This window comes from Alphaproteobacteria bacterium PA2, assembly GCA_002256425.1.
Lineage (GTDB): Bacteria > Pseudomonadota > Alphaproteobacteria > Caulobacterales > Caulobacteraceae > Phenylobacterium.
On the sequence record NKIZ01000001.1, the window covers coordinates 1,409,607 to 1,522,208 of the forward strand.

The window sequence follows — 112,602 nt, forward strand, 5'->3', positions numbered from 1 at the left end:
TTCACACCGGCCCGGGCGGAAGCCACAGCGGCGGATGCTGGAGCCGTTGGCCTGGAGGAGGTGATCGTCACCGCCCAGAAGCGGTCCGAGAACCTTCAGAAGACGCCAGCATCGGTTTCCGTTGTCAGCGCCCAGGCGATGGAAGACCGCCACATCTACTCACTGACCGACTTGAATGACGGTGCGGCCCCAGGGCTGACGGTGACGCCATTCGCAAGCCGCCCGTTCAGCATCATCCTCAACATTCGCGGCGTCGGCATCATGGCCGATACAAACCAGCCGTCCGGCGAGTCTGGGATCGGGGTCTATCTTGACGGGGTCTATCTTGGCCGCCCGCAAGGCCTCGATGCCGGCCTTTATGATCTCCAGGCCATCGAAGTCCTGAAGGGGCCACAAGGCACCCTGTTTGGACGCAATACCCTGGGCGGGGCCTTGAATATCACGACCAAGAAGCCTTCCGGCAAGTACGGCATGGAAGTGGTGGGCGGTGTCGGGAACTTCGGCAGCTATGAAAGCCAGTTCCATCTGAACCTTCCTGAATTCCATGATGTCTCGGTCAAGCTCGACGCCATGATCCAGGCCCATGACGGGTGGGTCAAAAATCCCATGCAGGATCAGCACGACTGGAGCGAGGTCGCACGTCGCGGTTTCCGCGCCCAGGTTCGCTGGACACCGACGTCCAAGTTCACCGCAGACTATGCCTTTGACACCAGCCACACCGAAGACACCACGATCTTCGGCTACATCGTCAAGCCTGCCAATAATGTGACGATTTCGCCGCTTTCGCTGATCCCGAAGGGCCGTATCAAAGTCGCGCCGATCGGCGCGATCCTGCAGCCCAGCCTCGGCGACCAATGGGGCCACTCCCTGACCCTGAACTGGGATGTCGCGCCCTGGGTGACCTTGAAGTCCATCTCCTCTTACCGGGATCTCTATCAGGACCAGTATTCCCAGCCGGGCACCACGGGTGTGGCGATCACAAACAGTCTTGGCGCCGGCCAGAATTTCCAGCGCCTGTCTGTCGCGAAATTCGAACAGAGCCAGTACAGCGAGGAAATTCAGGCGATCGGAAAAATTGATCGCCTCAACTTTATCCTCGGCACCACCTATTTTCATGAGAGCACGACCGATCAGGCCCAGGCTTTCAACACCTTGCACTGGGACACCAGCGGCATAGCGTCGACGATCTCGCCGATCGTCTACACGCCATTCGGGAATTCCGTGCTTGGCCCGAACGCCTGCATCACAACACCAGCGAGCTGCAATTCAAACTACAACAACTTCTATGGACAGCCAGGGCAGACGACGCTGGTGCAAGGCCTCTATCCCAATATCGGCGTAGATCGCGCCAGCCGGGCGACAACGGATAGCTTCAGTCTCTACGGCCAGGCGACCTGGACGCCGCCCATCCTTGATGAACGGCTTCGTCTGACAGCCGGGGTGAGCTGGAACGAGGACCGCAAGGAAGGCGTTCTGCTGGTCGTCAACAACGCCTTGCCGTTCCTGCCTGACGCCAACGGGCAGCTGACTAAGGTCCAGGGCGTTGTCCCGCGCAGCCAGACATGGCGGCGGGTCAACCCGATGGTCAATCTGGCTTACGATGTCTCTGAAACCGTCTCGGTCTACGGAAAGTGGAGTACCGGCTACAGAGCCGGCGGCTTCAATTCCCGCTCGATCGTCTTTTCCTCATACGATCCCGAAGAAATCTCCATGGTCGAAGTTGGCCTGAAGAGCGAGTTCTTCGACAGACGTATGCGCTTCAATGTCGCTGCATATGCAGGTGACTACAAGAACGTCTATTATAACATCACGGCAAACTACAACACATTCGCCTCGGATCCGAAGACTGGTCAATTGATTGTCGTCAGCGGATCTACACGAACTATTGAAGACACCTATAACATGAAGGGCGTTGGAAAGGTTTCCGGGGTCGAGGTGGAAGTCAATTTGGCGCCGATGGAAGGGCTGACGATCTCTTCCAGTTACACCTACGCCAAGGAAGACATGCCGCTGTTTACAGATCCTGTGGCGCGCCCCCAAATCAACAGCGCCGGCGTAGTGACTGGATACGCGCAGAATACGCCGACCACCTACCACCAACTTTATACACCTGAAAACAGGGTGACCGGATCTATCGACTATCGCCGGGAAGTACTGGATGGTGCGACGCTCAGACTGCACCTCGACGGAAACTGGAATGACGGCCAGTACAGTTCCCCAGGCGACGTCAGCACCGGCACGAAGGACGCCAGTGGCGCCACCATCTATCTTCCGCAGCTGAAGACCCAGATCGGCGCAATCTTCAATGCCCGGATTTCAGTGGGAGATATCGAGGTCGGGGACTCAGGCGCAAGGCTCACCATGGCAATCTGGGCCCGCAACCTGTTTGACAACACGCTGATGATCGGCCGCAGCGGCAGTTATGTTCAGCCTTCCAGCAATGTTTCGGGCAGCTTCAACGACCCGCGGACCTATGGGGCGACAGTTTCCGTGAAGTTCTAGGGCCCGCGAGGCGCCCGGACTTACCGGACAAGTTCAGGATGGGTTCGGCCAGGCGGGCTTCCTCCGTCATCCGCACGACATGACTCTGGTTCAAAGGACGGGGAGGCCAAAGGTCGCTCCCGTCATCGGACACCGCGAACGGATTAATGAATGCGAAGGCTGATCGTACTGCTTTTCGCCGGAAGCTTCCTGGCAGGTCTGAGCGCATGTGGCGCCAAGCCGGAGACGGATCACCTGAAGGGTGAGCTGCGGATGTCCATGCAGGGCTCCAATGACGACCCGGCCATCGTCAAGCGCCGTGAGGCTTACAGAAAGTATCTCGGGGAAGTGACGGGGCGGCCAGTGAAGCTCTACGAGGCCTCGGACTATAACGGGGTCATTCAGGCCCTTGCGTCGGGACAGGTGGATGTCGCTACCCTCGCAGGCGGCGGCTATGCAAACGTCGATGCGCAAGTGGGTGGCAAGGTTACGCCTATCCTTACAACCCGCAGGTCGGATGGCGGTACGGGCTATTATTCCGCCCTCATCGTTAAGGCTGACAGTCCCTTCAGATCCATCGCAGACCTGAAGGGGCATAGCCTTGGCTATGTCGATTTCAATTCGACCTCTGGCTATCTCTATCCCCGGGCGAAAATGCGCGCCACTGGGATCGATCCCGACACCTATTTCGCCAAGGAGGCGTTCGCCGGCGGCCATACCCAGGCGGTCATGGCTCTCGCGAATGGTCAGTTCGACGCGACCTTCGTACAGGTATCAGGTGGGGATCCGGCGCATGGGTTCACCACGGGCGCTGTCTACACCATGGCGCGGCGCGGCCTGGTAGACATCAAGGACTTTCGAACAATCTGGGTGGTGGGTCCGGTTCCCGATACCGCCATCGTCGTGCGGACGGATCGACCTCAATCGCAGATCGACATCATAAGGGGCGCCATGGCCGCCCTGGCCTACGACCAGCCAGACCTGTGGACTGACATCGGTCAGCCGGCAGGATCTGAATACACAGCGATCGGGCGTCAGCACTACGCCGAGGTCATCGCCCTCCGAAATGAGGACATTGCGCAGCGCCGGACTGGCTCGAAGGACGTTGGGGTCCCGAAATGAAAGCGTTGCTTGCCCTGGTCAGCCTGTTGGCATTGGCGCCTGAGCTGGTCTTGGCGGCGCCATTCCGGTTAGCAACCAACGCGGCGACAAGCGCTCCCTGTGGTCCGCTTGGCTCAGACGCCAATGCGAGCAAACGCGCCCTGTTCAAATTACTTGCTCAAAGGCTTGACGCCGAAGTTCTGGATTGCCCGGTGGCCGGATTTCGTGGTGCGGCCGAAGCACTTGCGGCAGGGCAGGTCGACATGGGGACGCTTGATCCGGAGTCGTATGCACCCGTGGCCGCCAAGGTCCGGGCCATTCTGACCTTGCGGCCAAAGGATGGATTGATCCGAACCCAGGTCGTCACCGCTGTTCGGGGCGGTTCTTCCTTCAAGTCTCTGGGTGATCTCCGTGGTCAGCGCCTCGTATTCATTGGCGTCGCCCCATATGACCGTGATCTGCCAAGAAAGGCCCTTGCAGACCAGGGTGCCGGATCATCGTATTTTTCAAAAGAGGTCGTCGCCGCGTCTGCTGAAGAGGCTCTCTCGCAGCTACGCAAGCAGGATGCCGATGTCGTTGTGATGAACGCCGACGCTTGGCAGCGGAGTTGCCGCGGCGCCAAGCCACAGGATCAGCCGTGCGGCGATCTTCGTATAGTCTGGAAGGGCCGACCCCGCGCGGCGAACGCGGTCGTGGTGCACCTGGACATGCCACCGCGCCTGCGCTTTCAGCTCATGGGAATTTACGTCGCCATGCACCTGGAGGCGCCTGACGCCTTCATCGCGGCTTCCGCCTTTGCACCCGGCAATGAGAATTTTGACGGGGCTGAAGCTGCCGCGCTTTCACCGTCACACGTGATCAAATAGGCATGTCGACAGGATCTGAAGCCGTCGTCGAAAACTTCGAGACGCGCCGTCGTCGGGCCCTGCGTCGCCACTGGTTGCAATCGGGCGTGGGGCTGCTGATCTTCAGTATGGTCCTCGCCGCATCATTCCAGGAAAGCCAGTTTTTCAGTTCAGATATTGGCGGGGATCCCCTGGGCCGGATCGGCGAATTCCTGGTGCGCATGACCCCAAGCCTGCAAGGGCCGGTCTTGTTCGAAGGGCGTTCAACTCCAGGGTCGCTGGCGTCCTGGTTCTATGATCTGCCGGGGTGGCTCGCGGCCATCTGGCAGACCATTGAAATGGCCATTGTCGCCACGGTCTTTGGATCTTTGGGGGCTGTGGGCGCCTCGCTCCTCTGTGCATCCAACCTCATGCCCTGGCGCCCGGTGAGGTTCCTAGTGCGCCGCAGCCTTGAGGTGACCAGGACCATCCCGGATCTGGTCCTCGCCCTCATTCTTGTCGCCGCGTTCGGCGTAGGACCCTTGCCCGGCGTTATTACGCTCTCGATCTCGACCATGGGGGGGCTTGGCAAGCTGTTTGCAGAAATCAATGAAGAGGTCGATCCACGGCAGCTCGAGGCCCTGGATGCCGCCGGAGCGGGGCTGCTGAACAAGATCCGCTTTGGGGTCTTTCCCCAGGTGTTCCCGGCCTATGCCTCCTACGGACTTCTGCGGCTGGAAGGAAACCTGGCCGGAGCGGCCGCCCTGGGAATCGTCGGGGCCGGCGGGATCGGGCTCGAACTACAGCGCGCCATCACCTACACCGAATACAATACCTATCTGGCGATCCTGATCCTCATGGTCGCGATGATCTTCCTGATCGACCTGATGTCAGAGGCCATTCGCCACCGCCTGATCCGACTGGATGAGGGCGGGCAATGACCACCGGAATACCGACGGCTCTACCCGCCGTGCATTCGCCATGGCCTGGACTCATCCGGGGGGCGGCTGCGTCGGCAGTCTGCCTCATAGCCCTGCTCGCGATGATGGCTGACCTCAACCTGTCGCCGGACGCGCTTGCCAGCGGATCCTCCAAGCTCGGGCGGTTTATGGCCTCAATGGTCCCGCCCAGCGACGGTGGCGATAGCATCAGGATCCTGAAATCACTTGCCGAGACCTTCGCCATGGCTGTTGCGGGAACCGCACTGGCGGTCCTGGCGGCCGTGCCCTTGGGTTTGGTTGGCGCAAAGACAGTGGTCAGCAATGGCCTGCTTCATTTCCTTTTCCGCCGATGCCTCGACATTTTCCGTGGCGTTCCGGCGCTTGTCTGGGCGCTGATCTTCATTTCCGCCTTTGGCCTAGGGCCCTTCGCCGGCGTCGTCGCCCTGGCATTTGCCGACATTCCCAATCTGGCGAAACTCTTCGCTGAGACCCTGGAGAATTGCGACCGGGGTCCGGTCGAGGGCGCGCGCGCCTCCGGCGTTTCCAAGATCCTTGAAATCCGGTTTGGTCTCGCGCCACAGGTCGCGCCGGTGATGGCCAGCCAGTGTCTCTACTATCTCGAGAGCAATTTTCGGCACGCCGCTGTTCTTGGCATTGTCGGCGCAGGGGGCATTGGCTTCGAACTGGATGAACGGATCAGGATCTTCGCCTTCGATCAGGTCGCCTATATCGTCCTGCTCTACATGGTCTGCGTCGCTGCGCTCGACTTTGTTTCGCGACAGCTCCGGGCACGACTGGCCTGAGCCTGCCACAAATTCCGTAATTGTCCCTGAGCTCCTGCCTCGTCCGTCACGACGGGGTCACAGCGGTGTCCTAGTTTCCAGGTCCGGTCGGACGTCGCCCTGGGGAGTCCCCATGCTTGAACTGAATGAGCTGTCAAAGCGCTTCGGAGACACCCTGGCTGTGGACCGTGTCTCCCTGTCCATTGGGCGCGGAGAACTGGTCGGCATCATCGGTCGGTCCGGATCGGGAAAATCGACATTACTGCGCCTCATCAACAGGCTTGCGACGCCGACTGACGGGTCTGTCGCCTGGGATGGCTCACCGATTAATGGCCTGCGGGGCACGGAGTTGAGGCGCTGGCGACACAGCTGCGCCATGATTTTCCAGCAGTTCAACCTCTCACCCCGACTGGACGTGATCACCAATGTGCTGATTGGCGTTGCAGCGAAGCGTCCGCTCTGGACCTCCATGATCAAGTTCTTTCCGGCGGCGGATCGAGCCCGGGCAGTTCTTGAACTCGACGCTCTGGATATGGCCGCCGCCGCACTTCAAAGAGCCGGCACCCTGTCGGGAGGCCAGCAACAGCGGGTGGCGATCGCCCGTGCGCTGATGCAGGACCCGAACATCATCCTTGCCGATGAACCCGTGGCGTCCCTTGATCCCGTAAATGCAGAAGTCGTGATGTGCGCCCTGCAGAGGGCCTGTGCTGAGCGTGACATCCCGGTGCTGGTAAGCCTTCACAGTCTTGATATCGCCAGGCGCTACTGCACGCGGATTGTCGCCATGGCGAAGGGGCGCATTGTGTTCGATGGGCCGCCTGCGGCCTTGTCCCAGTCGATTGTCGATCAGATCTATGCCGGCCGGAATAATCGGCCGTCGCCCGCCCTGGTCGAGCCTGAGGTGGCGGCGGCATGAGCGGACCCAAGCTAGCTGACCGCCCTCTGGGTGCTGGAGAGGTCTATATCGGTCGGTTTCTTGGCCTCACCGATCCCTTGTCAACGAGCGCCGGGCCACAGCCCTACATCGATGCTCAGGCCAGTGTTAACGACAGCATACTGGGCCCCTGGACAAGGGTAGGCGGCCGAACCAGCCTCTCCGAGGTGACTATGGGCGCCTACAGTTACATCGTCACAGACTCCAGCGCTGCCTATTCGGATATCGGGAAATTCTGCTCCATAGCTCGGGACGTCCGCATCAACCCGGGCAACCATCCCACCTGGCGCGCGGCTCAACACCATTTCAGCTATCGGGCGGTGTCCTACAATCTTGGCGAAGCCGACGACGATGCCTTCTTCGACTGGCGCAGATCCCATGATGTGAAGATCGGCCACGATGTCTGGATCGGCCATGGTGCAACCCTATTGGCGGGGGTCTCGGTGGGGACCGGCGCCGTGGTTGGCGCGGGCGCCGTGGTGTCCAAGGATGTCGCGCCTTTCACCATTGTCGGGGGCGTGCCGTCACATCCGATCCGTGAGCGGTTTCCGAAGGCCGTCCAGGGTGGTCTATTGTCCCTCGAATGGTGGCATTGGGAGCATGACCGCTTGGCTGGAGCCCTGGAAGATTTCCGAGAGCTGGACGCCGACGCGTTCCTCGAGAAGCATGCCTGAAGGCGGTCGGCTGGTCCTGGTGGTGGGTCCTTCAGGGGTGGGCAAGGACACCCTGATCGAGGCCGCGAAGAACCTCCGCCTCAGCGGCGTGCGGATTGTGAAGCGTGACATTACGCGTTCTGCCGAACTGGGCGGCGAAGACTATGCGTCCATCAGCGAAGCTGATTTTGCCCGGCGGGAATCCGCCGGCCGATACGCACTTAGCTGGCGAGCGCACGGTCTCAGCTATGGCATCCCTGGGGACATCCTTGAGGATCTGGCTGCAGGCCAAACCGTGGTCGCCAACGTGTCGAGAACAGTGCTCATGGAAGCTCGGCAAAGGTACAGAAATCTCGTGGTTGTCTCGGTAACCGCAAGTCCTGAAACCATCCGGGCGCGGCTTACGGCGCGTGGCCGCGAGACGGACGCCGAGATCGAAGGGCGCATATCCCGGGCTGCAGTGTTCGTTGTCGACGGCGAAGACGTGATTGAACTTTGCAATGATGGCTCCCGGGCGGAAGCCGTGGCCGCGTTCGTCGCGCTTCTGTAGTCGGCGGCTCTAAGCCGCTTCGAAGGCCAGACGAGCGATGATGTCGAAGGGGCTTTCACGATCCGGCTGTCGGAAGATCGCGAGGGCGTCAAACAGGTGTGCGCCGGCGTCTTCGCCAAACTGATCCATCAGAACCGCGCCGACCCGCGCGGAGACCGCATCATCGCGAATGGTGCCCGTCAGGGTCATGTGGAACCTGAACTCATCAAAGATGTAGGGATAGCCCCAGGCTACGAGCTTACTGTCCTGATCTTCCGTGAGTTTGGCCCGTCGGCGTCGGGCCAGATCTTGATCGGATAGAGGGGCCCTGAACCTGTCAAAGGCTTTGACGCACGCTTCATGGAGGGCCGACATGCCTGGCGAGATTTCGGCCAGGCGCAGGGCGTGGAACAGTCCGATGCGACCCGGCTCAATAGCGGCGGTGAAACTGGCTTGAGTTCTCACGAAGTCTGCAGCAAATGCCAGTAGTTCACCTTCGGATACCTCCGCTGCAAGTTCGAAGGGCGCCTTGAGTGTGGCGTGAAACCCGTAACCCCTCGGGTCAGATGTCAGGGCGTCTACGTCGAGACCTTCCAGGGCAGGAATGTCAGGTCGATTGACAACCGCCCCGGTATAGGCGTCACGGCCAAGCCACGCGGATGCTTTTTCCCAGAGACGGCTTCCCTGATCGGGCGCGTAATAAACGGCGTAGCGGGCCGTCATGCCACCCGCATCCCGGCGCGCCAGACTTCCTTCGGCGTTGGCCATCCCTGGGCGCCGCGGGACACCCGGACAAAATCCGCCAATTGGCCCGCTGCAATTTCCCCCCGGTCTGTGAGGCCGACGCTTCGTGCCGGGTTTACGGTCACGGTCGCCAGGGCCTTTTCCGGCGCCCAACCCAGCAATTCTATCAGCATGAAGGCGGAACGCAGCATGGAGAGGGGTACGTAATCGGACGCGATGATGTCGAGAATATCTGCCTCAGCGCAGGCGCGGGCGCTGAGATTTCCGGAATGGCTTCCCCCGCGCACAAAGTTCGGGCCGCCCATGGCATTCATCATTCCGAGTTCCCGCGCGCGTTTCGCCGCTTCCAGGGTAACCGGAAACTCCGAAATCGTGCAGCCGTCGCGGTGCGCCTCTTCAACATGATCGAGGGTCGCGTCGTCGTGGGCGGCCAGCGGCACCCCGGTCTCCCGAGCTAGAGCCACCACCCTTGATCGGTTCTGGACGGAAACGGACGGATCTCGTCCTTCGAAACGGAAGGACAGGATCCTGGAAATCTCATCCGGCCCATGGCCGGCCTCGACCAGCTGCCGCTCCATACGTCCCACGTCGGAGACCTGTCGCTGGCCAGGCGTGTGGTCCATGACAGACAGGAGTCGAAGCTTCGAATGATTGCTGAATGGCGCAACGAGATCCATCAGCTCCGGATTGGTGATTTCGCACCGCAGGTGCAGAAGGTGATCAGCGCGCAGGGCGCCGTCCGCCGCAGCGGAATCCATGGCTTCAATCATAGGCGCTAGGGCTGTCTTGCGATCCAGCCCATCCTTGGAGCCGTGCAGGGCAAGGCTGTCGAGGACTGTCGTGATGCCTGCCGACGCGCACTGCCCATCCTGGGCGAGGGCTGCGCCATATGCGTCCCAAAGGGCGCCTGGTCGCGGCTGATAGTGCTTTTCGAAATTGTCGGTGTGGATGTCGACGAGGCCGGCGATCAAGGAGTCGCCGCTCCAGTCGATGGCCTTGGTTCGTGCGGAAGAGCAGGGTTCCACAGCAACAATACGACCATCACGGACGATGATTTCGCCGCTGACTTGGCCTTCCGGGGTGATTACCGCCTTGGAGAAGATACGTATCTCATCCTGCACCATGGTCAGGCCGCCGCCTTGAATTCAGCGACCGGGAACAGGCGCGTGGCCACCGCGTCACGGACGTCGTGATCGTGGAAGATGCCGATCATGGCTGCGCCGCCATCCAGGGCTTCCCGGATCAGTTCAACTACGATCGCCCTGTTTTCGGCGTCCAGCGACGCTGTCGGCTCATCGAGCAGGAGCACTGGATACTGGCGAATGAAGCTACGCGCGATGTTCACCCTTTGCTGTTCGCCGCCCGAGAAGGTGGCTGGCGGCAAACGCCAATGGGCTTCCGGCAGGCGCAGGGCCGACAGCATCCTGGTGGCGCGGGCCTCGGCTTCCGCAGGATCAACGCCATTTTCGAGGAGGGGCTCCATCACCAGGCGCAGGGTGGAGATCCGCGGAATGACCCTCAGGAACTGGCTGACATAGCCAAGGGTCCGCCGGCGGATATCAAGGATGGTGTGCGGGCTGGACTGCGTGATGTCGACATATTCGCCATCATGGAGAACCCTGACCGACCCTGTGGTCGGGCAATAATTTCCATAGATCGACCGCATGAGGGTCGACTTCCCGACACCGGAATTGCCGGAGAGTACGAGGCACTCTCCTGCGCCGACCTCCATGCGAAGCTGGCGGAAGACGGGAATGACGGCTGAGTCAGCATTGTGCAGGACGAAGGTCTTGCTCAGGTCTTCGACGATGATGAGCGGCTGGCTGGGCGATGACATGGTGGCCTAGATCTGCAGAACGGAGGAGACGAGGAGCTGGGTGTAGGCGTGTTGCGGGTCGTCCAGGACCTGATCGGTCAGGCCGGTTTCAACCACCTGGCCGCGGCGCATCACCAGGAGCCGGTCGGCCATGAGCCGGGCGACCGCCATGTCATGGGTGACGATGATGACGGCCAGATCCAGATCGCGCACAAGTTCACGCAGCAGGTCGAGAAGGCGCGCTTGAACCGAAACATCAAGACCTCCGGTGGGCTCGTCCATGAAGACCAGCTTGGGGCCATGGATGAGGTTGCGGGCGACCTGGATCCGCTGCTGCATGCCGCCGGAAAAATTGCGGGGCTTGTCGTCGATACGTGTGGTGTCGAGTTCCACCCGCGAAAGCCAGTCCAGGGTCGCCTGGCGCATGGCTCCATAGTGGCGCTGGCCCATATTCATGAGGGGCTCGGCGACATTGGCACCGCCGGACACGCGCATGCGAAGGCCGTCCCGGGGGTTCTGGTGAACAAAGCCCCAGTCCTCCCGCTGCATCCGCCGGCGGTCAGGTTCGGACAGGGTGTAGATGTCCCGAAGTCCGAAGCGCCGCGTGTCGAATTCGATCCGACCTGCCGAAGGTGGCAGACGTCCGGAGAGGCAGTTCAGCAGGGTCGTCTTACCCGACCCGCTCTCACCAACGATGCCGACCACCTCGCCTGGGCGCATCTCGAAGCTCACATCCATGCAGCCAGGGATGTGGCCGTACCATTTTGACAGGCCCTCGACCTTCAGAAGAGGGGCCGCCTCAACCTTGGACATCGCATTCATTGAGCAGCCTCCGCTTCGCCTTGCGCCAGCTGGTGGCCAGCCATGGGGCCAACATGGCCAGCGTCTCGCCTTTGGCCGCAGTGGTGACTGTCAGAACAGACAAACATCTTGGCGCCCGCATCATCGAGGACAACCTCGTCGAGATAGGCGTCGTCCGCCCCGCACAGGGCGCAGTTTTCTTCCCAGGTCTGGACTTCGAAGGGATAGTCCTCGAAATCCAGGCTGCGCACCTGGGTATGTGGCGGGACCGCATAGATCCGCTTTTCCCGACCGGCGCCGAACAGGAGGATGGCCTCGTTGTCATCCATTTTCGGGTTGTCGAACTTGGGAATTGGCGAAGGCGACATCAGATATCGCTCCCCAACCATCACGGGATAGCCGGCCGTCGCCGCGATCCGACCGTAGGCCGAGACGTTTTCGTAAAGCGAGACGTACTGGAGGCCGTATTCCTCATAGGCGTGCATGGCTCGGGTTTCGGTCTCACGCGCCTCAAGTCCCCGAAGGGGTTCGGGCTGCGGAACCTGGAAGACCAGGACCTGTCCGGCCTTCAGCGTCTGCTCGGGAATGCGGTGACGGCTCTGGATGATGGTGGCTTCGGCGGTATCTTCCGTCGTTGCGACGTCGGCAACCTTTGCGAAGAAGCGCCGGATCGATACCGCGTTGGTCGTGTCATCGGCGCCCTGGTCAATGCACTTGTAGACATCGTCAGGGCCGATGATCGCAGCGGTCAGCTGGATGCCGCCTGTGCCCCAGCCGTAAGGCACAGGCATTTCCCGGGAGCCGAAGGGAACCTGATATCCCGGGATTGCCAGAGCCTTGAGAATGGCCCGGCGGATCATCCTCTTGGTCTGCTCATCCAGATAGGCGTAGTTGTAATAGCGCTCGGCCTCATTGGACCGGGGCGTGGAGGTCGCAATCATTCTGCGGCTACCTTCATGGGGTTATTTCGTTCGAAGTGCTCGCGACGGAGCCGGCGGATCAGCTGAAGATCGGCCTGGAAGTCGACATAGTGGGGCAATTTCAGGTGCTGGACGAAGCCGGAGGCTTCGACATTGTCGGAGTGGTAGAGGACGAACTCCTCGTCCTGCACCGGGGCGTCGGCCTGTTCACCAACTTCACGGTGACGAAGGGCGCGATCGACAATCGCCATGCTCATGGCCTTGCGTTCACAATGCCCGAAGGTCAGGCCATATCCCCGGGTGTATTGTGGCGCCCGCTCGGCAGAACCGGCAAAACCGGAAAGCATCTGGCATTCCGTGACACTCAGCTCGCCTATCTCGATGGCGAAGCCCAGTTCTTCCGGTACGAATTCGACGGCGACATCGCCAAACCTGATTTCGCCGCAGAGCGGGTGGGTGCTGCCCCAGCCCCGCTGCGATGAATAGGCGAGGCTTAGCAGGAAGCCTTCATCGCCCCGGGCAAGGGCCTGGAGCCGCTGGTCCCGCCCTGCAGGGAAAGCCATGGGCTCCCGCGTCAGGTCGAAGGGCGCCTCTGCGTCTTCGGGCCTTTCATCGCGTTCAAGGAGATCTTCGTGGGCGAAGACCGACCCGATGGTTGGCATGGGGTAGGGCTGCGGCGTTTCCGCCAAAGCCGCGGCTTCAGGCAGCGAAGAGCCCTCGGCGGCAAGAGCGAAGTCGAGCAGGCGATGGGTGTAGTCGAAGGTCGGGCCGAGGATCTGCCCGCCGGGAATGTCCTTGAAGGCCGCAGAGATACGGCGAAGAACCGACATGTCTTCGGTTTCCACCGCTTCCGAGGCGCCGAAGCGGGGCAGGGTGGTCCGAAAGGCGCGGACAAGGAAGATGGCTTCCGGAAGGTCGCCGCGCGCCTGCTTGATGGCCAAGGCCGCCAGATCCGGATCATAGCACGACCCTTCGGCCATCACCCTGTCGACCGCGAGCGTCATCTGTTCGCGGATCTGGGCGACGTCGAGCTCAGGGACTGCGGCGTCTCCGCGCCGCGCTTCCGCCAGCCAGGCGTGGGCGTTGGTGATCGCCTTCTCGCCACCCTTTACGGATACATAGGCCATGTTCAGACTCCTTCCGTCTGGATGCGTGTTGAGCGGGGCAGGGCCATCAGCTGATCGCCTGCCACCAGGAGGACATCGACGCCGAACTGGAACTGGGCGCCGTTCTCTGAAAGCTGTCCCCAGAAGTCCTTTGGCAGTCCCGTGGGAGACACCACGGTCTGGCCCTTGATCCCGGGGCCCCGGAGGGCGACTGAGGGTCCACCTGTCAGGGCAGCGACCTCGATAAGCACGGTCGTGGACCTGTCAGGGTATTTTGCATCTCCGATGTTGAAGACGCCCAGGGCAGGCGCGCTTTCCGGATTGCAGACAATGGCGAACGCCGCCTGGAGGGGATCGGCTGTCAATGGACACCCGCAATGGAAGCGCAGCCACGCCTGGGCCCCCTGCTGATCAATGGATGGGTCCAGCCAGACCGGGGTCTCGAAATCAAAAAGCGTCAGCGCCACAGCGCCGGCGGCCCGACCGAGCCCCATCGGGGGCTCAGGTGCAAAGGATAGGTCTGCGATTGAGCCGGGACGGGCGACAGCGTCCATCACGGCCCTGAATACGGATTGGGATCCGAAAACCGGGTCAGGAAAGCCGGGTTCGATCTGCGTAAGGTCAATTCCCGTAGTCATCATGCTGGTCCCCGATCACGCACCATGGTGAAGAAGTCGACGCGGGTGGCTGCGGCCTTGCGTGCGGCCAGCTGGCGCCGCGTTTCGTGAGCCTTTTTCAGAAGATCGACGATGTCGGCCTGCACCAGCGGCCGGAGCGCAGCAGATTGCATCATCGCGTCGACGGCAGCCGCGATCTCGGCATGCTCGCGACTGCGCCCGGCGACATAGCTGACGCCGGTCTCTCCGGTTTCCAGCCGGACAGCAGCCCGCGTCACGGTCATTTCCCCGACATTGAATGGCGCGCCGGCGCCACCCATCCGGCCGCGGACCAGCACAAGTCCGTGTTCGGGAGCTCGGAGGGCTGAGAACCGCGGGCGCTCCGGCAGGCTGTTCCAGGCGGCGATCAGGTCCTGTGATTTCGCCTTCGCCAGGGTCGACATCCAATCGCGGCGAGCGTCCTGCGCCGGGGGGGAGGTTGTATGGTCGGGCAAGATGCCAACTCCGACAATTGAGCAAGTTGTTGCGTTGTTATGTGTATAGACTTAGTGTAGTCACCAATTAGCGGCAATAAATGAAGTATGAAGCTTATTTGACAGTAGTAAAACTTGTCTACATCGCCCGAATACAATTGAAATGAGTCAGGCAAATGATGATGACGCAGACGCTGTGGCGGAAGATTTCGCAGAATATCGAACGTCAGATCGAGGAGAAGGAGCTCAGTCCCGGGGATAAACTGCCGACGGAATACGAGCTTTCGCGCCAGTTCATGGTCAACCGCCATACGGTTCGACGCGCTTTGTCCTACTTGCAGGACAAGGGATTCATTGAATCCACCCAGGGCCGCGGAACTTTTGTTCGTCGGCCGACGCGCCCGGTGACCCTCAACCGTCGCCCCCGCTTCGCCGAGGCGGTCATACTCCAGGGGCGCAGCCCGAGCGTGAAGGTTCTGCGCCTGGATATCCGGTCATCCGAGCCCCATGTCGCAGCTGAACTGGGACTTGCGGCGGGAGCGCCCATCGTATTCCTGGAGCGACTACGTCTCGTGGACGATGAGCCGACCGGGCTCAGCCTGCATCACTTCAGCGCCGAGCGGTTTCCGACCTTCCCCGAAATGTACCGGGCGCGCGGAACAATTACCCAGACCCTCATCGACAGTGGCGTGCCTGACTATACCCGCCGTCGCACCTCCATCTCGTCGCGCCTCTCCATGCCCATGGAGGCCGAGCTGCTGCATGTCCCGCGACACATTCCGCTTCTGATCCAGCGCTATCTCAATGTGGATGGCTTGGGTCGCCCCCTCGAATACGGCGAATCCCGCGGCACGGGCGAGGTCACGGTCGAGTTTCCCCCACCCCCTACAGATTGATCAGTTGGAGAGTTCCTTGGAGTACGCGCTTAAAAATGCCCGCGTCGTGACGCGAGACGAAGACTTCATCGGATCAGTCCTGGTCCGCGATGGGTGCATTGCCTCTGTCGATCGGGGAGTCAGTCAGACGGGTGAGGATCTGTCGGGGGATGTCCTGATGCCCGGCATCATCGACATCCACACGGACAATCTGGAAAAACACTTCTACCCGCGCCCGAATATCGACTGGGATCCGGTATCGGCCGCTGTCGTCCACGATGGAGGATGTCTGTCCGTCGGTGTCACGACCGTGTTCGATTCCCTGAGCCTTGGCGCCTACAATGGCTCTGCCGCACGGGGAAAGGCGAACCTGCACCGTCTGACAGAAGGCCTCGCCGCCGCGGAACGGGCAGATATGCTCAAGGCCGAGCACCGCATTCACTGGCGATGTGAGACGACGTCTGATGTCATGCACGACTGGCTGCTCGAGCTTTCCGAGCACCCCATGACTTCGATGTTTTCCCTGATGGATCACACTCCGGGCCAGCGACAGTACCGGAACATCGAAAATCACCTCAAGAACTGGCGTGATAACGGCATGAACCAAGAGGCGATCGACCTTAGGCTGGCAGACTGTCGCGAACGACAGGTGCGAAATGCAGACATAAACGCTGCCTTGGTGGCCAAAGTCGCCAAGGCGAGAAACGCCACCCTGATCAGTCACGACGATGAGACCCCCGAACACGTTGACCGGGCGGCTGACTTCGGCGCCACGGTCGCTGAGTTTCCGGTCACGCTCGAGGCCGCCGCCCGGGCCCAAGCCCGGGGAATGACGATTGTCATGGGCGGTCCGAACCTGATGCGTGGTGGTTCCTATTCGGGAAATGTGCCGGCCGCTGAGTTGGCCAAGAAGAACCTGCTGGAGGCCTTCGCCTCCGATTACGTGCCGCGCAGCCTGATCGAATGTGCTTTCCGCCTCACAGCCCCAGGGTTTGACTGGCCCCTCGCCAAAGGGGTGGCAACCGTAACTGCAACAGTTGCCGAGGCCGCCGATCTCGGTGACCGGGGCGTTATAGAACCTGGAAAGCGGGCTGACCTGCTGAGGGTCAGGGTTGTCGGCGACCTGCCGATCCTGCGAGGGGTTTGGGTTCAGGGGCTTAGGGTGGCCTGAGCCTGAATGGGGCCCTCTCGGCGCTCGCGGTCCCGACCTGTTAAGGGCCTTGCCATTGCGCCTTTTGGGGCGTGTCAAAGCCTTTAACCAAGCTTTCGATCGTAGTGCCACCAGAGTAGCGCCCGGGCCCAAGCGTCTCCTTACGCCAGAAGGTCTCACTGGTATGGCGGTGTGTCCGTTGCGCAATGGCCCGCCAGGGCCCTGATGGAAGCTTCACCAAAGAACACCGATTTCGTGTTCTCTTTGTGCGCACTGGGTGGGAGAAACATAGCGAATAGTCGCGTTCGTTCCCACTCCCTCTCTGGCGAAGACATCGCCTCCGCCGGTGGTCCTTTCGGCTAGGTCATCGCCGGGCTTGATGGCGCTGCGCGTTCAGCGGAGTGTAAGGCCCATGTCACCGCCTGGCGCCAGCTCAGTTTGTTCTGAACTGGCGCTTTGAAGCGAGGCGGATATGTCCGTTCGGAACGGACATATCCGCTTATTGCCAAAGTGTTTGCTGGTCAGATCAGAGAGCGTCCCACGCCGTTTCGAGCTGTCGCAGACGGCCCGTCATCGCATTGACGACCGAGGTGTGGATGTCGGCATGGAAATCCTGAGGCATCAGGCTAAGGGCCCTTTCCGTCGCAGGCAGTGCGTCTTGGAAGACCTCATCCAGAACCTGTTTGATAATCGTTGAGCCCAAGCCTGCTTCCTTCGCCGTCTCGACAAAGTGCCGGCCGTGCACATCCTGGATTTCGTAGTGTCGGCTCGTGCCGACTGACATCGCCAGCTTGTACTTGTTGTGTGGAATGCGCTTGGCATCAAAGGCCGGTTGCGCGCTCAGGACGTCATAGAATGGCGTCAGTTCGAAGCGCCCTCCGGGCCGCAGGAAGACGCTGAAATTCTTACCGTGGCCGTCGGTCGCGCCGATGAGCCAGAAGATGATCTGACTTTTGAAGAAGGCCGCTTGGTCCGTGATCGGGTTATCGCTTTCCTTGAGTAGCGTCATGATGTCGACGGCGCTCGGCCCTTGCTGGTTTTGATATTTGCGGCTCGACGGGATCGAGAGCGCTTGGCAGCAATCTTCTTGTGGAAGACGCAGGATCTGGTCGTTGCTCCGCCAGCGACGATCGAAACGCTCGACGACAAGGACGCGGCGCGCTCCGAACCTTGCGATCTCGGTCTTCGCGATTGGCAACCGAAACCCTTCGAGAAGTTTCAGGCAATAGTGCTCGTTCTCGACGCTGTTCGAGAGATCGATCATGCCCCAGGGCGTCGGGATTTCTCCCAACTGCGGCTTAAGGATGTGCGTTGTCGGTGTGGCGCCGATGGGGCGTTTCCAGCGTCCGTCATGGAAGAGGAGCGCCGTCTTTTCCTGGGCGCCGGCGACTGAAATCCGGAACTCCTGTTCGGTGTCGATACCGAGCGGCGCGCTGGCGAGGTTGGCGAGGATCGCCTCGATCTCCTCGTCGCTGACAGGCTCGCCTGCAATCGGCTGGAGGGTGTTGACCGCCATACCGTCGGGCAGAAACTGCATCGCCCCAGCGCAGTCACGGCCGATCTGCTCCAGCAGGCTGTAGGAGTCTGTCCCCAGCGCGCCCGTTTTCTCCGCTACGAGGCGGCGGACCATCGGATTATCGGGCAGGAGGTTGTCGAAGACTGCGACCACCGGCTCGCCCCGGAAGGTGGCCTTCCGTGGTGGCAGAGATAGCGAAATCGGGAAATGGGGTGGCCAATCCAGCCAGCTCTGATCGTACTGAAACTCGATCGCCCCACCGGGTTCTTTCTCCAACCGTCCCACAAGACGATTGTTGATCAGGACCTTGAGCGGGGCATGGGTCTTGCGGCGGCCCATCAGAATATGTCCTCGATATCAGCCGAAGAGCTTTTCGTTCGGGGACCGATCGTCATCTCCAGATCGAGCGCGGCAAGGAGATCGCTGATCGACGAGATTTTTGCGCCGTTGTGACCGCTTTCGATTTTTGAGATGAGTTCCTGGCGCATGCCAGACCGCTCAGCCAGTTCAGTCTGACTCATTCCCTTCAGTTTCCTGAATTTTTGGATGAGGTTGCCGACCTGGCTCGGGGAGCGCGCAATCTGGGTCATGAGAATCTCCTTCTCACAATTATGCCCTAAATCGCATAAAATATCAATATGCGATTTAGGGCATAATAAGATGATATCCGATAAAGAGCATAAAGTCGGATTATGCGGTTTTTCGCATTAGCGGCTCGGTGTTGATTTTCACTGAGAACTGACCCGCCTGTGATGGTGGATTAGCTTGTTTTGATGGTCCAGATCGGCCGAAGAGGCCCTGAAATGACTGAAATTCAGCCCTCTGCGGACATCGTACAATTGGCCAGGAAATCGCAGAATTGGCGGGATCGGGGCCTAGAAAATTTCGATGGCAGGATAAAAGCCGCGAGGTGCGTCGGGGTGTTTGGGGCGAAAAGTTCAGTAAAATCAGCTGCCTAGAGTGAGGTATAGCAAGTGCTTTTGATGTGCGGTTTTCGGTAAGGGGTTGAATAGAAAGAAGGTTTTACACCTCGTGCCCTTTTAGAGAGAGCCTTAAACGCATGGTGGAACGAGGGCCGGGCTAGGGTCGGACCGTCAAGGGTGCGCGCCCTTGGCGCGCATCGCGGAGCGACGGCCAGGCCGCCCTTGACAGCCCGTCCCGACCCCGGCGGAGGCTGGCCATGCGCTTAAGGCTGACAGTGGCTTGGCCTATGATAGAGCCGATTTTCTGCCGGCCTCATTTGAGAGGAGTAGCCGCCTTTAGTGGGCGCTAGGCGATGGGGTTTGGCATCGCCTCAAGTCCTGGATAGCTAGTTTCTCAGAGGCCTTCCGGATGGGCCATGGACGCGGCATCGTCCTTACGCAAACCTCAAGCGTATCCGCCCTCGGCCAGGTGATCGACATAGTCGCGAACGGCGGCGGCGTTGCCTGACTTAACGAGCGCTTCAGCTGTACGACCGCCAAAGGCCGGAATGGGTTCCGCGCGATACCAGGCCATGGCTTGCGCAGCGCTCCCCGCCCAGCTTTCCACGAGGTAGATGATCTCCAGCATTTCCCGAATTCGGGTCTGCGCTTTGGGACCATTGCGGCGGCGAGTCTTCTGGAAGACTTCACGAGCGAGGCCGGCGGTGTCCGCCAATTGAGCTCTGGACATGGCGAAGGCTTCGGCCAGGTCATCAACCTTCATAGCGCCGGGTTCTTCCAGCAGGCTGATGATTGATATGCGGCGCGAGGGCAGGGCCTTTCTAGCCTCAGGACCACTGGCGGCTTGTGCTGACACATGGTCACGCAATTGCCTGCAGTCCTTTAGACTTCACCAGGCTCAGCAGTTTCAGCGATGGGCCGTCAGGTCGTTTTTCGCCGCGCTCCCATTTGCTGACTGCATCCTTGCGAACGTTCAGATAGCTGGCGAAGACGGGCTGGGAGACCTGCTCGCGTTCCCGTAGCGCCTTGATTTCCTCGGGCGCCATGGGCGTCACCGGCGTCAGGCACAGGGTGTCGAACTCGCGCATGGTCGCCTTGTCGATGACGCCGGCGCGATGCAGGCCGGCAGCGGTCTTGTGAACCGTCCCGAGTATGCCGCCTTCAGTCTTGCCCGCCGTCTTCGCCATCGATCCTAACCTCTTCAATCTCACCGGCGGCTTTCGCCGTCTCCAGGGCGCTCGGGTCGAGGGCCAGGAAGGTGGCCGCCAACACCTTCAGCGCCTTTAGTTCCCTGGGTGTGATGTTCGCCTTCTCGTTCTTGGCAAAGCCATGGACGAAGAAACTATGTCCACCGACTTTGAACAGGATGATCGTCCGAAAGCCGCCGGACTTGCCGCCACCATCCCGGGCGATCCTCTGCTTGAAAACGCCACCGCCGAGGTCGGCGTCCCATTGACCGGACGCCACAGCCTTGGCGACATCAAGCAGATCTGCACTTTTCAAATCCGCCTTGCGTGCGAACCTCGAAAACTCCTTGGTCTTGTAGACGCTCATCGCCTAATGAACCTCAAAGAGTGTAGCTCCAAGAGCTATGATTTTCAAGGTCGAGATCATGCCGCCCTCGACGCCGCGATGGCGTGCAGTGACTCTGGCTTCAGGTGCGTATAGCGCCGCAGCATCTTCCAGTCCTTGTGACCAGTCACGAGAGCTACTTGCTCAATCGCGAACCCCGCCTCGAACAGGCGGCTTGTGCCTTCGTGGCGTAGGTCGTGGAAGTGGAGATCCTTGATGGCCAGGTCCTTACAGGCTCGGGTGAAGGCCGTTCCCGCTGACTTGTGGTGATAGGGGAAGATCCGGTCATCCTCATTGGCCCGGATGGTGCGCTGTTCCTCGATCAGGGCCAGGGCGTCAAAGCCGGAGACGCTGAGCAGGGGGATGCGCTGATCATTGCCTCGCTTCTCGCGCGGGTCCTTACGGTCGCGGATGGTCAGCATCTTGGTGCGCTCATTCAGGTCGCTCCAGGTCACCCGGCAGATTTCTTCCTGACGCATGGCGGTGGCGACGGCGAACTGGATGATCCGACCCATGGGGATGATCTGACGGTCATTTCCCTCGAAGTGTGCGATAAGCTTGGCCAGCTCTTCGTCGGTCGGGCGCCGGTCACGCTCATTGCCCTTGCCCACAAGGCCAAGGCGCTTGAGGGCGATACGCGCCAGATCGATCGGCTCAACAGGTACCGAGACGCCGTGCACTGCCGCCGCGTGGGACAGGATGAGCTTGATCATCCCGATATCAATGCTGAGGGTCACCGGCCCAGCGCCCTGTTCGGCCCTGGCGCGGCCAAAGCGGATGATCCGCTCGCGGTCCAGCTCGATCATGTTCAGGCCGCCCAGCTGACGCTTGAGCATGGCCAGGGTTGCGTCCTTGGACCGACCCGGCGCGCGACCGACTTCCTTCATGTCTTCGATGTGCAGGTCGATCAGATCGCCAAAAGTTGTCAGCCTTGCCGCCCGCGCCCCCTTGGGCGCCTCGCCGCGATCAATTTGTCGCTCGGCGTTGAGCGCCCAGGACCGGGCGTCGTCCTTGCGCCGGAAGGTCTCACTGATATAGCGGCTCTTGCGTCGCACTATGGCTCGCCAGGACCCGGATGGAAGCTTCACGAAGGAGGCCAATTTTGTGTCCTCTATGTGTACAGTGAGACGGAGAAACGTAGCGAAAAGTAGCGTATTGGGTCGTAAAATCGGCGGCGAGGCGGCCGATCCAACGAATTGAAGTTAAATAAAAAATGCAGCAATTTCAAGTGCATAGATTGTCTATTGCACCCATGATGGACTGGACCGACCGGCATTGCCGGGCTTTTCACCGTGTCCTGAGCACGCGCACCCACCTTTATACCGAGATGGTCACCACAGGCGCCGTGCTGCATGGGGACCGGGAAAGGCTGCTGGGCTTTGATCCTTCAGAGCATACGGTGGCCCTGCAACTGGGTGGGTCCGATCCCGTGGACCTGGCCGCCGCCGCCCGGATCGGCGCGGACTATGGCTATGACGAAATCAATCTCAATGTCGGTTGTCCGTCAGACCGGGTGCAATCGGGGCGGTTCGGCGCCTGCCTGATGCGGGAGCCTCAGCTGGTGGCCGAATGCATGTCCGCCATGGGCGCCGCAGTCGATATTCCGGTGACCGTGAAGTGCCGGATCGGGGTGGATGACCAGGATCCGGAAGAGAGCCTTTTCACCCTGGTCGAGCACTGCGCAAGGGCTGGCGTGACGACCTTCATCGTCCACGCCCGCAAGGCCCTGCTCAAGGGGCTGTCTCCCAAGGAAAACCGGGACGTGCCGCCCCTGAACTATCCCCTGGTCTATCGGCTGAAGGCCGGGCGCCCGGACCTGACCATCGCCATCAACGGCGGCGTCGGGACGCTGGAAGACGCGGTCAGCCATCTGGACCATGTGGACGGCGTGATGATCGGTCGGGCGGCCTACCACACGCCAGGCATTCTGGGTGAAGCCGATCGGGTGATCTTCGGCGAGGGCGAAGCCTGTGACCCTTTCGAGGCGGTCGAGGCCTACAAGCCCTATCTCTCCAGGCAGTTGTCACAGGGCGTGCACCTTGCCCACATGACCCGTCACATGCTGGGGCTTTTCCATGGTCGACCGGGGGCCCGGACCTGGCGTCGCATTCTGACGGTGGAGAGCATAAGGCCCGGCGCCGGCCTGGAGGTCGTCGACCAGGCCCTTGCGGCGGTGCGTAGACCTGCCCTGACCGAAGCCCTGGCCTAGGGCCGCAGGATCAGCGAGGTCTTGGTGGCTTCGAACCGGGACAGGCGTCCCAGATAGGTCATGCCCAGCAGGGACGTATCCAGACCCTTGTCCAGCACCAGGGCGTCCACATCCGCCACATGGGCGCCCGCGACCGAGACACTGGCCAGCTTCACGGCGGCAGCGTGGGCCTCGCCATTGGCGGTCATGACCTTGTAGTTATAGTTCAGGTGGCCGGGGTCGAAGCCCAGACGCTGGGCGTCGGTGGTGGTGAGGGCGACCGTGCTGGCGCCGGTGTCCACCAGGAATTTCACGGCCGTGCCATTGACGCTGGCTTGGGCCCAGTAGTGCCCGTCAGCGGCCTTGGCGATGGAAGCGGCGCTGCCTTCGGACTCGGCGACCACCGGTTGAGGCTGAATGAGGGTCAGGGTTTCGGCATGGTTGGAGGGCGCAAAGGCCGCAACAGCCTGCGCCGCGCCGACCGCAGAGACGGCGCCCACCAATGACAGAACCGCAAGTCGCAACATGATCAAAACCCCGCCTTCCGGCGATTGACGGCCATTCTCGGCCCGATATCGCGATCAGACTAGGACAACGAGGTTTTCAAGGGATGAACGGCGAAACGTCCGCCGTCAGAACATGGCCAGTTTTTCCGGCCTTATCAGAGCCCGGCGCGATGGCAGTTCGAGCAGGATTTCATCCCTTTGCTCCGGCGAGAGTTTCGACCAGCCCGCCACTTCATTGAGCCGCCGGTAGCAGCCCATGCAGAGGCCGCTTTCCCCATCGACCACGCAGACCTTGATGCAGGGAGTCTTGATGGGGGCGGGTGGTCTGTCGGGGATCTGTGTCATCGTGGTCTCACGCACTCGGGATGGCGTAGGTGACGGTGGCCTGGGCGGCCGGGCGATCCGGGCTTTCGGTCCATATCCGAACATCGCACACGGCGATGCGGCGGCCCAGACGCAACATTTCAGCGCGCGCATGAATGTCACCGGGTTTGGCGCCGCGCAGGAAATTCATGGTCAGGGAACTGGTGACCGCCATCAGCTGTTCGCCGATGTGGGCGAGCACGAGGGTGTAAGCCGCCAGATCTGCAATCTCCATGAGATTGGGGCCGGAGATCACGCCGCCGGGGCGCAGGGTCCGGTCGCCCCCATAGGGGCGCACCACAAGCACCCACCCCGGGCCAACTTCCCGGGCCAGGGCCAGGCTCCTGGGGTCCGCCAGGGGGAAGGCCTTCATGAGCAGGTTGTTGACGCCGTCCCGGTCGAGTTGCGGGGGAGGGCCGGTCCTGGTTCCCATTGGCGATCACCCTGTTGCGAAGTCCATGTTTGGCCCCCATTGTAGGGTCGCCTGACGGGCTTGAATATCCCGACCGACGACGGGGCACGCGTCAGGCTTTGGGGCTGGTAATAGTGAGCGAAGACAAGTCAGAGCTCTTGAGGTCGTTGAGCATTGATCGCTCGCGTTCAGACGAGGATGAAGGCGGCGCAAAGTTCGGTCCGGTGGTGCTGGGCGCCCTGGCGGCCGGAAGCCTGCTGATCGGCGGCGCTGCGGGCTGGATCCTGAAGCCGACGCCCAAGGCCAAACCCGTCATTGTGGAGGCCGCGCAGAGCGGACCTGCGAGGGCGGTTGCGCCTGCCGGAGGCCTGACGGCTTCGGGTTATGTGGTGGCCCGCACCCGTGCGACCGTGGCGGCGGAAGTCACCGGCCGGGTCATTGAAGTGCGGGTCGAGGAGGGGCAGTCGGTTCAGGCTGGCCAGGTCCTGGCTGTGCTGGATGGCTCATTGGCCCGCGTCGATGCAGCGTCGACCCAGGCAAGGGCCGTTTCTGCCCAGGCCGCGCTCAATTCAGCCCAGGTCCAGTACGTTCAGGCCCAGAGGGATCTGGCCCGATACCAGACACTGGCCAAGACCGGCTATATCAGCGAGGCCAACCTTCAGGCCGCCATGCTGAAGGCCAAGGTGGCGGCGGCCCAGGAAGACCTTGCCCGTGCCCAGCTGGCGGCGGCCATTTCCGATTCGAACCGCACCCAGGTCCAGCTGAGCAGATATGAAATCCGGGCGCCCTTCACCGGCATGGTCATCGACAAGGCCGCCCAGCCCGGGGAAATCATTTCGCCCCTGTCTGCGGGGGGCGGGTTCACCCGGACCGGCATCTGCACCATTGTCGACATGGACAGCCTCGAAATCGAGGTCGACGTGAATGAGGCCTACATCGGTCGGGTTTCGCCTGGTCAGAAGGTCGAGGCCATTCTGGACGCCTATCCGGACTCGGTGCTTCCGGCCCACGTCATCGCCACCATTCCCACCGCCAGCCGCGACAAGGCGACAGTGCGGGTCCGGATCGCCTTTGAATCCAGGGATGTCCGCATCCTCCCGGAGATGGGCGTGAAGGTGACCTTCCTCGACAAGAAATCTTGAATCGGCCCTGCAGGATCCCCCGATGAGCGCCCTTATCCAACTGAACAACGTCGTAAAGAACTACAGGCGGGGCAAGGAAGGCATAGCCATCTTTGACGGCCTGACCATGGGAATCGAAGAGGGCGATTTCGTCGCCATCATGGGCCCGTCCGGCTCGGGCAAGACGACCCTTCTGAACCTCCTGGGCGGGACGGATCGTTGCGACGGCGGCGAGATCTGGTTCGATGGCGAGCGGATCGATGGCTATTCCGAAGGCCAGCTGGCGGCTTGGCGGGCGCGCAGCGTCGGCTTCATCTTCCAGTTCTACAATCTGATGCCTGTGCTCACCGCCGCCCAGAATGTTGAACTGCCCCTGATGCTCACCAAGCTGTCGCCCAAGAAGCGGCGGGACAATGTCGAGACGGCGCTGAAGATTGTCGAGCTGTCGGACCGCGCCAGGCACAAGCCCAAGGAACTGTCCGGCGGTCAGCAGCAGCGGGTGGCTATCGCCCGGGCCATTGTCTCCGACCCCAAGCTGATCCTGGCGGACGAACCGACCGGCGACCTCGATCGCGCCACGGCCAATGACATCCTGCGGACCCTGCAGCTGCTGAACAAGGAACTGGGCAAGACCATCGTCATGGTCACCCACGACCCCGAAGCTGCCCGTTTCGCCACCCGCACCCTGCATCTCGACAAGGGCCGCTTTGTCGAGGCGACGGCATGAACGACTTCGACCTCGTCCGGAAAAACCTGTTTCGCAAGCCGCTCAGGACCATCCTCCTGACGGTGTCGATCTTCATGGCCTTCCTGATCTTCGGCATGCTGACCAGCCTGAATGTGGCGCTTAATGCGGCGTCGGAGACCGGAACGTCTGGCAACCGGCTGATCGTGTCCAACAAGATCAACTTCACCCAGCCCCTGCCGATTTCCTATGTAAACCGGGTCGCCACCATCACCGGCGTCACCGGCGTCACCCACCAGAGCTGGTTCGGCGCCTATTTCCAGGACCAGAGGAAGAGCCGGTTTGTCGGTTTCTATGTGGACCCTGAGACCTATCTCGACCTCTACGGCAATGAAGTGAAACTGACCGAGGCCGAGAAGAAGGCCTTCCTGTCGGAGAGAACCGGCGTCCTGGTCGGGAAGTCTGTGGCTGAACAGTACGGCTGGAAGCTGGGCCAGACGGTTCCCATCAGCTCGAACATCTATGTAAAGCCGGATGGCAGCCGCACCTGGGACATGAAGATCACCGGGATATTCACGGGCGCCAAGCCGACGGATTCCACGTCGGCCATCTATTTCCATTATGACTATGTCAATGAAACCCGGACCTTCGGGCGCGACACCATCGGCAATATCTCGATCCGCACAGCCTCGCCGGACCTCAATGACGCCATAGCCAAGGCTGTGGACGCCATGTTCGCCAATTCATCGGCGGAGACGTCAACGGTGGACGAAAAGACCTTCGCGCGGGCCTTCCTCAAACAGGCCGGCGACCTGAACTTCATAGTCACCATGGTGGTGGCCGCCGCCTTCACCGCAATCCTGATGATTGTCAGCACGACCCTGGTCTCGGCCATGCGCGAGCGGACCAAGGAGATTGGCGTCATGAAGACCCTGGGCTTTTCCAGCCCGCGGGTCCTTCGGATGGTGCTGGGCGAGGCCCTGTTGCTGTCGACCATGGGCGCTGTCCTTGGGCTGGCGGTTTCCGCCTTCATCCTCAAGGGGCTGGCCAAGTCGCCTGTGGGAGACCAGTTGGGGGAACTGTCCATGTCGCCAATCGTGGCCGTTTCCGGCCTGTTGCTGGCCATTACGCTTGGTCTGGTGACCGGCGCCATCCCGGCGGTTTCGGCCCTGCGGATGAGCATTATCGACGCCCTGAACCGGCGCTAGGGAGACCAGAGATGAGCCTGCTTCGCCAGACCGGTTCCGTGATCGCCTTGAATGTGCGCTCCATTCCCCAGCGCCTGTGGATGTCCCTGGCGACTGTGGTGTCCGTCGCCCTGGTGGTGGCGGTTCTGCTGGGCTTCCTGTCCCTCGCTAACGGGTTCAACCAGACCTTGAAGGGGTCCGGCGCGCCAGATGTCGCCATTGTCCTGCGGGACGGGGCCGAGGCCGAGCTGAACAGCTCCATGTCCCGGGAACAGGCCGACCTTCTGGGGCAGGGGCCAGGCGTCAAGGCAGGACCTGACGGCAGTCCCCTTGTGTCTTCCGAGCTCATGCTGGTGGTGGATGGCATCAAGAAATCTTCGGGAACGAAGGCCAACATGCCCATGCGTGGCATTGGCCCTGACGGCCTGCTGGTCCGCAAACAGGCCAGGATCAAGGAGGGCCGGATGTTTACCCCCGGCTCCAATGAAATCGTCGTAGGGGCAGGACTGCTGCGGGAATTCGCGGGCTTCGAGATGGGCAAGTCCATCCGTTTCGGCACCCAGAACTGGAAGGTGGTCGGCGTCTTCGAGGCTCCGGGCACCGTCTTTGAATCCGAACTCTGGGCTGATGCACCGGTGGTGCAGAGCCTGTTCAACCGCGGCACATCCTTCCAGACAGCCCGGGTGGTCCTGACCAGTCCAGCTGCCATGCCGGCCTTTGTGAAGTATGTGAAGGACGAGCCGCGACTGCAGCTCAAGGCGCAGAGCGAACTCGATTTCTATGCCGCCCAGGCGGAGCGGTCGGGCCTGCTGATCAAGTATTTTGGCTGGCCCCTGGGTATCATCATGGCCATCGGCGCCCTGGCCGGCGCGCTGAACACCATGTACGCCTCGGTCTCCAGTCGCGCCGCCGAGATCGCCACCCTGCGGGTCATCGGCTTTTCCGGTTTTTCCGCCTTCATGGGCACCATGGTTGAAGCCCTGGTCCTTTCAGCTCTTGGCGCGCTGCTGGGCGTCGCGATCTGCGCGATCGGCTTCAACAACCTGTCGGCCTCCACCTTGGGCGCCGGCTTTACCCAGGTCGCCTTCCGTCTGCAGATCGGGCCCGACATCATCGGTCAGGCCGTAACCCTGGCCCTGGTGATCGGTCTGATCGGCGGCATCTTCCCGGGTTGGCGCGCTGCCCGGCAGAAGCCCCTGTTGGCCCTGGCCGCCTGATGGATCACCCGCCACCGCCTCAGCAGGGCAAGGCGGTGGTGGCCTGCAAGGTTCTGCCGTCGAACCGGCTGCGCAATTGTCGTGTGGTTTCAGAGACGCCCATGCACGCCAATGTCGGCAGCTTCGCCCTGCAACTTGTCAGGAATTTCCACGTCGAACCGGGAGATCCCCGGGTCAAGGACGGCAGGATCACCATTCGCCTCCAGTTCAAAATGCCCGAGCCTGGTGAAAAATCCTGAAATCCTTCCGTTGACGTAAACGTCATCTTCCCAAATCGAAGACGTTTCGCTATGGATGCGCCGCTTAATTTTACGCTGCAGGCGTACGCGTCAGGGAGCCCCGACATGAACCTCGACTTTTCTGCGGAAGATAATGCGTTCCGGCTCGAAGCCCGGACCTTCATTGCCGAAAACTATCCCAAGGCCCTGCGGGAGAAACAGGACCGCGGCGAAACCCTGAGCAAGGAGGACTATCTCTCCTGGCATCGCATCCTGGCCAAAAAGGGTTGGTCGACGCCGTCCTGGCCCAAGGAACTGGGTGGAACAGACTGGACCCCGACCCAGAAGTACATCTGGTCCGAGGAACAGGCCCTGGCCGACACCATCGGCATCCTGCCCTTCGGCGTCGCCATGCTGGCGCCGGTGCTCTACACCTTCGGCACGCCCGAGCAGAAGGCCAAGTTCCTGCCCGACATCCGGGACGGCAAGATCTGGTGGTGTCAGGGCTATTCCGAGCCGGGCGCCGGTTCCGACCTGGCCAGCCTGAAGACCAAGGCCGAGCGCTTCACTGCCGACGACGGCAAGGAATACTATCTGGTCAATGGCCAGAAGACCTGGACCACCCTTGGCCAGCACGCTGACTGGGGCTTCTTCCTGGTCCGCACCGATCCGGACTCCAAGCCGCAGTCGGGCATCAGCTTCCTGCTCATCGACATGAAGTCGCCGGGCATCGAGGTCCGCCGGATCACGACCCTGGAAGGCGGTCATGAGGTCAATGACGTCTTTCTGGACAATGTGAAGGTCCCGGTCGAGAACCGCATCTTCCACGAAAACCAGGGCTGGACCTGCGCCAAGGCCCTGCTGGCCCACGAGCGCTCCGGCATTGCCGGCGTGGCCCGTTCCAAGCGTGGCCTGGAACGCATCCGGGAAATGGCCTCCACGGAAATGTCCGATCTGGGCGGCGCCCTGCTGATGGATCCCTTCTTCCGTCGCAAGGTTGCTGAACTGGAGATCGACCTGACCGCGCTGGAATTCACCGAACTGCGCACCCTGGCCGGCGAAAGCAGCGGCAAGGGTCCGGGGACGGAAAGCTCGATCCTCAAGATCAAGGGCACCGAGATCCAGCAGCGTCTGACCGAACTGGCCCTGGAGGCTGCGGGCCATTACGGCGCGCCCTTCCTGGGTGAGACCGGCCACAATTCCGGGGTCGGTCCTCTGCACGCCCTGGATACGGCGGGCGACTATTTCAACACCCGCAAGACGTCGATCTATGGCGGGTCCAACGAGATCCAGCGCAACATCATCGCCAAGATGGTTCTGGGCCTCTAATACCAAGCCTAACGCCGAAACATCCCACGAAATGCCGCTCCGTCACTGACGGGGCGGCGCACGACCCGAGGAACCCATGGATTTCAGCTTCACCGACGAACAGTCCATGCTGCGCGATACGGTCGCCAGCTATCTGGCCGACAATTACAGCTTTGATCAGCGCCGCGCGGCCCTGAAAGCCGAACCGGGCTGGCGTCCGGACGTCTGGAAGGCCTTTGCAGACGAGCTGGGCATTCTGGGCGCTGCCTTCTCCGAAGAGCAGGGCGGCCTGGGCGGCGGCTACACCGAAAACATGGTGGTCATGGAAGAGCTGGGTAAGTCCCTGGTGGTCGAGCCCTACCTGCAGACCGTGGTCATCGGCGGCGGCTTCCTAAAGCACGGCAAGCCGGCGGGCGCCGATGAGCTGATCGGCAAGGTCATCGCCGGCGAGGCGATCATTTCCTTCGCCCACGCCGAACCCCAGGGCCGCTATAACTGGTCGGACCTGAAGACCACCGCCAAGAAGGACGGCTCTGGCTATGTCCTCAACGGCCACAAGGCCGTGGTCATCGGCGGCCCCTACGCCACCCACTTCATCGTCACCGCCCGCACCGGCGGCGGCCAGCGGGACGCCCAGGGCGTTTCGGTCTTCATCGTCGAGAAGTCGGCCAAGGGCGTGACCACCCGCGACTATCCCACGGTTGATGGTTTCCGCGCCGCGGAAGTCTATCTCGAGAACGTGTCCGTCGGCGGCGAAGCCCTGGTGGGTCCGGAAGGTCAGTCCCTGCCCCTGGTGGAACAGGTGATCGACGAAGCCGTCGCCGCCACCTGCGCCGAAGCCTGCGGCGTCCTGCGTCGCCTGCACGAGGGTACGCTGGAATACACCAAGCAGCGCAAGCAGTTCGGCCAGCCGATCTCGTCCTTCCAGGTCCTGCAGCACCGGATGGTCGACATGTTCATCCAGCTGGAGCAGTCGGTTTCCATGACCTACATGGCGACCATCAAGCTGACCGACCCCGCCGAAGATCGCGCCAAGGCCGTCGCGGCGGCGAAGGTGCAGATCGGCAAGGCCTGCAAGTTTGTCGGCCAGAACGCCATCCAGCTGCATGGCGGCATGGGCATGACCGACGAAATGGCCATCGGCCACTATTTCAAGCGCGCCACCATGATCGAAGGCGCCTTCGGCTCCACCGACCATCACCTGGCCCGTTACGAAGCCCTGTCCCTGGGCAAGGTCGCATAAGGGGAATGGGCAAGGAGGCCGAGGTTCCAGCTGTCTTTCCGGACGGCGAAGACCTTGGCCGCCTCCAGCTTGAGGGTGCGCGTCTCATCTTCCGAGGCGCTGCCCGTAGGGTCTACGACGGCGAAGCCCTGCTCGGCGTCTCGGCTATGGGCGGTGACCTTATCCTCCCGGACGGCGCCCGCTTTCGCCTGGGCGAAAAGCAGGCCTCCGCCTGGGCTGACGCCATCCTCAATCCAAAGACCAGACTGGACAAGCTGGGCGTAAAGCCGGGCATGGCGGTGGCCATCCGGAATGTGGATGATGACGCTCTGGTCGACGAACTCACCGCCCGGGGTGTGACACTTGTCGACACCCGTTTCGACATCCTCTTCTACGGCGCCGACACCGTGGCCGAGGTGCAGGGCCTGGCAGGCCTGATGGAGGTCATGGCCCCCAAGGCTGCGGTCTGGATTGTTTCGCGCAAGGGCAAGGCCGCCACCATCAAGGATGTGGAGGTCATGACCGCCGCCAAGGCCCTGGGGCTTGTGGACAGCAGGGTGGTGGGCTTCTCACCCACCCTGACCGCCCTGAGGTTTACGAAGCGCCGGCCATGAGCCGGGCCCGCTCGGCCGCCATTTCCGTCCGGAACTCCACCTTGGACCAGACCCGGTAGTCGCCGACGGCGTAACCCTGTGCGTTCTTCAGATAGAGGAAGGCGTTCAGCCGGTTGGCGATCGTGTTGTCCCGGGTCTTGGTCACAGCACCGGGCGCACCCATGACGATGGAATGGGGCGGAATGATCGTACCTTCCTTCAGAAAGGCGCCGCCGGCGACAATGCTGCCTTCGCCGATCTGGCAGCCATCCATGATGGTGGCGCCGATGCCGATGAGGCAGGCGTCGCCGATGGTGCAGCCGTGCAGGGTGACGTGGTGGGTGATGGAGCAGTCAGCCCCGACAAAGGTTCCTGTGCCCGAGCCTACGTGGATCATGACAAAATCCTGGATGTTGGCCCGGGGGCCAATCACCACCCGGTCGCTTTCCGCCCGGACCACCACATTGCACCAGACCGAGGCGTCGGCGGCGATCTCCACATCGCCGAAGATCCGGGCTGAGGGGTCGATATAGGCTGCGCCGAGATTGCGGACATCGGGGCCAAGAAAGGGCGTCATGGGTTTTCCTAACGGGGGTCGATGGGCGTTGTGACAGGTTGGTGGGCCTCGATGATCTCACCGGCGGCAAGACAGAGGTCCTCCCGGTATCGTGCGGAGATGATCTGGACGCCGAGGGGCTGACCTTCATGCTCGCCAAGGGGAACTGACAGGCCGGGCAGCCCAAGGACAGGGCACATGAACTGAAGCCTGATCCCTTCCAGGGTTCGCAGGACACCCTCGCGACCTTCCGTGTCCAGTTCAGCAGGCAGGCTGGGCTCGGGGCAGTTCGGCGCAATAATGACGGGATAGGTCTCGAAGAACTGGTTCCAGGCCGTGAGCAGCTGGTCGCGTCGTGCAAAGGCGCTGAGGAAGGTCGGCATGTCGGCCAGGCCTTTTTCAGCGATCCAGTGGGTGAAGAAACCGGTCAGGGCAGGATCACCGACCTGCTCGAGAATGGGGACCAGACTGATGCCGAAGTGGGGCAGGCCCATGGGCTCCCACAGGTCGGCGACCTCGCGGAGGTTTGGCGGTTCGACCTCGACGATCTCATAGCCTGCGGCTGCAAGACGACGCCCCGCCTCCCGCACGGCGTCAGCAACAGCGGGGTGAACCGAAAATCCCGCAGGAGACGCAACCAGTGCGGCGCGACGCGGCGCAGGCGGTCCGACCAGGGGCGCAGGGGTCCAGACCTGATCCCTGGGATCGCCAGGCGACATGGCCGCCAGGGCGAGGCGCGCGTCACGGACGCTTCGCGACAGCGGCCCCGCCACAGCCATCATCTGGCTGGCGAGATTTCGGCCATTGCGGGCCGTCGGGTTGAAGGACGGAATGCGGCCCGGGGAGGTCCGCAGACCCACCACCCCGTTGCAGTAGGCCGGCCAGCGGATGGATCCGCCAATGTCAGAGCCGTGGGCGATGGCGCCAATTCCAGCCGCAAGGGAGGCGGCCGCGCCACCGCTGGACCCGCCGCAGGTCACATCACGGTTCCATGGATTAAAGGTCTGGCCATGCAGGGTGCTGCTGGTCATGGCCCGCATGGAAAAGGCCGGCGCTGCGGTGCGTCCGACAAGGATCGCCCCGGCGCGGCGCAGATTGGCGACCACTGGCGCATCCTCCCGGGCGACCAGGTTCCTGAACATGACGACGCCATTGTCGGTGGCGCACCCCTTCTGGTCAGCGACAATCTTGATGGTTGCGGGAACCCCGTGCAGGGGCCCCAGGACCTCGCCACGGGCCTGGGCTTCATCCGCCGCCGCCGCCATGCTCAGGGCTTCATCCGCCAGGACGTGAACCACGGCGTTGAGGCGGGGATTCACCGCATCCAGCCGGGCAAGGCAGGACTGGACCGCTTCACGTGCCGAAACACGACCGGCGCGGATCAGCGCCGCAAGGTCCGTCGCATCAAGTCGCCAGAGTTCCATGTCCGCTCCGTTTTTGACTTTAGGGGGGAAGAATGCCGCCTCCGGCCTTGCAGCGGCAAGGCTTGAAGCGCGCCTCCAGAATGAAAGTGGCGATTTGAGTTGCTCCCCCGGGGCGAACGGGGCTTAAGCCACCCCATGTCCGTTCGCGACTTCCTGCTGCTGGCCTTTGTCTGCCTTGCCTGGGCGGCCAACAATGTCGTGTCGAAGTATGTGGTCACCCATCTGGGTGCACCGCCCATGTTCTATGCGGCCATGCGGTTCGCCGTGGTCTCGATCGCGGTCTTTCCCTGGCTGCGGAACATGCCGCGCCCGCGATGGAAAATGGTCATGGTCGGCCTGATGATGGGCGGCGGAACCTTTTCCCTGGTCTTCATCGCCCTGAAAACCTCCAGTCCTTCTGCTGTCGCCATTGTCAGTCAGATGGGCGTGCCCCTGACGACGGTCCTGTCCTATTTCATGCTGGGCGAGCGCCTGACCCGGAGGCGGATAGTTGGCGTCGCCCTGACCCTGGCGGGCGTCCTTCTGGTCATGTGGGATCCGGGCGGGTTCAGGCTTTCTCCCGGGCTCATGCTGGTCGTCGCCGCATCGGTCCTTGGATCGCTGGGGGCTGTCATGATGAAGCAGATGGAAGGGGTCAAACCCCTCCAGTTCCAGGCCTGGGTGGGGGTGTCGTCCCTGGCCCCGACCCTGGCCTTTTCCCTGCTGTTCGAGCCGAACCAGGTGCAATTGGCCGTGGAGGCCGGCTGGCAGTTCTGGGCCGCCGCCCTCTTCTCAGGGCTGTTCGTCTCGGTTGTGGCTCATACCCTCTATTACGGCCTGATCCAGAGGTACGAGGCGACGCTGATTTCGCCCCTGACCCTGATGACGCCCCTGGCGACCATTGCCCTGGGCGTGGTGTTCACCCACGACGCCTTCGGGTTCCGGATGGCCCTCGGCACAGCCCTGGCCCTGGCCGGCGTGCTGGTCATCGCCCTGCGCTGGAACCAGGTCATGGCTGTACTGTCGAGAAGCCGCGCCGCCTAGCCCTTGGCGGGAACACGCTCTAGGCTCGCGAGTCATGGATTTCATCGACGCCCCATCGCCGAATTTCGACGTGCGCAAGACGCCGCCGGACATGATCGTGCTCCACTATACCGGCATGAAGACGGGAGAGGGGGCCCTGGACCGCCTGCGGGACGCCCAGTCCAAGGTCAGTTCCCATTATCTGGTGGAGGAAGACGGACGGGTCTTCCGTCTTGTGGCCGAGGAACGCCGCGCCTGGCACGCCGGGGTCTCGTTCTGGAAGGGTGAGACCGACGTCAACAGCCGGTCCATCGGCATCGAGATCGTCAATCCCGGCCATGAATGGGGCTATCGCGCTTTTCCCGAGGCGCAGATCGCGGCGGTGATCGGCCTGCTTGCCGATATCCGAACCCGCTGGATAATCGAGGATGGCCGGATTGTCGGTCACTCCGACGTGGCGCCCGACCGCAAGGATGATCCGGGCGAACTCTTCCCCTGGAAGACCCTGGCCGAGGCCGGGCATGGATTGTGGGTCGAGCCGCCGGCGGCGCCAGGCGCACCTCTGGGCGAAGGGGCTGAAGGGGCAGGGGTCTTCGCCCTGCAGGCCGGTTTCACCCGGCTGGGTTATGACTGCGCGCCCTCAGGGACCTTTGATGCTCATACGACCTCGGTGGTCCGGGCCTTCCAGCGCCACTGGCGTCAGGAGAAATTCGACGGCGTGGCCGATGGCGAGACGCGGGCAAGGCTGATTGCACTGTTGCGGGCGGCGGGCTGATGCACCCGGCGCCGATCTTTGCGGTCGAGGCGATCGGGCCGATTCTCGAGCACCTGAAACGTCATCCCCTTGCCGCGATTTCCGCAGCGCCCGAGGGGCGAATACGGGTCGCTCATGCGCCTGTCCTGGCGCGGGAACTCGAGGGCGGAACGGTCCTGGACTTTCACCTTTCCCGCAACAACGCCCTGGCGGGGCATATCGAAGCCGGCTTTGAAGCGGTCGCTGTCAGCATGGGCCCCGAGGCCTATGTCAGCCCGGACTGGTATGCTTCAGACGATCAGGTGCCGACCTGGAATTACATGTCTGTGGAGCTGGAAGGTGTCGTCGCCCCGCTGGATGAGGCCGGCCTCGTCGCCCTGCTGGACGACCTTTCCGCCCAGGAGGAGGCGCGGCTGGCGCCCAAGCCGGCCTGGACCCGGAACAAGATGTCTGTCGGCAGGTTCGACGCCATGCTCCGGGGCATTGTCGGGGCCCGGCTGGCCATCACCCGCCTTGAGGCCACCTTCAAGCTCAGCCAGAACAAGTCCGCCGATGACCGACAGGGTGTCATAGCCGCCCTCGGGGCCCATCCGTTGGCCCGGGCCATGCAGGCGCTCAAGTGATCCCGCCCCTGGCTCGCCAGATCCTGACGGCGGGCCCCTACCGGTTGACGCCTCTGGCCGACGGCGACGCCCGCGATCTGCTGACCTTGTTTGGCGATCCGGCAGTGGCCGAATTCATGGATATCGACCCCCTCGTCAATTTCGCCGAGGCCAAAGACATTGTCGCCTGGGCCCGCGAAATGGCGGCGGGCAATCGCGGCCTGCGCTGGGCGATCCGGCGGGAAGGGGTGTCGCGCCTGATCGGGACGGTAGGCTTCAATACCCTTGAACTGGATCGCGGCCGCCGGGGCGAGATCGCCTATGACCTTGCTCAGGATCAGTGGGGGCAGGGGGTGATGAGCGAGATCCTGCCCTACGTCATGGCCTTCGGCTATGGAACCCTGGGGCTGCACCGGCTGGAGGCCATGGTGACGGTCGGCAATATCCGGTCCTGCAAACTGCTTGAGCGGCATGGGTTTGTCCTCGAGGGCAAGCTGCGGGATCACGCCTTCTGGAAGGGGCGGTTCTGGGACCAGCTCATCTATGGACGCCTCGCCGATTGACCCGCGGGACCATAGCGGCCATTGCTGATGCGGAACCAGACGGCCGGGCGATCGCGGTCCTCTCACGAGGGTCGAGGAAAGTCCGGGCTCCACTTCGACATGGCGGTGGGTAACGCCCACCGGGGGTGACCCCAGGGATAGCGCCACAGAGAGCAGACCGCCTGAACTCCGGTTCAGGTAAGGGTGAAAGGGTGCGGTAAGAGCGCACCGCGGACCCGGCGACGGGGACGGCATGGCAAGCCCCGCCAGGAGCAAGACCGAATAGGGATGTCGCGCCCTCGCAAGAGGGTAGGACCGTCGAAGGTCCGAGATGTCCGGGTAGGTCGCGAGAACCGTCCAGCAATGGCCGGTCCAGAGGAATGATCGTCGCGTCGACTTCGGTTGGCGGCACAGAACCCGGCTTACAGGCCGTCTGGTTTCCTCACTTTCCACAGAAACTCGAAAACACGGCGTTATGCTTAACGTGTTCAGTGTATGTTCTGTGAATTGTTTACGTATGTTAACTATAGATGCCCTGAACACCTTTGTTTTTGCCCGAATTCACCCCTGGGAGTCATTGTATCCCAATTGATCCCATGTTAACCCAATCACGTTCGATTATGGATGTTGGAGGTCTGCGCAGAGTGCTGCGGCCGGGTCTCCAGGGGTGAATTTCACATTGGCCATTGCGGCCACGATTTGGGGCGCGGCGGGATGTTCGTCTCGACGTTTGAAAAGCAGCTGGACGCCAAGCGGCGCATTGTGGTGCCACAGGAGTTCCGCGCCCTGATGTCTGGCCCCTTTGATGGCGTGGTCTGTTTTCCCTCCATCGAAGCTGATTGCATTGAAGGTGGCGGCCAGGCCCTGTTCGATCGCTATGTGGGCGTAATCGAGGAACTGGATTTCGGTGACCCGATCCGCAGCGCCCTTGAAACCTCGATCTATGGCGGTCTGGCCCGCATGGCGTTTGACACCGCCGGGCGCATCACCCTGCCTGAGCATCTCTGCGACATGTTCGGTCTCGATGACTGGGTTGTGGTTGTTGGCCTTGGCGACCGGTTCCAGATCTGGGGTCGGGAGGCGTTTCAGGCCCATCGCTCGGCTCAGAGAGAGCTGGCGCGGGATGGCCTTGCCCAGCTGCGATCTGCACAGCGCGCCGCGCGCCTGGGAGGCGGCGCTTGAGCGCCCCCCATGTTCCCGTCCTTCTTGAGCCGGTCCTTGCGGCCATGTCCCTGAAGCCTGGGCAGAAGATCGTCGATGGCACCTTCGGGGCGGGGGGCTACAGCCGCGCCTTCCTGGCTGCCGGCGTCGAGGTCGTTGCCTTTGATCGCGATCCTACCGCTGCACGCTTCGCAGACGGGCTCGGTGACAGGTTCAGGCTTATCGAGGCGCGTTTCTCCGACATGTCGGTGGAATTGGGCGCCGACTCCGTCGATGGCGTAGCCCTGGATCTCGGGGTTTCGTCCATGCAGCTGGATGAGGCGGATCGAGGCTTTTCCTTCATGCGGGATGGCCCTCTCGACATGCGCATGAGCGACACAGGCCAGACGGCGGCAGACATTGTGAACACCGCCGACCTAAAGGACCTTGCCCGCATGCTCTGGGTCTATGGCGAAGAGCGCCAGTCCCGCCGCATCGCCGCCGCCATCGGACGGCGTCGGGTCGAAGAGCCCTTCACCCGCACCCTTGATTTCGCTGAATTTGTCGAGCGGGTCCTCGGCGGACGGCGCGGCGCCAAGGTTCATCCGGCCACCCGGACCTTTCAGGGTCTTCGGATCGCTGTGAATGAAGAGTTGTCGGAACTGGAGGCGGGTCTGCTGGCTGCCGAGGAAGTCCTGAGAGCGGGGGGCTGTCTGGCTGTCGTGACCTTCCATTCCCTGGAAGATCGCATCGTGAAGGCCTTCTTCACCGAGCGGGCTGGTCGAACACCCGGCGGATCGCGCCATGCGCCGCCGGTCCAGGTCGGTGCTCCACCCAGTTTCCAGCTTGTTTTCAATGGCGCTCAGGGGCCCAGCGACGCGGAAGTCGCGGCCAATCCCCGCGCCCGTTCAGCCAAGCTTCGCGCGGCGATCCGGACGTCCGCGCCAGTCTGGAAGGAGGCGGCATGATCCTCTTTACCCGTCGTATCTGGGGCTTTCGCCTGATTGATGTCATGGCCTTCGGCCTGCTGATCGCCCTGATCCTCTCGGTTTACCTCGCCAAGACCATTGCCGGCAGTGAGCGCGGCGAAATCGCCCGGGTCGAGGACGAGATCGTCGTCGAACATGAACGCATCCGCCTTCTGCAGGCCGAGGTTTCCCATCTGGAGCGGCCTGACCGGATCGGCAGGCTCTCGGGCGCCTATCTTGGTCTGGCGCCGGTAAGGGCGACCCGGGAAGTTTCCCCCGAAGCTCTGTCCTCCGCCATGGCCGTTTCTCAGCCCGCACCCCTGGGAGGCAAGCTTTGAGCCTGGTCCTCAATGGCATTCCCGCCCCGAACTGGCGTTGGATCCGGGATCTTGTCTGGAAGCTCGAGCATTCGTTCGAGCGGGCCCGGGCGGCAGGCCGGGCGGAAGACGATACGCGCATCCGCATCCTGGTGGTTCTGGCGGCATTCTCGGTCGGGTTTGTTGTCCTGGCGGCAGGCGCTACGAAGATGGCCATGTATCCCGGGGTCAGCCGTGTCAGCGGCGGCGGGCTCGAGGGCGGCATGGCGCGTGCGGATCTCGTAGACCGCAATGGTTCCATGCTGGCCATCGATCTTGCGCACTACGGTCTCTATCTCGAGCCCAGGGAGATCTGGGACACCAATGAGACCCGACGCGCACTTCTGGCTGTGCTGCCCGACCTGCCCCAGGCCCGGATTGATCGGGCCCTGAAGTCAAAACACCGCGGCTTCCTGGTGGGTGGTCTCACACCGACGGTCAAGGCGCAGATCCATGACCTCGGCCTGCCAGGGATCAGCTTCGAGCCGGAGCAGAAGCGCATCTATCCCCTTGGATCGACCGCAGCTCACATGATCGGCTTCGCCGACACAGGCGGTCGCGGTCTCGGCGGTGCGGAAGCCGCCTTCAATGACGACATCCGCAAGATGGCCGGCGACAAGGTTCCGTTCGCCCTCTCTGTTGATCTTCGGATCCAGGCGGCCCTTGAGGATGAGCTGACCAAGGCTGCGAGGGAGTTCAATCCACACGGCGCTGTAGGCATCGTCACCAACGTCAGGACGGGCGAAATCCTGGGTATGGCCAGCTGGCCGACCTTTGACCCCAATCATCCGGGTCAGGCCACCGATGAGCAGAAACTCAATCGCGCGGCATCGGCGGTTTACGAGATGGGCTCGACCTTCAAGGCCTTTACCGTCGCCATTGGCCTGGACACCGGCGAGGCCACCCCCAACTCGACCTTTGACGCCCGGGCGCCGTTCCGGATGGGCTATCGCACCATCCACGACTATCACGCCACCGGTAAGATCCTGAGCCTGGTGGAGGTCTTCCAGCACTCCTCCAACATCGGCACCGCGCGGCTGGCCGAGCGCATCGGCCCGACCCGCCTCAGCCATTATTTCGACGCCCTCGGCCTGACGCGTCCCGCCAAGGTCGAGCTGCGGGAGTCAGCCATGCCCCTGGTGCCCCGGAAGTGGGACGAGGACGCTGTCGCCTCGACCTCGTTTGGACATGGCATTGACGTCAGCCCCCTCGCGCTCAGCCGCGCCATGGGCGCCCTGCTGAATGGCGGCTCCCTCGTCCCCCTGACAATCCGCAAGGTTCCCGATGGCGCAAAGGTTGGCGGGCCGCGGGTCGTGTCTGAAAAGACTTCGCTCGAAATGCTGCAGATCATGCGGGCCAATGTCACAGGCGGATCCGGCGGCAAGGCCGATGTTCCCGGTCTCACTGTCGGCGGCAAGACCGGAACCGGCGAGAAGTACGATCCGGCCATACGGGGCTACAGCCCGACCAAGCAGGTGTCGTCCTTTGCGGCGGTCTTTCCGACCGACGGGGATGTAAAGACCGATCGTTACTTCGTCCTGATCCTCATGGATGAGCCTCACGGCAACGCCGCAACTTCCGGATTCTCCACCGGGGGATGGGTGGCCGCCCCGGCGGCGGGCCGGGTCATAGATCGCATCGCGCCCTTCCTGCATGTCCGCCGTCAGGCCGACATAGCCAGCCTTTCCCGGGCAAGGGCGCCTGCAAATCCCGGGGACGAGCAGTGAGCCGCAAGCTTTCAGACCTTGTCCACCTGGACCTTGGCCAGGATCCGGACATAACCGGCGTCACCGCAGACAGCCGCAGGGTGAAGCCCGGATTCCTGTTCGCCGCCCTGCCGGGCGTAAGCGTTGACGGTGGAAAGTTTGCTGCAGGCGCTGTGGCCTCTGGCGCGGTCGCTGTCATCGCCCGGGAAGACATGCCCGAACTGGGCGTGCCGGTGATTGTCACCCCTGATCCCAGACGCGCCTACGCCCTGGCGGCGGCCCACTTCTGGGCAAGGCAGCCCCAGACCGTCGTTGCGGTCACGGGAACCAATGGCAAGACCTCTGTCGCCGCCTTCTGTCGCCAGATTTTCAATGCCGCAGGGCATCGCGCCGCCAGCATGGGAACCCTCGGCGTCCGAGCCACAGGTCCCAACGGGTTCGACGTCCAGTTGACACCGCCGGGCCTGACGACGCCGGATGCTGCCGATGTCGCCGAACTGATGGCCGGGCTGGTGGATCAGCAGGTGACCCATCTGGCCCTCGAGGCCTCCTCGCACGGCGTGGACCAGAGGCGGCTGGACGGGGTTCAACTCAAGGCCGCCGGCTTCCTGAACCTCACCCAGGATCACCTCGACTACCACGGCACGATGGAGACCTATCGCGCCGCCAAGCTGCGGCTGTTCGAGACCTTGCTGCCCCGGGGCGGGACGGCGGTTCTGAACGCGGACTCCGACAGTTTCAGCGCATTTGCGGCCGCTGCGACGGTGTCGGGGCAGAGCCTGATCACGGTCGGCGAGGCGGGTCAGACCCTTCGCATGACGGCGCGGGTCATGACCCCTTCCGGCCAGAGGCTTTCGCTGGAAGCGGGCGGCAGGACATTTGACGTGAATCTGCCTCTGGCAGGGGGCTTTCAGGCCTCCAACGCCTTGGTCGCCGCAGGCCTTTGTCTTGCTGCAGGCGTGCCGCTGGACACGGTTCTGGGTGCGCTCGAGCACCTTGAGGGCGCACCGGGCAGGCTGCAGCGGGTCGGCGCCAGGACTGGCGGCGGCGAGGCCTATGTCGACTATGCCCATACGCCTGACGGGCTTGAGACCGTCCTCAAGGCCCTTCGCCCGCACGCCTCGAGAAAGCTCATCGTCGTCTTCGGCGCCGGGGGAGATCGGGACCGGACCAAGCGACCCCTGATGGGTGCGATTGCGGCGCAGTTTGCCGACGTCGCCATTGTCACCGACGACAATCCCCGCAGCGAGGTCCCGGCCGCGATCCGCGCCGACATCATGGCGGGAAATCCAGGCCTCAAGGAAGTTGGCGATCGCAGGGAGGCCATCCGGGCCGGCGTGGCCGAACTTGGTTCCGGGGATGTGCTCATCGTCGCTGGCAAGGGGCACGAACAGGGCATGACCATCGCCGGGGTTGTTCACCCCTTCGACGATGTGGCTGAAACTGCCCTGGCCCTGGAGGGTGCAGATGTCTGACGCCCTCTGGACCGCCCATGACATCGCCACGGCGACCGATGGTCAGGTGATGACCGATTTTGCGGTCAATGGCGTCTCCATCGACACCCGGACCGTTGAACCTGGCGACCTGTTTGTCGCCCTGGCCGGCGTGCGGGACGGTCACGACTTTGTGGCCCAGGCCCTTGAAAAGGGCGCGGCCGGAGCCCTGGCCTCAAAGCCGGTTGGCGGGCCTTCCGTTCAGGTCGCCGACACATTCGCCGCCCTTGAAGCCCTCGGCGTCGCGGCGCGGGTTCGCGCGCCCCAGACCTTGCGTGGCGCGGTGACCGGCTCGGTGGGCAAGACCAGCGTGACCCAGGCCATCCGCGCAGGCCTTGCGCTGGCCGGCAGGGCCCACAGCTCGATCAAGAGCTACAACAATCATATCGGCGTGCCCCTGACCCTGGCGCGCATGCCCCGGGATACAGAGCGGGCCATCTTCGAGATCGGCATGAACCATGCCGATGAGATTACGCCCCTCTCAAGAATGGTGGCGCCCCACGCTGTGGCCATCACAACCGTCGGGCCCGTCCATGTGGAAAATTTCCCGGAAGGGGAGCGGGGCGTAGCCAGGGCCAAGGCCGAGATCTTTCATGGCATGTCGCCGGGCGGCGTCGCGGTTCTGAACGCCGACAACGCCTGGTTTGAATACCTCAGTTCCGAAGCCCGCAAGGCAGGATTGAAGGTCCATGCCTTTGGTGTCGACAGCACCTGCGCGGCGCAGTTGGTGAGCTTTGAGCCTCAGCCGGGCTATGCGCAGATCAAGGCCCGGTTGCATGGCAGGGCCCTGGACTTTCCGATACGCCAGACCGGGTTCCACTGGGGCCCCAACAGCATGGCCGTCCTGCTGATGCTTGAGGCTTTGAATGTGTCCCTTGAGCACAGCCTGCAGGCCCTGGCCGAGTTCCAGCCTCTTGAGGGCCGCGGCGCCGAGCGACAGGTAAGGCTTCCTGGCGGCTCCTTCACCCTGGTGGACGAAAGCTACAACGCCAACCCAATCTCGATGGCCGCAGCCTTCGCCAGCCTCGGCGTACGCAAGCCGATGGGGCGACGTATCGTCGCGCTGACCGACATGCTCGAACTGGGTGACGAGGCGCCAAACTACCACGCGGCGCTGGCCGAACCCCTGGAGAAGGCCGGGATTGATCTGGTCTTCTGCGCCGGCCCCCTCATGAAATCCCTCTGGGACGCCCTTCCGTCGACTCGGCGCGGCGGCTACGCCCTCAACGCGGCCGATCTTGCGCCGCAAATCGCACAGGCCGCAGAGCCAGGCGATCTTGTGATGGTGAAGGGCTCCAACGGCTCCAGGGCCGGCGTCATTGCGACGGCGCTCGGCAAGCTGGACCTCGGGGCGGAGGGAACGCGGTAATGCTCTATTGGCTCTACGAGCAGGCCGCTGCAGGCGGGCACATCCCGATCCTCAACCTGATGAAATACCTGACCTTCCGGACGGGTATGGCGCTGTTCACCGCCCAACTGGTTGTCGTGGCCATGGGGTCACGCTTCATCCGCTGGATGCAGACCAAGCAGGGCAAGGGGCAGCCAATCCGCAAGGAAGGCATTGAGCGCCACGTGATCGAGAAGGCCGGCACCCCCACCATGGGCGGCGTGATGATCCTGGCGGGTCTTCTGGTCGGCACCCTGCTGTGGGCCGACCTCAGCAATGTCTATGTCTGGGCTGTCGTGATGGTCACGGCGGGCTATGGCCTGCTCGGCTTCTCCGACGACTACGCCAAGGTCACCAAGCAGACCACGGCCGGCGTGTCGGGCCGGCTTCGGCTGATCCTGGAGGTGGCCATCGCCCTGGCCGCCGTCATGCTCATCGTCGTTTACGGAAAATCCCCGCCGGACGCTCCGCAGTTGGGAACCTCTGTCGCCTTCCCGATATTCAAGGCGGCCCTGCTGAACCTGGGCTGGTTCTATCTGGCCTTCGGGGCCTTCATCATTGTCGGCGGCGCCAACGCCGTGAACTTCACGGACGGTCTGGATGGGCTGGCGACGGTTCCGGTGATGATCGCCGCGGCGGCCTTTGGTCTGATCGCCTATCTGGTCGGCAACTTCGTCTTTGCCCGATACCTGCAACTTCACTTTGTCCCGGGGGTAGGGGAGGTCGCGGTCTTCTGCGGCGCCATGATCGGGGCCGGCCTCGGCTTCCTCTGGTACAATGCACCGCCCGCCAAGATCTTCATGGGTGACACCGGCGCCCTGGCCCTTGGAGGCGCCCTGGGCGCTGTGGCGGTCGCCACCAAGCACGAGATCGTCCTGGGTATCATCGGCGGCCTGTTCGTCGCCGAAACCCTGTCGGTCATCATCCAGGTCGCCTACTTCAGAATGACCGGCAAGCGCATTTTCCTGATGGCGCCGATCCACCACCACTTCGAGAAACTTGGCTGGTCAGAGTCCACCGTCGTCATCCGCTTCTGGATCGTCGCCGTCATGCTGGCCATTCTGGGCCTCGCCACACTGAAGCTGCGGTAGGGGGTCGGAACGCGCTCATGATCCCGGTTCGCGGCTTTGAGGGAAAACGCGTCGCCGTCTTCGGTCTGGCCCGTACGGGTCTGACGGCGGCGCACGCCCTTCTGGCTGGAGGGGCTGAGGTCGCCCTGTGGGACGAACGTCCGGCCGGGCGCGAAGCCGCGATCGCGGAGGGCCTGCCTCTGGTCGATCTCAGCACGGCGGATTGGTCCCAATTCGCCGCCCTGATGCTGTCGCCCGGCGTGCCCCTGACCCATCCCGAACCGCACTGGACCGTCGAAAAGGCCCGGGCCGCAGGCGTGGAGATTCTGGGCGATGTTGAGCTCTTCGCCCGTACCGTGAATGCAGCGCCCGAGGGCAAGCGCCCCAAGGTGATCGCCATCACAGGCACCAACGGCAAGTCGACCACAACGGCCCTGATCGGCCATATCTGCGCCGAGGCAGGCCGTGACACCCGGGTTGGCGGCAATATCGGCTTTGGCGTCCTTGGACTGCCGGACATGCATGGCGGGGCGGTCTATGTCCTGGAATTGTCCTCCTACCAGCTTGATCTGACCTCAAGTCTCAAGCCTGACGTTTCGGTCCTGCTCAATGTATCGCCCGATCACCTGGACCGGCATGGCGGCATGGAAGGCTATGTGGCCGCCAAGCGCCGCATCCTGCTGAACCAGGGCAAGGGCGACACGGCCGTCATCGGGGTTGATGATCCCTGGGGCCAGAGGATCTGCACAGAGATCACCGCCGCAAATCGCAGGACCATCGTGCCCATCTCGGCTTCCAAGGCCATGGGGCGCGGCGTCTATGCCCTTCAAGGGGTTCTCTATGATGCAACAGGCGAACGGGCGGCCGAGGTCGCCGACATTCTCGAGGCCAGGTCCCTGCCGGGTCGACATAACTGGCAGAATGCAGCCGCTGCTTATGCGGCCTGTCGTGGTCTGGGCATCCTCACAGAGGAAGTGGCCGCAGGGTTGATGTCCTTCCCGGGGCTGGCTCACCGGATGGAGACGGTCGCTCATCTGGGCGATATCCGCTTCGTCAATGACAGCAAGGCGACCAATACCGACGCCGCGCGGCAGGCCATGTCCAGCTATCCGAAATTCTACTGGATCGCAGGCGGCCAGCCCAAGACCGGTGGCATAGACGCGCTGGCGGACCTGTTCCCCAGGATCGAGGCTGCCTACCTCATCGGAGAGGCAAGCGAAGCCTTCGCCCACACCCTTCAGGGCAAGGCCCGGAGCGTTGAATGCGGAACCCTGGAAAACGCCGTCTCGGCCGCCTATGCCGACGCCCGGGCCTCCGGCGCTCCGGCGGTCGTGCTTTTGTCTCCAGCCTGCGCATCCTTCGATCAGTTCGCTGACTTTGAAGCCCGGGGGGAGGCCTTCCGGGCCGCTGTCCTGGCGCTGGGCGAGACTTCCGAGGCCGCGCCGCACAGACGGGCTTTCCAATGACCGACAGTGTTCTCGATCACGATCCCGAGCCTCCCGGTGAGGTCAAGAGCGAGAACAGGGCCTTTGCGCGGTCTGACCGAACCCGACTTGGCGTCTGGTGGTGGACCATGGACCGCTGGCTGCTGGGCGCTGTCGTTCTGCTGGTGGTTCTCGGCGTTCTCATGTCGTTTGCCTCGAGCCCTGCCGCAGCAGCCCGGATGCATGTGGATGATCCCTTCCACTTCGCGATCCGCCAATGCGTTTTCGCAGCTGCGGGCCTGATCATTCTGCTTTCTACGACCGTGCTGGATGTTCGCGGCGTGCGGCGGGCCGCATTCTTCATCTGGCTGGTAGCGATCTGCATCATGATCGCCCTGCCTTTCATCGGTCACAACGCCAAGGGCGCCACCCGCTGGCTGGAGTTTGCCGGTTTCACGCTTCAGCCATCCGAGTTCATGAAACCGGCCCTGATCGTTCTGGTCGCCTGGATGTTTTCCGAGGGTCAGAAGGGGCAGGGTGTTCCCGGGGTCAGCATCGCCTTCTGCCTGTATCTGGTGTCCATCATCCTACTGCTGATCCAGCCTGATGTGGGTCAGACCGTCTTGCTGACCGTGGCCTTTGGCGCCGCCTTCTGGATGGCCGGCGTGCCGCTCAGCTGGATCATGTTCCTGGGGGGCGTCGCTCTGGCTGGATTGAGCTCGACCTACTTCCTCATGCCCCACGTGGCCAGCCGGGTGGACAAGTTCCTCAGTCACGGTGATGCGGACTCAAGGCTCGATAACCATCAGGTTGACCGCGCTGCCGAAGCCATTGCAGCCGGCGGCCTGTTTGGTCGGGGTCCTGGGGAGGGTGTCATGAAGCGTCATGTTCCCGACCTGCACACCGACTTCATCTATTCCGTCGCAGCAGAAGAGTACGGCCTGGTCTTCTCCCTCTTCCTGATTTCCCTCTACGCCTTTGTGGTGATCCGGGGACTGTCAAAGGCCATGAAGCTGTCGGACACCTTCCAGCAGGTGGCTGCAGCCGGGCTGTTTGTCCTGGTAGGCGAACAGGTCTTCATCAATGTGGCGGTCAATCTGAACCTGATCCCCACCAAGGGCATGACCCTGCCCCTGATCTCCTATGGCGGCTCGTCCATGCTGGCCATATGCCTGACACTCGGCCTCGCCCTGGCCCTGACCCGCCGCCGTCCCGGTGTCTACATGCCGGGTTAGGCTACACAATCGCCTCGCCTTCACTTAAAGCCTGTTCATGCGCAAGATCGCCGTCGTCGCCGCTGGAGGCACTGGGGGACACCTGTTCCCCGCCCAGGCTCTTTCTGAAGCCCTGATCGCCCGCGGCTGGCGCATTGTGCTGGCCAGCGACGAGCGGGTCGCCGCCATGTCTGAAAACTTCCCGGCGGAGGAGCGGATCGGCCTTTCGGCGCGGACCTTCAAGTCCGGAGACCCGGTGGGCATGGCGCTGGCGGGCATTGCGATCTTCAAGGGCATATTGCAGGCCCGCGCAGCCTTCGCCCGCCTGGATCCCGCCGTCGTTGTGGGGTTCGGAGGCTACCCGTCCGTTCCCGGCCTGCTGGCCGGCATTTCCCAGAACCGCCCGACAGTCCTTCATGAACAGAACGCCGTCATGGGCCGCGCCAATCGCCGGCTGGCCTCCCATGTCCGTGCGGTCGCCTGCGCCTTTCCCGTCCTTCAGAAGGCTCCGGCGAAAATCCAGGACAAGGTGGTGGTGGTTGGAAATCCTGTCCGCCCTGAAATCCGCGAGCTTGCAGACAAGCCCTACCTGCCGCCTGAGCCGGGCGGCACATTGCGTCTGCTGATCACCGGCGGCAGCCAGGGCGCCCGCCTGTTGTCCGAACTCATGCCGGCGGCCATCGCCCAACTGCCAGAGGACCTGCGCAATCGCCTCCGGGTCCAGCAGCAGACCCGGGTAGAGAGCATGGACAATGCCCGGCGGATCTATGCCGACGCCAATGTCCAGGCCGAGATCGCCCCCTTCTTCCGCGACATGGCGACCCGTCTGCGTCAGGCCCATCTGGTGGTCGGACGTTCGGGCGCAGGATCGGTCTGCGAATTCGCCATAGCCGGCAAGCCCGCCATTCTGGTGCCCCTGGCCATCGCCCTTGATGACGATCAGGGTCAGAACGCCAAGGTCATGGCCGACGCAGGCGGCGCCCAGGTCGCCCGGGAAGACCAACTCACTGTCGACACCATGGCCGGCGCCCTGACCAAGCTGCTGTCCCACCCCGACCGTCTGGTCCGCATGGCGGCCGGCGCCCGGTCCATAGCCAAGCCGGACGCTGCAGAACGTCTGGCTGATCTGGTGGAAGTCACCGCCGCCCAGGGACGAATTGCATGAACCGCCGTCGTCCTGTGCCCTTCGAACTGGGTCCCGTGCACTTTGTCGGCATTGGCGGCATAGGCATGAGCGGCATTGCCGAGATCATGCTGCGCATCGGCTATACGGTGCAGGGCTCCGACGCCAAGGCCAGCGCCAATACCGAACGCCTTGAAAAGCTGGGCGCCCGCATCTTCATCGGCCAGGACGCGGGCAACGTCGATGGCGCTTCCGCCGTGGTCTATTCCACCGCCATCAAGGCCGACAATCCTGAGCTGGCGGCAGCCCGAGCGCGGCGCCTGCCCCTGGTCCGGCGGGCTGAAATGCTGGCGGAACTCATGCGCCTGCAGTTCTCCGTGGCGGTCGGCGGCACCCACGGCAAGACCACCACAACCTCCATGGTCGCGGCCCTGCTGGATGCCGGCGGCCTGGACCCCACCGTGGTCAATGGCGGCATCATCAACGCCTATGGCACCAACGCCAAGGTAGGCGAGGGCGACTGGATCGTCGTCGAGGCTGATGAGAGCGACGGCACCTTCCTGCGCCTGAAATCGACCTGCGCCATCGTCACCAATATCGACCCCGAGCACCTGGATCACTACGGCGACTTTGACGCGGTCCGGAAGGCCTTCCGGGACTTTGTCGAGAACATCCCCTTCTATGGCTTTGCGGCGGTCTGTACGGACCATCCCGAGGTCCAGGCCATGGCCGCCAAGGTCGAGAACCGGCGTCTGGTGCCCTACGGGGTCAATCCCCAGGCCGAGGTGCGGGCGCTCAACATCACCATGGGCCCTGATGGCAGCCGCTTTGACGTGGTCATCGCGCCCCTGGGCGGCGATGTCATGACCTGGCGGGACATGCACCTGCCCATGGCCGGACACCACAATGTCATGAACGCCCTGGCGGCCATCGCCGTGGCGCGGGAGCTCGGCGTCAGCGAAGCTGACATCCGCAAGGGCCTCACCGGGTTTGGCGGGGTCAAGCGCCGGTTCACCACCACCGGAGTCGCCAATGGTGTCCGGGTCATTGATGACTATGGCCATCACCCTGTAGAGATTTCCTCGGTCCTGAAGGCCGCCCGGGCGGTTACGGAAGGCCGGGTCATCGCCGTCGTCCAGCCGCACCGCTATTCCCGACTGAAAGACCTGTTCTCCGAGTTCTGCGGCTGCTTCAACGACGCCGACACGGTCATCGTCGCTGACGTTTATTCAGCTGGCGAGGCGCCCCTGCCGGGCGCCAGCCGCGATGACCTGGTGGAGGGGCTCCGTCGGTTCGGACATCGCCGCGCCCTGCCGCTGGGCGGCCCGGCTGAACTTGCAGACCTGGTGTCAAAAGAAGCCCGATCCGGCGATCTGGTGGTCCTGCTGGGCGCCGGGGACATCACCACCTGGGCCTATGCCCTGCCAGGTCAGCTGGAAGGCCTCACGAAATGACCTGGCGAGACAGTCTTCCGGAAGTTCGCGGCAAGCTGCTGCGCAATGAGAACCTGGGTCCCTTCACCTGGTTCCGGGTCGGCGGACCTGCTGACGTCCTATACCTGCCGGCCGATCCGGACGACCTCTCGGATTTCCTCAGCCAGCTGCCGGCCGAGGTTCCAGTCCACGTGCTGGGGGTCGGGTCCAATGTCATCGTCCGCGATGGCGGCGTTGAAGGCGTCGTCATCCGACTGGCCGGCAAGGCCTTCGCTGAAATCGTCGTGGATGAGGATCAGATCGTCGCTGACGCTGGCGCCCTGGATTCCGCGGTCGCCAAGGCTGCCGCCAAGGCCGGTCTCGCCGGTCTTGAGTTCTATGCGGGCATTCCCGGAACCATAGGCGGCGCCCTGACCATGAACGCCGGCTGCTATGGCCGGGAGACCAAGGACGTCCTTTCCAGCGCCTGGGGCTTTGACCGGTCCGGGGAGGTGGTGGCCTATACCCTCGAGGACTTCGGCTACACCTACCGGCACAGTCAGGCGCCGGCCGATATCATCTGGATGCAGGCGGTGTTTCATGGCCAGGCCGATGATCCCGCCGCCATCACGGCGCGCATGGACGAAATCACCGCCAGGCGGGAAGCCAGCCAGCCAATCCGTGAAAAGACCGGAGGCTCCACCTTCAAGAACCCGGAGGGGCATTCATCGTGGAAGCTGGTGGATGAAGCAGGCTGGCGCGGCAAGCTGCATGGCGGCGCCATGTTCTCACCCCAGCATTCCAACTTCATGATCAATACCGGCCAGGCCACCGCCGCAGACATTGAAGGCCTGGGCGAGACCGTGCGCGCCGATGTCCTGGCCAGGACCGGTGTGCAGTTGGAGTGGGAAATCAAGCGCCTGGGCCGTCCCTGACGCGCTCTGGAGCGGCGAGCGCGACTTGACAGGCGACCCCGGCTAAGCGACGGGCGAGTTATGAAAAAGCTCCTGACTGCGTCCTGCTTCGCCGCCCTGTTTTTCGCCAGCTCGGCTACGGCCGCTGACCTTGCCCAGGAAGCCCAGGCCCTGAGGGCCAAGGCCCTGGCAGACCCTACCGCCTGGGAGGTTCTGGAGTCCCTGACCACGGAGGTGGGCGCCCGCTCGGTGGGAACGCCAGCCATTGTCAGGGCCAAGGACTGGGGTCTCGCAAAACTCACCGCCCTGGGCTTTGAGAACGTCCATGCAGAACCCTTTACCTCCAGGGCCTGGGTGCGTGGCGCCGAGTCAGCTGAGGTGGTTTCACCCTTCCCGCAGAAGCTTTCCATTCTGGGCCTCGGCTGGTCGTCGTCGACGCCCCCGGGCGGCCTTGAGGCGGAAGTTGTCCTCTTCAAATCCCTGCAGGAGTTGCAGGCCCAACCCGTTGGCGCCCTGAAAGGCAAGATCGCTGTCATCAGCCAGGCCATGCGGCGCACACAGGGTCCCGATGGCTATGGATCCGGGGTTGCGCCCCGGTCGATCGGCGCGGCTGAGGCGGCCAAGCGGGGGGCTGTTGGCTTTCTTGTCCGGTCGATTTCAACCGACGACACCCGTCTGCCGCATACAGGTTCCATGCGTGGCGAGCCCGGCATTCCCGCAGCGGCCCTTTCGGTTCCTGACGCAGAGCTTCTCGAACACATGATGGCGCGGGGCAAACCGGTGAAGGTTCGTCTCAACCTGTCGTCCACGGTCATTCCCCAGGCGCAGTCCTGGAATGTGGTCGGGGAACTGAAGGGCGCGGTCCGACCAGAGGAGGTCATCGTCGTCGGCGGGCATCTGGATTCCTGGGATCCCGGCACAGGCGCCATTGATGACGCCTCGGGCATAGCTATCGCGACCTCGGCGGCGCGGCTGGCGGGAACCGAGGGCGGACGTCCGGCGCGGACCCTCCGGGTCGTCATGTGGGGGTCAGAAGAGCAGGGCGGGTCAGGCGCCGCCTATGCCCTGGCCCACAAGGACGAGGCCGCAAAAATCGTCCTCGCAGGGGAAAGCGATCTGGGCGGCGATGAGATCTGGCGGGCGCGGCTGCCCAAAGGGTCTCTTGCCCAGCCGGCCATGAAGGCCTTCGCCACCGTCCTTCCGGACCTGAAGGTCATTCTGTCGCGGGAACCCGCCGATGAAGGTGGAGCAGATGTTGAAGGCCTGAAGGAGGCCGGCGTGCCGGTGGTCGATTTCGATCAGGACGCCAGCCGCTATTTCGACCTGCACCATTCAGCCGATGACACCCTCGACAAGGTGGATCCGAAGAAGCTGGCGCAGAATGTCGCTGTCTGGGCGGCCTTCCTGCGGGTGACCGCCAACAGCGACATCGACTTCCGCAAGTCGGCGGTGGCGCCGTGAGCGGACCCCTGGCCGGAAAGCATGTCGCCGTTCTTCTGGGAGGCCTGTCCTCAGAGCGGGAGGTCAGCCTGGTCTCCGGTCGGGAATGCGCCGACGCCCTGGAGCGTCTGGGCGCGCGGGTATCGCGGGTGGACGCCGGTCGGGATCTGGCCCAGGTTCTGACCCGTCTGCAGCCTGATGTCTGCTTCAACGCCCTGCATGGCGAATGGGGTGAGGATGGCTGTGTGCAGGGCGTCCTTGAGACCCTTGGCTTGACCTATACCCACTCTGGCGTGCTGCCCTCGGCCCTGGCCATGGACAAGGCCAAGTCCAAGGCGGTCCTGGCTGCAGCCGGGGTGGTGGTGCCGGGGGGCGGACTGTTCAACCGTATGGAGGTTGCCGCCGACCACGTCATGGCCCCGCCCTATGTGGTGAAGCCCAATGCGGAAGGCTCTTCAGTCGGGGTGTTCATCATTCCGGAGGGCGCGAACCGTCCGCCGCAGGAGCTGGCCTCGCCATCCTGGACCTTCGGCGAACAGGTCATGGTTGAACCCTTCATCCGCGGACTCGAACTGGCTGTGGGCGTTATGGACGGCAAGGCCATGACGGTTACCGAAATCGTACCGGTTTCGGGATTTTATGACTATGAGGCCAAGTATTCTGACGGGGGTTCAAAGCATGTTGTGCCGGCCCAGATCCCGCCTCATGCCTTTGAAAAAGCTATGCGTTTATCCGAGCAGGCCCATCAGGCCCTGGGCTGTAGCGGGGTCAGTCGGTCGGACCTTCGTTATGACGACGTTAACGACATTCTGGTCCTTCTGGAGGTGAACACTCAACCCGGCATGACGCCGACTTCGCTCGTCCCCGAGCAAGCCGCGTCGCAGGGCGTGAGTTTCGATCAACTGGTGCTTTGGATAACGGAGGATGCTTATGCCCGCGGTGATGCGGGGGGGATCGCGCGCTCAGCCGAAACCCCGGGCCAAATCGCCCCCTAGCACCAAGAAAGCTCCCGCGCCCCGCGCGCGGGCGGCGAACGCCTACGCGCCCGCCAAGCTTCGCGCCGCTGAAGGCGTCGGCCTTTCCGCCCACCATGCCCTGTTCGCCGCCTGTGGCGTCCTTGTTCTGGCCCTGGGTGTCACCCTTGCGACCGGGGACCGGGCGGAAAGACTGGGCGCCGCGACCAATGCTGCGGTGGGAACACGCTTCGCCTCTCTGGGCTTCAAGCTGAGGGCCGTGCGGGTTCAGGGCGCCTCGAAACTGGCGACTGCCGATATTCTGAAAACCGCCAATGTCTATAGGGACATGCCCCTGCTGGGCATGGACCTTGGCAAGCTGCAGACCGACATTCAGTCCGTGGGCTGGGTGAAGTCTGTGCGGGTGGTGAGACTGCTTCCTGACACCCTTGTCCTGCAGATTGTCGAGCGTCCCCAGGTGGCCATCTGGCAGGACGGCGGCTTCACCCGGGTCATCGATGACAAGGGCCAGGTTATCCCCGAGGCCGACGCCCGGGCATTTGCGAAACTGCCGCTGGTGGTGGGCGAAGGCGCCAATGATCATGCCGCGCAGATCCTCAACGCCGTGTCCCAGCGGCCCGGTCTGATGTCGCGGGTCGAGGCCATGGTTCGGGTTGATAACCGGCGGTGGGACCTGCGCCTGAAGGATGGCAGCCTGATCCAGCTGCCAAGCGGCGGGGTAGACGCTGCCCTGATCGCCCTTGAGCAACTGGAAGTGAAGTCACGCATTCTCGAACTGGGATTTGAGCGCATCGACCTGCGCGACCCTGAAACGGTTTCCGTGCGCCCCCGGGTCGCCCCGGCGGCTGGTCCCCTGGTTGCGGACGGCGCGTAATGTTGAAGGGGGGGATGGGCTTGGGCAGCCGCAGTGAAACAAGATCAGACAGCCGGGATGGCCTGAAGGCCGCCCTGGGCCGGCAACCTGTTGTGGCGGCTGTTGATCTGGGTGCTTCGAAAGTCGCCTGTTTCATCATGAAGCCTGACGGCATCCGTCGTGGGGATCGCACCCTGACCACCGCCGGTGTCGGCTATGTTCAATCCCGCGGGATCAAGGGCGGCGCCATCGTCAATCTCGATGAAGCCTCCGACGCCATCGCCCAGGCCGTTGAGCGGGCAGAGAATGTCGCCGGCGTTCAGGTGCAGGGCGTCACCGTCGCCACTGCAGGCGGTCAGCTGACCAGCCATCGGGTCACGGGCCGGGTCTCGTTGGGCGCTCGCCCCATCACGGACGCTGATCTGGTCCGCGCCATTCAGGCCGCCCTTGGTCAGATCAAGCTGCCCGGACGCCGCGCCGCCCACATCCTCCCCGTCGGCTGGGCCGTGGACGGCCAGCACGGCATCCGCGATCCGCGCTCCATGTTCGGCCGGGCCCTGACTGTCGAGCTGCTTGTCGTCTCGGTGGCCGAAGCGGTCTTCCAGACCCTGGGGGCCTGTGTCGAGCGGGCCCACCTGCAGTTTGAAGGCGTGGTTGCTGCGCCCTTCGTTTCCGCCCTGGCGGCTCTTGAAGAAGACGAAATGGACCTGGGCGCGGTCTGCATCGACATGGGCGGCGGCTCCACCTCCGCGGCCGTGTTCTCCAATGGCAGCCTTGTGCACGTCGAGACCCTGGCGGTCGGCGGACAGCATGTGACGGCTGACATCGCCCGGGGTCTGTCGACCTCGGTCGCCGGAGCTGAGCGGATCAAGACCCTGCACGGCTCCGCCATTGCCTCGGCCAATGAAGACCGCGAAATGATTGAAGCGCCGCCCCGGGGCGACGATCCGGGCGCTGGCCCTGTCATTGCGCCACGCTCGCTTCTCAAGGGCATCATTGCGCCGCGGGTCGAAGAAACCCTGGAACTCCTCCGTGATCGCCTGAGGGCCTCGGGGGCAGGGGTTGAGCCAGGCGCAGGCCTGGTGCTCACCGGCGGCGCCAGCCAGCTGTCAGGCATTCGCGAGGTCGCGGTACGCGTGTTTGACCGGCCGGTGCGGTTGGGCCGTCCTCGCCGGGTGCCCCACCTGGCTGACGCAGCCTCCGGTCCGGCTTTCTGCGCTGCCGCAGGGGTCCTGCATCGCTCGGCCTTCGGCCCGCGGGAAGCCGTGTCGGCCAAGGCGCTGGCCTCTGCAAAGCTGCGTCGTGAGCCCCTCGATCCTGGCGCAAATCCGGTTGCCAAGGCAGCGGCCTGGTTGATCGACAACCTCTAGGCCTCTGTCGATTGCAACGGGTGCGGATTATCCCCAGTTGCTCGTCCTTTGTGCACAGTCGGCGCGACTCGTTCCGATCTGGTATTCAGATAGTGGTTGACGCTGGCGGCTCGATTCGTCGCCCAGGACGGGGTGAATCCGGCTGAGTCAACATGCCGCGGGGGACTTTGCAGGGCACAGATACCCCTTATTTGGCAACAAAAAGCGCAAGTTGCAGGTCGACGGAATCCCGACTCGCCTTATGCAGTTAACCTCCAATTAACGATGGTGGGCGCTTCCTTAAGCCGTCCGTCGCAGACGCCTAGCGGGCGGGTCGCTGGGGGTCTTTGGAAGTAAGACGGAGCACGCGAGAGGTCCTATGGCTATTGCACTTTCTGCACCGCGAGCCACCGAGTTGAAGCCACGCATTGTTGTGTTCGGCATCGGCGGAGCGGGCGGCAACGCGGTCAACAACATGATCGAAGCCGGGTTGGAGGGCGTCGAGTTCGTCGTCGCCAATACCGACGCTCAGCAACTCTCCTTCTCCAAGACCGACCGGCGCATCCAGCTCGGCGTTCAGGTGACCCAGGGCCTCGGGGCCGGGGCTCATCCTGAAGTCGGCATGAGCGCTGCCGAGGAATCCATTCCCGAGATCGGTGAGCACCTGGACGGCGCCCACATGGTCTTCATCACCGCCGGCATGGGTGGCGGTACTGGCACAGGTGCTGCGCCGATCATCGCCAAGTGCGCCCGTGAGCGGGGCATCCTCACTGTTGGCGTCGTGACCAAGCCCTTCCACTTCGAAGGCCGTCACCGCATGCGTCTGGCCGATGCTGGGATCAGCGAGCTGCAGCGCTATGTAGACACCCTGATCGTCATTCCGAACCAGAACCTGTTCCGGGTCGCCAATGAGCGGACCACCTTCGCCGAGGCCTTCGGCATGGCCGACCAGGTCCTGCATTCGGGCGTCCGCTCCATCACTGACCTGATGGTGCTGCCGGGCCTGATCAACCTCGACTTTGCTGACGTCCGTTCGGTCATGACCGAAATGGGCAAGGCCATGATGGGCACCGGTGAGGCTTCGGGTGAAGACCGCGCCCTGATGGCGGCCCAGAACGCCATCCAGAACCCGCTTCTGGACGAAGTCTCCCTGAAGGGCGCGAAGGCGGTTCTGGTCAATGTGACCGGCGGCCTCGACATGACCCTGCTGGAAGTCGACGAAGCGGCCAACGCCATCTCCGAACAGGTCGACCCTGAAGGCAATATCATCTTCGGCGCGGCCTTCGACCCCACGCTGGAAGGCATGATCCGGGTTTCCGTGGTCGCCACCGGCATGGACGGCGCCTCGATCGCCGCCATTGAGCCCAAGATGGAGCGCCGCCCCCTGCAGGCGCCGCCCCTGCGCGCACCGGAAGTAACCCAGGCTCCGGCCCAACCGGTGGAGCCCGTCCGGTCGATCTATGCGACCCCGGCGGCGCAGACGACCAGGACCTATGAGCCTGCCTCCTATACGCCGCCCCCAGCGCCGGCGCCCCAGGTCCAGCAGGAATATGTGCGCCCCGCCGCGACGGTGTCGCCACCGCCCGTGGAGGAAGCCCAGGCTGATCTCTATGCCGCGCCCGAACCCGTTGCGCCCCAGCGTCCGTTGATCACGCCGGCAGCCCAGACCTATGTCGAGCCCGCGCCGATTGGCCGGATCGTTGATCCCATGGTCGCCGATGAGGAAGAAGACGAGCCTCTGTTCGGCGAGGCCGTCTTTGAGGACCGCCGGCCCCAGAAGTCGGGTGGGTTCCTGAGCCTGTTCGGCAGTCGGCCCCGCTATGACGCCCCTGCGGCCGCTGCACCCCGGGCTCCTGCCCGCGGTTCGGCCCTGCCGGTCGAGTCCGCCGCGCCGCAAGGCCAGGCCGAGAGCCAGGAAGATCTGGAAATCCCTTCCTTCCTGCGTCGCCTCGCAAACTGATTTCAGAAAGATCGTCTGTCATGAGACGGCTGGAGCCTGCTCCAGCCGTTTTCATTTGGCCCTGGCGTTAACTCCACAAAGCCCTGATTAAAAAACAGTTTCGCCCCGCTTCACGTCGAAACATTTGGAAACAGGACTTGTCTTGCTGCGGTGCGGCAGAAACCATATTCCGGCTCGTGGACAGGTCCGAAAAGGCCTGCGGATCTGAAAGGGCTTTCCCGTGACCCCATCGGCGTTTCAGCACACCCTGCAAGGTCCCGCCCTGTTCGCGGGCATCGGCGTTCACACGGGCGCGCACACCCGGGTATCGGTCCGTCCGGCCCCGGCGGATACCGGGATTGTTTTCGTCCGCACTGATGTGACCGATCGCGATAACCGCATCGCGGTTTCGGCCGAGGCGGTCTGCAAGACCCAGTTGGGCACAGTCATCACCAACGACGCCGGCGTGACCCTGTCGACCATCGAGCATCTGATGGCCGCCCTGGTCATGACCGAGATCGACAATGCGATCGTCGAGATCGATGGTCCTGAAATGCCGATCATGGATGGATCGGCCCTGCCGTTCACCCACATACTCGACATTGTCGGTCGCCGGGCCCAGGAGGCGCCGCGCCGGTTCATCGAGATCCTGGCCCCTATTGAAGTGGTTGATGGCGACAAGTCAGCCCGTCTTGAGCCCTCAGACCAGTTTGAAGTGGCTTTCGAAATCGCCTTCGCCTCGGCCGCCATCGGCCGCCAGCGGGTGGACATGCCCATGGGCGTGAAGGCCTTCCGTCGCGAACTGGCCGATTGCCGCACCTTCGGCTTCCTGCATGAGGTTGAGGCCCTGCGCGCCATGGGCCTGGCCCGGGGTGGTTCAATGGACAATGCAGTGGTCATTGAAGGCGACCGCATTCTCAATCCAGAGGGTCTGCGGCGTCCCGACGAATTTGTCCGTCACAAGGCCCTCGACGCCATCGGCGACCTCTTCGTTCTGGGCGCGCCGATCATTGGCCGTTTCGAAGGCGTTTTGGCAGGACATGGCATCAATAACGCCCTGGTTCGCGCCCTTGCCGCTGCACCACAGTCCTGGCGCTACCGCACCCTAGTGGAAGAGCTGGCCCAGGCCGGCTAGTCGGGGACACGAATCCCGAGCCTTGGTGCTAGACTACCGCTGACTCCCCTCTGGATATCGGCGTGAACCTTCTCAGCTTCCTCAGTGCCGTTCGTCGTCACCCACGCCTGAAGTACTGGCTGGCCGGGGCTGCGATCCTGTTGGTCGGGATCGGTCTTGCAACCCGGCATCCGGCTCACGTCTATCGCTTCTTCGGAGTCTGGGGTCCCTTGCGCGCCTCGGTGGTCCAGCCGGCCCGCAAGGCCCAGATCAGTGATTATGCCGAGGGGTCTGAACACAGGCTGGCCATTCTGGTCACCGACCCGGATTCCGACTGGCTGGGTCTGGTGCGCGGTATGAAGGCGCACGGCATCCCCTTCGTGATGACGAGGGATCCGGACGTCGCCCTGCGCCACAAGACCATATTCATCTACCCCATCATTTCCGGGCGGGTGCTGCAGGCCCGCCACTTCCGCGCCCTTGTGGACCATGTCCACACAGGAGGATCGCTCCTGACCTTCGACTTTGAAGGGGGCGGCCTGCAGGAACTTTTCGGCATTGCAGGACCGCCCAAGCCTGGCCTTGCGGAGACAATGATCTGGGGTCCCGGTCCAGAGACAACCGGTCTCGAAACCGCACGGATCAGTCGCACTGGAACCGAGGCCCAGATTCAGGTCCTGAAGTATGAAGCGACCAGCGGCGCAGCAGTGGCAAGATTTGAATCCGGCGAGCCGGCCCTGATCTGTCACAGGAATGTCGGCGAGGCCTGCACCCTGGGTGTTGACCTGGGCGGGCTCAGCCAGAGGGCCATGAATGGTCGGGCCGAAGCCTTGGCCATAGCCTATGACAATGCCTATGAGCCCAGCCTTGATGTTCTCTATGACTGGCTTTCCAGGTTCTATGTCCGCGGTGAGCCCATGCCCTGGCTGCTGGCGCCTGCGCCGCCCGGCAAGGATCTCAGTATCCTACTGACACATGACATCGACTTCACGCAGTCAGTCGCCAATGCGCAGGCCTTCTCTGACGCCATGAGTGAGGGCGGGGTGAAGGGCGCCTTCTTCATGCAGACCAAATATGTCCGCGACTATAATGACGACGTGTTCTTTACGGACAAGACAGCGCCCTGGGTACGCAGGTTGCGCAAGGCCGGAATGGAAATCGGCAGCCATACGGTCGCCCACACCCGGGCCTTTAAGACCTTTGATATCGGCACCGGCCGGGAGCGCTATCCCGACTATGAACCCTTTGTGACCTCAAGAACCGAGGCGCGGGGCGGCAGCATCCTGGGGGAATTGCGGGTCTCGAAATTCCTGCTGGATCATCTGACCGGCGCTGAGGTTCGGGCCTTCCGGGCCGGGCACCTTGCAAACCCGTTCCGGCTGCCGGAAGCCCTGGCTGCATCGGGCTACTATTATGACTCCTCCATCACCGCCAATTCCTGCCTGACCCACCTGCCATTCCAGCTGACAGAGGGGCGTTCCAATTTTGCCCTGGAGCCGGTCTACGAGTTTCCGGTGACCATTGAAGATGAAGCCCGGCCTGGCCTGGGATTGAGGTTCGAGACCATCAATGTGGTCCTGGAACAGATATCCAGGCGCCGTGGTCTGGCCGTCGTCCTGCTGCATCCTGACATCACCGGGGAAAAGCTCGCTTTCGAGAAGAAGCTGATCGCCAAGTGGCGTGATCGCGCCTGGTTCGCCACCCCTTCGACCTTCGGCGCCTGGTGGCGCGCCAGGGACGACGCACGGGTCGATGTTGTGCAAAGCGGAAAGGGCTGGACCCTGACCGTCGAGGCTCCCCGTGACCTCCATAACCTCGAAATCTACATGCCCAAGGCCCGGATCACCGGGACTTCCGGCGGCAATGGGCTGAAGGCCGGCGGCGGAGGGGTTCTGGCCAACATGCCGGCAGGGACGCAGAGCCTGTCCTGGAACTAGATCGGGTCAGGCCTTGGCTGGCTTGGAAAAGCCCTGGCGGGTCATGGAACCCCAGCCCTGGACGCCGCCGAGGAACTGCAGGGTGCCGCGCAGTCGCCAATAGCTGCAGAGCTGGCGGTAACCGAAATTCTCCGCCACGGCGACGCAGAGCAGAAGGAAGACGTCCTTGCCGGAGCTGACCCGGTGCTGCTGGGTCTCATCCAGGGCGATGCCAGCGACGCTGATCGCCATGTTGAAGCCGAGACTGAGCGCCAGGAAGGCCGAAAAATAGGACCAGGACAGAACCCCCAGCAGGCCGAAGGTTGGCAGAATGATGTAGCCGAGGACCTCGGCGATGGGACCGATGACGTCGGTGATCAGCATATTGCCCATGGCCAGGGAACCGATCCGGCCATAGCGGGGGCGAAACAGCATGTCGCGATGCTTGGTTATGGTTTCCATCGCCCCGCGCTGCCAGCGCATCCGCTGCCGGCCAAGGTCACGGAAACTGTCAGGCACCTGGGTCCAGCAGACGGGATCGGGGGCGAAGACGACCCGATAGGGTTCGCCCCGCTCCCGGAAACGGCGATGTAGCTTGATCACCAGTTCCAGATCCTCGCCGACAGTCTTGTGGGTATAGCCGCCCACGGAAATCGCCGCGTCCCGGCGGAACAGGCCAAAGGCGCCTGAGATCAGGGTCAGGGCTTCAAGATGCCCCCAGGCCAGTCGGCCCAGCATGTAGGCCCGGCAGTATTCACCAACCTGGAAGAGGGCGACTGGGTTGAGGGGAAGCTTCACCCCCAGCACCCGACCCTGTTCGACCCTGCAGCCATTGACCACACGTATGGAACCGCCCACGGCGACCACCCGATCCGGATCTTCGATAAAGGGCTGGGCGGCGCGCAGCAGGGCCTCGGGCTCGAGGAGGGAGTCAGAGTCCATGGCGCAGACCAGGTCGTATCTCGCCAGATTGATGCCGGCGTTCAGGGCGTCGGACTTGCCGCCATTGGCCTTGTCCACCACCAGCAGCCTGGCCTGGTGCAGGGAGGCGTAGAGGCCCCGGACCGGTTGGCAGGGGGCTTCATAGTCAAAGGCGCGCTGGGTTGGCTGAAGCTGGAAGGCCTCGATGAGGGCGGCCAGGGTCCCGTCCGTCGAGCCGTCATTGACCACCACCACCTCAAACTGCGGATACTGCAGATTGAGCAGGGAGCGGACGCTTTCCACGACGCTGGTGACCTCGTTATAGGCCGGCGCAATCAGGGTGATGGGCGGGGCGGAATCGCCAAAACGCCGCCAGAGCCAACGGTTCTCGCGGTTGTTGGCCATGGCGCGGATGGCGCGGCCGGCCAGGACCAGCTGTACGACCTGGATGAGGTTCTGCAGCCCGGCGGACAGGACCAGGATCGCGCCTATGGCGACCGAGACAAAGTGGATGAACTGCTGGAGGAAGATCACGCCGCCAGCCTCTCACCAAGGGTGATGGCCGCCAGGTCGCGCACAGCGGCATTGTCCGAGAACTTTGAAACATGCCTCAGGACGAAATGCCCGGGCTCACCGGCCGCCGCCAGGGTCGCCACCGCCTGGGCCCGCACCGCCCAGACCGGATCAGCGAGCAGGTCGGCCACATGCTGGTACTGGCGCTTGAACTTGACCTGGCCGATGGCTTCCACAGCCGCCCGGCGGACCCGCCAGTCTGTGTCTTCCAGGGCAGCGTCTATGACCGACTCAGCGCCGGGATGCTTCAGCCGGCCCAGGGCGTTGACGGCGATGGCGCGCAGTTCCGGCACCATGGAGGTCGCCTTGCGGCACAGTATGGGCAGGGCCTCATAGTCACCGGCGCTGCCGATCGCGTCGCAGAGCATCAACTGATAGGCCAGGGGCAGGTGCTCATCATGCAGGGTCTCGATGGCTGACCGCGGCTGGTTCTTCACCAGGTGATGCAACAGGGCCATGAATCGCAGCGACACCGGCAGATGCCCGTCCAGACTTGAGCGGATCAGGGTCTTTGGCGAGATCGAAGCTCCGGCCTCGATCAGCCCGCCAACCGCAATGAGCCGGACGTCAGGGTGTGGGTCGGCCATGGCGGTGCGCAGGATGGGGCGACAGGTCTTCAAGGGGAAGAAGGCGACGGCTTCCAGGCAGGTCATGCGTCGCGCCAGGGATCCGCGAAGTGCCTTGCGAACCAGGGGTTCAAAGCCGCCGGCCTCATAGACGGCATTGACCAGCTTGTCCCGATCGCCGCCCTTGATGAGGGCTGCAATTTCCAGAAGACCGTGGGCGAGGACGTCAGCGCGTCTAACCTCCCTGGGCAGCTGGGCCAGGGCCTCGGGATCGTCAGCGACGACGTGCAGCAGCAGTCTGCGGCAGTGATACAGCGCCTTGCGACGGTATTTTTGATAGCCGTCCTGGACCAAGCGAATGGCCATGATCAGAAAAACGCACAAAAAGGACCCGGCGACCAGAATACCTGCGGCAATCCACAGCCCTGTCGCAGGTCCCATTGTCTAGAACCGGCGGGCCAAACCGACAGCCAGCTCATTGCGATCAAACTGGTCGCGGACTTCATGGGCGGCGTCCAGCCGGACCGAGGTCCAGTCGTTGATGTCGAAGGCCAGGCCGCCACTGTAGGCCTGGGTCTTGAGCGTGATCCCGCTGTCGGATTCAGGGGCGTCTGCATAGCCCACCTGTACCCGCATGCGGTTTGTCACGGGGGTCAGGCCCCGGAGTGAGTATCCGTAGAGGGTCTTTCCGAAGTCGCCGAAGGAGGCGATCGCCCGGGCCGAGAATTCCGCGCCCTTGTCCGACTTCACTTCCACGAAGGGCTGGAACGAGCCCACATCGTTGGACTTGTAGTGTGCGGCCGTGGCCTGGAGGCCGAGATTCAATGACCATTCCGGTGAGAAGTGGACAATCGGGGCCGTGGTTGCGCCGACCTGGATCGCCGTTTGGGCGCGGATCTTCGCGCCAGGCGCCCCTGCCAGGGCCACTTGCGCCGTCGCGCCCTTGTCGAAGGTCCTGGCGATCCGGCCGGAAATGACAGTGTCCTGCATGCCGAAACGCCGGGAGGTCTCGATCCCGCCAGACAGCCAGGTGCTGGCGTTCTGGCGATAGGCGGCGACCAGGGCGGCGTCCTGCCACTTACCCCGACCCTTGTTCAGCTTGCTCTGGCTGGCGCTGACATAGACGCGCCATTCCGGGGAGATTTTCTGGGGCTGAGCCAGGGCTGGCGTCGCAATGGCCAGAACGACCGCCGTGAGCATCAAGGCGAACTTCATCAGGCCGCATCCCGGAAGGGCGGCGCAATGCGGGACATGCGCGCAATCAGTTCGTCGGGGTTGAAGGGCTTGGACAGGTAGTCGGCCGCGCCAAGCTGCAGGGCGGTCACAATGTCGGTGTCCCGTCGCATGGCGGTCAGCATGATGACCGGGATGGAGGCCAGCGCCGGATCGGCCTTGAAACGGCGCAGGGCCTCAAAGCCGTCCATGATCGGCATCATGGCGTCCAGGACGATGACCTGGGGCGAAATCAGTCTGGCGCGATCCAGGGCTGCCTGGCCGTCACCCACGGTTTCCACGCGGTAGCCGGCGGAGCTGAGCTTGTGATCCAGCAGTGTTTGAAGCAGGTCATCGTCATCGGCGACAACAACCTTTGCGCGATTTCGCATGAGGCACCCAGACAGCGGTATTATGTGGACAGTTTGTCGCACCCACGTGGTTACCAAACCCTTAGAACTTGCTGACGTAATGCTGTTGGACCGGGGCTTTACCGGAAATGTCTGTCAGGGCGCGAAGTGGTTGAAATCGGGAAGGACAGGGCGATGGGCGAGACGCTCAGTCTGGGAGAACGATTCCTCGGGCGGTGCCTGGAAGATTTCGATGTCGTCCAGCGAGCCCTTTCCGAGCCAGGGTTTCAGCAGGACCCGGAATTCGTCCACATAGTTCATCGCATGGCCGGCGCCGGGGGACTTTTCGGCTACCCGCATCTCAGCAGGATGGCCAGGGCGCTCAATGACGCCCTTGTCGACAAACTGCCGTATGAAATCAAGGATATACAGGCTATCGCCAACGAGTTGCTGGGTATTGCCGAGGGGCGGATCGCCCCGGTGAAGGACTGAGGCGGCCTTGTTTCCGCCCTGGTTGAATGTCGAATTCGCGCCATCCCGTTTGCGCTCTACGTCCCCTGGTGTAGAACCACTCCTTCGGCGCGGGGGCGCGCTAAGATGGTCTGAGGTGAAGGTGTCCTTGCTTCGCAATTCCTGGGCTCGGTCGGCGACCGTCGCTGTGATCCTGGCCCTCGCCCTCGCCGGGTGCGCCGGCAAGCCCAAAAAAGACAAGCTCGTCTACGAAGAGCGCCCGGTTGAACTGCTCTACGCCACCGGCGCCGACCGTATGGACAAACAGCAGTGGAACCAGGCGGTGAACTATTTCGCCGAGGTCGAGCGCCAGCATCCCTATTCGGAGTGGTCGCGCCGGGCGATCTTGATGACCGCCTTCGCCCACTACCAGGCTGACAACTATGCCGAAGCCATCGGCGACACGGACCGGTTCATCTCGCTCTATCCCGGCAATCAGGCGGCGGCTTACGCCCACTATCTCAAGGCCATCTGCTATTTCGAGGAAATCGTCGACGTTGGCCGGGACCAGGCCGCCACCGGCCAGGCGCTTGAGGCCCTGCGTGATGTGGTCCAGCGCTATCCCAAGTCGGAATACGCCGCCGACGCCCGCCTGAAGATCGACATGGTCAATGACCAGCTTGCCGGCAAGGAAATGACCATTGGCCGCTATTACCTTCGCCACGGTGACACCCTAGCGGCAGTTGGTCGGTTCAGGACGGTTGTTGACCGCTATCAGACCACGACCCACACCCCTGAAGCCCTCTACCGCATGGTCGAGGCCTATATGACCATGGGGCTGCTGGATGAGGCGACGAAGAACGGCGCCGTGCTGGGCTATAACTATCCTGGCGATGGCTGGTATCGCGACGCCTATCGGTTGCTGACGGACAAGGGCCTTCGCCCGGCGACAGCGCCCCTGACGGACCGCAAGGGCGTTCTGGGACATCTCCCATTCGTCAAGGACAAGTCTGTGACCCTTTCCCCCGACGACGCTGCCGAGGCGCCGCCCATGGCCAACGCCATCAAGCCCGCCAAGCCGAAGAAGCGTTTCCGCGTGCCTTTCTTCGGCCGCTGAGCCCGTCAGATGGATGCCCGCGGGCGATTTGGAACTAAAAGTGAATCCCGGTAGACGCAGGCTCTTTCGGCGCAGGCGATTTCGGGTGATCTTCCCCACATGCTGATCGGTCTCTGGATCCGTGATGTCGTTCTGATCGAGGCCCTGGACCTGTCCATTGGCCCGGGTCTCACTGCGCTTACAGGCGAGACCGGCGCCGGCAAGTCGATCATTCTCGACGCCCTTGGCCTTGCGACCGGCGCAAGGGCGGATGCGGGTCTGGTCAGGCGTGGGTCCGCCCAGGCCGCCGTCTCAGCTGTTTTCGCACCCAGTCCGGCCCACCCTGTCTGGGATATCCTTGAGGACAAGGGCCTGACCTACGCCCGTGACGAGGACCTGGTCCTGCGGCGGACTCTGGCTGCGGACGGGCGCAGTCGCGCCTTCGTCAATGATCAGGCCACAAGCGTCGCTGTGCTGAAGGAACTGGGCGCCGCCCTGATCGAGGTGCATGGCCAGCATGAGACCGTCGGCCTGCTGGACGCCAAGACCCATCGCCCCCTGCTGGACGCCTATGGATCCCTGGGTGGTCTGGTGCGTGCGACCGGCGAGGCCTGGACGGCCTTGCGGACAGCGCGGACCAAGGCCGACGAACTCCGCCAGTTGGTGGCCACTGCCGCCGAGGAAGCCGAGGAACTGACCCTGCGTTTGGGGGAACTGGACCGCCTTGCGCCCCAGGCCGGAGAAGAGACCGAACTGGCTGAGGAAAGGGCCATTCTGGGCGCCTCGGAAAAGGCCCTCACTGACATCAACGCCGCCAAGTCAGCCTTTGAAGGTCTGTCGGCCAAGCTTGCAGCTTCGGTTCGCGCCCTGGAGCATGCCCGGGCCCGTGCGGTTCAGGCCGGCGCCTCCGAAGAGACGACGGCGGTCGTTCGACTGGCCGCTGCCTCAGCGGCGGTGGACCGGGTGTTCGGCGAGGTCCAGGAGGCGGAGGCTGCTGTCGACGCCGCCGCCGACGCCTTTGATTTCCGCCCTGATCGCCTTGAAAAGGCTGAGGAACGGCTTTTTGAGCTCAGGGCCATGGCCCGCAAGCTCAGTGTCGCTGTCGAGGACCTTCCTGGCCTGCGGGTCAGGTTCGCCCAGCGGCTTCAGGCCATGGAATCCAGTGAAGACGCCCTCAAGGCGGCAGACGCCGAAGTCGCCAGAGCGCGCGCCGCCTACCGCGCCCAGGCCGAGAAGCTGAGCGCCTCGCGCCGGGCCGCCGGCGACCGCCTGGCCGTGGCGGTGGAGTCGGAACTGGCGCCCCTCAAGCTGGACAAGGCGAGATTCCGGGTTGCCGTGGAGACCCTGGACGAGGACCGCGCCGGGCCGGCCGGGCAGGACCGCATAGCCTTCGAAATCGCCACCAATCCGGGCGCGCCCTTTGGCGATCTCGGGGCGATAGCCTCTGGCGGTGAACTGGCCCGCTTCGCCTTGGCCTTGAAGGCCGCCCTGGCGGGGCGCGCCGAAGGGCCCCAGCCCTTGATGATCTTTGACGAGGTTGACCAGGGGGTTGGCGGCGCTGTCGCCGACGCCGTGGGGCTACGCCTGCGCAGGCTTGCATCGGACGCCCAGGTCCTGGTGGTCACCCACAGTCCGCAGGTCGCTGCCCGGGGTGACGCACACTGGCGGATATCCAAATCCGGCGACGGCGAGAAGCTGCGGACCGGGGTCGAGACCCTGAACCCGGCGGATCGCGAGGAAGAGATCGCCCGCATGCTTGCCGGCGCCCAGATCACCGACGCCGCCCGCGCGGCAGCCCGGGCCCTGATGCATGCCTGATACGCTGGTCGCAGACCTTTCAGAGGCCCAGGCCCTTGAGGAGCTGACAGCCCTGGCCGACCAGCTGGCGGCCCATGACATCGCCTATCACAGGGATGATGCGCCGCAGATTTCCGACGGCGCGTATGACGCCCTGAAGGCGCGGAACCTGGCCATTGAGGCGCGCTTCCCGCACCTGATCCGCGAGAACTCCCCGAGCTTCAAGGTGGGCGCGGCCCGGGCCGAGCAGTTCTCGCCGGTTGAGCATGGGGCGCCCATGCTGAGCCTGGACAACGCCTTTTCCACCGAGGACGCCCAGGAGTTCGACGCCCGCATCCGACGCTTCCTAATGCTGGGCGATGAGGTGGTCGCCTATACGGCCGAGCCGAAGATTGATGGTCTATCAGCTTCAATTCGTTATGAAAAAGGTGTCCTGATTCAGGGGGCTACCCGGGGCGATGGCCGGGTGGGCGAGGACGTCACCGAGAATCTCAGGACGATTGATGACATTCCGAAACGACTGTCGGGGTCGGGTTGGCCCGATGTCATCGAAATCCGTGGTGAGGTCTATCTGGGCCATGAGGAGTTCGCCGCCCTGAATTCAGCGGCGGAAGCTGCGGGACAGAAGACCTACGCCAATCCCCGCAACGCGGCGGCCGGTTCCCTGCGACAGATCGATTCAAGGATCACCGCCCAGCGGCCACTCCGGTTCTTCGCCTATGCCTGGGGCCTGCACTCATCGCCCTTCGCCGAGACCCAGGCGGAGGCTCTTGGGCTTCTGAAGGCGTGGGGGTTCCAGACAACGCCCCAGTCGCAGAGGGTCCTTGGTCTGGACGGCCTGCTTGAGGCCTATGCCGTGATGGAGGCCGCCCGACCGAAGTTGGCCTTCGACATTGACGGCGTGGTCTACAAGGTCGACCGGCTGGACTGGCAGCAAAGGCTGGGCTTCGTCACCCGCACCCCCCGCTGGGCCATTGCCCGCAAATTCCCAGCCGAGCAGGCGCGGACCCGGCTCGAGGCCATCGACCTCCAGGTCGGACGGACCGGCGCCGTGACACCCGTTGCGCGGCTGCAGCCGGTGACGGTGGGCGGTGTGGTGGTGGTCAACGCCACCCTGCACAATGGCGACGAGATCGCCCGCAAGGACATCCGGGTTGGCGATACGGTCATCCTGCAGAGGGCAGGGGACGTCATCCCGCAGATTGTCAGCGTTGTGCTGGACGAGCGGGCGCCCGACGCCGAGGTCTTCGAGTTCCCGACCCATTGTCCATGCTCCCTCAAGACGCCGTTGGTGCGCGAGACCACGGCGGGTGGGGCGGAGACCGTTGTGCGGCGCTGCTCGGGGGAGTTTGCCTGTCCCTTCCAGCGGATCGAGCACCTACGCCACTTCGTCTCCCGCCGGGCCTATGACATTGAGGGACTTGGGGAAAAGCAGCTTACCGCCTTTTTTGAGCGGGGCTGGATCCGAGAGCCGGCGGACATATTCCGCCTGGCGCGGGATGCTGAGAAGCTTGAGGAACTCAAGGGGACGGACGGCTATGGCGAGACCAGCGTCGCCAATCTGGCCGCCGGTATCGAGGCGCGGCGGACCATCGCCCTGGACCGCTTCATCTTTGGCCTGGGCATCAGGCACATAGGCGAAACCACCGCCGTGGTCATGGCCCGGGGTTATCTGACCGCCCAGGCCTTCCTGGCCGCCATGGACAAGGTGGCCGACCGCGACCCGGAGGCCATGGAGGAACTGGACAATCTCGACCAGATTGGCGGCGCAGTCATCGAAGCCGCCGCCGCCTATTTCGCCGAAGATCACAACCGCGCCGTGGTCCAGAACCTGGTCGCCGAGCTGACCATTCTCGACGCCGAACCGCCCAAGACCGACACTGCTGTGGCTGGAAAGACCGTGGTCTTTACCGGCGCCCTGGAGCGCATGACCCGGGATGAAGCCAAGGCCCAGGCCGAAGCCCTGGGGGCCAAGGTCTCAGGGTCTGTGTCAAAGAAGACCGATCTGGTTGTCGCCGGGCCCGGGGCGGGATCGAAGCTGAAGACCGCCACCGAACTTGGCATCCAGGTGATGACCGAGGACGAGTGGCTGGCGCTGGTCGCGGGTTGAAACCATGAAGGCCGGGATCATGCTTTCGTCGATCATGGCTCTGGCAGCAGGCCGGGCCTGGGCTGATTGTGGCCTTCAGGGCGATATCGACGCCGCACGCCTTCCCAAATCACCTCCGGCCTACGCCGGTGAGGTCCTCAAGGCATCCCGTGAGCATTTGCCAGGGCAGGGCAGACAGGTTCAGATCCGCGCTGGCCTGAACATCGCCATGATCGGCGGCCAGCACTATCTTCTGGCGTCCCGCAGCAATGCAGGATGGCGTGTGGAGCGTTGGGTGCAGGGATCAGCCAGAATGTCCCCCGATGGCGGGACGCCAGCCGCCAAGGTCACCCGTGGGAGGCTTTCGCGATCCCAGGGCGCCAAGCTGGATGTCATGCTGGGCGTCGCCTGCCTCTGGCGGTTTCCGCCCTATCTGCCCAATACCTTGCCCCTGAAGGGCGGACAGAACGTCACCTGTATGGATGGCGCAAATCTGGTGATTGAAATCCGTTCCATCCGCCGTCGATGGGTCGGCGCCCAGGAATGCCAGATCCAGGGAGCTCCTGGGGACATCTACAATCTGCTCAGCCAGGCTCAAGGGTTGTAGTCGGTCGATTTTCAGGCTGATCGGCGCTATCCTTACGCGGTGCGCTTTGACGAACGTTTCATCGACGAGATCAAGTCCCGGCTTCGCCCCTCTGATGTGATCGGGCGGACCGTGAAGCTGCAGAAGCGTGGCCGCGAATATGTCGGTCTCTCGCCCTTCACCAAGGAGAAGACCCCGTCCTTCTACGTCAATGACGACAAGGGCCAGTTCTTCGACTTCTCGTCGGGCAAGACCGGGGACCTGATCTCCTTCCTGCAGGAAACCGAGCGGCTATCCTTTGCCGAGGCTGTCGAGAAACTGGCCGGGGAGGCGGGCCTGGCCCTGCCCGAAGTGGATCCACGGGCGGCCGAGCAGGAAAAGGTCCGTCAGGGCCTGTCCGAGTGGCTGGAAACCGCCGCCCAGTGGTTCAGCGCCGAACTGACCCGCCCGGTGGGCCGCGACGCCAGGGCCTATCTGGAAGGGCGGGGTCTACCCCAGGGCGAGTGGGCGCGTTTCCGCATCGGCTTTGCACCGTCAGGGCGAACGGCGCTAAAGGACTATCTGATCGCCAAGGGAGCTCGGCCCCACGAGCTGATCGAGGCGGGCCTGCTGGTGGCGCCCGAGGACGGCGGCGCGCCCTATGACCGGTTCAGGGACCGTATCATCTTTCCCATTACCGACCAGCGGGGCAGGGTGGTGTCCTTCGGCGGTCGCGCCATGGATCCCAAGGCCCGGGCCAAGTACCTGAACGGTCCCGAGACGGGTCTCTTCCACAAGGGCCACATGCTCTATGGCCTGGCGGAATCCCGGAAGATCATCGCCGCGGCGCCTTCAGATGCCCAGCCCATCCTGGCGGTGGTCGAAGGCTATATGGACGTCATCGCCTGCCAGAGGGCCGGGATCGCCGCCGTGGCGCCCATGGGCACCGCCCTGACTGAAGAACAGATGGAGGTCCTCTGGCGCCATCATCCCGAGCCCACCCTGTGTTTCGATGGCGACCGGGCCGGGATTGCAGCGGCCACCCGGGTGATTGACCGGGCCCTGCCCATCCTCAAGGCCGGCAAGAGTTTCCGCTTCGCCCTGGTCAGCGGCGGCAAGGACCCAGATGAAGTGCTGCGGGAGCAGGGGCCGGCAGCCCTGCGGGCCCAGCTTTCAGCGACGACGCCCTTTGTGGAGGCCCTGTTCCGCCGGGAGCATGACCTGGAGCCCCTGGATACTCCGGAGCGCAAGGCCGGCTTCAAGGCCCGCCTGCGCCAGGCCGCCAGCGCCATCGCCGACAAGGACCTTCAGCAGGCCTATCGCGATGATCTGCTGGGCCGGTATGACGCCGCCCTTCCGCGATCGGCCTCAGCTGGCGGCGGCGCAGCCCGCGAACCCTGGGTTCCCAACCGGCCCGGTCGGGGCGGGCGCTTCGCCAAGGGCAAGGAATGGATCGACCCGGCGCCGACCGCCCTTGGCCGGTCAGCGGCCCGAAGGCTGGCCTCTTCGCTGGACCTCATTCCTGCGGCCATGGCCCACTATGTGATCCTTGATCCGGTCGTGCTGGATGACCATCTGGAAGAAGATCTGGCGGCCCAGGGCTTCGGAGAACCGGCTTTGATCGAATTGACCAAGGAAATCATTCGTCTGCGACTTCAGTCGGAGCATCTTGACACTGCGACCCTCACACGCCATTTGGCATCCTGTGGGTTTAGCACCCTTCTGACAGACATCGACCGGGCCGCTGCGACATCGAGCGCGCCCATCCTGAAATCGGATGTCTCCCTCGAAGCCGCTAGATCTCAGTGGTCGCAAGCCTTCGCCCGTCTTTCCAGACTGGCGGCGCTCGACGAGGCTATAGCCGCCGCCAAGGGTCACCTGGGCGAGCCTTCGGCTATGGAAAACCTCGCACGCCTGAAGGGTGAGCGCGACGCACTGAAACGCGCGATTAGAGATTGGACAGAATGACGGCCTCGTCTGGCGCTTTTTTTTGCGCCGGACCGGGGCTCTTAACCATTTGCGGCCCGAGCCTTGCATGGGGATCGGATCGAATCCGGAGACGACGATGAGCAATACTGCAGAAGCTGAAGCACCAGAAACCTCCGGGGGCGATGGCCCGCTGCTCGACCTGACCGACGCCGGCGTCAAGAAGTTCATCAAGCAGGCCAAGGCCCGTGGTTATGTGACCATGGATGAGCTGAACAAGGTCCTGCCCAGCGAGGAAGTGACCTCCGAGGCCATCGAAGACACCCTGGCCATGCTGTCGGAAATGGGCGTCAACGTGGTTGAGGCTGAAGAGGACGCCGAAGGCGGCGACGTCGCCGTGCGGGAAGAGACCGCCGTCGTTGAAACCCCCAAGGAAGCCGCCTACGACCGCACCGATGACCCTGTCCGCATGTATCTGCGGGAAATGGGTTCAGTGGAACTGCTGTCCCGCGAAGGCGAAATCGCCATCGCCAAGCGCATCGAAGCCGGCCGCGACACCATGATCCGTGGCCTGTGCGAAAGCGCCCTGACCTTCGAAGCCATCATGGTGTGGCGCGAGGAACTGGGCACCGGTCGCATCCTGCTGCGGGAAGTCATCGACCTCGAGCAGACCTATGGCGGCATCAATGCTGCGGCCGCTGAACTGGCCCAGGCCGCCGAGAACGAGGCCCGCGAGGCCCGTGAGGCCGAAGCTGAAGCCAATCCCGATGTCACCGAGGACGGCGAAGCCATCGCCAAGTCCGAAAGCGACGACGATGATGATTTCGATGACGGCGCCGGCCCGACCATCAGCGCCATGGAAGGCGAACTGCGCGAAGGGGTCATGGCGACCCTGGACGCCATCGCCCTGGAATTCGACGCCTTCCGCGCCCTGCAGGAAAAGCTGGTGGGCAAGCGCCTCAAGGGCGAAGACCTGTCCGATGCTGACCGCAAGGCCTATGAAGTCGCTTCGACCGCCATTGTTCAGCACCTCAAGACCCTGAAGCTGAACAACAACCGGATCGAAGCCCTGGTTGAGCAGCTCTACGCCATCAACAAGCGCCTCATGGGGCTGGAAGGCCGCCTTCTGCGTCTGGCCGACAGCTATGGCATTTCCCGCGGCGAATTCCTCAAGGCCTATTTCGGCTCGGAACTGAACCCCAGCTGGACCGATCAGGTGAAGGCCCTGGGCGTCCGCTGGACCAAGTTCGCCGAGAACGACGTCGGCCAGATCGGCGTCATCCGCACCGAAATCGCCTCGCTCGCCACTGAAACCGGCGTGCCCATCGACGACTATCGCCGCATTGTCCATACGGTCCAGAAGGGCGAGCGCGAGGCCCGTCAGGCCAAGAAGGAAATGGTCGAGGCGAACCTGCGCCTCGTGATCTCCATCGCCAAGAAGTACACCAACCGCGGCCTGCAGTTCCTCGACCTGATCCAGGAAGGCAATATCGGCCTGATGAAGGCGGTCGATAAGTTCGAATATCGCCGCGGCTACAAGTTCTCGACCTATGCGACCTGGTGGATCCGTCAGGCCATCACCCGGTCCATCGCCGACCAGGCGCGCACCATCCGTATTCCGGTGCACATGATCGAGACCATCAACAAGATCGTCCGCACCTCGCGCCAGATGCTGCACGAGATCGGTCGCGAGCCGACCCCGGAAGAACTGGCCGAGAAGCTGGCCATGCCCCTGGAAAAGGTACGCAAGGTCCTGAAGATCGCCAAGGAGCCGATCAGCCTCGAAACCCCGATCGGGGATGAAGAAGACTCCCACCTGGGCGACTTCATCGAGGACAAGAACGCCATCCTGCCCATCGACGCGGCCATCCAGTCCAACCTGCGGGAAACCACCACCCGGGTCCTGGCCAGCCTGACGCCGCGGGAAGAGCGGGTACTGCGCATGCGTTTCGGTATCGGCATGAATACCGACCACACCCTGGAAGAAGTCGGCCAGCAGTTCAGCGTCACCCGCGAACGGATCCGCCAGATCGAAGCCAAGGCCCTGCGCAAGCTCAAGCACCCCAGCCGCAGCCGCAAGCTGCGGAGCTTCCTGGACAGCTAGGTCCCAGGCAGATCAGAAGATTGACGAGTCCCTTCGCCGAAAGGCGAGGGGGCTTTTCTTTTGGCGGCCACTAACGCCAGGCGTAGTTGAAACTCACCGAAACCCGCTCGGTCTTCGCGGCATTTGCGACCACCTCGTGGCGGAGCCAACTCTCCCAGAGGAAGACCGTGCCGGGGGAGGGCTTCAGATAGACGAAGGTCTTCGCCGTCTCGTCGCAGTCGTCAAGGCGCGGCGGGGAGGCCATCATCATGGGCAATCGGGGGTCTTCCAGCTTCAGCGCGCCGGCGCCGGGCGGAGTTTCCACATAGATGGTGCCGGATATCACACTGTGCGGGTGGATATGGCCGGAGTGTGCAGCGCCGGGCTTGAGGATATTGACCCACAGGCTGTCCATCTTCAGCTTTCCGCCGCCGAGATCCAGTTGCAGGTCCCTGGCGAAGGCCGCCACGTGCTTGTCCAGCTTGGCCTTCAGCGCGCCGAAGACACTGGCCCTCTGTGGCAGGTCGTTCAGCGAGGCATAGGAGGTATAGCCGCCATAGGCATTAGCCTTGCACCAGGCGCGTCCGGCCTTGTCTTCTGCCGCCAGCATGTCGCAGGCCTCGGCCAGTTCGCCGCGAAAAGCATCAAATCCGCGTTCCGCAGCGATTGAGGCCTCATAGACCTGGGTGACGAAGAGGGGCCGTGTGACCATGGGCGCGCTGTTTCCGGCAGGGACTGTTGTCAAAGCTTCGCTTGTTTGACCTATCCCCGGTCTCTAGCCTTGATCCAATTCACAGTCCCGGGATTCTTGAGGTTTCATGTCGCGTTCCGCCCTAGCCGCCCTCGGTCTCCTGGCCCTTTCGATCAGTCCTGTGGCGCAGGCTGAGCCCGTCAAACCCAAGCTGATTGTCGCCATAAGTGTCGACCAGTTCAGCTCGAACCTGTTTGATGATTGGCGTGGGCAATATGTGGCCGGCCTTGGGCGACTGTCGCAGGGGGTAATCTATACCAGCGGTTATCAGACCCACGCTTCGACCGAGACCTGCCCGGGTCACTCGACCCTGCTGACCGGCAAGCACCCCAGCAAGACCGGGATCGTGTCCAATGCCTACCGGGACGAAGCCACCGGCAAACCGGTCTACTGCGTCAATGATCCCACTGTTGTTCTTGCCCATGATCCCAAGGCTCAGCCGGTTGGGCCAAAACGCCTGCTGGCGACCACCCTGGGCGACTGGTTGAAGGCGGTCTCGCCGGAAAGCCGCGTCCTGGCGGTGTCCGCCAAGGATCGCGCCGCCATCACCATGGCCGGACACAAGGCCGACGGCGTCTTCTGGCTGGTGGAAGGCAGGGGGTTCACCACCTACATGGCGCCGGGCGCCGATGCGGCCAAGGCCCTCGCCCCCCTGGCGGCCTACAATGCAGAACTGGCGCCGGTCTGGACCAAGAGACCCAGATGGACCTATCAGCACGCGGACTGCAGGGCCAAGGCCGCAAACTGGACAGTCAACGGCAAGACCTTCGAGTCCCGCCTGCCGCCCACCGGCTGGGGCGAGTCTGATGATCCGGTGGTCATCAAGTCCCAGGTTGTCGCTTCACCCATGGCCGACGAAATGACCGGCGAGGCCGCCCGCCGCCTGATCCGCGCTTACAAGCTGGGCAAGGGTCCGGCGCCGGACCTGCTGGCCGTCAGCTTCTCGGCCACCGACTTTGTCGGCCATCGCTATGGCACCCGTGGTCCGGAAATGTGCGAGCAGATGCATCGGCTGGATGAAACCATCGGCCGCCTGCTTTCCGAAGTGGACCGGTTGAAGGTTCCCTACATGGTCGTGCTCAGCGCCGACCATGGCGGATCTGATTTCACCGAGCGCCTTCATGACGAGGGTTTCCCCATGGCCAGCCGTGTGACCTCGGCCACGATCATGACCCGGGTCAACGCCATCCTCATGACTGAGTTGGGGCTGAAGACTGCGCCGCTCAGCGGCTCTGTGGAAGAGTCGGAAATCGTCGGCGTCCCGGACGCTGACAGGGAAAAGGTGGCTGAAGCTGCGGCCCGGATCATGTCGGCCCAGCCCGAGATCGCCGGCGCCTACACCCAGAAGGATCTGCTGGCCAGTCCTGTCCGCCAGGGAATTCCCCCAGACGAATTGACCCTGAAGGAGCGGTTTTCCCTCAGCGTCTTTGCCGGTCGGTCGCCTGATCTTCTGGCGGCGGTCAAGCCTCAGTCCACCCTGTCGCCACCTATTCCTGGGGTGCTTGTGGCCAGTCATGGCTCACCCTGGGATTATGATCGTCGGGTGCCAATGCTGTTCTGGTGGCCGGGCGTGAAGCCGCAGGCGCGGTTCTTGCCGGTGGAGACTGTGGATATCGCCCCCACACTGGCGGCGGCCTGGGGGTTGACCCTGCCGGCGGACCTTGATGGCCGGTGTCTGGCCCTGGCGGCCGAGCGGCCCTGTTAGGCGAGTATATCCAGCAGGGTTTGCTGCATGTCGTCGGCGGTCTTGAGGACCGCGATATTGGCCTTGAAGGCGGAGGATGCCGAGATCTGCTCCACCGCTTCTACGGCCAGATCGATGTTTGCATCCGGACTGCCCCACATGGCCGTCCGCTGGGCCGAGGCTTCAAAACGCTGACTGGCGGCGAAAAGTCCGTACTGGGCGGTCGCGATGGGGTTCATGATTGGGTCCTCTGACCCTAACCTGCATCGTCCGCAGTAAAGGTTTCCCCAGCGAACATGGTGAATCCTTTGGCGTGTTTCCTCGATGCGTCAGGCAGAACCCGTGCTAGCGTCTGTGGGTTCTCTGACCTCACGGAGCGTCACATGAAGACTCTTGCCCTTGTTTTCGCCCTGGCTCTTGCCGGCGCAGCCTCCGCAGCAACATCGTCCACGCCGACCAGGACCCAGATCTGCCTGGATGTCTCTGGCGCGACCTTGCCGGTGGTCTGCAGCGTACCCAGCAGTCGGCTGGATAACCGCGAATACTTCTGTTCATGCCCTGACGGGGAGCGTGTGGACGTTGCCATCTGCCCGGCTGGTGTCAAACCACCCGTCGAGAATCTGGCCCTGGACCGCGCCCGCCGGGCGGCCGTCCGCGACGGCAGCCTGATGGGCGACCGCATTGGCGACCGCCCCATCTGCATGGCGCCCAGAAACCCTTAGGGAAAGTAATCCCTAGAGGGTGGCCTTGCCCAGGGCGGCATAGGTCAGCTTCTGGAAAATCGGCAGGGCGGCGCGGCCGCCCATGCGCTGACCCGTGGCCAGCTGGCTGGCGGCCTCGGGGCTGAGGTCCATGGAATTCTGGATCAGATAGATCATCACCATGTCCTCTTCGGGGTCGGCCTGCCACCAGGTGCCAAAGGCGCCCGGCCAGCCAAATGAGCCGTTTGAGCCGGCGCCCATCCAGGCCTGCTTTTCAGCATCCGTGATGACTGAAACTCCGAGACCAAAGCCCTGACCCATCCAGAAGGGAATGCCCATGAAGGGGATTTCCCGCTGGGCCGGGGTCAGGCGGTTGGCGACCATCATGTCGAAGGTGTCGGCCTTGATCAGGCGCACGCCGTTCAGTTCGCCCTTGCCCAGCATCATCCGTGCAAAGGCCAGATAGTCATCAACCGACGAGATCAGGCCGCCGCCGCCGCCGGTGAAGGAGGGGCGGTGGTCGTCGTGCGGGAAGGAGACATCGACCATGGCGTCGATCTTCGGGTCGATCTTGTAGAGGCTGGCCATGCGGCTGCGCTTTTCCGGCGGACACCAGAAGTCGGTATCGACCATGCCCAGGGGCCCGAAGATCCGCTCCTGCAGGAGGTCAGCCAGGGTCTTGCCCTCGATCCGGGCGATCATGAAGCCCAGCAGGTCGGTGGCGTGGCTGTAGTGGAAACGCTCACCGGGGGGATAGAGCAGGGGCAGTTCCGACAGGCGCTTGATCCAGATGTCTGGACCGTGCGGATTGGCCAGGGGCGAACCCAGGGCCTTCTCGTAGGCATGGGCGATGGGGCCGACGGATGTGAAGCCATAGGCCAGGCCCGAACGGTGGGTCATCAGGTCTTCGACCGTGATGTCTCGCGGGGAGTCATAGACGTCGTCCACGGCGCCCAACGCGTCCTTCATCACCTTCATGCCCGAAAACTCCGGCAGCCATTTGGTGACGGGATCGTCCAGCTTCAGCTTGCCTTCCTCCATCAGCATCAGGGTGGCGATGGAGGTGACCGGCTTGGTCATGGAAGCGATGCGGAACAGGGTGTCCCTGGTCATGGGCGCCTTGGTGGCCACATCGCGACAGCCCAGGGTGTTCAGCTGGACCACTTCGCCCTTGCGCCAGATCATGGTGACGAAGCCGGAAAGGTCGCCAGCATCCACGACACCCTGCAGGGCGCCCGGGATGCGGCTCAACATGGCCTCGTCAAAGGCTGCGCCGCCGCTCTTGGTCACTTGATCGCCATCCATGGCTGACTCCCTTTGTCGTTCCGGACCTGAGCCGGGTGTTCGATCGTCATTGCGCCGGTTGACGTGGGGCGCGTCAAGGCTTCGATCCACGGCGAGTCTGGTCTAGTCTGCCCGCAGAGTGAAGTGTGAGGTTCCAATGATCCGTCGGGTGGCGTCCATCCTGGCCTGTGTCGCGGCCCTGTCCGCCTGCGCGCCCCCCCTGCCAAAGGGTGTCTCGGCTTCGGACCTCGAAGCCGCGCTCGACGACAAGGTGGGCGACCTCAACACCTGCGTGCTGATCGCAAAGGCCGGCAGCGGAGACCTGGTTTATCGCTACGGCACCCATGTGGCCTGTGGCACGGCCTGGCCAACCTGCCTGGGGACCAGCCTGACAACGGCCGACGCCCAATTGGCTCCGGTCTCCAGATCACGATCAGCCTCGAACCTCAGCTGCCTTACCAAGCCGGACGGATCCAGATCGGTGGCCTGGGCGACCGGCGCCGTCGAGGGTCATGCGGATCTGGTGTTTGTAGCCGTGATGGAGGGGACCACGACCCCGCCTGGCATGGTTGTGGCCGAACATCTGGCCAGCGCCTTCAGGTCGGCGGGCTTCTGAGGAAACCCGCCGCCGTCTTCGCTACTTGTTGAGCTCGTAGACCGCTGAAACGTCGATCCTCAGGCTCAGTTCTCCGCCGGCGACAGGGCTGCCAGCATCCTTTTCCATGCGCGCCATGGCCATCATCGGCATGGGCTGAGGCGCCTGGTACCCGCCGCTTTCGCTGAGGGACACCAGCCGGGCGACCTTGTAGCCGCTGGCGTTGGCGTAAAGGTTGGCCTTGGCCAGCAGGGCCTTGACCGCCTTCTGGCGGGCAGCGTCTTCAGCGGCGCTGGGATCGCTGACGCCAAAGCTGATGCCATTCACCTGATTGACCCCGGCCTTGACCGTGGCGTCCACAGCCTGGCCAAGCTTCTTCAGGTCGTGGACGATGATGGTCACGGTATTCGTCGCCTGATAGCCGCGCAGCTTTGGCGACTGGTTGGCCTCATAGTCATACTGGGCGTTCAGGCTGAGGTTGGAGGTCTGGATGTCCTTGGCGGCGACGCCGGCGGCGGTCAGGGCGGTCATCACCCGGTTCATCTGGGCGGCATTGGCGGTCAGGGCCTGGGCTGCGGTCGGTGCGTCAGTATTGACGCCCAGACTTATGCTGGCCATGTCCGGGGCAATTCTGGTTTCGCCATAGGCGGACAGGTTCAGGGTCGTAGCGTGAAACAAGGTGTCTCCGGCTGAAGGGGATTGGGCGAAGGCCGCCGGGGTGACCCAGGCGGTGGCCAGAAGCGCGCCCATCAGGGTGGCGGCGGCGAAGGTCTTCATTTGGCGTCTCCTTGGTCTGATCGTGCCGCAAAGGCTGGTCTGATCCTGCGGCGATCGTAAGGCGAAGCCGCAGTCTCGGGAACAGGTCTGACAGGTCGAATATGAACCTAGGCTTTAAGCGGCGTGCAGCCCGTGCTAACCGGCTCTTCCGCTTCGCTGAAACGGGCCTGTAGCTCAATGGTTAGAGCCGACCGCTCATAACGGTCTGGTTGTAGGTTCGAGTCCTACCGGGCCCACCAGCGTGCGAAGTTGTATTTGACCCTCGGTTGAAAGTTTCAACTCCCGAATGGTGTCAAAGTGTCGCATGCTTAACGGTGTATTTACCGGAATACCGCGTTCTGGGTGCGCCAAAACGTCGCGGGTCTGCATCTCCCGATTGTGCCTGGCCAGGAAAGCGGGAGAGCCAAATGCTGTTGGACAGGAGTGCTCTGGATGGGGAAGCCCTTCCACTTGAAGCCGCTGTCTTTGAGCGCATGGTCAAGGCGCATGAAGACCTGATCACCGGCAGAAGTGGCGGTGCGCGGCTCATCGCGAGATTCATCATCGCCCAGAACTTCCGTTGCGATCGCCGCAATCTGGCTGATTGTGACATGACCGGCTCGGTCCTTGAGGGAACAACCTTTGTCGGCACGAACCTGCAGCGGGCCGCCCTTTACTGCGCCGACCTGACCCGATGCGACTTCAGGGGTGCGCGCCTGGATCGCGCCGATCTGCGGGGCAGCACTTTTGTAGGGGCCAAGATGGAGGGCTCCATCCTGGATGAGGCCGACATGCGTCCAGCGACCCTGTGCGCCGCAGACGACGTGCTTGGTCTTCGCTGGCGTGCCGGGGCCGGATTCGGCGGCGGCGGGCTCAGCCCGGGAAATCCCGACATGGTGGAAGCCTTCGCCGTCAATTTCAGCAACTGCTCAATGCGCGGCGTGCGTCTGCGCAACGCCAATCTGAAGAACGCCATCTTCACGGACGCCAATCTCGATGGCGCCGACCTTTATGGGGCTCGACTGGATGGAGCGACCTTCCGCGGCGCCATCCTGACCAATATCGACCTGGATGATCTGCGCATTCCGGCCGCCGCCCTGGAGGGTTGCGTCACCGATCCGACGCCCGAAGCCGCCCGGCGCTCGGACATGATCCGCCAGGAGCTCAGCCTGGCGGAGGAGTGGGTCCGGACCAATGGTCGCCATGGTCGGCCCGCCAATCTCGATGAGTTTGACCTCCGGGTTGCGCCAACCGCCTTCCAGAAGCGCGAACTCGTCGGCTTCAGCGCGCGCCGTTGCATGGCGATCGGTGTCGACTTTTCCGAAACGAGGTTTCCTGGCGCGAATTTCGATGGCGCCGATCTCCGTGGGGCCGTCTTCAGGGATGCCGATCTGAGAGGCGCTTCCTTCCGCGGCGCCAATCTGATGCACGCCAACTTCCTGGGCGCAAATCTGGGCGCCCTGCCGCTTCGGGATGGCCGGAAGCGCGGCGTCCAGTTCGACGGCGCCAAGCTGGACGGCACGGGCATGCGCCTGGAACTGATCTGATCCGCCCGCAGGCTGCGCAAGACAGGCGTTGACGAAGCAGCCACTTCCTCCGACACCATGACCCCAATAGCGGCAAGGTCCGCAGTGGGGGAAACATGCGTAATCTCTTGGCGTCGACGAGCCTCGCCGTCCTGGTTCTGGCGGGCCCGAACCTGGCCCATGCCGCCGGGATCAAGGTGGAAATCGCCCGGACAGCCTATGGCATTCCCCATGTCCTGGCCCGCGACTATGCCAGCCTGGGCTATGGCGAGGCCTATGCCTACCTGCAGGACAATCTCTGCCTGATCGCCGACAAGGTGGTCACGGTGAATGGCGATCGGTCGAAATACTTCGGCGCTGATGAGACCACGACCATCGCCTTTTCTCCGGTGAAGAACTTCGAAGCCGATCTGTTCTTCAAGGCCAATCTGGACATCGTCGCCCTCCGCAAGGCCTTCACCAGGGTCTCGCCGGACTACCAGAATCTCGTTCGCGGCTATGTGGCCGGCTATAACCGCTATCTGCGAGACCACCCCGCGGCCTCGCGTCCGGAAGGGTGCCGGGAAGACTGGATTCGAGCCATCAATCTTGACGACATGCTGCGGCTCACAGAGGAGCGGATGATCCAGGCCAGTGGGGCGGCCTGGCTGAAGCAGGCGGTCACCGCAGCGCCGCCGAACAGCCCGGCGCCCAAGGTCGGCGACATGGCCCAGGTCGGGCTGCCACTGGAACCGGAGACCTTCGGCCTGGGCTCGAACGGCTGGGCCTTCGGAAGTGCGGTGACGGCCAACAAGTCCGGCGTTCTGCTGGGCAATCCGCATTTCCCCTGGGAAACCACCAACCGCTTCTACGAAATGCACCTGACCATTCCAGGCAAGATCGACGCCATGGGCGTGACCATCGGCGGCGCGCCAGGCATGTCGATCGGGTTCAACAAGGATGTCGCCTGGACCCATACGGTCTCTACCGACAGGCATTTTACGGTGTTTGAGCTGACCCTCGATCCCAAGGATCCCAAGGCCTATCTGGTGGACGGCAAGTCCGAGCCCATGGCCGCCCGGACCATCTCGGTTGAGGTGAAGGGCGAGGCGACGCCCCGGACCCGGACCCTCTATTCGACCCGGTATGGACCTGTGGTGGTCATGCCCCAGGTGGGAGTCAATTGGACGGCCAGTCGGGCCTACGCCCTGAAGGACGCCAACATGAACAATCTGCGGTCAGGGGATGTCTGGCTCAACATCGCCCGCGCCCGACGGGTCGGCGAGATCAAGGCTACGATTGAAAAGACCCTGGGCATTCCCTGGGTGAACACCATCGCCGCCGACCGGGCGGGGCAGGTCCTTTATGCCGATGTCACGGCCACGCCGAACGTTTCGGCCGACAAACTGAAGGCCTGTGCGCCTCTTTCGGGCCTTGGGCCAATGGCCGCCAGCGCGCGCATCTACATGCTGGATGGCGCCAGGGCCGCCTGCGACTGGGACAATGCACCGGGTACGCCGGCGCCCGGACTGCTGGCCGGCGCCTCCATGCCGTCCATGATCCGCACCGACTATGTGGCCAACAGCAATGACAGCTACTGGCTGACCAATGCCCGTGCGCCCATGACCGGGCAGCCGCCCATCGTCGGGCCTACCGCCATCGCGCAGAACCTGCGAACCCGCTCTGGCCTGATGGAGATCGAGGCCCGGCTGGCAGGGCAGGATGGATTGCCCGGGCGGGAAGTGGATCCGGCATCGGTGCAGTCCATGCTCTATCGCAACCGGAATCTGGCCGCTGACCTGGTCCTGGGCGACCTTGCGAAGATCTGCGAAGGCTCGCCCATCGCCACCCTGGCCTCGGGAAAGACCGTTGATCTGACACGGGCTTGCGCGGTCCTGGCAAGCTGGGACCGGCGCATGAACCTGGAGAGCGTCGGGGCCCATCTCTTCGTGGAATTCTGGCGGAATGCCGAAAAGATTCCGGGCGTCTGGGCGACGCCGTTCGATCCGGCAGACCCGGTGCACACGCCCTCCGGGCTGAAGACTGCCGGGCCGTCCGCTGACAAGGTCAGGCTGGCCCTGGCCCAGGCAGTTGACCTGCTGGACGCGGCGAAAATCCCCCTGGACGCCCCCTGGGGTCAGGTTCAGGTCGCCATCCGGGGTGATCTGAAAATCCCGGTTCACGGCGGTGAAGGCACTGACGGCGTGCTCAACGCCCAGCAATCAAAACTGGTCCCCGGCCTGGGTTACGTGCCCTTCCATGGTTCCAGCTATATCCAGGTGGTGACCTTTGATGAGAAGGGGCCGGTGACGGACGCCATACTGACCTACAGCCAGGCCACGGATCCAAAATCGCCGCACTTTGCAGACCAGACCCTGCTGAACGCGAAGAAGGGCTGGGTGCGGCTGCCCTATCATCGCGCCGACATAGCAGCCGATCCTCAGGTGAGCCGAATTTCCCTAAGGGAATAGGTATCTTAAGACCGCATTCACCATAGTTTCCTAGCCTGCGATCCAGGAAGGATCCTGCGCTTGAGCCTGAATCCGATCGAAGATGTCAGTCGGACCCTGGCGGTCCTGGCCGAGCAGGCGGTCACTCGCGTCCACGGCGGCCTTCCTGCGCCTGCCGGGGCCCTGGCCCATGGGGATATCCCGGCCCAGCCTGCTGCTGATCCCCATGCCCCAGCCCGGACATTGCGCGCCCTGGTCCTCTCCCAGGCCGGGCTTGAAGCTGTGGTCCGCCAGGATGGCCTTGGACACCTGATGGCCGAACTGGAGAGCGCCCTGGAGGGCAAGGCCCTGCCAGAGTCCATGGGTGCGGAGGTCGATCGGGTTGTAAGCCGCCTGGCGCCTTTGACCTCATCCATAAAGGGTGCGGATGTCGAGGCGGCCCTTCGCCACTCAGGCCTGTTGCTTGAAGCCGGTCTCGCCCAGCACCCCAATGACCCACCGCAGGACCTGAAATCAGCCTTGCTGCTGTTGAGGCAGGCCCTGGCCCTGCCGCCCGGTCCGCGGAGGACCACAGGGGCGGTTCGCCCGCCGCCGCCCTATGCCGGCGGCCCTATTTCCGGTCAGCCTGCCTATACCGAGCCCATGGACCTGGACGCGCCCGCAGATGTTCGCCGGCAAAGACTGGCCGATGCGGTGGACGGCGCCCTGGCCCGGATTGAGCTGGAGCAGATCGCAAGCCTTCCGCAGAAGGAGTCTGATCCGACGGTCTGGCGGTTTGAGGCGCCCGTCGCCACACAGAATGGCGCAAGCATTGCGCAGTTTGAGATCCAGCGTGAAAGTCATGGCCGTAGCTCCGGGGCGCCGGCAGCGGCCACCTGGCGCGTCAGGTTTGGTCTGGACATAGCGCCCTTCGGTCCCGTCAGCGCCAATCTGAACCTGACTGGCGAGCATCTTGGCGTGGCCATCTGGGTCCAGAATTCCGAGGCGGCGGAGGCTCTCAGGGCCCAGGCGCCAGAACTGGCCCGGGGTCTTCTGGGGCCAGGCCTGGAGGTCGATGTGGCTGTCTATCATGGGTCGCCCAGCGCAGCCCCGACCTCGGCCGGCCGCCTGCTGGATACCGCCATATGAGCCGGGAACCGGGCCCTCCCAAGCCGACCATTGCGGTCGCCCTGCACTATGACGCCCCTGACGCCCCCAAGGTCGTGGCGGTTGGGCGTGGTCTGATCGGCGAAAGGATCGTCGCTACGGCCAGGGCGCACGGGGTCCCGTTGAGCGAGAATGCGCCGCTGGCGGAAGCGCTTTCAACGCTCGAAGTCGACACGGAAATTCCGGAGCAGCTCTATTCGGCGGTGGCCGAGATTCTGGCCTTCCTGATGAAGGCTTCGAAGGCGGCCTAGATCAGGCGCTGGCCAGGGCGCTCTGGAAGAGGATGGCCCCGTCCGCCGATCCCAGTTCAGCCTCGAAGGCGCGATCCGGGTGAGGCATCAGGCCAAGGACATTTCCCTTGCCATTGATGATGCCGGCGATGTTGGCCGTCGATCCGTTGGGATTGTCGAGATAGCGGAAGACCACCTGACCCTCGCCTTCGATGCGGGCCAGGGTTTCAGCGTCTGCGAAGAAGTTCCCCTCGCCATTGCCGACGGTCATGGTGACTTCCCGGCGACCGCCATATCCGGCAGTGAACCTGGTCTGGGCATTGGCGACCTCGAGGTCGACGGCCTTGCAGACATATTTCAGGTGCTCGTTCCGCAGCAGGGCGCCCGGCAGGAGCCCCGCCTCGCACAGGATCTGGAAGCCGTTGCAGATACCAACTGTCGCCACGCCACGCTCGGCGGCCGCCTTTACTTCCGTCATGACCGGCGAAAGGGCCGCCATGGCGCCGCAACGCAGATAGTCGCCGTAGGAAAAGCCGCCCGGCAGGACAATCAGGTCCAGACCCGAGGGCAGGACCGTTTCACCATGCCAGACCATGTCCACCCTGGCGCCCGTAGAGCGCTCTATGGCGACCTTGCAATCCCGGTCGCAGTTGGACCCCGGGAAGACGATGACAGCGGCTTTCATGAGGGTTCTCTAGACTGCATCGGCGCGGTTGACGAGGGGAGGCGGGAAGCGGTTTGCGAAATCGAAGGCATGCTCGGTCGGGCCATTGGCGGCGAGATCCGCCAGCCTGGCCTCGCCCTCGATATCGGTGGGCGTGTGGTCCTTAGGAATCCACCAGAGCACGAAGGATGGCCCTGACCGGGGATGGAACCAGGCTTCACGGTTTCGCACATAGAGCCGGTGTTCTGTCCTGTAGGCAAAGGCCGCGAGGGCTTCGGCAGACTCCCAGACCGTCAGATTGACGATGTATTGCGGGTTCTGCTCAGGCGCTGGCGTGGCGGAGTCGAAGCCTTCCCCCTTGGCGCGCCAGACGAAGCCAGGCTGGGCTTCTCCTAGGGCATTGATGGCGTCCAGGGCGTTACGGAATTCTGCGCTCTCGGCTGACTCCAAGGGCGCCTTCAGGGTCGCAACATTGTATTGAGCCAGAAGGTGGCGCCCCATCAATGTGCCTCAGCCCACTTCCACCCGGTAGCTTTCGATCACGGTGTTGGCGAGCAGCTTTTCGCACATGGCCTTGACCTCCGCCTCAGCGGCGGCGGGGTCGGTCTGGCTGAGGTCGAATTCGATGGTGCGGCCGACGCGGACGCCCGCCACATCAGACCAGCCGAGACCATGCAGGGCGTTCTCCACCGCCTTGCCGGCGACATCCAGAACCCCGGGCTTCAGGAAAACATGCACCTTGGCGCGCATCAGTGGAGGCCTCCTTGAATCACGGTCGGCATCTCCTTCATGATTCCGAGCCGCCGCGCGACCTCTGTATAGTTCTCGATGACATCGCCCAAGTCCCGACGGAAGCGGTCCTTGTCCATTTTTTCCAGGGTCTGGGAGTCCCACAGCCGGCATGTGTCCGGGCTGATTTCGTCGGCCAGGACCACCCGGGAGAAGTCGTTCTCCCAGAGCCGCCCGAACTCCAGTTTGAAATCAATGAGATTGATGCCGACAGCCCCGAAGGCGCCGCTCAGGAAGTCATTCACGCGCAGGGACAGGGCCATCATGTCGTCAATCTCCTGGGTGGTGGCCCAGTTGAAGGCGGTGATGTGCTCTTCGGTGACCATAGGGTTCGAGAGCTTGTCGTCCTTGAGGTAGAATTCGATGATGGAGCGCGGGAGGGCTTGGCCTTCCGGCAGGCCGAAACGGTTGGACAGGCTTCCGGCGGCGGCGTTTCGGACCACCACCTGCAAGGGGATGATTTCCAGCTCGCGGATCAGCTGTTCGCGCAGGTTCAGGCGCCGGATGAGATGGTTCTGGATGCCCACCGTGTTCAGGCGGGTCATGAAATACTCGCTGATCCGGTTGTTGATGACGCCCTTGCCTTCCAGGACAGCCTTTTTCTCGCTGTTGAAAGCGGTGGTGTCGTCCTTGAAGTACTGGATCAGCGTACCCGGCTCGGGACCCTCGAACAGGATCTTGCCCTTGCCTTCATAGATCTTTTTGCGGCGGGTGCTCATGGGCTGTCAGCCTTTATCTGATACCGGCCTCCGGCGCAAACGACCGCACGGCCTGCGCCCCTCCTGGCGTCGTGTTTCACGGAACGGGACAACCACAAGGTGATTTCACTTAAGTACAAGTAGGTCGAGGCCATTGCGGGGCGACGCAGCAGACGATAGATAGGGGGCCAAGAGTGCCACGGGGATACCATGACCAGTTTTGATAATCGCGAGCGCGGCTTTGAGAGCAAGTTCGCCCTGGATCAGGAGCTGGAGTTCAAGGCCGGCGCACGACGCAACCGCATGTTGGGCCAGTGGGCCGCCGGACTCATGGGCCTGGCTGGCGATCACGTGGACGACTATGTGAAGGCCGTCGTGAAGTCTGACTTCGAGCTTCCGGGAGATGAGGACGTTCTGCGCAAGGTGTTCGAGGACCTCAAGGTTTCAGGGGTCACCGTCAGCGAAGGCGAAGTCCGCATGAAGATGGATGAACTCCTCGCCCAGGCCCGCGATCAGGTCCGTAACGGCGAATAGTCCTGCGCCCAAAGAGCGGGGCCAATGACCTTCTGAATTACGAAAAGGCGCGCTGTTATGGCGCGCCTTTTTGCTGTCACCCTTTCGACCTGGGCTTGGGCGCAGAGGCCGCAGCGGCGTCAGCCGCCGCCTTTGCCGCGGCCGCAGCCTTCGCTGCATCGGCAGCCTCTTCGTCCGCCCTGGCGCCGGCGAGTATGCCGGGCAGGGCGTAATTGCCTTCATGGCAGGCGTATTCGTAGATCACGCCATTGAGGGGCGAGAACTCGTACTCTCCGCCCCAGGGTTTGTCGTAGAGGCTGGGGTCGTCAATCGTGAATGCATAGTGCAGCCGGTCCTTGGCAGACCGTGTGAACCGCTCCGTGACGGTGAGATGCTCCCAGGATCCCCGATAGCTCTGGCGCTGGGGAATGTTCGTGGTTTCCACCACCAGGGTGTCGCCTTCCCAATGGCCGATCGAGTCGCCCATCCAGGGACGAACGCCGTCGGTCCTGTGGGTTCCATTGAGCTTGATAACCCGAATATCGTGGACCATCTCGACCTGGATGACCACGGAATCAGGCGTCTGCAGGATCTGGTAGTTGTTGTTGTAGAAGCCATTGGGGAACATGGGAGGACCGGCATTCCGGCCAAAGGACAGGATGCAGCGTTCGCCGAGGGACCTGTTCTCGAAGTCAGCCCCTGAACCGCGCGGGCCGCCACCGCCGAAGAAGCCCCGTGGCGCCGGTGGGGCGCCCGCCTTTCGGGGCGGAACCTGGCCATTGGGCGTCGTCAGGAAGGATGTGCGAGGCTCGCCATTTACCCGCATGACGTAGTTGCCGGGATCAAGCCAGCCGCGGTCATAGCCACCAACGGCGCCGCCTGCCGCTGCAAATTCAGGTCGCGTACCGGGCTTCAGGTCGCCGCCTACCGACGGGGCGACGGTGGGATCGATTGGCTTGTTGCCGTCTTCTACTTCCTGAACGACAGCGTTTTCCTGTTTGGCGACCTCTTCGGGTGTGAAGACCGCTCGGTTTCCCAGGCTGGGATTGCGGGACTCAGGTGTCAGGGTCGCGTTGGACCAGTATCCGGAGATGTCAGGTTGGCCAAAAGCGTTGCGTGGCGCCTTGTAGGCGGCGGCCTTTGCGGGCTTGGCTGCGTCGGCGGCCAGCATCGGCGCCGGAGCTACCCCCACCAGAAGTGCGCAGGTCAGGGCAAGGTGCGCGGCGCGGTTCATGTTCATCTCCCGTAACAACGGTCTTCGCCATCAGACGGGCCGTTCTGGTTTCAGGTTAAGGAGCCTCAGGGCGCCGGGCAATGGAAATGTCCCGATCAAGCCTCAGACAGCCGACGGCTTAAGGGTTTCAAAGTAGTATTTCCGGAAGGCCAGGGTGGCGCGATCCGTGGCGACGGAATGTTCCTGCGCGATGGGCGGGACTTCACTGGGCCAGGAGCTCTCCACGACGGCGCGGTCCTCGTCGGCAATGCGCGCAGTATTTGCGGCAAAGAGGCCCTGGGCCCAGCCGAATTTCAGGAAGTCCCGGCTGCCCACAACCAAGAGCCTCGTCTGGTGATCATCAACAGGGATGACCAGCGCGTGGATCCGCAGATGCCGGTTGGGGATCGGGATGTGCAGGGCCATGATATTGGGCTTGTGGAACTCCAGCCGCCCGCCGCCGTCCCGGCCGTCCACCAGACTTCGGGTCAGGCCCCCGAATTCAGTCTCATCCCAGGTGACCGTCATGGTCGAGTCCGGGGTCATGTAGCGACGGGTGAACTTGCCGATGGTCTTGCGATGGACAAAGGGCAGGTGCGGACTGTCGAGCATGTTCTCCATGGCTCGGGTCCAGTGACAGTTCCATCTTCGCTCGACGATGGTGCGGGCCAGGTTCGGATCGGTCAGGCCTTCCGGGGGGGATGGCTCCGTCGGCGCTTCAAGCCCGGGCGCGGTATAGACCCAGATAAGCTCGCCGATCTCCCGGACGGGCAAGGGCGTCGCGCCGAGGGTTTCCTTGCGCGCCTGGGGATTGAACGGAATGTGCTGGTTGGCGCCCCGGCTGTCGAACTGCCATCCGTGGAATGGACATTCCAGACAGCCATTGGGCATAACCTGACCCAGGGACAGAGCCACGCCCCGGTGTGGGCAGCGATCCAGCAGGGCCGCCGGGGCCCCGGAAATGTCGCGGAAGAGAACAATCTTCTCCCCCGCAAGGGTGAAGCCCAGCGGCGCCTTCTTCAGCGCCGCCGAGGCGGCGAGGGGAGTCCAGACCCTGGCGAACCCCTCGAACACCGACCCTAGGCCTCGCCGCGATCCGCCCGGGCCTTGGCCATGGCTTGCACCAGTCCGAAGGATCCAAGGAAATAGTGGAAGGCCGCCCAGAGATAGAAGCAGAGCGAGACAATGATGCCGGAACGGGTGGCGCCGTTCAGGCTGGCCTTGCAACTGGCGACCAGGGCTTCGGCAGCCCCGTCCGGAGCCTTTCCGCCTGGGCAGGCTTCGGCAAAGTTGACGCCGCCCGCATGTCCGCCGCCCAGCATCTGGCTGATCGACTCTATGATGCCATGGCTGCCGGGGTGGGTGAAGTTGAACTGGGCGAAGTGGTCGATCACCCAGCCGGTGAAGGGCGGGCCTCCGCCAAGGGCGATGATGTTCAGGAAGAACAGCAGAATGGCCGCCGCCGTCGCCCGGCGCCGGGTTTCCACCATGTTCTGGACCACGCCGAAGGTCGGGCCGAGATAGGTGTAATGGAAGATGCCCGGGATCAGCAGGATCATGGCCGCCGTCTGCCACGAGGGCTGGAGATAGGCGGCGATGTAGATGGGCGTGGCGATGGTCAGGCCGATGGCCGGTGTCAGCGAATACCAACGGGCGCTGCGCTTGGACAGGGCGTCGGTGATGAAGCCGCCCAGCAGGGTGCCTATGCCTGAAGAGAAACCGCCGACCAGGCCGGTGATCAGACCAACCTCGGCATAGTTCAGTCCGAAGGTCCGGGTGAAGTACGGCGGCACGAACTGGCCAGACCCATAGGACCCGAAGGACGCCAGGGTTACGCCCATGATCATGTGGAAGACCGGCCACTTGCCGAACAGGGACTTGGTCACCGTCCAGAGCTCGGAGAATTCGTTGGCCATTGAGAAGGCCTTGGCGCCTTCCTTGGCGGCGTCGGTGGCGGCCTGGCTTTCAGGCTCTGAATGCCCCCGGGCCGGCTCCTTGATCAGGACCTTGATGGCGATGGCGATCAGGATGCCGGGAACTCCCACCAGCATGAAGGCGATGCGCCAGGAAAAATTCTGCGCCAGCCATCCCCCGATGACGGCGCCGAACATGGTGCCCAAGGGAATGCCGAAGGCATAGACGGCCAGGGCCGAAGCGCGCTTCTTGGGCTCGAAATAGTCGCTGATCAGCGAGTGGGCCGGCGGGGAAAGGCCCGCCTCGCCAAAGCCTACGCCGAAGCGGTAGGCCGCAAGGGTGGCGAAATTCGACGCCGTGCCGCACAGGGCCGTGAAGGCCGACCAGATGACAATGGCCCCGGAAATGATGTTGACCCGGGAAAACCTCTCGGCGAACCGCGCGATGGGAATGCCCAGCAGGGTGTAGAGCAGGGCGAAATAGAGCCCTCCCAGCAAGCCAAGCTGGGTGTCGGTGATCTTGAGGTCGACCTTGATGGCCTGGCCGATTGTCGAAATGATCGTCCGGTCAATGAAGTTGAAGGTATAGGCTGTCACCAGAAGGGCCAGCACCAGACCCTTGTAATTATTGGAGTAAACAGGCTTTTCGCCGGTTTCCGTCCCTGACTCGATCGCCGACATTCGGTCTTGGCCCCCCCGGGTAAGATCACTTTTTGATTGGCCGGACTTTAGCGGGTCATCCTCGCAGGGGAAGGGGGGATCGGTCCTGCAGGTAATCAAATCGACCAGGCTGGATCAGGCCGGAACGTCGATGTGGTCCGGAGCCAGGCCGGCCTGACGCCGCGCTTCCATGGCCAGATAGGCAGTCTCGATATGCCCGGCGAAGACGCTCGCCTTGAACAGGGGCGAAGTCGTGCGGGTTCTGGCGAGCTTGGCCTTCAGGGCGGCCAGTTCATCAGGGTGGCTGGCCAGACGCAGGGCGGCCGCTTCGTAATCGTCCAGGCTCGTTGTGACCAGTTCGGGCAGGTCCACGGCGTTCAGCAGACTTGAAGCCACCCGCCCTGCAAAGCTTTCGCCCTGACAGGTGAGGACCGGCAATCCTGCCCACAGGGCATCGCTGGCTGTGGTGTGGGCGTTGTAGGGCAGGGTGTCGATGAACAGGTCCGCCGCCCGGTGACGGGCCAGATGGTCGGCAAGGGGCATGCGTCCGGCGAAGACCAGCCGATCCCCGGCGACCCCACGGGCCTCTGCCTCCCGCCGCAGGTTTTCAATGGCGATAGGGGTGTCGGCCAGCAGCCACAGCACGCTGCCGGGGATATGGCCCAGCAGCCGCATCCAGATGTCGAAGATCCGGGGCAGGATCTTGTAGCCATTGTTGAAGCAGCAGAACACGAAGCCTTCTTCAGGCAGGCCGAGTTCGGCCCGCGAGAAGACGCGGTCTGAAACGGCCCGCCGGGAGTCGTTCACCTGATAGGAGTGGGGCAGGTAAACGATCTTCTCGGCGTAGAACCTCTGGCTGGCTTCAGGAATGAGGGTCCTGTCGGCGACGATATAGTCGATATAGGGCGCGCCAAGGGTCCCGGGATAGCCCAGGAAGTTGACCTGGATCGGGGCGCAGCCCTCGGCGAAGGCCCCCAACCTGGCCCCCTGGGTAAAACCGTTCAGATCAACGGCGATGTCGATCTCAAGGGAACGCGCAAGTTGGGCGATCTCGCGATCTGACTGGGTGCGGACATCCACAAACCGGTCGAAGGTTCCAGAAATGCGCTGGCGCATCTCGTCATTTCGATCGGGCCCCAGCGAAAAGCCTGTCAGTTCAAAGCGACTTCGATCATGCGCCTCGTAGAGTTCCGCCATTAGATAGGCCATGGCGTGGTTATGGAAATCCGCCGAGAAATATCCGATCCGCAGCCTTGAAGACCCGGGCCGGCTGGCGAATTCGCCCAGGCCAAGGCGCCGGGGAACCTTGTCCCGGATCCAGGTTTCCGCCGCCGCCCTCTGCACCGACGGCGAGTCCGTCAGGGCCAGGACCGGGAAGGGCGGCGCTACGTGGTTTCCGGCCAGGATGGCGGTTTCAAGCTGATCGATCCCGTCGGCGGTGGCGCTCCAGTCGGCCAGATGCATACGGGTATGCAGCAGGGCGCCCGGGAGATACTCATAGGCAGGATCCAGCCTCAGGGCCTCAACATAGGCGTCCCGGGCGGCAAGGGTCTGTTTCAGCTCCTGCAGGGCATTGCCGCGGTTATAGTGGGCGTCGGCATAGTCGGGGCGCAGGGTCAGGGCCTTGTCATAGCTTTCGACCGCCAGGTCGAAGTGCTTCAGTTCCTGCAGCACATTTCCCTTGTTGGAATAGGCTTCGGCAAATCCGGGATTGAGTGCGATGGCCGTTTCGAAGTCCGTTAGGGCTTCTGTCTGACGCCGCAATCCCTTGTTGGCCACGCCGCGGTTCGAATAGGTGTCCGCTGTTTCCGGATCCAGGCTGATGGCTGTGTCATAGCTCTCGATGGCGTCTTCCAGCCGGCCCAGCTCAGCCAGGGCGACCCCACGATTTGAGTGCGCATCGGGGTTCTGGGGGGCAAGGAGGATGGCCTGATCAAAGGCGTTCACCGCCTCTTCGAACCGCCGGAGATCCTGCAGGACATTGCCCAGATTGGAGTAGGCGCCCGCATGTTGTCCATTCAGCCGGATCGCGGATTGAAGCGCGGCAAGGGCCTCGTCGGCGTGGCCCAGTCGTCGCAGGACGGCGCCCCGGTTCACCTGGGCCTCGACATCCGTCGGTGAGAGGGTCAGCAGGGCGTCATAGTCGCTGAGGGCGTCGTCAAACCGGCCCAGATACTGGGCGGCGACCCCCCGATTGTGTCTCGCCGCCAGATTGTCCGGGTCAAGTTGCAGGACCCGGGCGAAACCCTCGATGGCGTCGTCCAGTCGACCAAGATCCAGGAGGGCGTCGGCCCGCTGGAAATGTAGGTTCGGGTCGTTCGGGGCCAGGTCGACGGCGGCCTCGAAACTCTCGAGAGCCAGGTCACGGCGACCCAGACTGCTCAGGCCAATGCCCCGGTGGACAAGTATCTGTGGCGACGAAGGCGCCCTCAGCAGGGCCTGGTCCAGAAAGGCGATAGCGAGGTTCGGATCGCCAAGCTGAAGGTTCAGGATACCGATATGGTGCAGGGCTTCCACATCATCGGGATGCTCGCCCAGAATGGCCACATAGGCCGCCTGGGCGCCTGCAAGGTCGCCGGCGCCATGCAGGGCCAGGGCCTGACGGAAGGTCTCGTTTCGCAGCTGGGCGGACAGGCTGACCATGGCGTCGGGCTCAAATGAACTCTGGCGTCACAATGGGTCTGGCTCAGCCCGACTCATCCGCCAACATCCGACACACTAGTTGGGATAGCCGACAATGCGCACCCCATGAACCGGGCTTGCGGTCAGTTCAGGTAGAAGGCGTTATCGTCAGGCGTTTCGGTCGCGGCCGGTGTTTCCGCCGCTGTCGGTGCTGCAGGCTTGCGCACCAGCCGTGCGACCCGAGCCAGGAACTGCTTGTTCTCGAAAGGCTTGGCCATGAAATCCCGTGCGCCCAGACCAATGGCGGTCTTGATATCGGCGGGGTTGTTGCGCCCGGTCAGGACCATGGTCGGGATCTTGTCGATGATCTTGGTGTCGTTCATGCATTTCAGCATTTCGAACCCGTCCAGGCGAGGCATGTTGAGGTCGAGGATCATGGCGGTAGCCCGCACCTCTCCCAGCCGCTTCAGGGCCTGAAACCCGTCCGGAGCCGTAAAGGTCTTGTAGCCCGCCAGTTCCAGCCTTGTGACGATCAATTCCCGGATCATGGCGTCATCTTCGACAACCAGGACCTGAGGTCGGGGCTGATTCATCATCTGCACGGGCGGTCTCCTTTGATTGCGACAGGTTGACGCAGGAGGCCAAAGAATTGGTTAAGGAGAGTGGTAACCCTAAGACGCCTTAACCCCAGATTGGATTGTCGTGAATGCCTATCTGGATGTCTGGCCCAGGGCCTTCATCAGCCGGTAGGAAAACTCCACGCCTTCATAGAACCGGTCCGCCCGGATGCGTTCATCCCGGCCATGGGCGCGGTTGTCCTCAGCATCGATCCATGTGCTGGAGAGTCCATAGCTCGGAATGCCGGCAGCTCGGGTGAATATGGAGTCCGAGGCGCCCAGATCCATGTGCGGCATGATCCTGACGCCGGGCCAGGAGTCCGAAACAACCCTGGCGAACAGCTTGAACAGGGCCGGGTCCGGCGCAGAGTCCGGGGCAGGGGCTGCCGGGGAAATGACCGTCAACTTGATATCGGGATCCGCCAGCACCTCCTGGAGGCGCGCCTTGGTCTGGGCCTCGGTGTCCAGGGGGATCATGCGGCACTGGATCGAGGCCCGGGCTCTCTGGGGCAGGGCGTTCTCGGCATGGCCGCCGGAAATCTGGGTGGCGACACAGGTGGTTCTGAGCCGCGAGGCCAGTCTTGGGGTCTGCGACAACCGCTCGGCGGCTTCCAGATCAACCGGGACCTTGGCGACAGCCAGCATGTCCGCCGCCGTCTGGCCTGTTTCCTGCGTGGCGTTGACCTCGAACATGCCGCGGGTGGTGGGTGTGGTCACCACAGGGAAGTGATACCTGGCCAGGCGCCCCAGTCCCTCGGCCAGACGATAGATGGCGTTTTCCGGTTCCGGAATCGAGGAGTGACCGCCCCGATTTGTCACCTCGGCCTGGAAGGTCACATAGACCTTTTCGCTGGTCTGCACGCCATAGGCCTGGCGTACCCCATTCTTGAACGCACCCCCGCCGGCATCGGGATTGATGACGAAGGCCGCATCAACGAGATCGCGCCTGTTCTTCACCAGCCATTCAACTCCGCTGCCCTCGCTGGCCTCTTCATCAGAGGTGAAGGCGGCGATCAGATCCCGGCTGGGAACAAAGCCTTCCCGCTTCAGGCGGATCAGGGCGGTGGCGACAGCAACATCGTCACCCTTCATGTCCTGGACGCCCCGGCCATACCACCAGCCATCGCGCTCAGTCAGCTTGAAGGGCGGGACGGTCCAGTCTTCGGGCCTGGCTTCCACCACATCCAGATGGCCGACCCAGAGCACTGGCCTGGCCTTGGCCGACTTGGCGCGCAGCCGCACCACCAGCTGCGCCTGGTTCGGGTGACCTGGTATGGCCACCAGTGTCAGATCGGAGTCCGCAAGTCCCGCTGCGAGGAAACGCGCCTTCAGAGCCTGGGCCGCCAGTAATGTGCCTTGCTCGTGCACGGTGTTGATGCTGATCAGCTCGCTGAGCATGTCATGGGCCAGGTCCTGGTCAGCGACCGGCGGCGTGGCGGCGAAGCAAAAGCCCGGCAAGGCTACAGCGCCAGCAAGGGCGGCGGCCATGGTCCGCAGTTTCATGGATCAAACCTCTCAGATCGTCCCGCCATACTGCGGGGATTTGGAGAGGTCCGAAAGCCCCTTCTATGGAGCCCTAACGGGTTCCCTTTGGCCCGCCAGCCGCCTTGAAAATGGCCGACATCAATTCCGCTACGTCGATAGGCTTGCCGACAAAGTCATCCATGCCGGCGGCAAGATAGGCGGCCTGCTGCTCTGGCAGGACATTGGCGGAAAGGGCGATGATCGGCAGCCTGGCGGCCTCACCGGGCAGATTGCGGATGGCGCGGGTCGCCGTCGGGCCATCCATGTTGGGCATCTGAATGTCCATAAGGATGAGATCGTAGGGGCCACGGACCTGAATGGCCTCAAGGGCGGCCTGACCATCCTCAGCCATTTCAATTTCATAGCCGTGGGACTTCAGGATCAGTTCGACGACCCGCCGGTTGGTGGGGTTGTCCTCGGCCAGCAGGATCCTGAGGTCTCCCGGCCCGGTCTGCTGCCCTTGCGCCAGCGGCGGGGATTCACCCCTGGGGGCCATAGCCTCACCCTGATCCACAAAGGGGACGGTGAACCAGAAGGTCGTGCCGACGCCCTGCACGCTTTCGTAGTCGATCTGCCCTCCCATAAGCTCGACCAGGTTCTTGCAGATGGCCAGACCAAGGCCCGTGCCGCCAAACTGTCGCGTCGTGCTGCTGTCGGCCTGGGTGAACCGGTCGAAGAGGAAGGCTCGGGCATTTTCGGGTATGCCTATGCCTGTATCCGACACTTCGATCCGCAGGATGTCTCCCCCCGCATCAGACCGGCGCACCAGTATGTGAACACCGCCCTGGCTGGTGAACTTGATGGCGTTGTTCACCAGGTTCAGGAAAACCTGCTGCAGGCGGTTGGCGTCGCCGACGATCTGTCCTGGCGCGCCTTCATCCAGATGGCCGGCCAGGGTGATGCCCTTGGCTCTCGCCTCTGGCTCAAGAATGGCGATGACGGATTCCATCAGGGCCATCAGGTCCACTGGCCCTATATCGAGTTGCACCTGATCGGCCTCGAGCTTCGAAAAGTCGAGAATGTCATTGATGACGGCCAGCAGGCTGTTGGCTGAATTGCGCGCCAGCGTCGCCCGCTCGCGCTGGGTCTCGTTCAGATCGGTGTGCAGCAACAGGCTGAGCATACCCATGACTCCGTTCATGGGCGTGCGGATTTCATGGCTCATGGTCGCCAGGAACTCTGTCTTGGCGATGGCGGCGGCTTCGGCCTTTTCCTTGGCCTCCTGCAGGACCAGATTGGTCGCCATCAGCTCCCTGGTGGCCTGCTCCCTGAATTCCGCCGTCTGGGCTTCGATGCGACGCTTCTCCAGGAGGGTGGCCTTGAAGTTGGCGAATGCCCTGGCCAGGTCACCAAGCGCCCCCGACTCCGAAGCGCCCTGGAGTTCCACGGTCTCGTCGCCACCCGACAGGCGCTCAAGAGCCGTCGTCGCCAGATTGATCCGGTTGGCATTGAGGCTGACGAACCAAAGGGCGGCGGAAAGGAAAGCCGAGACCAGCAGGATGACAGCATAGCAGGCGAACTCGAATGTGCGGATCGCCATGACCTGCGGGCTGTTTTCAAACTGGTTGTTCGGGGCGCCTGCCCAGATGCGCCAGGGCGATTGGGGATCATTCAGGTCAATGGACAGGGACTCTGAGTAGATCAGTTCCGGGTCAGGCTTTCCCTGCAGGGCCAGGCTGGTGGATTGTGGGGTCAGCCCGGTCAGGCTTGAAGGGATCTGGACGCCGTAACCGCTGTTCACCAGGGCGACGTAGTTGGCCGGCAACATCTGCAGAACAGCGTTGGCCCGGATGATCGCCGAAACCGTCCCCTTGAATCGGCCCTGGGGATCAAAAAAGGGCACTGAAAGGATCAGTCCTGACCGGTCGGCGTCATTGTGGGTCAGTCGGTACTGGGTGTTGTCGCAGGTCAGGACCTGAGGCCCGGAGATGATGGGAATACGCACGGGATCCGTTGCGGCCCGGGTCGGCGTGTGGGCCTTGAACCAGGTCATCTGGTCCTTGAGCAGGCGGTACTCGAAGATTTCGACCTCTTCGTCTTCCTCCTCCTGTCCTTCTTTTCCTGAACCCTGGTTCGGCCCGGCTTCTTCGGTTGCCCCTTGCCCGTCCGTGATCAACTGATCGAACATCAGGATCGGCGCCTGGGGCTTGCCGGTGATGGGATCCACCTTGTCCGGATCCAGATCCTTCTGGACGATGTAGATTTCCGAGACCGACACATTGCTGGCCAGGTTGTTGTAGATCGCCTGGATGGACTGGACCCCGTCAGCCTCCAGGTTGGAGCCATGGGGGTTGATCTGCCTTACGCTGGGCAGAAAGCTGATGGTCCGGAGGTTCTGGTAGATCTCGTTGAACTGGTATTCCAGATTGTTCTGGAACTGGACAATCTGCCCATGGGACTGGGCACGGAAGGCGTCCTTGGCGAGGGTGTAGTCGTTGGCCGACTTCAGGCGGACAATGACAGCAAACAGGATGCCGAATGCGACAATGCCGCACTGGACCAGCACTGTCCTGGTATGTCGTCTGCGATCCGAAATGACTGAAACCCCCGTTTCGCCGTCGGCCTGCATTTGGCCTGCGGCGCCTGACCGGCTGCAGGTTACCCATTACCGCTTGATTCTACTGATCGGCACATTACCGCAGAAAGCCACTTGAAAAGGCCCGAGCCTGTTGCTGGAAGTCCATTCAGGGGCGCGGCAGTGTGTCGCGGAATTGTTGGATCACCCCTGCATTCGGCAAGGCGGAAGGGCGCCAGGAAACCATAATGTCTGTCGATAAATCCCATCTTACGGCCTTCCCCCCCAGACCCTATCAAGAGGTTCGGGCCATGGTGAAGGACGGGGACATCCTGCTCTGCTCGGCCACCGATCCCATGTCCCGTATCATCCAGTGGGCGACCCGCAGTCCCTGGAGCCATGTCGCCATAGCCTTTCGCATGGAAGAGCTGGATCGGGTCCTGGTGCTGGAGGCGGTGGAGCGCATCGGCGTGCGGTGTATTCCACTCTCGACATTCGTCAGTCGGACCTCCGGCGGGGTCACACCCTATCCTGGCCAGATACTGCTGGCCCGACACGCCGCCCTTGATGTCGAGGCCCTGGCCAATCCCATCGCCAGGATGTCCGGCTTTGCCTTTGACCGTCTGGGGGCGCCCTTCAGCCCCGCCGAGATCATGCGGATTGGCCTGCGCATTCTCATGGGTCGCCTTGGCCGGAACATGCCCAGGACACTGACGCCAAAGAACGAATACATCTGCTCTGAATATGTGGCCGGTTGCTTCCAGTCCCTGGATCTGAACTTCCCTTGGGACGGCATGGGCTTTCTGGCGCCCGCCAACATCGCCGCCCATGATGACGTTCAGCCGGTCGCCCAGGTCGCGACCTAGGCCAGGGCGGCCCTTATCGCGGCCTTGAACTTCGGGACCAGCCGGTCGATCAGCGCCGGTTCCACACAGCGGGCGTCGTCCGATCTGGCATGATGGAACCGGTGCGCGCCGAAGACCCCGAAGGCTCTGGTGTAACCGGCCTTGAAGATTTCATCCAGTTCCCCGGCTGCGGCCGCGCCTGCGGCCAATGGCGCTTCAAGACCGGGCTCACCGGCAAAAACTGTTCCGAGCATCGGAACAAATTCCGTCGATCCCATGAGGATGCGCTGGGGATCGGCGCTGGGCAGGGGGCTCAGCATCCCCATGGCGGCCTCCCGCCAGTCGCGGGCCGCAACATTGGCGCCCAGATGCACCCAGAGCGCCGTTTCACCGGGCTTTGGAGCCTCCGTCTTCAGGAAGGCGTGGGCGCCGTGATTGTCGTATTCGTGGCCGCTGGCTGAAATCAGCACGATGTTGAACCCGGGCAGGGCGCTGACCGCCCACTGGGCCAGTCTCAGCCAGACCACAACCCCGGGGCCCCTTTCCCCGCCACAGCCATACCAGCCGGACCTTGGTGTCGACAGGATCAGGGTTTTGGCGGCCCCCCGGTCCAGACGTCCGATCAGGTTGAAGGCAGGGCGCCGACCGGCGTCTCCATCCACGATCAGCGTGGCCGTATCACCCCGTGTCGCTGCATCCAGAACCGGCCGCGCCGCCGCCGGCGCCAGGACCGCCGTCGGAAGTTCGAACAACCGCCGTTCCGCCGGAACATTCAGCGCCAGGGCTTCCCCCGTAGGACCGGTGGTGACCAGGATCAGCCCGGAGGCCCGGGCGCTCACGGCTGCGCGACCGGCGGCCAGGATTTCCGGGCTGCTCGCCGATGACCAGCGCCGATAGGGAAGGGCGGCGACGACAATGGCGCCCGGCTTCGGAAAGCCATCCAGCCGGGCCAGGGGGGCGGTAAGGCCTCCGGCGCCAGTGGTCATGACCTGGGCCTGGGGTTCCAGCTTCAGATCGAAGATTTCGCTCCTCAGCCGGGTGGAGCGCGCTGTGAAAAAGGGCACGTCGATCGCCTGCCTTCGGGTCTGATAGCCGAAGGCCTGCAATTGCCCCTCCATCCAGGCCAGGGACGCCATATCCCCGGCGCCTCCGGAGGCCTTGTCGCCGAAGCCGATATAGGTCTTCAGGATTTCGGGTGTCGGGAGATGGGGCGCCGTTGCGTCCGCCTTGTGCGGGGTCATGGCTGCTCCGGCAGCGAGCACGGAACGTCGTGTGACCTGGCCGGAATCATTGCCCATTGCGGATCGCTCCTCCCGTTCCGGAGACCTGAATGCCGCCCTTCAGGACCAGGGAAACACGCCTGATCGCGGTGATGTCCTGGGTCGGGTCGCCCTGGACCGCCACAAGATCTGCCAGAAGGCCGGGACGGATACGTCCAATCCTGTCCTCCATGCGAAGGATACGGGCGTCGACCGCTGTTGCGGCCAGAAGGGCGTCTACGGGGGCCATGCCTGTCTTCACCATCCAGACCAGTTCCCGGCCATTGTCCCCGTGGCGGAAAACCCCGACATCGGAGCCATTGCCGATGGTCACCCCGGCCTTGAGGGCCAGACGGAAGGCCTTGCTCGCGGTCACCATCTGGGCGGTTGGCGCAGAGGTTCCGGGAACATAGCCCTGGAAATAGGTGGAAGTGGCTTCGGTGGCGGTCAGGGTCGGAACATAGGCGACGCCCCGCTCGGCCATGAGCCTGAAGGTGGCTTCGCTGCCGCCATAGCCATGCTCGATGGTGTCCACTCCGGCCAGTACAGCCCGGCGCATGCCCTCGTCCGAGGACGCATGGGCGGAAACCGGGCGGCCAAGTCCATGGGCCATGGACACCAGGGCGTTCAGCTCTTCCTGGGTGAAGGTCGCAGCCGTGACCCCGCCGGCGCCGACCCGATAGTCGGCATAGACCTTGATCCAGTCTGCGCCGTCCGCGGCCTGTTCGCGCACGGCCCGGGTCACCTCATCAATGCCGGAGACTTCCTGGGCGCCCTGGGGCAGGTCCCGCTCATGATTGTAGTTCCGCCGGGCCGGGCCATAGCCCCCTGTCGCGACAATGGCGCGGGTTGTGGACAGCAGCCGGGGACCTTCGATCACCCCGGCCTCTATGGCCTGTTTCAGGGCCACGTCGGCCGATCCGACGCCTTCTGTGCCCAGATCCCGCAGGGTCGTGAACCCGGCCCGCAGGGTGTCAGTGGCAAATCGCCCGGCGCTGAGCGTCCTGGCGGCCGAAGATTCCTTGAGGACCTGATCGTCCCAGGAGGTCTCGTTGTAGGGGTGAAGGAAAAGGTGCGAGTGGGCTTCAATCAGGCCCGGCATCAGGGTCGCGCCGGGAAGGTCGACAACCCTTGCGCCTTCCGGCGGCCTGAGGTCGGGACCGACCGCCGTAATCCAGTCGCCGGTCACGATGACGGACCATCCCGGATGGGTCACACGGTCCTCTGCGGTGAAGACCCTGTCAGGCTTCAGCAGCAGGACCTCGGCGCGGGCCTGGGATGAGGCGACCAGCAGGGCCAGGAGGGCGACGGCGGCGTGGACGGGTCTGATCACCCCTCAAAGCCCCCGGCCAGATAGGCCTCGGCATAGGCGCAGTGCATGGCCACGCCCCGGGCCATGACGGCCTCGTCCAGCACCATGCGGTTGGAGTGGAGGGCGCAGCAATTGCGCCAGTCGCCGCCTTCCGGCGTGGCGCCCAGGAAGGCCATGGCGCCCGGGACCTTCTGCAGGACATAGGCGAAGTCCTCTGCCCCCATGGCTGGGGTCGGCATGGTGCGCCAGGCATGGGGGCCGAACAGGGACTGGGCCACCCGCTCCGCCAGCTGGACGGCGGGCTCGGCGCAGTCAGTCACCGGAAAGCCAGGCTCAATGTCGATAATGGCGGTGGCCCCATGGGCCAGGGCGATGGCGGGGACCAGCCTCTCCAGATTGGCGTGCACCGTCTTGCGGGTGCGCTCGGAGAAGGAGCGGATGGTGCCCTCCAGAATGGCGCGCTCGGGGATCACATTATTGGTGGTGCCCGCCTCGATCCGGCCGACCGTGACCACGGCGGGGTCGAAGGCGTTGATGGTGCGGGTGACCATGGCCTGGATGGCCATGACGATCTCACAGGCGATCGGCACCGGGTCCAGGCTGGCGTGGGGGGCCGAGGCGTGGCCGCCCTGGCCGGTGACCACCACCTCGAACCGGTCGGCGGCGGCCAGCAGGGCGCCGGACTTGCCAGAGAAGATTCCCGTGGGAACATTCGGGGTGATGTGCAGGGCGAAAGCGGCGTCGGGCAGGGGATCCAGCAGGCCGTCCTCGATCATGTAACGGGCGCCGTGATGGCCTTCCTCGCCGGGCTGGAACATGAAGATGACGGTTCCGGCCAGCTGGTCCCTGCGGGCGCAGAGGGCCCGGGCGGCGCCGGCCAGCATGGCCACATGGGTGTCATGGCCGCAGGCATGCATGGCGCCAGGGGTCTGGGAAGAGAACTCCAGGCCGGTGTCTTCGTTCATGGGCAGGGCGTCCATGTCCCCGCGCAGCAGGACCGTCCGACCATTGGCCGGACCGCGCAGTATGGCCATGAAGCCGGTGGTCGAAGTGCTGTCGACAATTTCGAGGGGCAGGCCCGCCAGGGCCGCCTTGGCCTTGGCGGTGGTCAGGGGCAGATGGAGGCCGAGTTCCGGCTCTTCATGGATCGCCCGTCGCAGGGCGATCATGTCAGGCAGAAGGGACTCGCCGAGCGCGATCCAGGATTCGGGTTCGGTGATCAGATCCATGAGAGCCTCCATTTGGAGGGCTCACCATGGCCACGGCTCGCCGCCTGGGCAAGCTAGCTCTTCAGGGCGATCCAGTAGGCGTGGAAGAAAACGGCGGCCACGATGAGGCAGACAATCAGCAGCACGCCCTTGACGAAGTGCCCGAAGGTGAAACCGCGGGAGGGTTCCGGATCCAGAGCCTTGTGATCGCGATAGTCGAAATAGTGCAGCATGACCTTGTTCCAAAATGGCGCTTTGAGGCCTTTCGGGGGTCATTTCTGCAATTGGGGCGCCAGATATTCAGTCCTGGATCAGGACTCGAAATAGGGCTCCACGGTCCCCTGAAGCTTGACGGTCATCTGCTTGCCGTGCCGGTCCAGGGTCTTGCCGACCGCCAGCCGCACCCAGCCCTCGCTGACGCAGTATTCCTCGACATTGGTCTTTTCGACGCCCTTGAACCGGATGCCGATCCCGCGCTGAAGCAGTTCGGCATTGTGGAAGGGGCTCGACGGATCGACGCAGAGACGGTCCGGCGGAGTATCGGTCGGGGCAGGCGAAGCTGTTTCAGTCATGTCGGGGTCATAGCCGCCAAAGCCCGAAGATGCAAAAGTGCTTTCCTGACCCAACGGAGCCTGTTTCAAACTGGCTCCCAACACATCACGCTGCGAAAGCCGCTTAAGGGAGCAAGACTATGGGTGAAGCCTGGATCATCGACGTTGCCCGCACGCCGCGCGGAGTCGGCAAGGTCGACAAGGGCGGACTGGCCAATGTCCATCCGCAGAGAATTCTGTCCACGGTCCTCAAGGCCCTGGCTGAGCGCAATGGCCTCAACACCGCCGAGATTGACGACGTCATCGCCGGCTGCGGCACCCAGAGCGGCAAGCAGGGCTCGTGCATTGCCCGCATGGCGGCCCTGGACGCAGGCTTCGACGTTCGCGCGCCTGGCATGAGCCTGGACCGCTTCTGCGGCTCGGGCCTGACGGCGGTCAATCTGGCGGCCATGGGCGTCATGTCCGGCGCCCAGGACCTGGTCATCGCCGGCGGCGTGGAAAGCATGTCCCACGGCTCGACCCTGAAGCGTCAGTCCGGCCCGACCCTGGACTCACTGAACACTCACCTGCGGGAAATCCATCCCCAGCCGCACCAGGGCGTCTGCGGCGACGTGGTCGCCACTCTGGAAGGCTTCACCCGGGACGACGTGGACAAGCTGGCCCTCGAAAGCCAGCGCCGGGCGGCCCACGCCCTGGCCAACGGCTACTTCTCTAAGAGCCTGATCCCGGTCTTCCACGATGACGGCAGCCTGGCCCTCGACAACGAGGAATACCCCCGGCCCCAGACCACCCTGGAAGGGCTGGGCCAGCTGAAGGCCGCCTTCGCCGCCCTCTATGACATGCCGCTGGACGAAGAAGGCCTGTCCTTCCGCCGTCTGGTGGAAGCCACCTATCCGGACCTGAAGATCAATCACGTCCACCATGCGGGCAATTCTTCGGGCGTTGTCGACGGCGCCGGCGCCGTGGTCATCGCCTCTCCGGAATACGCCATGGCCAATGGCCTCAAGCCCCGGGCGAAGATCCGGTCCATCGCGACCATGGGTGACTCGCCCGAGCTCATGCTCAACGCCCCGGGCCCTGCAGCCCGCAAGGCCCTGAAGAAGGCCGGCATGACCATGAAGGACATCGACCTGGTCGAGATCAACGAAGCCTTCGCCGTCGTGCCGCTGAAGTTCATGCGTGATCTCGAAGTCGATCCGGCCATCGTCAACGTCAATGGCGGCGCCATCGCCCTGGGTCACCCCATCGGGGCCACGGGCGCCATGATCCTCGGCACCCTGCTGGACGAAATGGAGCGCCGCGACCTGAACACCGGACTGGCCACCCTGTGCGCCGCCGGCGGCATGGCCCCGGCCGCCATCATCGAGCGCATGTAGGACAGCCATGGACCTCGCCTGGAGTGATGCCGACCGCGCCTTCCAGGACGAGGTCCGGGCTTTTCTTGACGCCGAGCTGACGCCCGACCTGGCTCGGCGCGGCAAGGGCATGACCAGCGTCTATGCCGACCACGACACCACCCTGGCCTGGCAGGCCAAGCTCCACGCCAGGGGCTGGGTGGCGCCCGCCTGGCCCACCCGCTTCGGCGGTCCGGGCTGGAATGTGGTCCAGCGATACATCTGGGCGCGGGAAACCGCCCGGGCCGGAGCCCCACCCATGTCGCCCATGGGAGTTGGCATGTGTGGGCCTGTGCTGATCGGCCATGGCTCCCCTGCCCAGCAGGACTACTTCCTGCCCCGGATGCTCAATGGCGAACACTGGTGGTGTCAGGGCTATTCCGAGCCGGGCTCCGGTTCAGACCTGGCCTCCCTGCAGATGAGTGCGGTGGAGGACGGCGACGATTTCATCTGCAATGGCCACAAGCTGTGGACCACCCACGCCAATGTGGCCAACTGGATCTTCTGCCTGGTCCGCACCAGCCGGGAATCGATCCAGCAGCAGGGCATCACCTTCATCCTGATCGACATGGCGACCCCCGGGGTCGAGGTGAAGCCGATCATCATGCTCAGCGGCGAGCACATTCAGAACGACGTCTTCTTCACCGATGTGCGGGTGCCAAAGGCCAATGTGGTGGGCAAGGTCGGCGAAGGCTGGACCGTCGCGAAATACCTGATGCAGTTCGAGCGGGGTGGCGGCGTCAGCTCGCCAGGCCTTTCCGCCCGCCTCGAAAAGATCCGGAACATGGCCCATGCCGAGGGGCTGGCCTCTGACCGCAGCTTCATGGCGCGGCTGGCCCAGGCGCAGATCGAGGTGGAGACCCTCGAAGGCGTCGAACTGAGGGTCATGTCCAAGCTCAGCCAGGGCGAGGCGCCGGGCGCCGAGAGCTCATTGTTGAAGACAGTGGGCACCGAACTGTCCCAGAGGCTCACCGAACTGGCGGTGGAAGCGGCCGGCGTCTATGCGGCCCCCTTCCAGCCCCACCTGACCTTCGCTGGCGGTCCGACCCCGGGGTTCATACCGCCCAATGACGGGTTTGGCGCTGGCCCCGATCATGCTTGGCCGGTGACCGCCAAGTATCTCAATGACCGGGCGGGTTCGATCTATGCCGGGACCAACGAGATCCAGCGCAACATCATGGCCAAGGCCGTCCTGGGCATCTGAGCGGCGGTCATACTTAAAGCGGCTTTAAGCCCCGGCGGCCTAGCCTTGGGGCATGAGAATTGCCCTTGATAGACGGCACGCCCTGGTCGCCCTTTTCACCCTCGCGGCCCTGTCCCTGGGGCTGTTCGCCCCCTCGACCCTGAACGATGGCGACACCTGGTGGCACGTCAAGGTCGGTGAGTGGATCCTGACCCATGGCCAGGCGCCCAGTGTCGACCTGTGGTCAGCCACCCGGACCGGCCAGCCCTGGACAGCCCATGAATGGCTGTCCGAGGCCATCATGGCCCTGGCTTGGCGGGCAGGCGGCTGGGCTGGTGTCGTCGCCGTCTGCGCTGCTGCGTTCGGCTCGGCCATCTGGATCCTGGGCCAGACCGTGGCGCGCCGACTTGAGGGCACGGCCCTGGCGGTGGTGCTGCTGCTGGGCATGAGCCTGATGACCCCCAGCCTTCTGGCGCGGCCGCATATGCTGGCCTTTCCCCTGGTGGCCCTGTGGGCGGCCGAACTGGTCCGGTCGCGGGAGGAGGGGAGGACACCCTCCCTCTGGCTCGCCCCGGTCATGATGCTGTGGGCCAATCTGCACGGCGGATGGGCCTTTGGTCTGGCCCTCGCTGGCCCATTTGGACTGGAAGCCCTCTTCACTGCTGAACCCGCCAAGCGGCTGTCGGTCTTCCTGCGCTGGGCGGTTTTCGGGATTGTCTGCCTGGGGGCCGCGGCTCTGACGCCCTTTGGCATTGAGGGCGTCCTGCTGCCCTTCCACCTGCTGGGCGTCAAGAACCTGGCCGGCATTGGCGAATGGCGTCCGGCCAGCTTTGGTCAGATCGAGCCGCTGGAAGTGGTGCTGCTGGTCCTGATCGGGTTCGCCATGACCCGGCCCCTGAAGCTGGCGCCCGCCATGACAGCGCTGCTGGTCATCCTCATTCATCTGTCCCTCAGCCAGGGACGACATCAGATGCTTCTGGGCATGGTCGGGCCCATGATCCTGGCCGGGCCGATTGCGGCGGCCCTCGGGGGCGCAGGGGAGGTCGGTCTCAAATCAAGACTGACCCTGATGGTCACCGCCTTCGTCGGCCTGGCCCTGGTGGGCCTGCGTCTGGTCACGCCTCTGCCCCGGACCGACAGCCCTGTATCCCCGATCTCCGCCCTGGCGGCGGTTCCCCCCGAAGTCCGCAGCCGTCCTGTGCTGAACCAGTATGGATTTGGCGGCTATCTGATCTGGTCGGACATCAAGCCCTTCATCGACAGCCGGGCCGAAATCTTCAAGGACGAGGGACTGGGCCAGTATGCCGAACTTGCTGACGGCGACGCCAGGGTGCTGGACGCTGTCCTGGATGGCCAGAAGATCGGCTGGACGATCTTTGCGCCGGAGGAAAGGGTCAACGCCATGCTCGATGCGAGGCCTGGCTGGAAGCGGGTTTATGCCGACAGGTTCGCCGTCGTCCATGTGCGTCAGCAGGGGGTGACGACCTCCCGGCCTTGAGGCAAGATGCCTCCCAATCGCAGGAAAAATGCGAACAAGGGAGAGACACATGCCTTATGCGCCGAGCCACCGGCCCTTCTATGACGCTGACAGCCACATCATGGAGCTTCCGGATTTCCTGAAGCGCTATGCCGACCCCAACCTGCGCGATGAGATCCCGGAGGTCAGCTATTCGGCCTCCATCGTCACGGACGAGGAAGTCGCCGTCATCATGGACCAGGGCGGCCGCCACAGCGCAGAGCATGTGGCCGAGCAGGTCGCCATGGGCGACTCCCTGATCGAGAAGTCCAAGGAAATCCAGGCCCTTGGCGCCTTTGAGCCGGGCGACCGCACCAAGGCCATGGACCTGCTGGGCTTCAAGAAGCAGCTGGTCTTCGCAACCCACAGCCTGCGCATGCCCTTCTCGCCCAGCACCAAGCTGGAGTCCCGTCTGCGCTATGGCGCCACCCGCGCCCACAACCGCCACATGGCCGAGTTCTGCGCCAATGACGACCGGCTGATGGGCGTAGGCGTGGCGCCTCTGGATGATCCCGAGCTGGCCATAGCCGAGCTGGACTTCATCCTCGCCAAGGGTCTCGAGGCCGTCTGGATCCCGCACCGGCCCTGCGGCGACCGGTCGCCGGGCCATGTGGACCTGGATCCCTTCTGGGCCAAGCTGGCCGAGAGCGGTCTGCCCTTCGTCCTGCATGTGGGCGGCGCGCCCCTGCAGCTGGCCAAGGCCTGGATGAACAATGGTCGCCCGCCCACCAAGGACTGGCTGGGGGGAGGGGAGAACCTGCGCACCAAGGATGTGGCCCTACTGCACGAGGGCCCCGAGCAGTTCCTGACCATGATGGTGCTGGACGGAGTCTTCCACCGCAATCCGGGCCTGCGCGGCGCGGCGGTCGAGCTGGGCGCCGGCTGGGTTCCTGAAATGCTCCGCCGCCTGGACTGGGTGGTGAAGCACTGGAGCCGCAATGACGCCAACCTTCAGGGCCTGTCGCGCATCCCGTCCGAACAACTCACCCAGCAGATGGCCTTCACCCCCTTCGTTTTCGAAGAGGTGGGCAGCTTCATCGATCAATCCAATCCGGACCTCTATCTGTTCTCCAGCGACTATCCGCACATCGAAGGCGGCCGCAATCCGATCGGCCGGTTCGAAGCGGCCCTGGAAGGACGGTCAGAACAGGTGAAGGACAAGTTTTACGCCGAGAACTTCCTGCGCATCTTCCCCAAGGCCCGGGTCCACGGAAAAGCTGAAGCGGTCGCCTGAGGCTGACGGGCGACAGGGCGGGTAGTCAGGGCATGTTTCGGTCCGGTTTCAACGGATCGGAACATGCTCGATTGGACTGAGCCTGATAGTGGAGTCGTGTTGGGGGCTGCTCTGGAAGGGTCCGCTTAAGGGCCTGGAGCTTACGGCCGGATTCGACCCGTTGCGGACATTGCGATTGATTTTTGCTGAAGCCGCTCGCAAGCTCAAGCTTGCTACGTGGGATGGAAAAGTGCGGACCAGTTCAATTGTCGTGGCTGCGATGGCCTTCGCCGTCGGCTTGGCTGTGTGGCCCGCCTGGAACCTATTCGGGGGCCAGCGGCCAGGTGGAGCAAACGTACAGTGCATCGCCGGAGGTAAAGCCTGTATCGGTATGAAGCCGGAGATGGCCGTCTACCTTGACGATGATATTGGCGGCGCGCTGGACGTCAGCTGCGGGTTCACCAATCCGGGCGCGGGGGCTATGCGAAATCTGAACATCCTCGAACTGATGCGTGTCGATTGCGCCGAGGCCAAATACGTCATCTCCTTTTCGAATGGCCGCCGCCTGACCAACGTGTGGGTAGACAACGGGAAGATTGTTCGTCTGGACGACTATCCGAGACACTCGTTCGATCCTTGAAGACGGTGTCTCCATTCCCCCCTTCTCGGAACTTTGGAAGGTCTGCTCTCGGGCAGAAAGCCCGAGCGGCGACACCGTGAGCAGGGACGCTACCAAATGAGCGCAATGCGTCAGACCCTATTCCCTAGGCGTTCCGCGCCATGAGCCCGCCGTCGACGGTGATGACCGCGCCGATGACGTAGCTGGAGGCCGACCATCACTGCATGCATCCCTCCCTTGCCTGTGGCGCCGTCTGCGGCGAAGGTTGTCTTCATCCTTCAGGAGTTCCCCCTTGCGTCATCCTTTCCGAGCGGTCGTCCTGGCGGGCCTTGTCGCCACTGCGGTTTCCGTCGCCGCCCACGGCCAACCCGCCCCGAACGAGCATGACGTCCTGGACGAGATCGCTTCCGAAGTGTCCGCCGACCAGCAACGGACGACCATCGCCAAACTGGTCGGGTTCGGGACCCGCCACACCCTCTCCGATACAAAGTCCGACACACGCGGCATCGGCGCCGCCCGGCGCTGGGTGGCGGAGGAATTCAAGGCAATATCCAGGGAGTGCGGCGGCTGTCTCACCGTCGAGACGCCGTCTGAGGTGTTCACCGGACCGCGCGTTCCCAATCCCACGGAGGTGATGGACGTGCTGGCGATCCAGCGGGGGACGACAGATCCGAACCGGGTGATCGTCATCTCCGGCCACATCGACAGCCGGGTGACTGACCCCCTGAACTTCACCTCAGACGCCCCCGGCGCCAACGACGACGCCTCCGGCACGGCGGCGGTGATTGAGGCGGCCCGTGTACTTTCCAAGCGCAAGTTCCCCGCTACCCTGGTGTTCGCCGTGCTGTCCGGCGAGGAGCAGGGCCTCTATGGCGGCCGTGTCCTGGCCGACTATGCGACGAAGCAGGGTTGGCGTGTTGAGGCCGATCTCAACAATGACATCGTGGGCAATTCCGAGGGCATCAATGGGGTGCGCGAGACCAACCGTGTGCGGGTCTTCTCGGAAGGCACCAAGACCGTCGAGACCCCCGCCGAAGCCGACAGGCGGCGCTATAACGGCGGTGAAGTCGACAGTCCGTCCAGACAGTTGGCCCGGTTCATGGCGGGTATCGCCGACCGCTATATGGGCAACTTCAGGGTCACGATGATCTACCGCACTGACCGCCTCGGCCGTGGAGGCGACCAGGTGGAGATGCTGAAGGCGGGATTTCCGTCCGTACGCGTCACGGAGGCCAACGAGAACTATAATCGTCAGCACCAGGACGTGCGCACCGACAAGGGCGTCAAGTACGGCGACGTGCTGGAAGGCGTCGACTTCGCCTACCTCGCCAATGTCACAAGATTGAATGTGCTCACCCTGGCCGCGCTCGCCAACGCCCCCGCCCCTCCGACACAGGTGCAGATATCGGGCGCCGTGTCCGCCAACACGACGGTGCGGTGGCAGCCCGCAGCCGATGCGGCGCGCTATCGCGTATGGTGGCGCTCCACCACCGAACCCCAGTGGCGCTACAGCCGCGAAGTCCCCCCCGCCGGCCAGGCCGTGCTGACGGATGTCAATGTCGATGACTGGTACTTCGGCGTCAGCGCCATCAGCGCCGACGGCTGGGAGAGCCCGGTTGTATTCCCCGGCCCAGCCGGCAGCTGGACCCATGAGGAGGCGTCGCCGACCCCTGCCGCGCCGGGTACGCCCGGGTCGAAGCCCTAGGCGTTCCGCGCCATGAGCCCGCCATCCACCGGAATGACGGCGCCGGTGATGTAGCTCGAGGCCGGCAGGCAGAGGCTGACCGTCACGTGGGCCACTTCCTCTGGCGTGCCATAGCGGCGCAGGGCTGTGCGGCGTTTGGCGAAGATGGTGCGGTCGACCTCGGGGACATTCTCGGTCATGCCCGTCAGGATCGGGCCCGGGCAGATGCAGTTGACTGTGATCCCTTCCGAACCCAGTTCGACAGCCAGGGCGCGGGTCAGGCCCAGGACCCCGGCCTTGGCCGCCGCATAGGGGCTGTCCCGGGAGGTGGCGCCCAGGGCCTCTGTGGAGGCGATGTTGACGATCCTGGGGGCGCTGGACTTGCGAAGCCAGGGCAGGGCGGCGCGGACCACCTGCTGGTGGGCTGTCAGCATGACGGCCAGGGCTCTGGCCCAGACGGCGTCATAGTTTGCAGCGTCTATGGCGGCGAAGGCTGAAACCCCGGCATTGTTGATGACGATGTCGAGGCCGCCGAACTTCGCAGCGATTTCGCCTACGACCGCGTTGATCTGATCGGTGTCGGTGACATCCAGCTTCCAGGCGGTTGCAGACTGACCGCGGGCGGTGAGGACCGCCGCCACGGCCTCCGCCGCCGCGAAGTCATGGTCAGTCACCGCCACATGGGCGCCCTCTGCGGCGAAGACCCCGGCGGTAGCTGCGCCCATGCCCGAACCGGCGCCGGTGACCAGGGCGATGGAGCCCTTGAGGGATCTTGAGAGCGTCATGACAGGGAAAGGCCTCCATCTACGATCAGGGTCTGCCCGGCCACATAGGCGGCCAGCGGCGAGGCCAGGAAAAGTGCTGCGCCGGCCATGTCGCCGGGGGTGCCCATCCGGCCCATGGGAATGGC

The 112,602-nt window shown here is 63.5% G+C and carries 108 protein-coding genes, 1 tRNA gene and 1 other RNA gene (2 of these 110 running past the window's edge); 66 read left to right on the forward strand and 44 right to left on the reverse strand.

Going from position 1 to position 112,602, the window contains the following annotated elements; translation table 11 throughout:
• The 8 genes from CFE28_06795 to phnN all read left to right on the forward strand — a co-directional run.
• Positions 1 to 2,502: the 3' portion of a TonB-dependent receptor gene (locus tag CFE28_06795; GenBank protein OYU69736.1), read on the forward strand. The gene continues 78 nt to the left of window position 1, outside the view; only the last 2,502 of its 2,580 coding nucleotides appear in the window; the start codon falls outside the window, past its left edge; it ends in the stop codon at positions 2,500 to 2,502.
• 150 nt (positions 2,503 to 2,652) lie between these two features.
• The gene (locus tag CFE28_06800) at positions 2,653 to 3,603 is read left to right on the forward strand and encodes a hypothetical protein (protein OYU69737.1); all 951 of its coding nucleotides are present in this window, start codon (positions 2,653 to 2,655) and stop codon (positions 3,601 to 3,603) included.
• Entirely contained in the window at positions 3,600 to 4,448 is an 849-nt protein-coding gene (locus CFE28_06805; protein ID OYU69738.1) for a hypothetical protein, read from the forward strand. Before CFE28_06800 ends, CFE28_06805 begins: the two co-directional genes overlap by 4 nt.
• Before the next feature lie 2 nt (positions 4,449 to 4,450).
• A complete protein-coding gene (gene phnE / locus CFE28_06810; GenBank protein ID OYU69739.1) occupies positions 4,451 to 5,347 on the forward strand; it encodes a phosphonate ABC transporter, permease protein PhnE in 897 nt (298 codons plus the stop codon).
• Entirely contained in the window at positions 5,344 to 6,150 is an 807-nt protein-coding gene (gene phnE, locus CFE28_06815) for a phosphonate ABC transporter, permease protein PhnE (protein OYU69740.1), read from the forward strand. Before phnE (CFE28_06810) ends, phnE (CFE28_06815) begins: the two co-directional genes overlap by 4 nt.
• Positions 6,151 to 6,262: 112 nt before the next feature.
• Positions 6,263 to 7,045: a phosphonate ABC transporter ATP-binding protein gene (phnC, locus tag CFE28_06820; GenBank protein OYU69741.1), complete on the forward strand. Its 783-nt coding sequence runs from the start codon at positions 6,263 to 6,265 to the stop codon at positions 7,043 to 7,045.
• Positions 7,042 to 7,737, forward strand: a complete 696-nt coding sequence (locus CFE28_06825; protein OYU69742.1) for a chloramphenicol acetyltransferase — start codon at positions 7,042 to 7,044, stop codon at positions 7,735 to 7,737. The genes phnC and CFE28_06825 overlap by 4 nt, the downstream gene beginning before the upstream one ends.
• Complete coding sequence (gene phnN / locus CFE28_06830; protein OYU69743.1) at positions 7,730 to 8,266, forward strand: phosphonate metabolism protein/1,5-bisphosphokinase (PRPP-forming) PhnN; 537 nt, start codon at positions 7,730 to 7,732, stop codon at positions 8,264 to 8,266. The genes CFE28_06825 and phnN overlap by 8 nt, the downstream gene beginning before the upstream one ends.
• Before the next feature lie 9 nt (positions 8,267 to 8,275).
• On the opposite strand, the gene CFE28_06835 is transcribed toward phnN, so the two are convergent.
• Genes CFE28_06835 through phnG form a run of 8 tightly spaced genes read right to left on the reverse strand, consistent with a single transcriptional unit; the run spans position 8,276 to position 14,692 of the window.
• Positions 8,276 to 9,013: a hypothetical protein gene (locus tag CFE28_06835; GenBank protein OYU69744.1), complete on the reverse strand. Its 738-nt coding sequence runs from the start codon at positions 9,011 to 9,013 to the stop codon at positions 8,276 to 8,278.
• Positions 8,965 to 10,113 carry a phosphonate metabolism protein PhnM gene (locus tag CFE28_06840; GenBank protein ID OYU69745.1) on the reverse strand — a complete coding sequence of 383 codons (1,149 nt, stop codon included), beginning with the start codon at positions 10,111 to 10,113 and terminating at the stop codon, positions 8,965 to 8,967. The genes CFE28_06835 and CFE28_06840 overlap by 49 nt, the downstream gene beginning before the upstream one ends.
• Positions 10,114 to 10,115: 2 nt before the next feature.
• Positions 10,116 to 10,826, reverse strand: a complete 711-nt coding sequence (phnL, locus tag CFE28_06845; protein ID OYU69746.1) for a phosphonate C-P lyase system protein PhnL — start codon at positions 10,824 to 10,826, stop codon at positions 10,116 to 10,118.
• A gap of 6 nt (positions 10,827 to 10,832) precedes the next feature.
• Positions 10,833 to 11,618: a phosphonate C-P lyase system protein PhnK gene (phnK, locus tag CFE28_06850; GenBank protein OYU71593.1), complete on the reverse strand. Its 786-nt coding sequence runs from the start codon at positions 11,616 to 11,618 to the stop codon at positions 10,833 to 10,835.
• Positions 11,619 to 11,623: 5 nt separating this feature from the next.
• Positions 11,624 to 12,547 (reverse strand): carbon-phosphorus lyase, encoded by a 924-nt coding sequence (locus tag CFE28_06855; GenBank protein ID OYU69747.1) that lies wholly within the window; start codon positions 12,545 to 12,547, stop codon positions 11,624 to 11,626.
• On the reverse strand, positions 12,544 to 13,653 hold the full coding sequence (locus tag CFE28_06860; protein ID OYU69748.1) for a carbon-phosphorus lyase complex subunit PhnI: 1,110 nt from the start codon (positions 13,651 to 13,653) through the stop codon (positions 12,544 to 12,546). Before CFE28_06860 ends, CFE28_06855 begins: the two co-directional genes overlap by 4 nt.
• Before the next feature lie 2 nt (positions 13,654 to 13,655).
• Entirely contained in the window at positions 13,656 to 14,270 is a 615-nt protein-coding gene (locus tag CFE28_06865; protein OYU71594.1) for a phosphonate C-P lyase system protein PhnH, read from the reverse strand.
• A complete protein-coding gene (gene phnG, locus CFE28_06870) occupies positions 14,270 to 14,692 on the reverse strand; it encodes a phosphonate C-P lyase system protein PhnG (protein ID OYU69749.1) in 423 nt (140 codons plus the stop codon). Before phnG ends, CFE28_06865 begins: the two co-directional genes overlap by 1 nt.
• 206 nt (positions 14,693 to 14,898) lie before the next feature.
• Between phnG and phnF the strand changes: the two genes are divergently transcribed.
• On the forward strand, positions 14,899 to 15,618 hold the full coding sequence (gene phnF / locus CFE28_06875) for a phosphonate metabolism transcriptional regulator PhnF (GenBank protein ID OYU69750.1): 720 nt from the start codon (positions 14,899 to 14,901) through the stop codon (positions 15,616 to 15,618).
• Positions 15,527 to 16,768 carry an alpha-D-ribose 1-methylphosphonate 5-triphosphate diphosphatase gene (locus tag CFE28_06880; GenBank protein OYU69751.1) on the forward strand — a complete coding sequence of 414 codons (1,242 nt, stop codon included), beginning with the start codon at positions 15,527 to 15,529 and terminating at the stop codon, positions 16,766 to 16,768. Before phnF ends, CFE28_06880 begins: the two co-directional genes overlap by 92 nt.
• Before the next feature lie 505 nt (positions 16,769 to 17,273).
• Here CFE28_06880 and CFE28_06885 read toward each other — a convergent pair.
• From CFE28_06885 to CFE28_06910, 6 genes are all read right to left on the reverse strand, one after another.
• Positions 17,274 to 18,602 (reverse strand): toxin HipA, encoded by a 1,329-nt coding sequence (locus tag CFE28_06885; protein ID OYU69752.1) that lies wholly within the window; start codon positions 18,600 to 18,602, stop codon positions 17,274 to 17,276.
• Positions 18,602 to 18,853, reverse strand: coding sequence for a transcriptional regulator (locus tag CFE28_06890; protein ID OYU69753.1), 252 nt, complete (start codon positions 18,851 to 18,853; stop codon positions 18,602 to 18,604). Before CFE28_06890 ends, CFE28_06885 begins: the two co-directional genes overlap by 1 nt.
• Before the next feature lie 778 nt (positions 18,854 to 19,631).
• On the reverse strand, positions 19,632 to 19,949 hold the full coding sequence (locus tag CFE28_06895; protein OYU69754.1) for an XRE family transcriptional regulator: 318 nt from the start codon (positions 19,947 to 19,949) through the stop codon (positions 19,632 to 19,634).
• A gap of 97 nt (positions 19,950 to 20,046) precedes the next feature.
• Complete coding sequence (locus CFE28_06900) at positions 20,047 to 20,373, reverse strand: transcriptional regulator (protein OYU69755.1); 327 nt, start codon at positions 20,371 to 20,373, stop codon at positions 20,047 to 20,049.
• A complete protein-coding gene (locus CFE28_06905; GenBank protein OYU69756.1) occupies positions 20,348 to 20,740 on the reverse strand; it encodes an addiction module toxin RelE in 393 nt (130 codons plus the stop codon). The genes CFE28_06900 and CFE28_06905 overlap by 26 nt, the downstream gene beginning before the upstream one ends.
• A gap of 56 nt (positions 20,741 to 20,796) precedes the next feature.
• Positions 20,797 to 21,858, reverse strand: coding sequence for an integrase (locus CFE28_06910; GenBank protein ID OYU69757.1), 1,062 nt, complete (start codon positions 21,856 to 21,858; stop codon positions 20,797 to 20,799).
• 113 nt (positions 21,859 to 21,971) lie between these two features.
• On the opposite strand from CFE28_06910, the gene CFE28_06915 reads away from it, so the two are divergent.
• Entirely contained in the window at positions 21,972 to 22,967 is a 996-nt protein-coding gene (locus tag CFE28_06915; protein ID OYU69758.1) for a tRNA dihydrouridine(20/20a) synthase DusA, read from the forward strand.
• On the opposite strand, the gene CFE28_06920 is transcribed toward CFE28_06915, so the two are convergent.
• From CFE28_06920 to CFE28_06930, 3 genes are all read right to left on the reverse strand, one after another.
• Entirely contained in the window at positions 22,964 to 23,473 is a 510-nt protein-coding gene (locus CFE28_06920) for a TIGR02281 family clan AA aspartic protease (GenBank protein OYU71595.1), read from the reverse strand. The genes CFE28_06915 and CFE28_06920 overlap by 4 nt on opposite strands.
• A gap of 105 nt (positions 23,474 to 23,578) precedes the next feature.
• Positions 23,579 to 23,797 carry a DUF1289 domain-containing protein gene (locus CFE28_06925; protein OYU69759.1) on the reverse strand — a complete coding sequence of 73 codons (219 nt, stop codon included), beginning with the start codon at positions 23,795 to 23,797 and terminating at the stop codon, positions 23,579 to 23,581.
• A gap of 7 nt (positions 23,798 to 23,804) precedes the next feature.
• Positions 23,805 to 24,248 carry a thioesterase gene (locus tag CFE28_06930; GenBank protein OYU69760.1) on the reverse strand — a complete coding sequence of 148 codons (444 nt, stop codon included), beginning with the start codon at positions 24,246 to 24,248 and terminating at the stop codon, positions 23,805 to 23,807.
• A gap of 110 nt (positions 24,249 to 24,358) precedes the next feature.
• Between CFE28_06930 and CFE28_06935 the strand changes: the two genes are divergently transcribed.
• From CFE28_06935 to CFE28_06970, 8 genes are all read left to right on the forward strand, one after another.
• Entirely contained in the window at positions 24,359 to 25,369 is a 1,011-nt protein-coding gene (locus CFE28_06935; protein OYU71596.1) for an efflux transporter periplasmic adaptor subunit, read from the forward strand.
• Positions 25,370 to 25,391: 22 nt separating this feature from the next.
• The gene (locus CFE28_06940) at positions 25,392 to 26,075 is read left to right on the forward strand and encodes an ABC transporter ATP-binding protein (GenBank protein OYU69761.1); all 684 of its coding nucleotides are present in this window, start codon (positions 25,392 to 25,394) and stop codon (positions 26,073 to 26,075) included.
• Positions 26,072 to 27,241 (forward strand): ABC transporter permease, encoded by a 1,170-nt coding sequence (locus CFE28_06945; GenBank protein OYU69762.1) that lies wholly within the window; start codon positions 26,072 to 26,074, stop codon positions 27,239 to 27,241. Before CFE28_06940 ends, CFE28_06945 begins: the two co-directional genes overlap by 4 nt.
• A gap of 11 nt (positions 27,242 to 27,252) precedes the next feature.
• A complete protein-coding gene (locus CFE28_06950) occupies positions 27,253 to 28,437 on the forward strand; it encodes a peptide ABC transporter permease (protein OYU69763.1) in 1,185 nt (394 codons plus the stop codon).
• Positions 28,437 to 28,676 carry a hypothetical protein gene (locus CFE28_06955; protein OYU69764.1) on the forward strand — a complete coding sequence of 80 codons (240 nt, stop codon included), beginning with the start codon at positions 28,437 to 28,439 and terminating at the stop codon, positions 28,674 to 28,676. The genes CFE28_06950 and CFE28_06955 overlap by 1 nt, the downstream gene beginning before the upstream one ends.
• Positions 28,677 to 28,781: 105 nt before the next feature.
• Positions 28,782 to 29,984, forward strand: coding sequence for a pimeloyl-CoA dehydrogenase large subunit (locus CFE28_06960; protein ID OYU69765.1), 1,203 nt, complete (start codon positions 28,782 to 28,784; stop codon positions 29,982 to 29,984).
• 76 nt (positions 29,985 to 30,060) lie between these two features.
• The gene (locus tag CFE28_06965; GenBank protein OYU69766.1) at positions 30,061 to 31,206 is read left to right on the forward strand and encodes a pimeloyl-CoA dehydrogenase small subunit; all 1,146 of its coding nucleotides are present in this window, start codon (positions 30,061 to 30,063) and stop codon (positions 31,204 to 31,206) included.
• Positions 31,207 to 31,211: 5 nt separating this feature from the next.
• Positions 31,212 to 31,799, forward strand: a complete 588-nt coding sequence (locus CFE28_06970) for a DUF3052 domain-containing protein (protein OYU69767.1) — start codon at positions 31,212 to 31,214, stop codon at positions 31,797 to 31,799.
• Here the strand turns inward: CFE28_06970 and CFE28_06975 are convergent.
• Both CFE28_06975 and CFE28_06980 read right to left on the reverse strand, forming a co-directional pair.
• Positions 31,780 to 32,355, reverse strand: a complete 576-nt coding sequence (locus CFE28_06975) for a gamma carbonic anhydrase family protein (GenBank protein ID OYU69768.1) — start codon at positions 32,353 to 32,355, stop codon at positions 31,780 to 31,782. The genes CFE28_06970 and CFE28_06975 overlap by 20 nt on opposite strands.
• Before the next feature lie 8 nt (positions 32,356 to 32,363).
• Positions 32,364 to 33,758: an amidase gene (locus CFE28_06980; GenBank protein OYU69769.1), complete on the reverse strand. Its 1,395-nt coding sequence runs from the start codon at positions 33,756 to 33,758 to the stop codon at positions 32,364 to 32,366.
• 135 nt (positions 33,759 to 33,893) lie between these two features.
• On the opposite strand from CFE28_06980, the gene CFE28_06985 reads away from it, so the two are divergent.
• From CFE28_06985 to CFE28_07100, 24 genes are all read left to right on the forward strand, one after another.
• Positions 33,894 to 34,781 (forward strand): EamA family transporter, encoded by an 888-nt coding sequence (locus tag CFE28_06985; protein ID OYU69770.1) that lies wholly within the window; start codon positions 33,894 to 33,896, stop codon positions 34,779 to 34,781.
• 34 nt (positions 34,782 to 34,815) lie between these two features.
• Positions 34,816 to 35,535, forward strand: a complete 720-nt coding sequence (locus tag CFE28_06990; protein ID OYU69771.1) for an N-acetylmuramoyl-L-alanine amidase — start codon at positions 34,816 to 34,818, stop codon at positions 35,533 to 35,535.
• On the forward strand, positions 35,535 to 36,137 hold the full coding sequence (locus CFE28_06995) for a transcriptional regulator (protein OYU69772.1): 603 nt from the start codon (positions 35,535 to 35,537) through the stop codon (positions 36,135 to 36,137). The genes CFE28_06990 and CFE28_06995 overlap by 1 nt, the downstream gene beginning before the upstream one ends.
• A complete protein-coding gene (locus tag CFE28_07000) occupies positions 36,134 to 36,679 on the forward strand; it encodes a GNAT family N-acetyltransferase (GenBank protein ID OYU69773.1) in 546 nt (181 codons plus the stop codon). The genes CFE28_06995 and CFE28_07000 overlap by 4 nt, the downstream gene beginning before the upstream one ends.
• A gap of 35 nt (positions 36,680 to 36,714) precedes the next feature.
• Positions 36,715 to 37,099, forward strand: an RNA gene (rnpB, locus tag CFE28_07005) — RNase P RNA component class A.
• 273 nt (positions 37,100 to 37,372) lie between these two features.
• On the forward strand, positions 37,373 to 37,840 hold the full coding sequence (locus tag CFE28_07010) for a division/cell wall cluster transcriptional repressor MraZ (GenBank protein ID OYU69774.1): 468 nt from the start codon (positions 37,373 to 37,375) through the stop codon (positions 37,838 to 37,840).
• Positions 37,837 to 38,766, forward strand: coding sequence for a 16S rRNA (cytosine(1402)-N(4))-methyltransferase (locus CFE28_07015; protein OYU69775.1), 930 nt, complete (start codon positions 37,837 to 37,839; stop codon positions 38,764 to 38,766). The genes CFE28_07010 and CFE28_07015 overlap by 4 nt, the downstream gene beginning before the upstream one ends.
• Positions 38,763 to 39,104 carry a cell division protein gene (locus CFE28_07020; GenBank protein ID OYU69776.1) on the forward strand — a complete coding sequence of 114 codons (342 nt, stop codon included), beginning with the start codon at positions 38,763 to 38,765 and terminating at the stop codon, positions 39,102 to 39,104. The genes CFE28_07015 and CFE28_07020 overlap by 4 nt, the downstream gene beginning before the upstream one ends.
• A complete protein-coding gene (locus tag CFE28_07025) occupies positions 39,101 to 40,849 on the forward strand; it encodes a penicillin-binding protein (GenBank protein OYU69777.1) in 1,749 nt (582 codons plus the stop codon). Before CFE28_07020 ends, CFE28_07025 begins: the two co-directional genes overlap by 4 nt.
• Positions 40,846 to 42,303 (forward strand): UDP-N-acetylmuramoyl-L-alanyl-D-glutamate--2,6-diaminopimelate ligase, encoded by a 1,458-nt coding sequence (locus tag CFE28_07030; GenBank protein OYU69778.1) that lies wholly within the window; start codon positions 40,846 to 40,848, stop codon positions 42,301 to 42,303. The genes CFE28_07025 and CFE28_07030 overlap by 4 nt, the downstream gene beginning before the upstream one ends.
• Positions 42,296 to 43,690: a UDP-N-acetylmuramoylalanyl-D-glutamyl-2, 6-diaminopimelate--D-alanyl-D-alanine ligase gene (locus tag CFE28_07035; GenBank protein ID OYU69779.1), complete on the forward strand. Its 1,395-nt coding sequence runs from the start codon at positions 42,296 to 42,298 to the stop codon at positions 43,688 to 43,690. Before CFE28_07030 ends, CFE28_07035 begins: the two co-directional genes overlap by 8 nt.
• Positions 43,690 to 44,799 (forward strand): phospho-N-acetylmuramoyl-pentapeptide-transferase, encoded by a 1,110-nt coding sequence (locus CFE28_07040; protein OYU69780.1) that lies wholly within the window; start codon positions 43,690 to 43,692, stop codon positions 44,797 to 44,799. Before CFE28_07035 ends, CFE28_07040 begins: the two co-directional genes overlap by 1 nt.
• 17 nt (positions 44,800 to 44,816) lie before the next feature.
• Complete coding sequence (locus CFE28_07045) at positions 44,817 to 46,244, forward strand: UDP-N-acetylmuramoyl-L-alanine--D-glutamate ligase (protein ID OYU69781.1); 1,428 nt, start codon at positions 44,817 to 44,819, stop codon at positions 46,242 to 46,244.
• Entirely contained in the window at positions 46,241 to 47,437 is a 1,197-nt protein-coding gene (ftsW, locus tag CFE28_07050; protein OYU69782.1) for a putative lipid II flippase FtsW, read from the forward strand. Before CFE28_07045 ends, ftsW begins: the two co-directional genes overlap by 4 nt.
• Positions 47,438 to 47,474: 37 nt before the next feature.
• Complete coding sequence (murG, locus tag CFE28_07055) at positions 47,475 to 48,581, forward strand: undecaprenyldiphospho-muramoylpentapeptide beta-N-acetylglucosaminyltransferase (protein OYU69783.1); 1,107 nt, start codon at positions 47,475 to 47,477, stop codon at positions 48,579 to 48,581.
• Positions 48,578 to 49,993 carry a UDP-N-acetylmuramate--L-alanine ligase gene (locus CFE28_07060; GenBank protein OYU69784.1) on the forward strand — a complete coding sequence of 472 codons (1,416 nt, stop codon included), beginning with the start codon at positions 48,578 to 48,580 and terminating at the stop codon, positions 49,991 to 49,993. Before murG ends, CFE28_07060 begins: the two co-directional genes overlap by 4 nt.
• Positions 49,990 to 50,886 carry a UDP-N-acetylenolpyruvoylglucosamine reductase gene (locus tag CFE28_07065; protein ID OYU69785.1) on the forward strand — a complete coding sequence of 299 codons (897 nt, stop codon included), beginning with the start codon at positions 49,990 to 49,992 and terminating at the stop codon, positions 50,884 to 50,886. Before CFE28_07060 ends, CFE28_07065 begins: the two co-directional genes overlap by 4 nt.
• A 60-nt stretch (positions 50,887 to 50,946) precedes the next feature.
• The gene (locus tag CFE28_07070) at positions 50,947 to 52,326 is read left to right on the forward strand and encodes a peptidase M28 family protein (GenBank protein OYU69786.1); all 1,380 of its coding nucleotides are present in this window, start codon (positions 50,947 to 50,949) and stop codon (positions 52,324 to 52,326) included.
• Complete coding sequence (locus CFE28_07075; protein OYU69787.1) at positions 52,323 to 53,300, forward strand: D-alanine--D-alanine ligase; 978 nt, start codon at positions 52,323 to 52,325, stop codon at positions 53,298 to 53,300. Before CFE28_07070 ends, CFE28_07075 begins: the two co-directional genes overlap by 4 nt.
• On the forward strand, positions 53,236 to 54,153 hold the full coding sequence (locus CFE28_07080; GenBank protein OYU69788.1) for a cell division protein FtsQ: 918 nt from the start codon (positions 53,236 to 53,238) through the stop codon (positions 54,151 to 54,153). The genes CFE28_07075 and CFE28_07080 overlap by 65 nt, the downstream gene beginning before the upstream one ends.
• A 14-nt stretch (positions 54,154 to 54,167) precedes the next feature.
• Positions 54,168 to 55,502, forward strand: a complete 1,335-nt coding sequence (gene ftsA, locus CFE28_07085) for a cell division protein FtsA (GenBank protein ID OYU69789.1) — start codon at positions 54,168 to 54,170, stop codon at positions 55,500 to 55,502.
• Between the two features lie 358 nt (positions 55,503 to 55,860).
• Entirely contained in the window at positions 55,861 to 57,441 is a 1,581-nt protein-coding gene (locus tag CFE28_07090) for a cell division protein FtsZ (protein ID OYU69790.1), read from the forward strand.
• Between the two features lie 220 nt (positions 57,442 to 57,661).
• Entirely contained in the window at positions 57,662 to 58,555 is an 894-nt protein-coding gene (locus CFE28_07095) for a UDP-3-O-[3-hydroxymyristoyl] N-acetylglucosamine deacetylase (protein OYU69791.1), read from the forward strand.
• A 140-nt stretch (positions 58,556 to 58,695) separates the two neighbouring features.
• Positions 58,696 to 60,471 (forward strand): hypothetical protein, encoded by a 1,776-nt coding sequence (locus CFE28_07100; GenBank protein ID OYU69792.1) that lies wholly within the window; start codon positions 58,696 to 58,698, stop codon positions 60,469 to 60,471.
• Positions 60,472 to 60,477: 6 nt separating this feature from the next.
• Here the strand turns inward: CFE28_07100 and CFE28_07105 are convergent, their stop codons facing one another.
• The 4 genes from CFE28_07105 to CFE28_07120 form a co-directional block, all read right to left on the reverse strand.
• Complete coding sequence (locus CFE28_07105) at positions 60,478 to 61,776, reverse strand: glycosyl transferase (protein OYU71597.1); 1,299 nt, start codon at positions 61,774 to 61,776, stop codon at positions 60,478 to 60,480.
• A 125-nt stretch (positions 61,777 to 61,901) separates the two neighbouring features.
• Positions 61,902 to 62,951 carry a hypothetical protein gene (locus CFE28_07110; GenBank protein OYU69793.1) on the reverse strand — a complete coding sequence of 350 codons (1,050 nt, stop codon included), beginning with the start codon at positions 62,949 to 62,951 and terminating at the stop codon, positions 61,902 to 61,904.
• A gap of 3 nt (positions 62,952 to 62,954) precedes the next feature.
• Positions 62,955 to 63,725: a hypothetical protein gene (locus CFE28_07115; protein ID OYU69794.1), complete on the reverse strand. Its 771-nt coding sequence runs from the start codon at positions 63,723 to 63,725 to the stop codon at positions 62,955 to 62,957.
• Positions 63,725 to 64,114, reverse strand: coding sequence for a response regulator (locus CFE28_07120; GenBank protein OYU69795.1), 390 nt, complete (start codon positions 64,112 to 64,114; stop codon positions 63,725 to 63,727). The genes CFE28_07115 and CFE28_07120 overlap by 1 nt, the downstream gene beginning before the upstream one ends.
• Positions 64,115 to 64,240: 126 nt before the next feature.
• Between CFE28_07120 and CFE28_07125 the strand changes: the two genes are divergently transcribed.
• From CFE28_07125 to CFE28_07155, 7 genes are all read left to right on the forward strand, one after another.
• Entirely contained in the window at positions 64,241 to 64,564 is a 324-nt protein-coding gene (locus CFE28_07125) for a hypothetical protein (protein OYU69796.1), read from the forward strand.
• Between the two features lie 127 nt (positions 64,565 to 64,691).
• Positions 64,692 to 65,639: an outer membrane protein assembly factor BamD gene (locus tag CFE28_07130; GenBank protein OYU69797.1), complete on the forward strand. Its 948-nt coding sequence runs from the start codon at positions 64,692 to 64,694 to the stop codon at positions 65,637 to 65,639.
• Positions 65,640 to 65,738: 99 nt separating this feature from the next.
• Positions 65,739 to 67,436: a DNA repair protein RecN gene (gene recN / locus CFE28_07135; protein OYU69798.1), complete on the forward strand. Its 1,698-nt coding sequence runs from the start codon at positions 65,739 to 65,741 to the stop codon at positions 67,434 to 67,436.
• Positions 67,429 to 69,525 (forward strand): DNA ligase (NAD(+)) LigA, encoded by a 2,097-nt coding sequence (locus CFE28_07140; protein ID OYU69799.1) that lies wholly within the window; start codon positions 67,429 to 67,431, stop codon positions 69,523 to 69,525. The genes recN and CFE28_07140 overlap by 8 nt, the downstream gene beginning before the upstream one ends.
• A gap of 4 nt (positions 69,526 to 69,529) precedes the next feature.
• Positions 69,530 to 70,111, forward strand: a complete 582-nt coding sequence (locus CFE28_07145; protein ID OYU69800.1) for a hypothetical protein — start codon at positions 69,530 to 69,532, stop codon at positions 70,109 to 70,111.
• Positions 70,112 to 70,150: 39 nt separating this feature from the next.
• Positions 70,151 to 72,037, forward strand: a complete 1,887-nt coding sequence (locus tag CFE28_07150) for a DNA primase (GenBank protein OYU69801.1) — start codon at positions 70,151 to 70,153, stop codon at positions 72,035 to 72,037.
• A 97-nt stretch (positions 72,038 to 72,134) separates the two neighbouring features.
• Positions 72,135 to 74,099, forward strand: a complete 1,965-nt coding sequence (locus CFE28_07155) for an RNA polymerase sigma factor RpoD (GenBank protein ID OYU69802.1) — start codon at positions 72,135 to 72,137, stop codon at positions 74,097 to 74,099.
• Positions 74,100 to 74,169: 70 nt separating this feature from the next.
• On the opposite strand, the gene CFE28_07160 is transcribed toward CFE28_07155, so the two are convergent.
• Positions 74,170 to 74,790 carry a hypothetical protein gene (locus CFE28_07160; protein ID OYU69803.1) on the reverse strand — a complete coding sequence of 207 codons (621 nt, stop codon included), beginning with the start codon at positions 74,788 to 74,790 and terminating at the stop codon, positions 74,170 to 74,172.
• Between the two features lie 106 nt (positions 74,791 to 74,896).
• Between CFE28_07160 and CFE28_07165 the strand changes: the two genes are divergently transcribed.
• Positions 74,897 to 76,534: an alkaline phosphatase gene (locus tag CFE28_07165; GenBank protein OYU69804.1), complete on the forward strand. Its 1,638-nt coding sequence runs from the start codon at positions 74,897 to 74,899 to the stop codon at positions 76,532 to 76,534.
• On the opposite strand, the gene CFE28_07170 is transcribed toward CFE28_07165, so the two are convergent.
• Complete coding sequence (locus tag CFE28_07170; GenBank protein OYU69805.1) at positions 76,531 to 76,752, reverse strand: hypothetical protein; 222 nt, start codon at positions 76,750 to 76,752, stop codon at positions 76,531 to 76,533. The genes CFE28_07165 and CFE28_07170 overlap by 4 nt on opposite strands.
• A 144-nt stretch (positions 76,753 to 76,896) precedes the next feature.
• Between CFE28_07170 and CFE28_07175 the strand changes: the two genes are divergently transcribed.
• The gene (locus CFE28_07175) at positions 76,897 to 77,235 is read left to right on the forward strand and encodes a hypothetical protein (GenBank protein OYU69806.1); all 339 of its coding nucleotides are present in this window, start codon (positions 76,897 to 76,899) and stop codon (positions 77,233 to 77,235) included.
• A 12-nt stretch (positions 77,236 to 77,247) separates the two neighbouring features.
• Here the strand turns inward: CFE28_07175 and CFE28_07180 are convergent, their stop codons facing one another.
• A complete protein-coding gene (locus tag CFE28_07180; GenBank protein ID OYU69807.1) occupies positions 77,248 to 78,519 on the reverse strand; it encodes a hypothetical protein in 1,272 nt (423 codons plus the stop codon).
• 136 nt (positions 78,520 to 78,655) lie between these two features.
• Between CFE28_07180 and CFE28_07185 the strand changes: the two genes are divergently transcribed.
• Positions 78,656 to 79,114, forward strand: a complete 459-nt coding sequence (locus CFE28_07185; GenBank protein ID OYU69808.1) for a hypothetical protein — start codon at positions 78,656 to 78,658, stop codon at positions 79,112 to 79,114.
• A 21-nt stretch (positions 79,115 to 79,135) separates the two neighbouring features.
• Here the strand turns inward: CFE28_07185 and CFE28_07190 are convergent, their stop codons facing one another.
• Positions 79,136 to 79,870, reverse strand: coding sequence for a hypothetical protein (locus CFE28_07190; GenBank protein OYU69809.1), 735 nt, complete (start codon positions 79,868 to 79,870; stop codon positions 79,136 to 79,138).
• Between the two features lie 163 nt (positions 79,871 to 80,033).
• On the opposite strand from CFE28_07190, the gene CFE28_07195 reads away from it, so the two are divergent.
• The 5 genes from CFE28_07195 (at position 80,034) to CFE28_07215 (ending at position 85,201) form a co-directional block, all read left to right on the forward strand.
• Positions 80,034 to 80,109: transfer RNA gene (locus CFE28_07195), tRNA-Met, on the forward strand.
• 168 nt (positions 80,110 to 80,277) lie between these two features.
• Entirely contained in the window at positions 80,278 to 81,396 is a 1,119-nt protein-coding gene (locus CFE28_07200; protein ID OYU69810.1) for a low-complexity protein, read from the forward strand.
• A gap of 95 nt (positions 81,397 to 81,491) precedes the next feature.
• The gene (locus tag CFE28_07205; GenBank protein ID OYU69811.1) at positions 81,492 to 83,825 is read left to right on the forward strand and encodes a hypothetical protein; all 2,334 of its coding nucleotides are present in this window, start codon (positions 81,492 to 81,494) and stop codon (positions 83,823 to 83,825) included.
• Between the two features lie 60 nt (positions 83,826 to 83,885).
• Positions 83,886 to 84,932 (forward strand): hypothetical protein, encoded by a 1,047-nt coding sequence (locus tag CFE28_07210; GenBank protein OYU69812.1) that lies wholly within the window; start codon positions 83,886 to 83,888, stop codon positions 84,930 to 84,932.
• On the forward strand, positions 84,929 to 85,201 hold the full coding sequence (locus CFE28_07215; protein ID OYU69813.1) for a type III secretion protein: 273 nt from the start codon (positions 84,929 to 84,931) through the stop codon (positions 85,199 to 85,201). The genes CFE28_07210 and CFE28_07215 overlap by 4 nt, the downstream gene beginning before the upstream one ends.
• Before the next feature lies 1 nt (position 85,202).
• On the opposite strand, the gene CFE28_07220 is transcribed toward CFE28_07215, so the two are convergent.
• Genes CFE28_07220 through CFE28_07235 form a run of 4 tightly spaced genes read right to left on the reverse strand, consistent with a single transcriptional unit; the run spans position 85,203 to position 87,352 of the window.
• Complete coding sequence (locus tag CFE28_07220) at positions 85,203 to 85,865, reverse strand: phosphoribosylformylglycinamidine synthase I (protein ID OYU69814.1); 663 nt, start codon at positions 85,863 to 85,865, stop codon at positions 85,203 to 85,205.
• A 9-nt stretch (positions 85,866 to 85,874) separates the two neighbouring features.
• Positions 85,875 to 86,345, reverse strand: a complete 471-nt coding sequence (locus CFE28_07225; GenBank protein OYU69815.1) for a hypothetical protein — start codon at positions 86,343 to 86,345, stop codon at positions 85,875 to 85,877.
• Between the two features lie 9 nt (positions 86,346 to 86,354).
• Positions 86,355 to 86,594, reverse strand: coding sequence for a phosphoribosylformylglycinamidine synthase (locus CFE28_07230; GenBank protein OYU69816.1), 240 nt, complete (start codon positions 86,592 to 86,594; stop codon positions 86,355 to 86,357).
• Positions 86,594 to 87,352, reverse strand: coding sequence for a phosphoribosylaminoimidazolesuccinocarboxamide synthase (locus tag CFE28_07235; GenBank protein OYU69817.1), 759 nt, complete (start codon positions 87,350 to 87,352; stop codon positions 86,594 to 86,596). The genes CFE28_07230 and CFE28_07235 overlap by 1 nt, the downstream gene beginning before the upstream one ends.
• 189 nt (positions 87,353 to 87,541) lie before the next feature.
• Here CFE28_07235 and CFE28_07240 point away from each other — a divergent pair, with 189 nt between their 5' ends.
• Entirely contained in the window at positions 87,542 to 87,865 is a 324-nt protein-coding gene (locus CFE28_07240) for a hypothetical protein (GenBank protein OYU69818.1), read from the forward strand.
• Positions 87,866 to 87,941: 76 nt separating this feature from the next.
• On the opposite strand, the gene CFE28_07245 is transcribed toward CFE28_07240, so the two are convergent.
• The 7 genes from CFE28_07245 to CFE28_07275 form a co-directional block, all read right to left on the reverse strand.
• Entirely contained in the window at positions 87,942 to 89,084 is a 1,143-nt protein-coding gene (locus tag CFE28_07245; protein ID OYU69819.1) for a hypothetical protein, read from the reverse strand.
• A gap of 96 nt (positions 89,085 to 89,180) precedes the next feature.
• Positions 89,181 to 90,284, reverse strand: coding sequence for a hypothetical protein (locus tag CFE28_07250; GenBank protein ID OYU69820.1), 1,104 nt, complete (start codon positions 90,282 to 90,284; stop codon positions 89,181 to 89,183).
• Entirely contained in the window at positions 90,137 to 91,651 is a 1,515-nt protein-coding gene (locus CFE28_07255; protein ID OYU69821.1) for an MFS transporter, read from the reverse strand. The genes CFE28_07250 and CFE28_07255 overlap by 148 nt, the downstream gene beginning before the upstream one ends.
• Positions 91,652 to 91,765: 114 nt before the next feature.
• A complete protein-coding gene (locus CFE28_07260; protein ID OYU69822.1) occupies positions 91,766 to 94,273 on the reverse strand; it encodes a hypothetical protein in 2,508 nt (835 codons plus the stop codon).
• A 122-nt stretch (positions 94,274 to 94,395) separates the two neighbouring features.
• On the reverse strand, positions 94,396 to 94,845 hold the full coding sequence (locus CFE28_07265; protein ID OYU71598.1) for a response regulator: 450 nt from the start codon (positions 94,843 to 94,845) through the stop codon (positions 94,396 to 94,398).
• A gap of 117 nt (positions 94,846 to 94,962) precedes the next feature.
• Entirely contained in the window at positions 94,963 to 96,372 is a 1,410-nt protein-coding gene (locus CFE28_07270) for a peptidase M20 (protein OYU69823.1), read from the reverse strand.
• A 73-nt stretch (positions 96,373 to 96,445) separates the two neighbouring features.
• Positions 96,446 to 98,962, reverse strand: a complete 2,517-nt coding sequence (locus tag CFE28_07275) for a hypothetical protein (protein OYU69824.1) — start codon at positions 98,960 to 98,962, stop codon at positions 96,446 to 96,448.
• Positions 98,963 to 99,156: 194 nt separating this feature from the next.
• On the opposite strand from CFE28_07275, the gene CFE28_07280 reads away from it, so the two are divergent.
• The gene (locus tag CFE28_07280; protein ID OYU69825.1) at positions 99,157 to 99,774 is read left to right on the forward strand and encodes a hypothetical protein; all 618 of its coding nucleotides are present in this window, start codon (positions 99,157 to 99,159) and stop codon (positions 99,772 to 99,774) included.
• Here the strand turns inward: CFE28_07280 and CFE28_07285 are convergent.
• The 4 genes from CFE28_07285 to CFE28_07300 all read right to left on the reverse strand — a co-directional run bounded on the left by CFE28_07285 (position 99,771) and on the right by CFE28_07300 (position 104,104).
• Entirely contained in the window at positions 99,771 to 101,051 is a 1,281-nt protein-coding gene (locus tag CFE28_07285) for a hypothetical protein (protein ID OYU69826.1), read from the reverse strand. The genes CFE28_07280 and CFE28_07285 overlap by 4 nt on opposite strands.
• On the reverse strand, positions 101,041 to 102,342 hold the full coding sequence (locus CFE28_07290; protein OYU71599.1) for an amidohydrolase: 1,302 nt from the start codon (positions 102,340 to 102,342) through the stop codon (positions 101,041 to 101,043). The genes CFE28_07285 and CFE28_07290 overlap by 11 nt, the downstream gene beginning before the upstream one ends.
• Positions 102,342 to 103,565: an amidohydrolase gene (locus tag CFE28_07295; GenBank protein OYU69827.1), complete on the reverse strand. Its 1,224-nt coding sequence runs from the start codon at positions 103,563 to 103,565 to the stop codon at positions 102,342 to 102,344. Before CFE28_07295 ends, CFE28_07290 begins: the two co-directional genes overlap by 1 nt.
• A 278-nt stretch (positions 103,566 to 103,843) precedes the next feature.
• Positions 103,844 to 104,104 carry a glutathione peroxidase gene (locus CFE28_07300; GenBank protein OYU71600.1) on the reverse strand — a complete coding sequence of 87 codons (261 nt, stop codon included), beginning with the start codon at positions 104,102 to 104,104 and terminating at the stop codon, positions 103,844 to 103,846.
• 119 nt (positions 104,105 to 104,223) lie between these two features.
• On the opposite strand from CFE28_07300, the gene CFE28_07305 reads away from it, so the two are divergent.
• The 6 genes from CFE28_07305 (at position 104,224) to CFE28_07330 (ending at position 111,713) form a co-directional block, all read left to right on the forward strand.
• On the forward strand, positions 104,224 to 105,459 hold the full coding sequence (locus CFE28_07305; protein OYU69828.1) for an acetyl-CoA acetyltransferase: 1,236 nt from the start codon (positions 104,224 to 104,226) through the stop codon (positions 105,457 to 105,459).
• A gap of 7 nt (positions 105,460 to 105,466) precedes the next feature.
• Entirely contained in the window at positions 105,467 to 106,681 is a 1,215-nt protein-coding gene (locus tag CFE28_07310; GenBank protein OYU69829.1) for an acyl-CoA dehydrogenase, read from the forward strand.
• A 52-nt stretch (positions 106,682 to 106,733) separates the two neighbouring features.
• Positions 106,734 to 108,158, forward strand: coding sequence for a hypothetical protein (locus CFE28_07315; GenBank protein ID OYU69830.1), 1,425 nt, complete (start codon positions 106,734 to 106,736; stop codon positions 108,156 to 108,158).
• 49 nt (positions 108,159 to 108,207) lie between these two features.
• Complete coding sequence (locus CFE28_07320; GenBank protein ID OYU69831.1) at positions 108,208 to 109,410, forward strand: hydrolase; 1,203 nt, start codon at positions 108,208 to 108,210, stop codon at positions 109,408 to 109,410.
• Between the two features lie 370 nt (positions 109,411 to 109,780).
• A complete protein-coding gene (locus CFE28_07325; protein OYU69832.1) occupies positions 109,781 to 110,029 on the forward strand; it encodes a hypothetical protein in 249 nt (82 codons plus the stop codon).
• A 271-nt stretch (positions 110,030 to 110,300) separates the two neighbouring features.
• Entirely contained in the window at positions 110,301 to 111,713 is a 1,413-nt protein-coding gene (locus CFE28_07330) for a peptidase M28 (protein OYU69833.1), read from the forward strand.
• On the opposite strand, the gene CFE28_07335 is transcribed toward CFE28_07330, so the two are convergent.
• A complete protein-coding gene (locus tag CFE28_07335) occupies positions 111,710 to 112,477 on the reverse strand; it encodes a 3-oxoacyl-ACP reductase (protein OYU69834.1) in 768 nt (255 codons plus the stop codon). The two genes, CFE28_07330 and CFE28_07335, sit on opposite strands and share 4 nt — an antisense overlap.
• A protein-coding gene (locus tag CFE28_07340; GenBank protein ID OYU69835.1) for a 3-oxoacyl-ACP reductase crosses the window boundary here: on the reverse strand, positions 112,474 to 112,602 show its 3' end. It continues 609 nt past the right edge of the window; the window shows 129 of its 738 coding nt (coding positions 610-738); its start codon lies beyond the right edge, outside the window; it ends in the stop codon at positions 112,474 to 112,476. Before CFE28_07340 ends, CFE28_07335 begins: the two co-directional genes overlap by 4 nt.

What these genes read in the sequence shown, in the direction of transcription:
- CFE28_07010 (OYU69774.1), top strand. Translation starts at nt 37,373, where the DNA reads ATGTTCGTCTCGACGTTTGAAAAGCAGCTGGACGCCAAGCGGCGCATT.
- CFE28_07305 (OYU69828.1), top strand. Translation starts at nt 104,224, where the DNA reads ATGGGTGAAGCCTGGATCATCGACGTTGCCCGCACGCCGCGCGGAGTC.
- CFE28_06975 (OYU69768.1), bottom strand. Translation starts at nt 32,355, where the DNA reads ATGACGCCCTTTCTTGGCCCCGATGTCCGCAATCTCGGCGCAGCCTAT.
- CFE28_07270 (OYU69823.1), bottom strand. Translation starts at nt 96,372, where the DNA reads ATGAAACTGCGGACCATGGCCGCCGCCCTTGCTGGCGCTGTAGCCTTG.
- CFE28_07275 (OYU69824.1), bottom strand. Translation starts at nt 98,962, where the DNA reads ATGCAGGCCGACGGCGAAACGGGGGTTTCAGTCATTTCGGATCGCAGA.
- CFE28_07325 (OYU69832.1), top strand. Translation starts at nt 109,781, where the DNA reads ATGAAGCCGGAGATGGCCGTCTACCTTGACGATGATATTGGCGGCGCG.
- CFE28_06960 (OYU69765.1), top strand. Translation starts at nt 28,782, where the DNA reads ATGAACCTCGACTTTTCTGCGGAAGATAATGCGTTCCGGCTCGAAGCC.
- CFE28_07310 (OYU69829.1), top strand. Translation starts at nt 105,467, where the DNA reads ATGGACCTCGCCTGGAGTGATGCCGACCGCGCCTTCCAGGACGAGGTC.
- CFE28_07160 (OYU69803.1), bottom strand. Translation starts at nt 74,790, where the DNA reads ATGGTCACACGGCCCCTCTTCGTCACCCAGGTCTATGAGGCCTCAATC.
- phnF (OYU69750.1), top strand. Translation starts at nt 14,899, where the DNA reads ATGATGATGACGCAGACGCTGTGGCGGAAGATTTCGCAGAATATCGAA.
- phnE (OYU69740.1), top strand. Translation starts at nt 5,344, where the DNA reads ATGACCACCGGAATACCGACGGCTCTACCCGCCGTGCATTCGCCATGG.
- CFE28_07300 (OYU71600.1), bottom strand. Translation starts at nt 104,104, where the DNA reads ATGACTGAAACAGCTTCGCCTGCCCCGACCGATACTCCGCCGGACCGT.
- CFE28_06965 (OYU69766.1), top strand. Translation starts at nt 30,061, where the DNA reads ATGGATTTCAGCTTCACCGACGAACAGTCCATGCTGCGCGATACGGTC.
- CFE28_06915 (OYU69758.1), top strand. Translation starts at nt 21,972, where the DNA reads ATGCAGCAATTTCAAGTGCATAGATTGTCTATTGCACCCATGATGGAC.
- CFE28_07230 (OYU69816.1), bottom strand. Translation starts at nt 86,594, where the DNA reads ATGCGCGCCAAGGTGCATGTTTTCCTGAAGCCCGGGGTTCTGGATGTC.
- CFE28_06805 (OYU69738.1), top strand. Translation starts at nt 3,600, where the DNA reads ATGAAAGCGTTGCTTGCCCTGGTCAGCCTGTTGGCATTGGCGCCTGAG.
- CFE28_07020 (OYU69776.1), top strand. Translation starts at nt 38,763, where the DNA reads ATGATCCTCTTTACCCGTCGTATCTGGGGCTTTCGCCTGATTGATGTC.
- phnN (OYU69743.1), top strand. Translation starts at nt 7,730, where the DNA reads ATGCCTGAAGGCGGTCGGCTGGTCCTGGTGGTGGGTCCTTCAGGGGTG.
- CFE28_06930 (OYU69760.1), bottom strand. Translation starts at nt 24,248, where the DNA reads ATGGGAACCAGGACCGGCCCTCCCCCGCAACTCGACCGGGACGGCGTC.
- CFE28_07295 (OYU69827.1), bottom strand. Translation starts at nt 103,565, where the DNA reads ATGGAGGCTCTCATGGATCTGATCACCGAACCCGAATCCTGGATCGCG.
- CFE28_07260 (OYU69822.1), bottom strand. Translation starts at nt 94,273, where the DNA reads ATGGTCAGCCTGTCCGCCCAGCTGCGAAACGAGACCTTCCGTCAGGCC.
- CFE28_07115 (OYU69794.1), bottom strand. Translation starts at nt 63,725, where the DNA reads ATGAAGTTCGCCTTGATGCTCACGGCGGTCGTTCTGGCCATTGCGACG.
- CFE28_07170 (OYU69805.1), bottom strand. Translation starts at nt 76,752, where the DNA reads ATGAACCCCATCGCGACCGCCCAGTACGGACTTTTCGCCGCCAGTCAG.
- CFE28_07190 (OYU69809.1), bottom strand. Translation starts at nt 79,870, where the DNA reads ATGAAGACCTTCGCCGCCGCCACCCTGATGGGCGCGCTTCTGGCCACC.
- CFE28_06880 (OYU69751.1), top strand. Translation starts at nt 15,527, where the DNA reads ATGTGGATGGCTTGGGTCGCCCCCTCGAATACGGCGAATCCCGCGGCA.
- CFE28_07185 (OYU69808.1), top strand. Translation starts at nt 78,656, where the DNA reads ATGATCCGTCGGGTGGCGTCCATCCTGGCCTGTGTCGCGGCCCTGTCC.
- CFE28_07180 (OYU69807.1), bottom strand. Translation starts at nt 78,519, where the DNA reads ATGGATGGCGATCAAGTGACCAAGAGCGGCGGCGCAGCCTTTGACGAG.
- CFE28_07145 (OYU69800.1), top strand. Translation starts at nt 69,530, where the DNA reads ATGAAGGCCGGGATCATGCTTTCGTCGATCATGGCTCTGGCAGCAGGC.
- CFE28_07165 (OYU69804.1), top strand. Translation starts at nt 74,897, where the DNA reads ATGTCGCGTTCCGCCCTAGCCGCCCTCGGTCTCCTGGCCCTTTCGATC.
- CFE28_07280 (OYU69825.1), top strand. Translation starts at nt 99,157, where the DNA reads ATGTCTGTCGATAAATCCCATCTTACGGCCTTCCCCCCCAGACCCTAT.
- CFE28_06920 (OYU71595.1), bottom strand. Translation starts at nt 23,473, where the DNA reads ATGTTGCGACTTGCGGTTCTGTCATTGGTGGGCGCCGTCTCTGCGGTC.
- CFE28_07070 (OYU69786.1), top strand. Translation starts at nt 50,947, where the DNA reads ATGAAAAAGCTCCTGACTGCGTCCTGCTTCGCCGCCCTGTTTTTCGCC.
- CFE28_07320 (OYU69831.1), top strand. Translation starts at nt 108,208, where the DNA reads ATGCCTTATGCGCCGAGCCACCGGCCCTTCTATGACGCTGACAGCCAC.
- CFE28_06925 (OYU69759.1), bottom strand. Translation starts at nt 23,797, where the DNA reads ATGACACAGATCCCCGACAGACCACCCGCCCCCATCAAGACTCCCTGC.
- CFE28_06835 (OYU69744.1), bottom strand. Translation starts at nt 9,013, where the DNA reads ATGGCCAACGCCGAAGGAAGTCTGGCGCGCCGGGATGCGGGTGGCATG.
- phnL (OYU69746.1), bottom strand. Translation starts at nt 10,826, where the DNA reads ATGTCATCGCCCAGCCAGCCGCTCATCATCGTCGAAGACCTGAGCAAG.
- CFE28_07140 (OYU69799.1), top strand. Translation starts at nt 67,429, where the DNA reads ATGCCTGATACGCTGGTCGCAGACCTTTCAGAGGCCCAGGCCCTTGAG.
- phnE (OYU69739.1), top strand. Translation starts at nt 4,451, where the DNA reads ATGTCGACAGGATCTGAAGCCGTCGTCGAAAACTTCGAGACGCGCCGT.
- CFE28_06825 (OYU69742.1), top strand. Translation starts at nt 7,042, where the DNA reads ATGAGCGGACCCAAGCTAGCTGACCGCCCTCTGGGTGCTGGAGAGGTC.
- phnK (OYU71593.1), bottom strand. Translation starts at nt 11,618, where the DNA reads ATGTCCAAGGTTGAGGCGGCCCCTCTTCTGAAGGTCGAGGGCCTGTCA.
- CFE28_06980 (OYU69769.1), bottom strand. Translation starts at nt 33,758, where the DNA reads ATGGAACTCTGGCGACTTGATGCGACGGACCTTGCGGCGCTGATCCGC.
- CFE28_06855 (OYU69747.1), bottom strand. Translation starts at nt 12,547, where the DNA reads ATGATTGCGACCTCCACGCCCCGGTCCAATGAGGCCGAGCGCTATTAC.
- CFE28_07255 (OYU69821.1), bottom strand. Translation starts at nt 91,651, where the DNA reads ATGTCGGCGATCGAGTCAGGGACGGAAACCGGCGAAAAGCCTGTTTAC.
- CFE28_07175 (OYU69806.1), top strand. Translation starts at nt 76,897, where the DNA reads ATGAAGACTCTTGCCCTTGTTTTCGCCCTGGCTCTTGCCGGCGCAGCC.
- CFE28_07040 (OYU69780.1), top strand. Translation starts at nt 43,690, where the DNA reads ATGCTCTATTGGCTCTACGAGCAGGCCGCTGCAGGCGGGCACATCCCG.
- CFE28_06955 (OYU69764.1), top strand. Translation starts at nt 28,437, where the DNA reads ATGGATCACCCGCCACCGCCTCAGCAGGGCAAGGCGGTGGTGGCCTGC.
- CFE28_06950 (OYU69763.1), top strand. Translation starts at nt 27,253, where the DNA reads ATGAGCCTGCTTCGCCAGACCGGTTCCGTGATCGCCTTGAATGTGCGC.
- murG (OYU69783.1), top strand. Translation starts at nt 47,475, where the DNA reads ATGCGCAAGATCGCCGTCGTCGCCGCTGGAGGCACTGGGGGACACCTG.
- ftsA (OYU69789.1), top strand. Translation starts at nt 54,168, where the DNA reads ATGGGCTTGGGCAGCCGCAGTGAAACAAGATCAGACAGCCGGGATGGC.
- CFE28_07285 (OYU69826.1), bottom strand. Translation starts at nt 101,051, where the DNA reads ATGGGCAATGATTCCGGCCAGGTCACACGACGTTCCGTGCTCGCTGCC.
- CFE28_07315 (OYU69830.1), top strand. Translation starts at nt 106,734, where the DNA reads ATGAGAATTGCCCTTGATAGACGGCACGCCCTGGTCGCCCTTTTCACC.
- CFE28_06840 (OYU69745.1), bottom strand. Translation starts at nt 10,113, where the DNA reads ATGGTGCAGGATGAGATACGTATCTTCTCCAAGGCGGTAATCACCCCG.
- CFE28_07065 (OYU69785.1), top strand. Translation starts at nt 49,990, where the DNA reads ATGACCTGGCGAGACAGTCTTCCGGAAGTTCGCGGCAAGCTGCTGCGC.
- CFE28_07090 (OYU69790.1), top strand. Translation starts at nt 55,861, where the DNA reads ATGGCTATTGCACTTTCTGCACCGCGAGCCACCGAGTTGAAGCCACGC.
- CFE28_07155 (OYU69802.1), top strand. Translation starts at nt 72,135, where the DNA reads ATGAGCAATACTGCAGAAGCTGAAGCACCAGAAACCTCCGGGGGCGAT.
- CFE28_07215 (OYU69813.1), top strand. Translation starts at nt 84,929, where the DNA reads ATGAGCCGGGAACCGGGCCCTCCCAAGCCGACCATTGCGGTCGCCCTG.
- CFE28_07245 (OYU69819.1), bottom strand. Translation starts at nt 89,084, where the DNA reads ATGAACATGAACCGCGCCGCGCACCTTGCCCTGACCTGCGCACTTCTG.
- recN (OYU69798.1), top strand. Translation starts at nt 65,739, where the DNA reads ATGCTGATCGGTCTCTGGATCCGTGATGTCGTTCTGATCGAGGCCCTG.
- CFE28_06990 (OYU69771.1), top strand. Translation starts at nt 34,816, where the DNA reads ATGGATTTCATCGACGCCCCATCGCCGAATTTCGACGTGCGCAAGACG.
- CFE28_06945 (OYU69762.1), top strand. Translation starts at nt 26,072, where the DNA reads ATGAACGACTTCGACCTCGTCCGGAAAAACCTGTTTCGCAAGCCGCTC.
- phnC (OYU69741.1), top strand. Translation starts at nt 6,263, where the DNA reads ATGCTTGAACTGAATGAGCTGTCAAAGCGCTTCGGAGACACCCTGGCT.
- CFE28_07220 (OYU69814.1), bottom strand. Translation starts at nt 85,865, where the DNA reads ATGAAAGCCGCTGTCATCGTCTTCCCGGGGTCCAACTGCGACCGGGAT.
- CFE28_06995 (OYU69772.1), top strand. Translation starts at nt 35,535, where the DNA reads ATGCACCCGGCGCCGATCTTTGCGGTCGAGGCGATCGGGCCGATTCTC.
- CFE28_07120 (OYU69795.1), bottom strand. Translation starts at nt 64,114, where the DNA reads ATGCGAAATCGCGCAAAGGTTGTTGTCGCCGATGACGATGACCTGCTT.
- CFE28_06865 (OYU71594.1), bottom strand. Translation starts at nt 14,270, where the DNA reads ATGACTACGGGAATTGACCTTACGCAGATCGAACCCGGCTTTCCTGAC.
- CFE28_06860 (OYU69748.1), bottom strand. Translation starts at nt 13,653, where the DNA reads ATGGCCTATGTATCCGTAAAGGGTGGCGAGAAGGCGATCACCAACGCC.
- CFE28_06940 (OYU69761.1), top strand. Translation starts at nt 25,392, where the DNA reads ATGAGCGCCCTTATCCAACTGAACAACGTCGTAAAGAACTACAGGCGG.
- CFE28_06890 (OYU69753.1), bottom strand. Translation starts at nt 18,853, where the DNA reads ATGACCCAGATTGCGCGCTCCCCGAGCCAGGTCGGCAACCTCATCCAA.
- CFE28_07225 (OYU69815.1), bottom strand. Translation starts at nt 86,345, where the DNA reads ATGGGGCGCCACCTTCTGGCTCAATACAATGTTGCGACCCTGAAGGCG.
- CFE28_07205 (OYU69811.1), top strand. Translation starts at nt 81,492, where the DNA reads ATGCGTAATCTCTTGGCGTCGACGAGCCTCGCCGTCCTGGTTCTGGCG.
- ftsW (OYU69782.1), top strand. Translation starts at nt 46,241, where the DNA reads ATGACCGACAGTGTTCTCGATCACGATCCCGAGCCTCCCGGTGAGGTC.
- CFE28_06970 (OYU69767.1), top strand. Translation starts at nt 31,212, where the DNA reads ATGGGCAAGGAGGCCGAGGTTCCAGCTGTCTTTCCGGACGGCGAAGAC.
- CFE28_06800 (OYU69737.1), top strand. Translation starts at nt 2,653, where the DNA reads ATGCGAAGGCTGATCGTACTGCTTTTCGCCGGAAGCTTCCTGGCAGGT.
- CFE28_07235 (OYU69817.1), bottom strand. Translation starts at nt 87,352, where the DNA reads ATGAGCACCCGCCGCAAAAAGATCTATGAAGGCAAGGGCAAGATCCTG.
- CFE28_07045 (OYU69781.1), top strand. Translation starts at nt 44,817, where the DNA reads ATGATCCCGGTTCGCGGCTTTGAGGGAAAACGCGTCGCCGTCTTCGGT.
- CFE28_07035 (OYU69779.1), top strand. Translation starts at nt 42,296, where the DNA reads ATGTCTGACGCCCTCTGGACCGCCCATGACATCGCCACGGCGACCGAT.
- CFE28_06895 (OYU69754.1), bottom strand. Translation starts at nt 19,949, where the DNA reads ATGAAGGTTGATGACCTGGCCGAAGCCTTCGCCATGTCCAGAGCTCAA.
- CFE28_07335 (OYU69834.1), bottom strand. Translation starts at nt 112,477, where the DNA reads ATGACGCTCTCAAGATCCCTCAAGGGCTCCATCGCCCTGGTCACCGGC.
- CFE28_06885 (OYU69752.1), bottom strand. Translation starts at nt 18,602, where the DNA reads ATGGGCCGCCGCAAGACCCATGCCCCGCTCAAGGTCCTGATCAACAAT.
- CFE28_07080 (OYU69788.1), top strand. Translation starts at nt 53,236, where the DNA reads ATGCCCGCGGTGATGCGGGGGGGATCGCGCGCTCAGCCGAAACCCCGG.
- CFE28_07265 (OYU71598.1), bottom strand. Translation starts at nt 94,845, where the DNA reads ATGAATCAGCCCCGACCTCAGGTCCTGGTTGTCGAAGATGACGCCATG.
- CFE28_06900 (OYU69755.1), bottom strand. Translation starts at nt 20,373, where the DNA reads ATGGCGAAGACGGCGGGCAAGACTGAAGGCGGCATACTCGGGACGGTT.
- CFE28_07105 (OYU71597.1), bottom strand. Translation starts at nt 61,776, where the DNA reads ATGGCCAACAACCGCGAGAACCGTTGGCTCTGGCGGCGTTTTGGCGAT.
- phnG (OYU69749.1), bottom strand. Translation starts at nt 14,692, where the DNA reads ATGTCGACCCTGGCGAAGGCGAAATCACAGGACCTGATCGCCGCCTGG.
- CFE28_06905 (OYU69756.1), bottom strand. Translation starts at nt 20,740, where the DNA reads ATGAGCGTCTACAAGACCAAGGAGTTTTCGAGGTTCGCACGCAAGGCG.
- CFE28_07060 (OYU69784.1), top strand. Translation starts at nt 48,578, where the DNA reads ATGAACCGCCGTCGTCCTGTGCCCTTCGAACTGGGTCCCGTGCACTTT.
- CFE28_06985 (OYU69770.1), top strand. Translation starts at nt 33,894, where the DNA reads ATGTCCGTTCGCGACTTCCTGCTGCTGGCCTTTGTCTGCCTTGCCTGG.
- CFE28_07110 (OYU69793.1), bottom strand. Translation starts at nt 62,951, where the DNA reads ATGGGACCTGCGACAGGGCTGTGGATTGCCGCAGGTATTCTGGTCGCC.
- CFE28_07200 (OYU69810.1), top strand. Translation starts at nt 80,278, where the DNA reads ATGCTGTTGGACAGGAGTGCTCTGGATGGGGAAGCCCTTCCACTTGAA.
- CFE28_07240 (OYU69818.1), top strand. Translation starts at nt 87,542, where the DNA reads ATGACCAGTTTTGATAATCGCGAGCGCGGCTTTGAGAGCAAGTTCGCC.